This window comes from Microbispora sitophila (assembly GCF_014892245.1).
Taxonomy (GTDB): domain Bacteria; phylum Actinomycetota; class Actinomycetes; order Streptosporangiales; family Streptosporangiaceae; genus Microbispora; species Microbispora siamensis.
On record NZ_JADBGC010000013.1, the window covers coordinates 111,560 to 225,407 of the forward strand.

Consider the following 113,848-nt stretch of genomic DNA (forward strand, 5'->3'; position numbering starts at 1 on the left):
ATCTTCATGCCCTGCTTCAACGCGGTGAGCAGGGTGAACGCCTTGAAGGTCGAACCGGCCTGGAAGCCGGTGCCGCCGCCGTGCGCGGCGTCGGCCACGAGGTTGTAGGACATCTCGTTCTTGCTCTTGCGCGTCCCGTACGGACGGCTCGCGGCCATCGCCTTGATCGCTCCGGTGCCGGGCTGGACCAGCGCCTCGGCGGCCACGGGGTTGTCGGACGGGTAGACCCACTTCCTGATCGCCTTGTCGGCGGCGGCCTGCATCGTGGGGTCGATCGTGGTCTTGATGGTCAGGCCGCCGCGGTTGAGGAACGCCAGGCGCTGCTTGGCCGTCTTGCCGAAGTCGGGGTTGCTGAGGATCTCGTTGCGCACGTAGACGCAGAAGTACGGATACGTGCTCGACTCGCAGCCGCCGGGCAGCGGGGTCCCCTTGTAGCCGAGCTTGGCCTTCTTCGCCTCGGCAGCCTGGGCCTTGGTGATCTTGCCCAGCTCGGCCATCCGGTCCAGCACGACGTTGCGCCGCTTCAGCAGCCGGTCGCGGCTGGTCTTGCCCAGGTTGGGGTCGGTGGCGTTGGGGTCCTGCACGGCTCCCGCCAGCGTCGCCGCCTGCGGCAGCGTCAGCTCGCTCGCGCTGACCCCGAAGAACCGCTTGGCCGCCGCCTCGACGCCGTACGCGCCCGCGCCGAAGTAGGCGATGTTGAGGTACTTCTCCAGGATCTGGTCCTTGGAGTACTTCTGCTCCACGCCCATCGCGTATCGCAGCTCGTTGAGCTTGCGGGCGTAGCTGGCCTCCAGGGCCTTGTTCTTCTCCGCCTCGGTCTGGGCGGCGTTGAGCAGCACCTGCTTGACGTACTGCTGGGTGATGGAGGAGCCGCCCTGGGCCACCCCGCCCGACTGCAGGTTCTTCGCCAGGGCGCGGACGGTGCCTTCGATGTCGATCGGGCCGTGCTCGTAGAACCGGTAGTCCTCGATCGAGATGATGGCCGTCTTCATGATGTCGGCCATCTTGTCGAGCGGGACGACCTCGCGGTACTGCTCGTAGAACCGCGCGATCTCGTGGCCCTTCACGTCCTGCACGACGGAAACCTGCGCCAGCGGGGGCTCGACGAGGTCCCGGGGCTCGAGGCCCACGTCCTCGACGGCCGACACCAGCCCGACGCCCGCGCCTCCCACCGCCGGCAGCGCGATCCCCGCGACCAGCACGCCCGCCGCCGCTCCCATGGCGGCCAGACGCAGCACCTTCCCCGTGGCGTTCACACGATCCTCCCCCAAATGGCTATAGACAAGGTTATGGGGCCGTAAAGTGCGGTCGGCCCCATAACGCGAGATTGCGGTGTTATGGCAGCCGGCCGAGGCCGCGCGCGAGCACGGTCGCCGTCTGGGCCACGACCGTGTTGTCGGCGGCGCCGCCGGCCGCCGCACGGTTGGTGTAGATCGCCATGACGATCGGGGCGGCGTCCTTGGCCGGCCAGACGACGGCGATGTCGTTGGCGGTGCCGTACGTGCCGCCGGTGCCGGTCTTGTCGCCGACGATCCACGTCGTGGGCAGCCCGGCGCGGATGCGGGCGTCCCCGGTCGTGTTGTCGTGCAGCCAGCCGATCAGCCGGGAGCGGTCCTTCTCGTTGAGCGCGTCGCCGACGGTGAGCGCACGCAGGTCGCGGGCGACGGACGCGGGCGTGGTGGTGTCCCGCTTCTCCTTGGGCGACCACTCGTTGAGCTCGGTCTCCCACCGATCCAGCCGGGAGACCGGGTCCTTGAGCGTGCGGAAGTAGCGGGTGAGGCCCTGCGGCCCGCCGATCCGCTTCAGCAGCATGTTCCCCGCGGTGTTGTCGCTGTAGATGATCGCCGCCCGGCACAGCTCGGCGAGGGTCATGCCGTCCTTCAGGTGCTTGCCGGTCTCCGGCGAGTTGTCCTTCACCTCGTCGGCCGTCCAGTGGACGACCTTCCGCGTCAGCTCGCGGTCGGTCGTCCGGGCCAGCACCGCGCCCGCGGCCACCGCCTTGAAGGTGGAAGCCAGCGCGAACCGCTCATCCGCCCGGTAGCCGATCGTCCTCCCGGTCGCCGTGTCGATCGCGTACGCCCCGATGCGGCCCTTGAACGACGTCTCCAGCGCGCGCAGCGCGGCGGCCACGTCCGTCCGGGGCGCGGCGGCGGCGGGGGTCGCCGCGGGAACGGCGCCGACCAGGAGGGAGACGGTGATCGTGGCGGCTTTCAGCGGCAGCGTCCGTGTCATGGCGTGTCCTTGCTCTCGTCTGTCACAGGTCCGTCAGACGCAGGAGCAAAGCAAAGTGTTCGGAACATGTCCAATATTCATATGGACAGCCGATCGATATCCGTTGCCGTATGAAGCCAGCTCACAATGGTGATGCGAACCGGCGACCGGCCGCGACGAGATCGTCGACGGCTCGTACGGCGGCGGTCAGCCGCTCCTCGTGCGGCCCGGAGACGACGACGTGCGGGAGCCCGCGATCGGCCAGTTCCGCGCGCAGCCGGCGGTCCATGCCGTGCCGCACGTGCTCGCCGTCGCGCCAGCCGTCCTGCTCGAACGGCACGCCGTCCACGGACGTGTGGATCCACAGGTCGTGCCGGGCCCGTTCGTGGACGCGCAGGACCTCGGGACTCACCGTGCCGAGATAGCGCTCGTGCCACAGCGCGGTGGCGAGCGCGTCGGTGTCGCAGAACAGCACGGGCGAACCGGTCCGCGCCGCCGCCTCCTCCCAGCCGAGCTGCCGGTGGGCGATCAGCGTGAACTCTTCCGGCTCCCACTCCAGGTCGTCCAGCCACGGTTCCGGCGCCCCCGCCACCTTGGCCGTCCGGCGGGCCAGGGCGAGCTTCTCCTCGCAGTACGTCCTGCCGTACTCGGGCACCCACCGGGTCGCGGCCCAGACTCCGCCGCGTGCGGCGTAGTGGGCGGCCAGCGCGCGGGCGAGCGTGGTGGTGCCGGTGGACTCGGCCCCGACGACGACCACCCGCCAGGCGAGGTGGGCGCGCACGGCGGGGCTGAGCCAGGGCCACGCGGCCACCGGATCGTCGCGGACCATCGTCCCGCTGACCGGATGGCGGATCCTGTCCGGATCGACCGCCACGTGCGCGCCGCCGAACCTGCGGGCCAGTTCGGGCCCGTACGCCTCGGAGGAAAAGACGGCGTCGACGTCCGGCGCGAGGCCACCGTGTGCCAGCGCCAGCGCGTGCCGGAAGACCTCGACGTGCGCGGCCCAGATCTCCGGGTCGTCGTAGTCGATCTCGATGTCGTCCACCACCGGCGCCACCACCACGTGGGGCTGCGGGTGCGCCTCGCGCAGCCACGCCGTACGCAGGGCGAGCGGGATGCTCTCCACGCTGCTGGCGGCGACGACCACCGTGACCAGCGCGCACTGTTCGGCGGCGGTGTCGACGAGGTGGTGGTGTCCGGCGTGCGGCGGGTAGAACTTGCCGATCACCAGCCCGTGGGTGTATCGGGCGCTCATCGCGTCACCGCGGGAGCGGGAACGGGCCGGGCGGCCGACTCGCGCCGCCAGGCGAGCAGTCCGGCCACGCACAGCGCGAGGAACAACACGTAGAGCACGCTGGTGAGGTAGAGGTCCTTGTACGCGTAGAGGGGGATGTAGACCAGGTCGACCGTGATCCACAGCCACCACGACTCCACCCGCTTGCGGCACTGGCCGTAGGTCGCCATGAGCGACAGCGCGGTCGTCAGGGCGTCCCAGAACGGGACGGCCGAGTCGGTCCAGGTCGCCAGTGCGGCGGTGAGCAGCGCGGTCGCCGCGGCACCCGCGAGCACGAGCCATCCCCACTCCGCGCGGCCCGTCCTGGTGACCGTGAGCGTGGTCCGCCCGGCCCCGCCGTACAGCCACTGCCACCAGCCGTACAGGCCGAGGAGCACGTAGACGATCTGCAGGGCCGCGTCGGCGTACAGGCCCACGGCCAAGAAGACGAGGCCGAGCAGGACGACGTTCGCGACGCCGATCGGCCAGTTCCAGACGTGCTGGCGGACCACCAGCCAGACGGTGAGCGCCCCGGTCGCGAACCCGAGCACCTCGGCCCAGCTCGTCGACACGCCGCCCAGGGTGATGGCGGGCTCCAGGAGGGGCCCCAGCAGATCGGTCAGCGTCACACGACCTCCTTAATCGTCACTGTGACGATAACAAGGGATCGCGATCGAGGATAGACAGGCGGCTCCCGTGCCGGTCATTTCGTACGGATCGAATGAATGGCGTATCCGACGGCGGCGCCCACCGCGTACCAGAACAGGTCGGGGGCGTTGAACGTCGTGCCGAGCACCAGCCGGGCCAGCGTGCTGTGTGCCGACAGCGCGGCCGGCACCCCGGTGAGCTGGGCGAACTCGACCAGCCAGCTCACACCGAGCGCCACGGCAGCCACCACGAACGGCCGGGCACGCGGCGCGGCCACGACGACCAGCGCGTACACGAGAAGGGTGTAGAGGAGGTCGCCCGCGTACTTGGCGACCGCGCCCGGCAGCAGCGCCCGGACCGCCAGACCGGCGGCCACGACCACCACGGCGGCGGCCAGGGCGGCGAGTCGGCGCTGCGGCATCCGGGCACCCTATCGGGAATCCCCCGGGTGATCGTCAGGTGGGCCGGTGGTAGCGCACCCAGATGTCGCCGCCGATGTGCCCGGACAACCGCAGCACGACGCCGTCCGGGTCGGGCGGCACGGGAGAGGTGTTGTGGACGCGGTTGGGCCGGATCAACCCGCCGGAGGTCACCTCGTCGGCGACGACCCGCCAGCCGACCGGAACCCGGATGATGACGTCCCCGAACATCGAGTCGCACCGGACGGTCATGTCGATCTCGCGGTGCGGGCAGTCCGCATGCCGGAAGTCCACCACGGCCGTCCGCCAGGTGCAGTCGAGCGTGATACGCGGCGGCACCCTCCAGCGTCCGGTCTTCCTGACCGCACGCATGCCGCGGGTGAACAGCAACAGCTCGTCCGCCGGCTCCGGCCGTCTCTCCCCCGCCGGGGTCTGGGGCAGGTCCGCGACCAGGGCCTCCAGCTCGCCGTACGTGCGCGCGGCGTACACGCGGTCGAGCCGTTCGGTGAGCTCGTCCAGGGTGATGCGGCCCTCTCCGACGGCGGCGCGCAGCTTCTCTGCGATACGGTCCCTGTCCCGGTCTCCGGCGCGTAATTCCGCCTGGTCGCTCACGATCAAGCAGTTTAGTGATCGGTTTTCGCCACCCGCCAGACATGCACATCCGTTATCGGAGCGGGCGTCGGCCCGGAACACCCAGGCGCGTGATCTCCTATGCTGACCCGCCATGGACGGCATCGCGGCCACGCTCGGCACCGCCTGCGCGGTCTTCGCGGGCACCAACGTCGACGACGTCGTCATCCTGACCGTGCTGTTCCTTTCGGCCCGCGCGAAGGGCCGGCCGCGCCCCTGGCAGATCGTCGCCGGCCAGTACGCCGGGATCGCGGCACTCGTCGTCGTGTCGGGCGTCGCCGCCCTCGGCCTCGCCGTCGTCCCGGACCAGTGGGCCGGCCTGCTCGGCCTGATCCCGCTTGCCCTCGGCGTACGCGGACTGGTCGCGGCGCTACGGGCGTCCGGCGGGGACGAGGCCCCATCGACGCCGGTGGCCACCGGCGTCCTGTCGGTCGCGAGCGTCACCGTCGCCAACGGCGCGGACAACATCTCCGTCTACACACCGCTGTTCCGCACCATCGGGCCGGCGGCCACCCTGCTCACCGTCGCCGTGTTCGCCGTCCTCGTGGCCGCCTGGTGCGCGGCCGGGTCCTGGCTGGGCTCACACAAGCAGGTCGTCGAGTTCGCCGAGCGGTTCGGGCACTGGCTCGTCCCCCTCGTCTTCGCCGGGATCGGCGTGCTGATCGTGCTCGAATCCGGGGTCGTCGGCCGCCTGATCGCCCTCCTGTGAACTTCCGGGCCTCGCGGCCTCCCTCATCGCCGCGCAGTCCCTCGAGACCATCGGCCACCGGGCGGCGGCCCGCCGCCGGTGTCCCCAAGGGGTCGTTCTACAACCGCTTCGAGAGCAAGCAGGCGCTCGCCGTCGAGATCGTACGGAGCTACGCCCGCGGCGCGAACTTCGCCGTGCTCAACGGCGACGGGCCCGCCCTGGAGCGGCTGCGGGGCCACTTCGCCGCCATGATCGACCGGACCCGCGACACCGGCGTCGAGTTCGGCTGCCTCCTCGGCACCTTCGCCGGCGAGAGCAGCAGCGCGGGAGACCAGGTGCGTACGGCGGTCCGCGAGATCCTCGAGGACTGGACCGAGGACGTGGCCCGCACGGTGCGGGCGGGCCAGGAGGCCGGCGAGATCACCTCGGCCCGTCCGGCGAGGACGCTCGCGGCCTTCCTGATCGACACGTTCGAGGGCGCCACCCTCCGCGCCAAGACCATCGGCGACCAGTCCGTCGTCGCGGAGCAGCTCGACATCGCCCTCGACGCGCTGCGCGCCTGAACCCCACTGCCCCTGAACCCCGCCTACTCCCACACAAGCGAAAAATCACTCCATGGAACGATCTAGCCGGAAAAACGATGGCTAGTTAAACTCCGAGTCAGCTTCGGCCACCCGTTCGGGTGGCCGTTCGCTCGTCGCCCAACGGGGAGGGCCTGCGCCCTCCCATGCCCGTGGGCGGCGCGGCTCCTCCACGCCCTGGACGGCGAGGCCTCACAGGTCTCCATGGAGGTGTCGTGTCGAAGAAGCCCCCACCTGCCTACTTACGGACCACAGCGATCGTCGCCGGCCTCGGCCTCGTGACAGCGATGATCCCGGCGGCCTCCGCCGCCGCGGACCCCACCCCCACCCCCACCCCGTCGCGGTCGTGGAGCGCCACGGCCGTGACGGGCGCCGAACGCGTGCAGGGCGCCAAGTCGGCCAGCGGCCGGCTCGCCAAGAGCGACGCGGCGCTGCTCGCCTCGAAGTCGCCGGAGCGGACGAGCGTCGTCGTGAAGCTCGACTACGACTCGCTCGCGGCCTACAAGGGCGGCCTGCCGGGACTCGCCGGCACCAGCCCGTCGGTCACCGGTAAGTCGCTCAACCTGAAGAGCGGCGACGCGGCGAAGTACCAGAAGCACATCGAGGGCATCGAGAACGCCTTCCTCAGTGAGCTGGGCAAGAAGATCCCCGGCGCCAAGGTGGGGCAGAAGCTCCGCACGGTCTACGGCGGCGTCGCCCTGACGCTGCCCGCCGACAAGGCCGCCGACCTGCTGAGGCTGCCCGGTGTGGCGGCGGTGCAGGAGGACAAGCGGGAGCAGCCCCTCACCGACTCCAGCCCCGAGTTCATCGGCGCGACCACGATCTACAACCAGCTCGGCGGCGCGAAGTCGTCGGGCAAGGGCGTCATCGTCGGCATCCTGGACACCGGCGCGTGGCCGGAGCACCCGTCGTTCGCCGACCCGGGGACTCTCCCGGCTCCCCCGCCGAAGGCGGACGGCACCCCGCGCACGTGCGACTTCGGCGACAACCCGCTGACGCCGGCGGCCGACCCCTTCCAGTGCAACAACAAGCTGATCTCCGGCCAGCCGTTCCTTGAGACGTACAACGCGGTGGTGGGCGGAGAGGTGTACGGGGACAGCGCCCGTGACTCCAACGGCCACGGGACGCACACCGCCACCACGTCGGCGGGCGGGCCGGTCGACCACGCCAACCCGCTCGGCATCGACCGCGGCGCGATCCACGGCATCGCGCCCGCGGCCCACGTCGCGGTCTACAAGGTCTGCGGCGCGGAGGGCTGCTACCAGTCCGACTCGGCGGCCGCGGTCGCGCAGGCCATCGCCGACGGCGTCAAGGTGATCAACTTCTCGGTGGGCGGCGGCGCCGACCCCTACAGCGACCCGGTCGAGCTCGCGTTCCTCGACGCGTACGCGGCGGGCGTGTTCGTGTCGGCCTCGGCGGGCAACTCGGGACCGGGCGCCGGGACGACCGACCACCGCGGCCCGTGGGTGACCACGGTGGCGGCCTCGACGCAGAGCCGCACCTACCAGTCGACGATCACGCTGACCGGCGGGCCGTCGATCAAGGGCGCGTCGATCACGCAGGGCATCGCGTCGCCGCTGCCCGTGGTGCTCGCGTCGGCCCCGCCGTACAGCGACCCGCTGTGCGTCAACCCGGCGCCTCCGGGGCTGTTCACCGGAAAGATCGTCGCCTGCCAGCGTGGCCCGAACCGGGTGCTCAAGGGATTCTCGGTCAAGCAGGGCGGCGCCGCGGGGATGATCCTCTACAACTCCACGCCGCTCGACGTCATGACCGACAACCACTGGCTGCCGACGGTCCACATCGACAAGCCGGAGACCGACGTGCTGCTCGCCTGGCTGAGCGCGCACCCGGGCGCCACGGCGAGCTTCACCCAGGGTGAGAAGACCACCTGGCAGGGCGACGCGATGACGACGTTCTCCTCGCGTGGACCGGGCGGCGACTTCCTCAAGCCGGACGTCACCGCGCCCGGCCTGCACATCCTGGCGGGCAACACCCCGACCCCCGAGTCGCCGCTGGAAGGCCCTCCGGGCAACCTCTACCAGGTGATCGCCGGCACCTCGATGTCGTCGCCGCACGTCGCGGGCGCGGGAGCGCTCGTGTTCGCGCTGCACCCCGACTGGACGCCGGGTCAGGTCAAGTCGGCCCTGGAGACCACCGCGACGACGAAGGTCACCAAGCAGGACCGGACCACCCCGGCCGACCCGTTCGACTACGGCGGTGGCCGCATCGACCTGACCAAGGCGGGCGACCCGGGCCTGACCCTCGACGAGACCGCGGCGAACTACGCCGCCTCGGCCGCCGACCCGATGAACCGGATCGACCTCAACCTGCCGTCGGTCAACGCGCCCGTCATGCCGGGCGTGCTCAGCGCCAAGCGCACGCTCGTCAACGCGACCGGCAAGACGCTCACCTACGCCGCGACGGGCGCCACCGTCAGCGGGGCGAACATCACCGTGCTGCCGCCGCTGTTCACGGTGAAGCCGGGCAAGAGCCAGAAGATCACCGTGGTGATCACCGCGCCGGACCTGCCCGACGGGCAGTACTTCGGCCAGGTGAACCTCAAGCAGGTCGGCGGCAAGCGGGAGCAGCACCTCCCGGTGGCCTTCTACCGGCAGGAGGGCGCCGTGCCGATCGACCAGACCTGCGCCCCGAGCACCATCGCCAAGAACACGGGCGAGTCCACCTGCACGGTCACGGTCCAGAACAACACCCTGGAGGACACCGACGTCACCGCGCTCAGCACGCTGGACGCGAAGCTCCGGCTCAACGACGTCACCGGCGCGACCAAGATCGGCAGCCAGATCGTGACGGCCAGGAGCACGCTCGCGGGCAGGCAGCCGGACAAGCCGAGCATCGCGCCCGGTGAGAGCCCGGCGGGCTACCTGCCGCTCTCGGCCTTCGGCATCGCCCCCACCCCCATCGGCGACGAGGAGGCGCTGAACTTCAACGTCCCGGCGTTCACCTACGCCGGCCGTACGTACAACAGGATCGGCATCGTCTCCGACGGCTACACGGTCGCGGGCGGCACGAACGGCTCGGCGGACATCCAGTTCGCCCCGCAGACGCTCCCCGACGCCGCGCCGCCGAACGGCGTGCTCGCGTCGTACTGGACCGACCTGAACGGCGAGGGCGCCCCCGGCGTCTACGTCGCCAGCCTGACCGACGGGGTGAACAGGTGGCTCGTCGTCGAGTGGCGGGTCTACCTGTACGGCACGAACAGCCTGAAGGTCTTCCAGCAGTGGATCGGGCTCAACGGCGCCGAGGACATCTCGTACGCCTACGACCCGGGCAACCTGCCCGGTGACCCGGGGGCGGCCTACGGCCTGACCGTTGGCGCCGAGAACGCGGACGGCACCGCCGGCAGCCAGATCAGCGGCCCGCCGACGCAGGACTACCGGATCACCAGCACGCCGGGCGCCCCCGGCGGCACGCTCACCTACTCCTTCAAGGTCAAGGGCGTGTCCTCGGGCACCGGCACCGTCACGACCGGCACCTCCACTCCCCAGGTGAAGGGCATCACGGTCGAGGTCGACAAGATCACCGTGCAGTAGGGTTCCGGAGCTTTCGGAGAGGCCCGGCGGACGTGCGTGTCCGCCGGGCCTTCGCCTCCGGGCTCAGTCGGCGATGGCGATCTGGGCGCGTACGGCGGGGCTGAGCCCGGCCAGAAGGCGATCGGCGCGGCCGTCCGTGGTCGCCCGGAGCAGGGCCGCGGTGACCGGCGGCGGCACGTACTCCAGCACCTGCCGGGCCCGCCGGGTCGTCATCGCCTCGACCAATCGGACCGCGGCGGGGGTGACGCCGAGCGCATTGAGGATGTCCGCGGCGATCCGATCGGGGACGTCCGCCAGGATGCTCGCGCCCCGGCTCGCGGGCAGCTGCCGCAGCAACGCGGCCGCTCCACCCGCGGTCATGTGACCGACCACCCGCCCGGCCTGACCGGACGGCAGCAGGGCCAGCACGCCGGCCGCCCGGGACGGGTCGCCGGCCATGGCCTCCAACGCCTGCCCGGCGGCACCGGGCGCCATCGCGGCGAGCGCCGCGGCGGCACTGCGTAAAGAAGAGCTGCGTAAAGAGGAAGCGTGCGGCACCGGTGGCGGCTGGGGTGGTCGCGATCGCGGCCTCTCGACCGGCGGCTCGGGCGGCCGCGGGGCGGCGATCGCCGCCAACCGGCGGTCGAGTTCGGCCGCCCCCATCCGGCGCGCGGGGTCCTTCCTGAGCAGCCCGGCGATCACGTCGTACAGCGGCCCGCGGCGGCGTGGCGGCGGAAGGTCGTCGTTGCAGACGGCGTGCACGGTCGCATAGGCGTTGTCCCGCCGGAAGGGCGAATAGCCTTCCAGCGCGCAGAAGAACGTGACGCCGAGCGACCACAGGTCGGCGGCGGGTCCCACCGCACGTCCGTCGATTCGCTCCGGCGCCATGAACTCCGAGGTGCCGAGCAGGATGCTGTGCGAGGTGAGCCCGCTCTCGCCGACGATCTGGGCGATGCCGAAGTCGACGAGAACCACCTTCCCGTCGCGGCCCACCACGATGTTGGCCGGCTTGACGTCACGATGCAGGACATGCGCGGCGTGTGCGGCCGTCAGCCCGGCCAGCACGTCGCGTCCCAAGGCGGCGATCTCGCGCTCCGACAGCGTCCGCCGCCGGATCAGGTCGTCCAGGGAGCCACCCTCGACGTAGGCCATGACGATCCACGGCGAGCCGCCCTCCTCGAAGACGTCGTAGATCTCGGCTATCGCCGGATGTCTGATCCGGGCCAGCGAGCGAGCCTCGCGCATGGCCCTCACCCGCTGGACCTCGATTCTCTCCCCGTACGGCGTCAGTGCGATTTCCTTGAGCGCGACGAGCCGTCCGAGCATCCTGTCCTTCGCGAGCCAGACCGTGCCCATGCCGCCACGGCCGAGCTGGGACCTCAGCTCGTAGCGGTCCCTGATCACCCGCCCCGGGCCCGCCATCGGAGCGTCAGTCGTCATCGGGCAGCAGTTCGACTCCGCCGGGGCGCTCGGCGCCGGTCCTGGGCACCCGCGTGGTCCTGGCGTCCGGCATCCGCCTCAGCTCCTCGTCCTCCAGCGAGTCGTACGCGTCGGTCTCGCCGACGGTCTCCGCGCGGGTGCCGGTGGGTCCCCGGTAGGCCGCGCCGTCCTCGGGGACGGTGACGACCGGTTGCGGGCCGGTCTCGCCCGTACGGGACCAGATGCGCCAGACGTCCTGGGAGCGGGCCGAGGGCGGGGCAGAGGTGCCGGGGCCGGCCATGCCCTGCGAGAAGGTGCCCCGCGCGTCCCGGAACTCGTGCTTCTCCGCCAGCGCGAGGACCTTCTCGTAGTTGGCCGGCCGCTGCATCAGCTTGATCGTGACCGGCAGGCACTCGATGAGGAGGAACAACAGGAACAGCAGCAGGCGGGTGACGCCGAGGCTGGTGTCCTTGCCGGTCACCTCGTTGAGCGCCTGGATGCGGATGAGGAGGCCGTTGGTCGCCATGTTCTCCGCGTCGAAGGACGCCTGGAGGTCCGCCTGCCGCTTGATCCCGGCGTCGAGCTGCGCCTTCGCCTTGGGCAGGGCGTCCTGCGCGCTCGCGAGGCGGGCCTGCTTGGCCTCCTCGCTGTTGGCGCTGAGCTCCCGCTTCCGGTCCTCGATCTGCCGGTTGATCAGGTCGATCCGCCGCTTGTCCTTCTCGTACGCACGCCGGCTGTCCTGGGCCAGAGGGCCGTCGCCCTTCTTCGGACACGACGGTCCTCCGTACAGCTGGCACTGCCACTCGCCGTAGTGCTTGTCGGCGAGTTTCTGCTGCCTGGCGCGCTCGGCGGTCAACGCCTTGACGTTCGGGTCCTGCTCGGTGTTGATGGGCACGTCACCACCGGAGGAGATGACTTTTTCCAGGTCGGCCACCTCCTTGCGGAGCTGGCCGACGTCCTTGCCGACGTTGCCCTGCTGTTGCCGCGCGGCGAACGCGTCCGCACGCTGCTGCTTGATCTGGACAATTTGGGCATCGATTTCGGAGCGGAAGATCTGGAGCACTAATGGCGTGGAGATGACGAACCCGAGCAGCAGTGCCATGAGAACGCGCGGAACGGCCAGCGGCCAGCGGCGCGGGGCGTCCGCCCTCATCGTGCTGACCAGCCAGCGGTCGAGGCTCAGGATCATCAGGCCCCATACCAGCGCGGCGAGGACGGCCAGGACGATGTTGACGCCCAGGGCGCTGTTCAGCGCGAACGTCATCGACACGACCGCGAGGACGGCCGTCGTGAGCACGGCGCCGCCGATGCCCTCGAACTTCCCGTACTCGGTGGGGCACCGTTCGAGCACCTCCGGCCGCGCTCCGGACAGGGCAATCAGAAACCGCCTCATGTTTCTCCTCGCCTACGCGCACATATTGGAACGTGGCATAACGCTCGAGACTCGGGCTATCGTAGGTCCCCGCCGTAAGATTGCGGGAAACTGAGAATGATTCGACGCAACGACACAACAAGAAGCCTACCGTTATGACAAGTCGTCTTTTCGTGGTTACCGGCTAGCTCGGATATAGGGGGACGGGGGCCACGAATAGGACAAGCAACGGAGGATCCGTGTCAGAGCCCGACAAGGCTCTGCTTCGCAAGGCCGTCGCCCGAGCCGTTGCGGGGCTCACCGCCACCGGCCGCCTCACGATCGTGGAGGTCGCCGCCGACGGCATGACCGTCTTCCGAATCCACCGGGACGACAACGGCAGGCCGCGCTGCCACTACTGGTCGTCGTCGTGGGGAGACCTGACCTCCGAGCAGGGGTGGGGGCACGAGTCCTCCCGGCAGGCCGTGCTCCGGGCCGCCGACCTGCTCTCCGCCGACGAGGTCGTCCTCGTCTGCTCGTTTCCCGACGGCGCGGAGGCCAACCGGGCGCTCGGCTGGCTGAGCGAGGCGCGGCCCGCCGCCGTTTTCCCCTCCTCCAACGGGCCGGTCATCGCGATCGTCGAGGATGTCCTGGCCTCCGATCCGCTGTCACGCTCGTACGACCTGGTCGTGTTACGCGCCGACCACGCGAGCGGGCGACTGCGGCTGGGAAGCAAGCAACTTTTTCCGATCGGCGCCCTTCCCGGGACCCGGGCCGAGGTGGCCGTCCGCTGCGAGCCCGGCGACGAGTACGGCACCGCGTTCGCCGTGGTCACCTGGCAGGGCCGGGAGCCCAGGCTGCTGTCGGTGCACAGCGCCAGGATCACCCCCGGGCGTTACCTGCTGACGGCCGAACTGGTGCGACCGGGGAAGGTGCGGTTCACCGGCGTGCCCGAGCTGACCCGGGACCCGCGCGACTGGAGCGACCTCGTGGCGGCGGCGCCGTCGCAGCTGCCGCCCGAGGCCGGACCGGCGCATCTGATCTGCGCGGTGGAGGTGTGCGGGCCGGACGCGAAGGTGGAGGAACGCCTGAGCCGAGTGCGTCAGATGGTCAGTCATCTGTCCGCCGAACTCGCGGGCCTCCTGCGGGTCTCCCTCGTGGCGTACGGCGCGCACTCCTACGACGACCGCGCGGGAGGAGAGCATCCGGTGGAGGTCGCCGTGTGGCAGGTCACGCCCGAGCGCGCGCTGGCCGCCCTGGAGCGGCTGGAGGAGCGCGGAGCGATCACCGAGGGCTACCCCTACTATCCGCACGCCGCCCAGGTGGAGGACATGCTGGACGCGGTGGCCCGGCGGCTCCCGACGTCTGAGCAGGTGCGCACGGTCCTGCTCACGGTCGGCGACCGCCCCCCGCACCCGGCGCGTACGAACCGGTCGCTGATCCTGCCCTGCCCGCGGCCGCACGACTGGCGGTCACTCGTGGGCCGCGTCCAGAGCCGGCCGGACACCGTGCTCGCCGCGATCTGCGACCGCCAGGACGCCTCCGCGCACCCTGCCTGGCGTCGCCTCGGCGCGAACGCGCTCGCGCATCTGGACGCCCTCGACGTCCGGGGGCTGGCCGCCGACCTGGGGCTGGCCGCGCCCGCCGCCCTCCCCATCCCGTTCCCCCTCCTCGACGAGACGGAGTGAGACCAGACATGCAGTCCGACCCGGCGTCGGGACCACCGGCCCACGACATCGCCATGTGGGGCGCCCCCGGCAGCGGCAAGACCACGCTGCTGGCCGCCCTCAACATCGCGCTGATGCGGCGGAAGGACGACTGGAAGATCATCGGCTCCGATGCCGCCTCGTCCGACTACCTCATCGAGAGAACGAACGCGCTGTCGAGCGGCAAGATCTTCCCGGAGGCGAGCCAGAGCCTGGAGCACTACCGCTGGACGCTGGTCGGGCCGGCCGAGCGGCAGGAGCGCCGGTGGCTGCGCAGAGCCCGGCCCGCGCCGCCGCTGAAGATCGGCATCAGCATGGTCGACGCGCCGGGCGGTCTGTTCAGCGCGGGCCCCGTCCATACGGGGAACGGCTCCGGGGCCGTCGACGACCTGCGCCAGCGCCTGATGGACAACCTGGTGAAGAGCCGGGGCCTGGTCTTCCTGTTCGACCCCATCCGGGAGTTCGAGCTCGGTGACGCCTTCGACCACCTGCACCCGCCGCTCACCCGCCTCGCCGAGAAGATGCTCGAGATCGGGGAACTGCGGGACGGGATGCTCCCCCATCACGTCGCGGTTTGCATCACCAAGTTCGACGATCCCCGGGTGCTGGAGACCGCGGAGAAGCTGCACCTGCTCGATTCCTCGCCCGACGACGAGTACGGATTTCCCCGGGTGAGCAGCGAGGACGCCCGCGACCTGTTCCGTGCGCTGTGCGAGGTGTCCGCGAGCGGCAACGCGGACATGGTCGTCAACGCCCTGGACCAGTTCTTCCACCGCACCCGCGTCGAGTTCTTCGTCACCTCGTCGATCGGCTTCTACGTACGGCCGCACACCAAGACGTTCGACTGGAACGACTACCAGAACCTGCTGCCCGAGGCGGGCAAGGAGCTGCGGATCCGAGGACAGGTCCATCCCATCAACGTCGTCGAGCCCATGCTGTGGCTCGGCCGGCGGCTCGCCGGCGGCGGTCCCCGGTGATCGGTTTCGAGTGGGCGCTGGAAGGCAAGCGACCTGGCAGCTACGACGAATACGGCCTGCTGGAGTGGAGCGACGGGCGGCTCGATCGCGAGGTGTTCGACAAGCTCAGACACCGCTACGCCGCGAGCACCGCCGGCGACCTGCCGCAGGTGACGATCGGGACCGCGAGGATCAGCGAGAACGGCGCGATCTCCTACTACCTGGTCCTGGCGATCCGGGAGTGGTCGGGTCACCGCGACTTCGCCAACCGCAAGATCGCCTACACCCGATGGTTCTACGTGCCGTACGAGCAGCTCGTCGACCAGCCGGTGTCGTACACGGCGCTCTACACCGCCTTCGCCGCGTTGCCGCTGGAGCCGCGGCCTCCGCTGACCGTGGCCGTGCCGCCCTACGACCCGGAGGCCATGGCACCCGGCCCGGACACGCTCTCCGCCGCGGCGCTGCTGCTGAACGGCCGGCCCGTCTGCGTGATCGGCGCCGACACCGTCCCCATGATCGATCGGCTGCGATTCGCGGACACCGTCGCGGCGCTGCTGCCGTACGGGACGCGGACCAGGTTCACCGCCGCCACCTGGACCAGCAGCACCAGCGAGCACAGCATCAAGCTGTCGTTCGCGCGGTACGCCCCCGAGGGCGCGCAGACGGTGATCTGGGGACGCGCGGCCGAGAGCGTCCACGACCAGACGCCGTCGAAACTCTGCTACCGGTTCTACACACGGTCGGACGTACCGGCGACGGAGATGATCGCCAGGCTCGCCCGGCAGGCCGAGCCGCTGTCGATCGAGAAGGACCGGCCCAAGGTGCTCCAACTGGTCGAACAGTCCGGTTCCGCGGCACTGGAAGCAGAACCCGAGCCGGATCGCTCCCCGCCCGGCCCTCCTCCCGCGCTACCCGTGAGCGCCGTCGACACTGTGGCCCCCGGGGACACCACGGTGGCGTACCGGAACGGTGTGGGAAACGCCTACACCGAGGGGCTGGCCGACGCGCTCACATACGCCGCCGACGTCCGCGCCGCGGTCGAGGATCTGGCTCGCATGGGCACGACGGACCCCACCAAACGGCAACACATCCAGAGGGCCCTGCTCCAGCGCAACTGCTTCCGCAGTGTGATCGATCCCCGTACTGACGCGGACCATCTCTACGCACGGCTCGTGGACGCGGCATTTCCGGCAGAGGAGATGTGGAGGCAGTCCAGCCAGGACGTCGCCGACGCCCTCATCTGCTCGCCGAACACGCCGGAGACCGTCCGGCAGAAGCTCGCCTCCCTCATGGGCACGCCTACCGTCGAGCGCCGGCGGACCTGGCGGGCCCTGGACCGGCGGGTGCGCCTGGCAATGATCCTGACGGGCACGGCCGCGATCGTCGCGGTGGCCGTCGTGGCCGTCTTCCTGACTCTGGGCGACGCCGGCGAAGCCCCTCCGACGGACCTCCCCCCTTCGCCGCCGACTGTGATCGTTCAGGCTCCCGCGGACCAGCGGTACGCCGCCGAGGCCTTCGCCGAGAGGCTCCGCCGCGACGGCTATGCCCCGGCCATCGAGACGATCGACCCGGCGACCGTCACGCCGCCCGCCGGCGTGCCGGCCGTGACCGTCGCGTACGACCTCGACGTCCTCGGGGCGGTCAGCGGCGGTCAGTACTCCGGCAGGGACGTGCGGGGGGACCTGCAGGCGTGGGGCCTCAGTGAACTGGCGGACCTTCGGGTGACGAGTCCCGACGTCCTGCTCGTCAGGGACGGCATCAAACCGGAAAGGTTCCTCGACCACCCGGGCGAAGGCGACGACATCCTCATTCGCAATACGATCGGCGGAGAGCAGCTACGCGCGCTCACCGAGCGTGGCCTCCGGCTGACCACCGTGCCGGCCCAGGAGATCTCGCGTCGGCTGGCCGAGAGGTCCGCCCGCGCAGCGATCGTGCCCGAGAGCGTGAGCGCCTTCGAGGGCTACCAGCGCCCCGCTCCGCGCGACCTGCCGCTCCCGCGGCGCAGGCTGGTCGTGCTCGTCAACCGTGCGGCGGACGAACCGATGCGACAGGACCTGCTCCAGGTCGCCGGAGCGGCGGATCTCGGGCACGCGCCGCAAGGCGACCCCATGCTGGCCGCGAAGGCCCTCGTCGATGAGATCGCCCCGGTGGCGGAACCGACGTCCCCGGACGAGCCGGAAGGAACCTCTCCCTTCCCGTACGCCCTCTTCTTCGTGGTGGTCGCCATCGCCTTCGTGGCGGTGGTGCTGTTGATGTGGCGGCCCGCCCGGCTCGGCGGAACGCTCAGCCGGCACCGCCGGTGACCGTCTCGGTGGCGCAGCAGGCAGAGCCGGCCGCCTTCGGGAGGGTGCCGATCGTGAGGCTGCCGGCTGTGGGGCTGTCGGCCTTGACCACGTACACCTCCCAGGGCTCGCCGCCGGGGCCGTGCACCCACACCAGGTGCCGATGATCGATCGTCGCCCGTGACCGCTACCTCGCCGACAACGCGGACCTGCTCCTGGACGACCCGAACGCCAAGGTCGCCCTCTGGGCGCACAACGGCCACATCATGAAGGCCGGCCACAGCGGCGGGTTGGTGCCCACGATGGGCCTGCATCTCAGGCAGCGCCACGGTGAGGCGTACTACGCACTCGGCGTGCTCTTCGGAGAGGGCCGGTTCCGGGCCCGCCGGCCACGATTCGGAAAGGTGGACCCAGCCAGACCTCCGGTCACCTTCCGCGTTCCGCTCGTCCGGAGAGCGGCGGTCGTGGAGGCTCGCCTGGCCACCGCTCATCCGGGGGTGATCATGTGATCGACCTGCGGAGCGGGCCACGGCCGGAGGCCGTGACGCGGTGGATCGGCGAGCCCCTCCACATCCGTGGCTACGGGGGGTGGTGAGACGGCTCGTCTACAAACGCAGATACACGGCCACAGTGCTCGCCGAGCACTTCGACGGCATCGCCTTCGTGCCCGAGGTCTCCGCCTCCACCCCTCTGTAGATTCTCAGAGATCGAGAGCGAGCGTGGCGAGGTGACGGGCGATCCCGGCGGTATCGGTGTTCTGCACGTTGCTGAGCACGACGACCTGGATGTCGTCGTCGGGCAGGTACATGTTGCTCGCCGTGTAGCCCTGGAAAAGACCCGGGTGATACCGGAGCCGGTGCCCCTGGAGCCGGTCGACGAGCCAGCCGAAGGCGTACGCGCTCGACGGCAGGTTGAGGCAGCCGGTGGGGGGACACTTCGCCTGCGGCGTGAACGCCAGCTTGACGGTCGCGGGTGGCGCGACCGTGTACGAGCCGAATGCCCGGTCCCAGCGAGCGAGGTCGTCGACGGTGGAGTAGAGGCCGGTCGCGGAGAACAGCTCGGAGCCGTTCAGGAGCGGGGCCGGTGACCCGAGTGTGAAGTAGCCCTTCGCGTACCCGGCGGGCGGATATCCCCTGCTGTAACCGGTGTGCCGGAGGTTCAGCGGGCCGGTGATCAGCTTGTGCAGTACGACGCCGTACGGCTCGTGCGTCACCGCCTGGATGATCGCACCGGCCAGGACGTAGCCGGAGTTGGTGTACTTCCAACTGGTGCCGGGCGTGAAGTCCAGCGGCAGGTTCACGAACTGCTGGATCAGTTTCCGGGGCGTGGTCGGTCGCGTGACATTGGCGAGGTAGCTGGGCAGTGTCTCGATGTTGGGGATGCCCGAGGTGTGTGTGAGCGTCTCGCGGATCGTGATGGGACGCCACGCCGCCGGGCATGCCTTGATGTATTCCGGGACGAGATACGGGCAGATCCGGTCGTCAAGCTTGAGCAGCCCGCGGTCTTGCAGTTTCAGCACGAGCATCGAGGTGAACTGCTTGGTGATCGACATGACCCGGTAGACCGTGTCCGGCCGGTTGGGGATGTGCTTTTGCTCGTCGGCCTCGCCGGCGGCGAAGCGAGCCAGCACCCGCCCACGTCGTACGACCAGCGCCGAGCCGGTGAACTGCTTCTTCGCGGCCAGATCCCGCAGGTACGCCAGCATCTCCGCACTGGCGGAATCGTCCTGCGGCGCCGATGACGTGCCCGGCGGGTCCGATTTCTGGGTGGAATCGCTCGTGTCGCCGGTGGCCGGTGAGTCCGAATTCTGGGCGGGCCGATTCGTGGTGTCCGACAGGCTGTTCTGATCGCTGGAGAAGTTCGCGGTCGTATCCGTTTTCTGCCAGTTGTACGGCAGAGCCCGGGAATCCGTCTCGCCCTTCTGCATCGGCGTGAGGGCAAGCGTGACGTCGCGGAGCAGGTTCTGCCGTTGGCGCTGCCGCTCGCGCTCCGACTGCCGCTGCTTGTCGCGTTGCCCGGAGTGATGGCGCCCATGCGCTCGGGCATGATCGCGCGCGGTCGGGTGATCGACGTCGAGGCCGGTCACGACGACACCTCCGGCGGACGCGGCGACGGCGGGATTGCCCAAGGGTACGGCCCCACCGGTCAGCGCGGTGCCGAGCATAAGGAACCCAACAACATTAGGACACTTGGGCATTTTCTCCCCCACGAAACGTACCATTGTCCCGAATTCAGACATGTCCCGAATTGATTGAACTCGAGAATGCCCGGAGGACCATTCTTCCGGGGGGCTGTTTTCCGTTGACCGGCACCACAAACGCCGACCGCCGCGGTTTTCCTTATTCGTTGGAGCTACCGTGATCAGAGACTACGGAGGGCGCCACCGAGGGAAAACCTCAATGCGCCGGTTCCGAATCGCACTGTGACCGCCAGCCGTGGACCAGCAGGTCGAACACCGTCTCCACAGCCGCGCGCGGATCACGCCGGCCCTGGGCCAGCGTCGGTATTTCCAGGACGAACCGCGCGAGAGCCGAACATGCGAGATCATCCACCTCCCGCCCGAGTTCCCCCGCGATCACGGCGCCGAGGGCGGCCGCATGTCGCATCCACATGCGCTCCGCGTACTCGCGCAGCGCCGGCGTCCGGTCCACCAGCGCGTGGAACTCGCGCAGACGAGGATCCGACCAGATCCGCACCCAGGACTCCAGCGCATGGGCGCGGAGCGCCTCGATCACGCTCTGGCCCTTGGGTCGTTCGCGCACGGCGGCGGTCAGCGCCTCCTCGACTTCCTCCTCGCGGTCGAAGACCAGTGCCTCTTTGCTGGAGAAGTGCGCGAAGAGGGTCGTCGTCGACACATCGGCCCTTTCGGCGACGTCGCGGACGCTCACTCCTTCGAAACCGTGCTCCAGGAAGAGTTCCAGGGCGGCGTCGGCGATGGCCTGCCTCGTCGCGGCCTTCTTGCGCTCACGACGGCCAACGGTCGGAGAGTCGGGCATGGCGCCACTGTACCCCAGAACTGAACTGAGACAGAAACTGGACTGGTTGCACTTTCAGACTCATTTCTGCTTTGGTGGTCTCCACAGGGGTCGCCGTCCCGTGGGGGCGGCACCGGTCGTCGCCGCACCGAGGCGTCACCGGGAACCCCGCCGACGAAGGGAATCCACCGTGAGCTCTCGGACACCCGCGAACGCGCGGATCAGCATCATCGGCGCCGGCCCGGGCGGCCTCACATGCGCACGCATCTTGCAGCAGCACGGCATTCCGGTGACGGTGTACGACCGGGATCCGGATGCGGACTCCCGCAACCAGGGAGGCTCGCTCGACCTGCACGAGGAAGACGGCCAGCTCGCACTCCGTGAAGCGGGCCTGCTGGAGGAGTTCTTCGCGCTCGCCAGGTTCGAGGGGCAGGAGATGCGCCGCATGGACTCAGCCGGACGCGTCCTTGCCCACCATCTGCCGGACGAGGGCGAAACGGTCAGCCCCGAGATCGACCGCGGACAGCTTCGCGCTCTCCTGCTGCGCTCACTCGCCGCGGGGACGGTTCAGTGGGGACGCACCCTCGAGTCGGTGAGCGGACCGGCCGATGGGCCGCGAACGTTGACGTTCACCGACGGGACGGCCGTCGAGGCGGATCTCGTGATCGGTGCCGACGGCGCCTTCTCCCACGTCCGCGCTGCCGTGTCGCCCGCGACACCGCGCTACGTCGGGGTCAGCTTCCTCGAGGCGTGGTTCGACGACATGGACATCGCGCACCCCGAGCTTTCCGAACTGGTCGGGAGGGGCAGCGCCCACGTCGCCGACGGGGAGCGCGGCCTCTTCGCACAGCGGAACAGCGGCGGCCATATGCGGGTCTACATCATGCGGCGCGTCCCCGTGGACTGGATCGCGGCGAACGGGCTTCGCCCCGAGGACACCGAGGGCATCCGCGCGCATCTACTCCGCGAGTACGCGGCCTGGTCGCCACGGCTGCTCCGGATGATCACCGACAACGACGGCGCCTACGTCGATCGTCCGCTCTTCGCCCTGCCGGTTCCGCATACATGGGAGCACTCGCCCAGCGTGACGCTCCTCGGAGATGCCGCACACCTCATGCCGCCGTTGGGCGTCGGCGTCAATCTCGCCATGCTCGACGCCGCCGAACTCGCGCTCGCGCTCGTCAACTCCTCCACCATCGACGACGCCGTACACAGCTACGAGAAATCGATGCTCCCGCGCTCGGCCGAAACAGCCCAGATGCTCGAACACGGCGCCGAGTTCCTGCTGGCCGTACCCGACCCCGACGAGACCGAGCCGTTGGGTCACGCCCGGCACTGAAGTCAGCCCGGCCAGGTCTTCTCGGAGCAGAGCACCCGGGCGGCCTCGTGGGGTTCGGCGTCGCGGACGTGGTAACGCCCGTCATCCATCCCGAGCATCGTCACGATGCCCGAGGCGAGGACACGGCGGCCGTGGGGGTCACGGACGTGCACGATCCTGCCCGTCAGAAGGTTGCCGTCCTCCGGATCCCCGCCGGCGGTCTCCCTCTCCCAGCGCCACATCCGGTAGGTGCCGCCCGCCTCCTTGACCCGGAGGTCAAGCTCCTCGAACGGATGCGACGGGATCAGGAAGGTGGGCGCATGATCGGGGTTCAAGGCGGTGGAGACCGGATCCCCGCCGAGGAACCCCGGCGGCGTGGCCACCCATCGCACGCTCCCTTCCGAGCGCCGGAACTTGTCCGGCCGCATGGCCGCCCACTGCCCGGCCGTCGTGACGGGGACGGGCACCCGGAGAGGCTCCGGCGGTGACGTAGATCCGATCAGTTCCGCCGGCTTCATGTGGACGAGCGGATCGAAGACATCGCGGACCGGCCAGAACCGGATCAACCAGCGAGTGACGTCCGGGTCGTTGACGTGCACGGTCAGGCCGTACTCGAAGAGGGGAGGCCCGACCAGGAAGTCAGGGCCACTATCGTCCATCACGCCTATCTGGATCACTCCGGTCTCGGCCGTGAAGTTCAACTGCTCGATCGGCCTCCAGGAGGACCCCGGCTCCGACGGCTCGGCGTCCCACGCCTCCAGGTGGAGGGTGGCGGTGTAGTGGAGGGCCTCCGACTCGTCGTCCCGAAACTCCGGGCAGTCGGTGCCGCCATAGATACAGAGCCCGCCGTACTGCACGTAGAGCTCGTCGTCGAGGTAGCGGATCAGGCGGGCCAATGTTGTCCTTCGCGTCGTCGGGATGTGCGGAGGCAGCATGCCCGACGGCACCGACAGATCACCGACCACGCAGGCGGGCTCACCCCGGCTCGCCAAGTAACGTGGGTGATCACCCGCGATCGACGTGGCCTTTTCTCTCGAACGCGGACGAAAGCTGGCGGCGTGTGCGGTCACAGGCGGAATCCCGGGAGCGGCACGAACGTGATGAATTGAACGGCAACAAGACCTGAGCAACTCAAACCTGGTTGAGGCCGTAGGAGCTGAACCAGATACTCGGCGGAGGTGTTAACCGCCTGGTGCGGGGCGAAGAGCGCCTTATCCGGTCACTGACCACGACGTCGCCGATGGGCTCGGGCTGCCGACGACGTCACCGACTCGTGGAGGGGATTGGCGTGCCTGACGGATGGCAGTGGGACAGCACGCTATTTCAGGGGTGCGCAGCCTACTACGAACGCGGCCGGCTGCCGTATGCTCCGGGATTCGCCGAAACGCTGGCTGCGACGCTCGCTCTGGATGGCCGGGGCCGACTTCTCGACGTCGGCTGCGGGCCGGGCACCGTGATTCTCGCTCTGGCGCGGTTCTTCAGTGAGGCGATCGGCATTGACCCAGATGAGGACATGCTGGCCGAGGCCGGGCGACAGGCCAAGCATCGTGGGGTGACCAACGCACGTTGGGTGGCTGCCCGCGCCGAGGACCTGCCGGCCGGTCTGGGCACGTTCCGGGTCGTGGTGTTCGCTCAGTCTTTCCACTGGACCGTTCGAGATCGCGTCGCTGCCACCGTGCTGGAGATGCTGGAGCCGGGCGGCGCGTTCGTCCACATGAGCGACCTCAAGAATCCAGCCGCCGAGCCGGCGCCACTGCCGCTGCCCGCTCCCCCGTACGCGCAAATCAGCGACCTGGTACGTCGGTATTTGGGGCCGGTACGCCGCGCGGGACAGGGAACGCTCGTCAACGGCACGCCGGATCGTGAGGACCTCGTCCTGGCACAGGCTGGGTTCGTAAACTTCGAACGACATGTGGTGGCGGCCGGAGCGGTGGCCGATCGCACCGCAGACGACATCGTGGCGTGGGTGTTCTCCCGATCCGACTCCGCCCCTCACCTGTTCGGCGACAGGCTGGAGGACTTCGAACGGGACCTCCGCGGGGTGCTGCAACAAGCGTCACCCGACAATCGCTTCGCGGAGCATCTTCCGGCGACCGAGATCATGATCTGGCACAAGCCGCATGGTGAGCGGTGACGGCAGCGCCGCAACGGCCCGTCAACCAGGGGTCTCCAGCGACCGCGCCCGCTTACGCCGTCAGCGCCCGCGCCGTATCCGAAGCACGCACCACCCACAGCGCCGCATCTCCGCCCAGGTGACGGCCTACTGACCGCCGTTCCTCTTCCGATCGTGCCGCAGCGCGAGCCGCACCGCGAAGTAGACGACCGCAAACAGTACGGCCACCTCGAACACGAGCAGGAACAGCTCTACCAGCCCGAACCCGAACATCGACCACCCCTCAAGGGAAAAGGGATCGAGCGCAGTATGCGCCAGTGGTGCGCCACAGTCGAGCAAACACCTCCGGGGGCCTCGGCTCCGGGGTGATCAGAGAGGCGAGACGTGCGCGTGCCGCGCCAGGGTTCCGGCTTGATCACGTGCCCCGAGCGTGCCCTACGCCGGGGCAATCATGGGAATCAGCGTGCGGGCCGCACGCTCGTCCCCCTTCCGCGCATCCCGTATGCCGTCGACCCGCTGCGGAGCAGCAGCAGGCCGGCGACGAAGGGGCAAGTCCGTCTTCGCGGTACGTCAGCCGGTCGCCGTTCCTCGGCCGCTGGATGCCAAGGGGCACAGGCGGGCTTGAGCCGTAAGAGCTGGTCTGCTGGGCTTGCCCGGGTCGATGGAAGGAGGGATGCGCGGGCTCTACATCGGCCACCCATGGCCCGCGCTCTCCAGCGGCCCCCAAGCCGCATGCCCGGCCGCCGAGCGGGCGCAGGTCGACCGCCGATGCGATCCTGTCGGCCTCTTGCGAAACGCCCGGCGATCAACGTGGTGATGATCGCCGCGCGTCTTCCCTCCTGCCTAGCAGCAGGACTTACCCGCGCTCGCCGTCTCCTTTTCGGCGTCGTCGGTGGCGCAGCAGACGGAGTCAGCCTCCTTGGTGAGGGTGTCGGCGTCGGCCTTGACCACGTAGACCTCCCAGGGCTCGTTCCCGGGACCGTGAACCCACACCTTGTCCTGAAGGGCGTAACAGCAGGTGGTGTCGTTCTCCTCGAAGGTCGCCAACCCGGCCTCCTTCAGGCGCTCGGTCGCGGCGTTGACCTGATCGCTGTCCTCGACCTCGACGCCGAGGTGGTCCATCCGGGTCGGCTCGCCCGCCTCGCCCTCCAGCAGGACGAGCTTGAGCGGCGGCTCGGCGATGGCGAAGTTGGCGTAACCGGGCCGCCGCTTGGCGGGCTCGACGCCGAACAGCTTGGAGTAGAACGCGATCGAGCCTTCGAGGTCGGCGACGCGCAGAGCGAGTTGAACACGGGACATGGGTGTCCTCCCTTGGCATTCAAGCAGCGGGCAGCCGAAGCCATGCCCGCCTGCTTCGATGAACTTCTAATCAACGGATACCCGGAGTTTGTGTCCTTGCCTAGACCTGTGTCAAATTAGAGACATGTCGAAGCAAGAGCTGCCGATCATCGACGCAGGTGTGGACGTGTCCGGCGCGGCGTGCTGCGCGCCGCTGGCGTGCGAGCCGTTGTCGGAGAGCGAGGCCGCCGAGCTGGCGCCGCTGTTCAAGGCGATCGCCGACCCCGTACGGCTGCGCCTGCTGTCGCTGATCGCCTGCCACGAGGGCGGCGAGACGTGCGTGTGCGACCTGACGGCGGCCTTCGACCTCACCCCGCCGACGATCAGCCACCACCTCAAGGTCCTCAAGCAGGCTGGGCTGATCGACTCCGAGCGCCGGGGCACGTGGGTGTACTACTGGATCAAGCCCGAAGTTCTGGCCCGCATGTCGGCCCTGATTGGCCCGGCGTCGCCCGCCCTCGCCGGTACGGCGTGACCACGGGCGTCGGACGGCGGGCTTTCGCCGAGTTCCTGGGTACCGGCCTGCTCGTCGCCGTGGTGATCGGGTCGGGCGTGATGGCCGTACGCCTGTCGCCGGACGTCGGGGTACAACTGCTGGCCAACAGCGCGGCCACCGCGGCGGCTCTGCCGGTCGTCATCATCCTGGTCGGGCCGATCTCCGGCGCGCACCTCAATCCGGTCGTCTCCCTGGTCGACTGGCTGCTCGGACGCCGCGACCGGAGCGGGCTGAGCACCCGCGAGGTGGTCGCCTACCTGCCCGCCCAGGTCGCCGGGGGCATCGCCGGGGCGGTCCTGGCCAACCTCATGTTCGCCCTGCCGCCCGTGACCGCCTCCACGCACGTTCGGTCGGGTCCGTCGCTGTGGCTCGGCGAGGTCGTCGCCACTGCCGGCCTGGTCGCGCTCATCGTCGCCCTGGCCCGGCAGGGCCGCGCGCATCTGGCTCCGCCGCTGGTCGGCGCGTACATCGGAGCCGCGTACTGGTTCACCAGCTCCACCAGCTTCGCCAACCCTGCCGTGACGATCGCCCGAGGCTTCTCCGACACCTTCGCCGGGATCGCCCCGCCCTCCATTCCCGCGTTCGTCGCCGCCCAACTGCTCGGCGCCCTCGTCGGAGCGGTCATCGCCGTCGCCCTGTATCCCGCATTCGGCCCGGCCGGAGCCGACGCCCGTCAGGACGACGGGGACCATGACGTCGTCGTGCCGCACTCGTCCTGATCAGCGCCGCTGACCCCGTCAAGGAGCCCCACGTGTCCGACATCCCCGAGGTGCTGTTCGTCTGCGTACACAACGCCGGGCGCTCCCAGATGGCCGCCGCCCTGCTCGACCACCACGCCGCCGGTCGGGTGCGGGTCCGGTCCGCCGGATCGGCTCCCGCCGACACCATCAACCCCGCCGTCATCGCAGTCATGGACGAACTCGGGCTCGACCTGTCCAAGGAGTTCCCCAAGCCGTTGACGACCGAAGCCGTCCAGGCCGCCGACGTCGTCATCACCATGGGCTGCGGGGACGCCTGCCCGATCTTCCCCGGCAAGCGCTACCTCGACTGGCAGCTCGACGACCCCGCAGGCAAGCCCATCGACCAGGTCCGCCCGATCCGCGACGAGATCGACCGCCGCGTACGCGATCTGCTCGCCGAACTCGTCCCCGCCCACTAGAAGGACGTCATCTCAGACCGGCTCGGCACTCGCTGGGCCGGTTTCCGTTCTTCCACAACAGGCACTTAATCGTTTATCGTCGATAAACGATGAATGAGGAAACGAGGCCGCTCGACCGGGCCACCGCCGCCGAGTACGCCAGTTGGTTCAAAGCCCTGGCCGACGCCACACGCATCCAGATCGTGACCCTGCTCGCCCGCGCCCAGACGCCGATGGCGGTCAAAGAGATCGTGGACGCCGTCGAGGTCGGACAGTCGACCGTCTCCGCGCACTTGAAGGTGCTTGCCGAGGTGGGGTTCGTCCTGGTCGAGCATCGCGGCACGGCCAGCCTGTACCGGATCAACGACGCCTGCGTGGAGTGCTTTCCCACCGCCGCCGACGTCGTCATGGGCCGCCCCGTTCCCGCCCCTGCGCCGCCCTGCTGAACGGAGAAGACATGTCCGAGAACGTGGAAGCAGTCAGAGCCGATGCCGTCACCCGCTACGGCGAGCTGGCCAAAGCCGCCCAGGCAGGCAAGCAGGTCATCGACTGCGAGCCGCAGGAGTTCACCGACGGCTGCTTCGGCGCGGCCGGCTGCGACGACACCACCGGCCTGCCCGACGGAGCCCTGCGGGCCGGCCTGGGATGCGGCAACCCGGTCGCCGTCGCCGACCTCCAGCCCGGCGAAACCATCCTCGACCTGGGATCGGGCGGAGGCATCGACGTCCTGCTCTCAGCCCGCAGAGTCGGCCCGACCGGCAAAGCGTACGGCCTGGACGCCACCCCCGAAATGATCGAACTGGCCAAGGCCAACGCCACCGAGGCCGGAGCGACCAACGTCGAGTTCCTGCACGGCAACATCGAGGACATCCCGCTCCCCGACGACAGCGTGGACGTCATCATCTCCAACTGCGTGATCAACCTGTCCGCCGACAAACCCCGCGTGCTCGCCGAAGCCTTCCGCGTGCTCAAGCCCGGCGGCAGGCTCGGCGTCTCCGACATCATCGCCGACGACGGACTCGACCCCGCCCAGCGCGCCGAGGCCGAACACCTCGTCGGCTGCTCGATCGGCACCCTCACGGAAGCCGATTACCGCGCCCTGCTCGCAGAGGCCGGGTTCACCACATACACGATCACCCGCACCCACGCCGCGACCGGCGGCCTGCACTCGGCGATCGTTCAGGCGTCCAAGCCCTCCGCCCCGCCCGGGATCCTCATCCGCCCCATGCGAGAGACCGACGCGGCGCAGGTCCTCGCCATCTACCAGGCCGGCCTCGACGGCGGAAACGCCAGCTTCGAGACCACGGCACCGACCTGGCAGGCGTTCGACGCCGCGAAACTGCCGCTCCACCGGCACGTCGCCGTCGACGCCGTCAGCGGGCAGGTCGTCGGCTGGATCGCGGTCAGCGCCGTCTCCTCCCGATGCGTCTACGCCGGAGTGGTCGAGCACTCCGTGTACGTCCACCCCGACCACGGTGGCCGCGGAGTCGGGCTGGCGCTCCTGAACGCCCTCATCCACTCCACCGAGACCGAGGGCATCTGGACCATCCAGTCGGGCATCTTCCCCGAGAACACCGCCAGCCTGCGCCTGCACGAGAAGGCCGGCTTCCGCGTCGTCGGCACCCGCCACCACGTCGGCCGCCACCACGACCGCTGGCGCGACGTCGTCCTCCTCGAACGCCGCAGCACCGTCACAGGCCTGTGACCACCGATTGTGCTGGCGAACTGTGCTCATAGGGATCAAGGCGGCAGCGCGGCGCGCCGCCGTACTACGGCCCACCGCACGCACCCCGCCGTAACCGAGCGAACTGAGCCGATGCCGGCGACGCGCCGCCGCAACGTGGTCAGAGCTCAAGCACCATGAGGATCTCGTCGCGATCATCACCGGGGGCGAGCCGTAGCGCACCGGGCCACCGACCGATCTCTTTCCAACCGAGCCGCCTATAGAAGTCTTCGAGCCCCACACCGCCCCGGGCGGCGAGGTGAAGCTGTTCGAGTCCCATCTCTTCCCGGGCCACATGGCGCACCTGGCGCATCATCGCAGCGCCGATGCCCCTGCTGCGGAAGCTCGTGTGCGTTTGGACGTGATGAACGGTGCCCCAGTGAGCGATCAGTGGGTCGACGTTCCTGCGTACGTTCAGCCAGCCGGCGAGCGTCCCATCGACGAGGGTCAGGAGGAACCGACTGCGCTCCGGGTCGAGGTCGGCGATGAGCTGGTCAGCCACCACCGCCACCTCATCAATACTGACAGGGGGAAAGGGGAAGCCGGCCGCACCCCCGGCGTTGGTCACCGTGACCCAGCACTCGATCAGCTCCCGCCGCAGGTCGGGGGACATCTCAAGTCCGTCGGTGACCTGTAGAAAAACTGGAACACCCTCACGCATCATGGCCCCAGCCTGACAGACCCTCCGACGGCCCCGGAGAGAAGATCGCCTCCGGCGGGGGCCTCGGCTCCGAGGTGATCGCCCCGCGACAGCCGAGACCGTAGCTGGCTCAGGTGGGAAGCCTGGTCATCCCGTCCGCCACAACCCGGGCAAGCCGGCAGACCGGCTGCCGCTCCGCGGTGGATGGGAATCAGGGGTAGTCGCGGATCAAGAAACGAAGAAGCCGCCGACCTGCATCGCTGCTGGCCAGGGGCCACTTTTCCTGCTGCTGGCAGGTCCAGGGTTCGAACCTGGGTAGGCTGAGCCGACGGTTTTACAGCGCGTGACCATTCCAGGTCCCCCGATGCTCTTGACCTGCGCCGGAGCCTGCTCGCCGGCCCGCGGCCAGCAAGATCATTGCACGCATATTGCACGCGCCGACAGGGAGAACCAGCGGTCACGTCCGGGGGAGCGCTCGCAAAAGTTGCTCTTCCATCGTGGCGATGATCGGCTATCTTGGAATCGGTGAGAGTCCCGCGGCTTTGCCGTGAGCTGAGCTCCATCGAGATGTTTACCCATATCTATGGGTTTCGAATTTAGGGTGTTGAGTTTGTGTCGCCATTAGGCGGCCTTCAAACTCGACGCCCTTTCGCATTTTTAGGGGAATTTTCAGGGAAATGGCTATATCCCCGGAAGGGGGGTGAGACAGGGATGAGATCTACGTTCGCCATTGAGGTTGTGCGGACGGTACGGCACGCCTTGGGAAGCTGGGGCCGTACCGCCCGCCTGGCGGTCCTAGTGGTGCTCTTCGCACTGATGGGATGCCTCTTCACCGCCATCCAGCGGCTCCCGCTGATCGCCTGGTGAGGCATCTGACCTCCAAACGCACAGCTTAGGCGGAAGACTGGGCCTCCTGCATCCTCGCAGGGGTTACGTCCTGCTCCTTATCAGGGCACCGTCAAGCCGTGCTGTTCGCGGACTGGGAGAGGTGCGACCTCGCACGCGCCTCCCCATCCGCGTATCCCGTATGCCGTCGACCCGCTGCGGAGCAGCAGCAGCAGGCCGGCAACGGAGGCGCAAGGCCGTCTTCGCGTGTACGTCAGCCGGTCGCCGTTCCTCGGCAATCGGATGCCAACGGGCACAGACGGGCTTGAGCCGTAGGAGCTGGTCTGCTGTCGATGGCAGGAGGGATGCGCGGGCTCCCACCTCAGCCACTTGCAGCCCGCGCTCTTCAGCTCGGGCGGCATCCCGGAGCCGGAGCGCCCCTGCCGGAGGCAAAGAGAAGGGACGGGAGATGCGAGGACGGCCGAGAGGATTGCTCCGAGCGGCCCTCAACAGCATGCTGGGGGCTCTCTGCGCAGGCTTCCTGTTAAGCCTTTTGGCCATGTGGCTGTTTCACAATAGGCGATGGCCATTCGAGTATGACTTCGGGTGGGACCACGTCCTCGCCTTCACGCTGATGAGCGGCATGCTTGGAGTGCTGCACGCCATTCGCGACGAGTGGGCCCGCAGGAAATCGGCAGGGCGTGAGCTCGGCGCCGATGGAGATCACAGGGACGCGTCCGACGGAGTGTCGTAGCTAGTGCGGTGACCGCAAACGTTCACCGGGTCGGGTGATTACGCGACATGAGTAGCTGATCGTCCCCAGCAGCCCTGCAACGGGTGACCTCGGGGTCAAGAAGCACAAAGGCCTGCCAATCGGCGAATGTCGGCGCGGATCGACCGCCGCAGCAACCATCTCAGCGCCGGCTCCAGCAACTTCTCAGAGGTCCCGCGCGGGGTGACGCGCACGTGGAAGGTGAAGCGGCACCGTTCCTCGCCGAGCGGCTCGACCAGCCTGCCACCCTCGGCGTCGATCCCCGATGTGGTGCGCCAGGCAAACGAACGACCCGGCTCCACCTGGATGACCTCGCCGCCGTTGCGATAGGTCCGGCCCGCGAACCGCATCACCTCAGCAGTGGTCGTGCCCACCTGGACGATGCCTTCGGGTCGCGGCGCCATCGTCTTGACGCCCTTCCGCCAGCGTGGATCCTGGCCGTAGTCAGCGACGATCGCCCACACCAGCGCGGCCGGGCAGGCGATTTCCCCGTCCTCTTGAAGCTCGATCATCCGGCAATGCTAGAAGGCTGGTCGAGCTACAACTGAACCCGGTGAACGTTTGCGGTCACCGCACTAGTCGGGGTCGGCAGAGTGGACTGACGGCGGTGCGGCCAGTCTGGTCGGCGGGCGCGTTAGGTACGGCGTGGCGGGCGTGCGGCGGGCGGCCCGAGCCGCTGCCGACCGGGACCGGCCCCCAGGCCGCACGCCCGGACGGCGGGCGAGCGAGGGGCCGCGGTGCGCCGGCGCGGCGCGCCGCCGCCTTGATCCCTATGAGTGCATTTCGGCAACACTCTGATAAACCCTGGCCTGAGCAATCCACAGGCAGTGGGTCCGCTCCGATTCGCACGCTGTTGATGTCCAACTAGGCGTAAGCGGCACAGACCGGCCCCTCAGTCTAGGGGAGAGGGACGAGTCTGCCGCACGGCCGACATCAAGCTGCCTGTCCGATAATCAGGGGCCCTCCTCCCTCCTGCTGAGACCTATGCAAGTCTGCTTGTTGCATGCCCTGTACAGGAGGCTTGCGAATTGGTCATAGTGGTGTTGCGCCGCAGGCCGCCTCCGCGTACAGGATGCGGTCTCTAGCGGCTTGTCGCTGGTTCGATTGAAGGGTGGCCTCCATGGGACGTGGTGATGAGCTCAGAGAGAAAATTGTTCGAACTAGGGAGGGTATCCAATATTCCGTTTTAACTGACGAGCCCTGGCACATCTCCGGGAGCGATGTCGGTGAGTTGATCCGCACCGATCAATCAATAGCCGAATCTATCCATACTGTCGTAATGTCGGTTCGGTATGGCCTACAGGGAACTGGCGTCACTTCGGCGAGAGTGCAATTTGGCCTTTCCTTATCGGGTAGCGGAGCTTTCTTTGTCACGAAGGGACAGTCCGATGCACATATCGTTGTCTCGGTAGACGTGCAGCCGGAAGAGAGGTCGTCGCACGCCCTATAAGGAACCTACACTATGTCCGCGCAAAGAATTGCTCACTGGATGCTTCTTGTGGGCGTGGCATGCCTAGCACTTGAGTGGTATCCAGAGACATGGCCTCTCAGTGATTTCGTCGGCGATCTATATGCAAATGCGGCTACGAGCCTACTGAGCATATCTGCGACCGTGCTACTGATAGATCGCGCTAATGAGCAGCGGGACAGGGTGCAACTCAAGAAGCGCCTGATTTGGGAGATGGGTAGTTCTGATAAGGCTCTAGCCATTCGGGCAGTGAAGGAGATGCGCGATGAGGGCTGGCTCACAGACGGCAGTCTCAGGGATGCGGATCTCACTGGAGCGAACTTGGAGAGAGCTCAACTTGACGGCGCTTCCCTTGAAGGAGCTATATTCTCTGGATCTAATTTGAAATGGGCGCGTCTCGAGCGGGCCGATCTGCGCCGAGCGATTCTCGAGGGTGCCACTGCCGAAAGGGTCAATCTCCGGAACGCCAGGCTAACTGGCGTCAGCCTCAGATCTGCGAGGCTTCCAAGCGCCATATTAGAGGGAATTGACGGAGGGGGTGAAATTGACATGATGGGGGCATCGCTGATTCGAGCAAGCTTAAGGGGTGCGAAACTCGGCTCAGCCCAGCTCGAAGAATGCGATTTTTTCGAAGCCGATTTATCGGGGGCCGATCTGTCTGGGGCGCAACTTCTCCGCGCTATCGTGACGGGTGCTATCCTGGACGAGGTAAATCTGGAACGTGCCGACCTATCAGAATTGCAAGGATGGAAAGAGATAAAAAGCCTAAGGGAGGCACGAATTTCGGGCATAAGGAACGCCCCCGAAGGCTTTAGGGAATGGGCGGTCGAGCAAGGGGCAATCGATGCTTCCGGTAGGGAATCCAGGCAAACGCAAGCCTCAAAGTGAGATCGCAAATCGCACTCGTTGAAACGAGACCCGGTGAGACTCTTGGCATGCGCATTTGCTGGCGCAAAGGTTGGGCATGGCGATAATAGGAGAAATCGAGGTCCACGTCACGAGCGGCAACCGGCAAGAGGCTGATCGGATCGCTTCTGCCGTCGTGACTCGTCGGCTGGCTGCTTGTGCGCAGGTGGTCGCGCCTATCTCCTCTACTTACTGGTGGGCTGGTGGGATTCAGCAGGCGGAGGAGTGGTTGTTACTCATGAAGACGACCGCCGACCGCTTCGAAGACCTCGCGGCGTGCGTGCGTGAGCTGCACTCGTACGAGGTGCCGGAGATCGTGGCGGTTCCGATCGTGCAGGGGACGCTGGATTACTTGGAGTGGATCAGGCGGGAGACGGCCCCAGAGCGCGGCGAGTAGCGCGGATGTCGCCGAGTAGTTCGCGGGCGGCATGGTCGGGCCGGGCTGCGAGGGCCTTCTCGACCTTGGTGAGGTGTTGCATGCCCCAGGTGGATTCGGTGCGGTGGGCTGCTTCGAGGGCGCGGCGGGCGTAGGTGACTCCCTCGGTCACGTCGCCGATTTGGAGCTGTGCCTGTGCGATGTCGGTGTAGACGACGGACACACGCTTTTGGTCCTCGTCCTGGCCGAGAGCGGCGAGGGCGGCTTGGCCGGCCTCTGTGACGTGTTGCTCGTCGCCGAGCCGTACGTAGGTCGAGAGCTGGAAGGCGGCTATGCGTCCGGCGTCGAGAAAGCGGGTCCACGCGCGCTCTCGGTGGGGCCGGGCTCGGGTGTGGGCTTCCTCGGCTCGCTGCAACAGCTCGACGGCCTGGCCGTCGCCGAGTGCGGCCAGCTCTTCGGCTTCGCGGGCCAGCAACCATGCGCGGGTCGCGTCGTCGCCTTCGGCCGGGAGGAACTGCTGGGCGTGTCGGATGTGCTCGACGGCCTCGGGGCCGGTGGTGGCGTACGACCGGTAGGCGTAGGTGCATGCCTGGATGACGCGGTGTCCGCTCTCCTCGGCGGCCAGGGCGGCGACGCGCTCGAATGAGGCCGACTGCGCGGGCTGCTTGAGGTCCCAGGCGATCCAGGACGCCAGCGTTGCGGCTTCGCCGGTTGTTGCCGCCAGGCGGCGCCGGCAGCGCTCGGGCGGGCCGCTTTGAAGCAGGGTGCTCAGCTCGTTGATGTGCGTCGTCAGCCCTTGGTAGATGGCTCGGGCGGGCATGACGTATTCGAGCCGGTGGAAGCCGATGGTGCGCGCTTCGAGCCGTTCAATCGGTCGTCATCGAGCATCTGCGGCCCCCTCAGCGCACGGGAAAGGCGTTCCCAGGGGTCCGCGATGGAGGCCGCGGTTTCGGCGGTCATTCCGGCCGCGAGGAGCAGCATCGTTCGTCGGTCCATCCGGGCATCCAGCCTTCCCACTACCCAGGCCAGCGTCAGAAGGTCGACATCCCACAGATCGTCAGTTGGACGCGGGCCGATCACCACGCCTTCGACGCTAAGGAGCTGACTCGCTGGCATCCCATCCCGAGAAGGGATAGCGCGACGGGATGAGGCAGCTTCGATGATCTGGGAACGGCCGGACGAGCGGGGGGGCGAGTCCGCCTTCGGCAGGCCGCCAAGCGTGGTGAGCCGTTCGACGTGGAGACGGGCCTCCCTGTCTATGCTCCAGGCCAAAAGCGCCGGGACCGTCTTCGACTTCGTCCGGGCCTACATCGAGATGAAGTGGCCTCATGCGGCGGCCAAGAGCCGTGACAGCATGTCCGACGCGCTCGCCACGGCACTTCCGGCGCTGGTAAAGGAACGCCCCGGCCGCCCCGACGCTGAGACGCTTCGGACGGGGCTGCGGAAGTACGCACTCCTGCCAGAGGGCAAGCGGCCTGACGCTCCCCCGGCCATGGCTCGGGCCATTCGCTGGCTGGAAGGAGCCTCGCTCGACCTGGCCGACCTCGGCGAGACGAAGACGGTACGGCTGGCGCTCGACGCGCTCACGCTTCGCCTCGACGGCAAGGCGGCCAGTGCCAACACGGTCAGGCGTAAGCGGGCCGTCCTGCACGCGGTCGTGGAGTACGCGGTGGAGTTGGAAGAGCTTTCGGCAAATCCGCTGCACCGGATTAAGTGGAAGCCTCCCAAGACGACGGAGACTGTAGACCCTCGCGTCGTGGTCAACCCCGGCAGGCTCAGGAGCTGCTGACCGCGGTGACCGAGGTGTGGCAAGAAGCCCGACAGCTCGCACTCACCCCCGCCCAGGCCGCCTCTCCCCTGGCTCGTCGGCCGTACGACCTTCGGCACGCGGCCGTCTCCCTGTGGCTCAACGCCGGCGTCCCGGCCCCTGAGGTGGCCGAGCGGGCAGGGCACGGCGTTGACGTTCTCCTCCGTGTCTACGCCAAGTGCGTTGACGGACAACAGGAAATCGCCAACCGGCGGATTGACGACGCGCTCGCGGCATGATGTACGAGTAAAACCTAGGGTCCCGAAAGCCTCGGGACCCATCATCTTTGCACGAGCTGAAGCCATAACCGCATCCCGAACCGTGAAGAATGCAAGAGCCTTGCTCGGCCTAACTCTAGCCGGAAACAGGATCAGTTTAGAGACGCATAAACCATTCTCGATCAATCTCGACTGCCTCTACAAGCTTGGTTTCGACTCCTAGTTTAAACTCTTTGAGAAGGTCACACAGCCGAGCACCGTCGATTAGATCGATACGCAGGGCTCCAGCACGCCGCGCCTCCGCTTGTGCACCCGGCGTAAATGTCCCAGTTGTAATAAGTATTCCTTTGTCCGCCTTTCCATGCATGGCCCCTTGGAACTCACGAACTTCATCCGGGCCAAGCGACTTCCGCGAGCATTTGCATTGGAATACCACAGTGAGACTCACAAGCGAAAGCCAATAATCAGCGGTACCGTCGATACCACCGTCGCCTGATCGGCCAGTCACGATGACGTTGTCGAATCCGGTTTCACGCAGCAATCGCTGTGTGAGCCGCTCGAAAGCCGACGGTCCGGCGGCAATGATTGCCTCGAGAAGTTCAGAGCGCCAGGCACCCTCTTCGGGTGGTTCTTCCGCATTGGGCGACTCTACTCCGCCGCCGGACAGTTCGGCGAAGACAACATCCGACGCTCCTTGTTTCTCCAAAATTCCAGGAATAATATCCGTTAATGCAGGCGGAGACGGACTCTTCGGCGTCTTCCTCCTCTTGTCGTCATAACCTTTACGGAGTTCTTCCAGTTGATCCTTCTCGACAATCTGGCCGAGGCTCGTCAACGCCCATACGCCCTTACGACTGTTTTCAAGCAGGCCCATGCCTTTTAGATAGCTCAGGGCCCAAGCTAGGCGGTAAGCCACCTCAGTGCGCGGTCCACCCTTGTGAAGGACCTCAAGCTGTTGCTCTGTTAATCCAAGTTGCCGCTGCACCTGCTCAAGAATCTCTGAGTTGGTTGCAGATCCCCCTAGGTCGCGTATAGCAAGCAAGGCTGGCCAGAGGAGATCCTTGTATGAAGGCAGATCACTCGCGGGCATGTGCGCAGAATGCCACACTCGGCCGACATTTCGGCGCCTTCGCCCCACGTGTCGCAAGTCCCCCCTCAGCCGAGATGTGGACGGTCAACGCCTGTGAGGTAGTGGCGGATGCGCAGGGCCATCGAGCGGTCCATGGGCAGGGCTTCGGCCTGGTCTCGGGGCACCCCGCGAACCTCTGTCGACTCGCTGCTCAGGGTGAGCTCGCCGGCTACGGCGCGGGCGGTGAGCACGATGAAGAACTCCTGCCGAGCTTCGCCGTTGCTGGTGCAGAGGATCACGTGCCTGGGGTCGGTGTAGATGCCGACCAGGCCCGTGATCTCGCACAGCACGCCGGTCTCCTCGTGGGTCTCCCTCACCGCGGCTGATCATTGCGCGAGTATTGCGCGACCCCCTACAGACGGCCGCTCAGGGCGGCATCTGGCTGCTCAGGCCCGGAAAGCAGAAGAGGCCCCGAAGGGCCTCTGAGCTGCTGTTCTGCTGGTGGCAGGTCCAGGGTTCGAACCTGGGTAGGCTGAGCCGACGGTTTTACAGATGCCGGGAAGTTGTTGATCGTCAACCGCTTCCGCTGCTGGTCAGCGGCCTATTCGACGGCCAGGAGAACCGGCGCCGCGCCTCTCGTGCCCCCTGTGTGCCCTGCGGTTCTGCGGACCGCTCCCCGTGCCCCGCCTGTACGTCGAGGGCTTCGGCGACCTCCTTGTCACGTCCTTCCACGGCCCGCGCGTAGTGCCGAGTGGTCACACTCGCGTTGGAGTGCCCGAGCCGACGAGCCGCCGCCATGACGCCGTGCCGATCGGCTACCCACGTGGCGTGCGTCGCACGGAGATCATGGGGAGTTACGTCTTTGAGCTTCGCATCCTCGACCGCAGGGTCGAAGTGCCAACGCCTCCACGCGTTGTAGTGAAGAGGCTTGCCCGTCCGCCCGGTGAACAAGAGCGCGTCAGGGTCGTCGGGCAGCTTGGAGAGACGAGCCTTCAGGTTGGTCACGACGAAGGCGGGCAGAACGATCTCTCTCTTCTGGTGAGACTTGGGCGTGTCGAAGACGTGTTTGCCGGCGATCTCCGCCAGGGACTCGGCGACGAGGAGACGACCATTGTCGAGGTCGACGTGACGACGCCGGAGCGCGAACGCTTCACCGATACGCAGGCCGCCGTAAGCGAGGAGCTGCACGATCAGGTCATGCGGTGACCGCATGGCCGCGATCAGGGCCTTTACCTCATTCTCCGTCAGGATGTGCGGCTCAGTCTCGGGCATTCTGGGCAGCCGCACGCCCCGGCACGGCGACGCCTTGATCATCTCGTTGTGCACGGCAGCCGCCATGATCTGCGACATCAGGCGGTACGCCTGCCGGACGCGCGAGGCGCTGAGCCCGCGCTTGGTCATGCTGGCGACCCATTCGCTGATCGTGATCGGGCGGACGTGGCCGACCTCCATCTTGCCGAACCGCGGCTCTATCAGCGTCCGGAGAATCGAGGCGTACGACGCTCTCGTCTTGGGTTTCAATGTCGGGCTGACAGAGGTCAGCCAACGCTCGCCCCACTCCTTGACGGTGATCTTCGCCTGATCCGGGCTGATCCACTCGCCGCGAGCTACCTCGGCCTCTTTGAGCCGTAGCCACCGGTTCGCGTCCTTCTCCTTGGCGAAGGTGTGAGGGGCCGTATGCCGCTGTCCGTCCGGTCCCCAGTAGCGCACTTGCCACCGGCCCGAGGGCAGTTGCCGCGCATTGCCGAAAGCGCGTTCCCGCTTCGCCATCACGCGGCCCTCCCGCCCTCGTAGCCGTCGAGCGTGATAGCTGGCACGACTCCGGCCGCGATGAAGGCATCAAGCGCCGCTTCGGGGATACGCACGTTCCGGCCGACGTGGACGAAGGTGATACGCCGTTCCTCGATCAGCCGTCGAGGGAAGCGCTCGGAGGTGTTCAGACGTTCCGCCGCCTCCTTCACCGTGAGCAACCGTCCCTTCAGGAGCTCTTGAAGGGACGGGAGCTCCTGTCCGGCCTTCCTGGTCACGCTGCCCTCCCTTCAGTTGCCGAAAAATCTTGGCCGTCTCCGAGCGCTTGGAGCTGGTTCATGTGGTTACGCCAGCGCTGGCGTTCGTGGACCGAGCGCAGGAGCCGGACGCCGATGGGGGCCAACTCGGGATCACCGGGCTTGACCGGCCGCCAGACGTAGCGGTGGGGATCGACCGGCTCGTCTTCGATGCCGAGCGCTTCGAGCACCCAAGTGCGGCGATCCTGCTTGTGCTCCGTCAGCGTCTTGTTCGACCACTTCCGCGAGACGAGCACGCGACGGCCCGCGTAGCCGAGGTGATCAGGCTTGTGCGCCTTACCTCTGCACCGGCCCGGAGCCATTCCCCGCTTGGCGCCCTTGGGCTGGATCCCGTATCGGAGCCAGTTCGGGCAGGTCGGCGAGCACGGCTCGAACCGCAGGGCGTTGAGAAGGCGTTCGGCGTGTGCCTTCCGGCGTGGGTCGTCGGTGCCGAGGGCGTCGCCGAGGGACTTGGTGAGGTACTTGGACAGGTACTGGATGAGCTGGTCGGCGTCGGGGGTTCCGGCGAGGACGCTCTGTATGTCGAGCTGGTCGCCGAAGCGGAGCACGTGCAGGGGTTGGGCGTCTTCGTCGGTGTCGAGAGCGTCGAGGGCCTGTTCCCAGGTCGGCAGCACTTCCCCGGTGTCGGGGTCGAGGTAGCCGGCCCCGTCCTCCCACACGGGGAGATGGTCACCCTCAAAACGGACCGTGTCCGTGGACGGCCACCACACTTGGTGGTAGGTCGCGGCGATGATCTGCCGCAGCTCCGCACGCGGGAGGGTGCCGCGGATCGCCATGTGCAGGTGCGGGGCGAGCCGCTTTTGAGGTTCGACGGTGGCGAAGTACTGCACGTCGTATCCGGCGACCCGGCGGAGGTTCTGCACGAAGCGGTCGACGAGCTTGGAGAAGTGCAGCGCGTCACGGGCCGCCCGCGCGTAGTCGTACCGGTCAGGGTCGAGCGGCGCGCCCTCCAGCACCCGCCCGTAGGAGGGCAGGGTGAGCGTGACGAACATGGACGGCCGGTAGGTCTTGCCGTCCGAGCCGGTGAAGGTCCGCCCGAGCGTGGTCTTGGTCATCTGCCGCTTGGGCAGGTCCGGCGCGTCCTGCCGCCGCTTGGTCGAGCGCGTGCGCTTGCCGGAGGTGCGGCCGAGGACGTTGCCACGCATGCCCGCCCGGTTGATCTCCTCGTCCAGGTCCTCGATCGCGGCGTCCAGGTCTGTGGTGTCCCCGCCGGCCTTCTCGATCTCATCCCGCCACGCCTGAGCGTCGGCCCGCAGCTCCACGAGGTGCCGCTGATACTCGTCCGCGTTGTCGGGGAGGTTGACCGGTTCGTGGTCGAGGTGCCAGCCCTCCCGGCACTGCGCCCGCCGAAGCTGCCGGTTGCGCTTGGCGCACGGCGGGCACTTGCTCTCCAAGTGGCCCCGCACGGAACGTCTATGACCTCAACCTGCCCGGTGAGGATGTCCTGCCGCCGCAGCGGAACCGGGCGGATGCACACGCCGTACTGCTTGGCGATCTCCTCCACGACCTCACGGGCAAGGGGCTGTGCCATCCGGACGGCTCGGGGTGTGGAGCGGTCGTGCGGGTTGGTCACCAGTCACCTCCGCACCCGTCGAGAGCGTCGACCAGGTCGAGGCCGTCAACGATGACCGTGGCTTTCTCGCCGCACTCGTGGCACTCGACGATGCCGCGCACGGGGTCGAGCCACAGCACATCGAGAGCGCGGCAGCACGAGCAGCGCAGGCCGCCGAGGATGTGAGCCAGGCGCATCATCAGCTCACCCCCGCGAACTCGGCGACCATCGCCCGGATGTCGGCGTCGGAGACGTACGCCGCCCGGACCCGCACCGGGTCAGGGCTGGTTTCGAGGCGGACGTAGCCGACGCCCGCGCCCAGCTCGGGGACGGGTGAGATGTGGTCGGCGAGTGCACCCCGGTCGCGGGCTCCGTCGCCGAGGACCATGTCCACCTGCTCGGACTCGTCGAGCCGGAGGGCGATTTTGTCGGGGAACAGGTTGCGGATGTTCATGACCTCCTTGCGGGGGTCCTGGAGCGCGGCCATGACCCCGACACCGACCGCGCGCCCTTGCGTGGTGAGTGTGGCCAGGGCCGCCGTGATGCGCTGACGGAGGTGCTTGTCGGGATGGTAGGCGGTGAGGAAGGCGACCTCGTCGACGAGCACCAGGACGAACGGGTCAGCAGGCGTCGGGGTGTGGGAGCGCTGGAGGCCGGCGAACCGGTCGGCCCGCTCCTGCATCACGCTCACGGCCTCGTCGAGTAGGTCGGCGCACTCCTTCGGATCGGCCGCGTACCGGGAGCAGAACAAGGCCCGGCCGAAGGACAGTTCCATCCGCTTGGGGTCCAGCGCCCAGACCTGCACCAGGCCCGCCCGCATCGCCGGGAGGAGCCCGCGGATTGTCGACCACAGGTAGGAGCCCTTACCGGCCCCGGTGGCCCCGGCGATCAGGACGTGTGTGCCGTGGACGTTGAGCCGCAGTGGTGTGCCGTCCTCGCACCGGCCGATCTCGACCGGACCGACAGAGGCGACCTCGGGAATCGGAAGCGCGGGCAGTGGTTCGGCGAGGGGGTCGCGCCGGGGGAAGGTGAGCATGAGCCGCCCGGCCCGAGCGACGGCCACCCGGCAGGAGGGCGCGCCGAAGCCGTGGGCCAGGTGCTCGATGCGGTCGGCCCAGTCGGTGACGGCCTGGCCGTTGAGCATCTTCACGCTGACGCGGTCGGCCCAGCCGTCGCACTCGACACGGATCAGGCGGGGCAGGTAGTCGCGGCCCCGGATGTGCCGACCGAGGCCGGAGACGACCATGACCGGTTGCCAGTGCCGCCGGTAGACGGCGACGAGCCGCCACCAGGCCAGCAGCGGCCAGCCGACCAGGCGCAGGAACGAGCCCCGATCCAGCAACAGCCACGACAATCCGGCCGAGGGCAGGAAGCCGGTCATCACGAGAGCCAGGCGCCAGCCGTACAGGGTCCAGATCACCCCGAGGCCGACCGGCACGGCTACCGCGACCGGATGCCGCACGACCAGGCGGACCAGGCCCGCGAACAGGCGCGACAGCCAGATCACGATGGTGACGATGGCGGGGGTCTGCATGACGGCCGGGCGGAAGACCACGGCCGTGTCTGGGGTGGTGGAGACGAGGTTACGGTGCCTCGTCGCCAGGCAGTTTTCGGAACATTAGACTTCGTGTCCTCTCGTGATTTCGCAGTCAGGGAGAGTTGAGGGGCCGCCGGAAGTTGCCGCTTCCTGCGGCCCCGCTTGCATGTCAGGCCGCCGAGTCGGTGACCTGGGCGTGTTCGGCGTGCAGACGCTCGCAGTCGGCCAGGTATCGGGCGGCGGCGTTGAAGATCTCCCGCGCGATGTCCAGGTCCTCGGCGCTGACCGGTCCGGCTCCGGTGGTCGAGACCGTCACGTCCGCCTCGTCGGACTCCAGGACCAAGTACGGCCGCCCGGACTCCAGCACCCGAGCCCGCGCCCGCGTGATCGAGGCGTAGAACGAGATCCCGATGCGGGGGCGCTCGCCGGGTCGATCGACATCGACAGGTGCGTGTACGGCCGCCCGGTCACGCCGCCGCCTCCTTGCCGTTGCCGGCCGCCTTGGCGTGAGCGCGAGGAGCGCGCATCTCCCGAGCCCGAATGGAGTAGGCGAGCCGTCCGGACCCGTTGACGTACGGGGTCACGGTCAGCCCGTCGAACTCGACCGGCGTGAACGGCAGGCCCGCCACCGAAGCCGGGGGCACCGGCTGCACCGGAGCGAGGATCTTGACGGCCACGGTCTTCTGCGCCGCCTTCAGCGACGGGTCGGCGTCCATCACGGGGATCTGCCAGACGAGTTCGCCCGTCTGCTTGTCCCGCGCCTGGACGAACCGGCCGTTGCTCGACGCCTCGAAATCCTTGACCGGCTCGACCTCACCCACCGCATAGCACCCGTACGGGAAGATCTGGCCGAAGCTGATCGGAATGGGTCCCTGTAGAGCCATGTGACACCACCTCCTCATCTTGTCCTGTCGGTCAGCTTGACTGACCAAGCTACCTCTCCATGAAACGCGAAACCCGCTTGGCTAGTCAAGTACACCAAGCGGGTTCGCGGAGGAAAGTTGGATTACCGGATGGGGTAGGCGTCTTCGAGCTCGTGACGGTCGCCGGGGAGGACCGTCTCCACCACGATCCAGGGCTTACCGGTGGCGTCGCAGGCGACGGCATAGACGGCCAGCAGCGCGGCCGAAGCCTTGACGCCGAGGAGGTCTCGCTCCTCCGGTGTGGGGTTGCGCGCGGTCACGTGCTCGACGATGTGGTCCAGCTCGACGCCGGCAACGGCTTCTACGTAGCGCCGTACGCCCTGCTTGAGATCGGCGGTGTCTGTCAAGGCCGTCCCTTCGGCCACGTCGGCGGGAACCCATGTCGAGGAGACCTCGGATGCTTCGTCGTCGCGGGTGACGAGGGTCTTGCGGAGCACCACCGGCGACTTCGGCGTGATGCCGAGGTAGGAGGCGATGCGGTTGGGTGCCTCGGCCGGCCCCGCTGTGAGGAGTCGGCTGGAGACCTGGACCTCTTTGCGGTCGAGCAGTTCACGCCCGGTGCGTACCTGTTGGGTGGAGGCGATGGCCGGGCGTCCCCGGACGAACCGGCCCTTGCCTTGATGGGTGACGATCCATCCGTGATCGCGCAGCACGCCCAGGGCCTTGACGACGGTCGGCCGTGCCATGCCGAACTCGGCCATGAGCTGATGTTCGCTCGGTAGCGGAGAGCCGGGCGGGTACTCGCCGGACTCGATGCGCCGTTCCAGTTCGGCGATCAGTTGCGCGTATTTGGGAGGGGTGTATTCAAATGACATCAGAGCCCCACATTCAACATGCCTGTCTAGCCAAGCAGGCTAGCAGTGCATGCGATGCTTGCGAAGGGCTTCCGCCGACATGAACTCCTACCCCTTGAGCGCGACGGCGCAGGACACCCGCGCCTTGATGGAGTCGACCACGCCGCCGCGCCCGTCTATCGGACCTGACCGGTCAGCAACGCCGACCAGGTCTCCCAGCCCTGCCCCACCCGCCATCGGTGGGTCTCGCTGATCTCAGGGGCGTCCTCGTTCTGCACGGTGCGCCGGATGAAGGCGACACCGCCCGACTGGCACAACTCGTAGAACCGGGCCTGACAGTCGCACGTCCAGGCCAGCACTCGGACGCGATGCGCCGGCGACGGCTCCCACCACTCCAGTTCCCGGAAGTATCCCCGGCGGATGGGGACGTGTGCGCTGTGCAGGCGGTTCGGCTCGTCGAGGTCGTTCACGAGCCCTCGCCAGCGAGGTACGGCGGGCACGGGTGGACGCGGCGAAGCTGCCCGTAGCGATGCGCCACCCGGCGCGCGGCAGTGACGATGTCGGAGGCCGGGGCGAAGGCGTAGACCGGCCGCCCGCTGGTCGAGGTACGGCCCGAGCGCCAGCGGAACCAGTGGCCGTCGGTCCAGACGACCAGCTCGACCCAGACCGACACCAGCGCCAGCCCGTACCCCTCGTGCACGTCGGCCGCCACGCCGTACTGCTCTAGCTCCACACGCAGCCGCTCCGCAGTGTGGGCAGCGGTGACCACCGGGGGCCGCCGACCGTACACGAGCTGATCAGCGCTCATCACGCCGCCGCCGGCACGCCGGTACCCGCGCAGTCGAAGCACTCGACCGCCACCAACTCCACGGCCACACCGTCAAGCCGAAGCCGGGCATCGGCCGAGGACTTCCGAACGAACCGCCAGCCCTTCCCCCGGCAGGCTCCGCATCTGTCCATCTCCGTAACCATGGGATCAAGGGTCGGAATTCTCGTTCTCCCAGCCCATCCCCGCGTGGCATCCCTTGACGGGATAGGTCGCGACCGCGTAGCAGTGGAAGGCACTTTCCGTTGCCCGCCCCGGTGCGAAGGGAAAGCCCGCGGATGCCGCCACGCATGGCCGAGCCGTACGAGGTCCCCGCCTCGCTCTGGCACCGCCCCGACATGCTCGCCGCGCTCAAGACCCGCGACATCGGCGCAGTCTTCCGCCTGGTTCGCCAGTACGGCGGCTTGAGCCAGACCGCCATCGGCAGCCTGACCGGCTACAGCCAGGGCAAGGTCAGCGCCATCATGAGCGGAAGCCAGCAGGTCACCGCCCTGGAGGTGTTCGAGCGCATCGCCGACGGCCTGCACATGCCCGACCAGGCCCGCATGGCTCTCGGCCTCGCTCCTCGCGACCTGGCCGCCGTAGCCATCCCACGGCAGGATCCCCACCCAGCAGGTCCGCGGCCTACCGTTGATCTCGTCCGACACGGAGAGGACGAGACCGAAGTGCGACGTCGTGACTTCGTCGGCCTCGCGGGGGCCGCCCTGTTCAGTGCCGTAGTAGCCCAACCCCTCACCCGCGACGAGGAAGCCGCAGGCGCCGACGACCTCGCCGCAGCCCTCACCGAATACCCGGTCGCTGGCCGCCAGCTCCCAGAGCTGTCGCAACTTGCCGCCGCTGTCGCCAGGGCGAAGCGGAGCTACCAGGCGTGCCGATACTCCGAGGTCGCGGCGATGCTTCCCACGCTGATCCGCTCCCTGCGCCTCGCGTGCGTCACGCTCGACGGGGACGCCCGGCTCAAGGCACACGCCCTGTCCGCCGAGGCGCACCACGTGGCCGCCTCCATCCTGCTCAAGCAAGAAGACAAGGGCCTCGCCTGGCTCGCCGCCGACCGCAGCGTCCACGCCGCCCAGGCCAGCGAGAGCCCGCTGATGATGGGCTCAAGCGCCCGCATCATCACCCACGCCCTGATGGACGGCGGACACCACCGAGCAGCGACCGGCATGGCGAGCACCGCCGCTCAACGCCTGAACGCCGCCCTGGCCCAGCCGTCCCCGAACGACCTGTCGGTGTACGGGACGCTTCTGCTGCGTGGAGCCGTCGCCGCCGCTCAGCACAGCAACCGGCACACCGCCGCCGAACTCTTGGACGAGGCCGATGACGCAGGCCGACGACTCGGCTACGACGGCAACCACATGTGGACCGCGTTCGGCCCGAACAACGTCCTGTGCCACCGCGTGAACATCGCCCTCTCCCTCGGCGACGCCGGAACCGCCATCGAGAACGCCCGCAGGATCGACATCAACGCCCTGCCCATCAACGAGCGCAAGGCGACCGTCCTCCTGGACACCTCTCGCGCATTCCTCGCCTGGGGCAAACACGACCGCGCCCTCTACATCCTGCGCGCGGCCGGAGACATCGCCCCCGAGGAAATCACCACCCGCCCCGTCACTCATAGGCTGGTCCGCGACATCCTCGCCACCGCGCCCATCAGCATCCGACGCGAAGCGCGAGAGTACGCCGAATCCCTGGGAGTCACCGCGTGACCGACACCGGCAAGGTCCTGTACATCATCGTCTGCGCCGCAGGACCCGCCGGCGACGTCGGCAAACTCGTCACGCTGGCCCAGGACGACGGATGGACCGTGCAGATCGTCGCCACCCCGAACGCACTCGACTTCATTGACGTCCCCGCACTGGAGACGCAGACCGGCCGCCCCGTCCGCAGCCAGTACCGGAAGCCCACCGAGCCGAAGTCACCGCGAGCTGACGCCATCATCGTCGCCCCCGCGACCTACAACACCATCAACAAGTTCGCCCAAGGCATCGCCGACACCTACGCCCTCGGCCTCCTCGCCGAAGCCCCCGGTCTTGGCATCCCCGTCGTCGTCCTGCCCTTTGTCAACAGCGCCCTTGCTGCCCGCAAGCCCTTCCGCCACAGCATCGAGATCTTACGGACAGAAGGCATTTGCATCCTTCTGGGCTCCGGTCAATTCGAGCCGCACGCCGCTGGCGCCGGAACCGAAGTGATCGGCACCTATCCTTGGCATCTTGCTCTGGCTAAGATAAGTATTCGAACTGACTCTTAAGGCCTTAGCTGAGATGACGCTGCCGGGATTGAGCTAACGAACTGGCCGCGCCAACTAGGTTGTCTCCTATAAGTCATCACTGCGCTTAGAAGTCGCGCCAGGCTCGTCCGCATCTCGCTCGACTACCTTGAACCATCCTGGACGATCATCACAGGCAACTGGCCCCCATCCTGCTGGCCAGTATTCGGGATGCAACTCTCGGTCACGCGATTCGATATAGGTGTCCCAGAAGTCGATTGAGCTGTCAGGCCCACAAGTCCACCCGTAAAGCTCAAGGTCTTTAATAGACACATTCACGAAATCAATCAGGCCAATTATCCTCAACTGATCGAAATGCAACCTTGCAGAGAAGGTGGTATTTTCGATTCGGGACATTCCTGCAAACTTCGCAAGCCCGAAGCGTGTATTACCTTTGAATGAGGCATTCTCGGCCCAGATCCCACCTCCGAATTCTACCGTTCGAAATGTCGTGTAGTTGGAGAAAATGGTATCGTTCAGCATCATTGCTCCACCTAGCTTGGCGCCGTCAAATCCTGCGTGGTTTTTGAACCTCGCACTGCCAAACTCTGCGCCATCGGTGAAATGTGCCTGTTCAAATAGTGCGTCACGGTGAAATGTTGCCCCCCAGTAGCCGGCCCCTTTGCCGAATTCGGCATTAGCGAACACTGTCGCACCTTCAAAGGAGCACTCTCCAAAGTTTGCACCTTGTTCGAACCGGGCGTGATCAAATTGCGCGGGACCCGAAAAGCTAGCCCCCCTAAAGTTCGCTTCTTCTGAGAAAAGTACTCTCTGGAAGTTGCAGCACTCGACGATGTGACTCTCCGAAAAGTATGCATCAGCCAAGAAGTTGGAGTCGCTAAAATCTGCACCTGAAAGAAAATGGGTTCCTATAAAGCTAGCCTCGCCACGAAAGCATGCTCCTCGGAAGTCTGCAAACTCTATTGAGCACTTATCGAAGTTAAAATCCTCAAGGATGGCTCCTCGAAGGTTAATTCGAATTGCGGGCCAAAATGTCCTTGGGGTGGGGCGCGATCCATCGCCGCGCCTTAGATGAGTTGCGAGAATTTCTTGTGCGGCAAGGCGGACCTCCCTTTCTTGTAGCCAGTCCGCGCTATCAGCAGCCGAAACGTGAATCGGGGTTCCTGAGTGTTCCCGGGTAGGTAAGGACTTATCCGACGATGATGTGCTCATCCTAAGATAGGCGCAAATAACGTTCACTATGGTTTGCTGATGACTGGGGCTACCTTTGTTGTCTTGTGCGAGCCTTTCTAGAGAGTAAAAACCTGCTAGGCGCACGGCAGCCTTGTCGTGTCCGATCTGCTCCACGGCCTTGGTGTACAGTTCGGTAATTCTACGCTCCGTTTCGTCATATTCTTTTCTTTCCTGAACTTGCTCTTCATGATGCTGGCCCCGCTCGGTAAGCCATTGACGCCTGGCACCTAAAATCAATGCAGCAAGCCCGGCACCTCCGGCTCCGACGGTTAGTCCAGTCTTCACCGCATCAAGTCGCAGTTCTGTCCGCTTTGCAGCGTCCGGTGATGAATCCGCAAGAACTAGAAGTATGGCTGTGGTAGCCCACGCGAAGACGATCACGATGCCTATGCCAATTAAAACCCACCATGCTGAGATAAGCCTAAAAGACTTGCGATCACCACTGCCCCCTGTCTTCGCGGGCGACAGATAATAGATTACACCAATGATAAACATTAGTGCTATCAGCCCCAGGAGCGGCGAAAGGGGAAAGTAGGTGGCAACGCTTACGTTGTTGGTTTCGGCTTGCACGGCCCCCAGACCAGTCCCCGTTCCGATGGCAAGAAGGGCTACAGCCCGCAGAAGCCGGGTAGCGTCACTAGAAATGAGGCGCCTCATGGACCCAATCTCAGCGCAGACTCCCGCACTTTGGGAAGAGAGTGTCTAGTCCCACGACATGATTGACAGTTCTGTCCCACCACATGCTTGACGGGTGCCCTAGGAAACATGACCGGCCTTGCGGGGCCGGGCCGCTTTGACGCTGCGGACGGGTTGAGTGGTGGTGCGGCGGACCACGCGGGTGTCGTCGGGCAGTTCGATGGTCAAGGTGGTGTCGCTGACGTGCACCGTGACGATCGCGCGGGCGTGAATGCGGCCGAGGGCGACCTTCTGCCCGACGACCATGATGACCCCGCTGTTGCTGGCCACCCGCTGCACCGTGACCGGCTCGGCCGAGGGCCTCGGTGGCGGCCCTGCCGGGCGAGCGTCGCGCAGGTGCCGCACCCGCTCCCCGCTGATCGGGTTGGGCCGGGTGCGCAGCAGCTCGCGGGTGCCGGGGTCGAAGAACATCAACGTGTGCTCCTCAATCCGGACGGTCACCCGCCGCCCGTTGAGGATCTCAGCGGCCAGCACGACGCGTCCGGCGAGGCTGACCGTGCCCGAGCGGCTGACGGTCCGATCCACCTCCACCGCCGTTCCCGGCTCGGCGGCCGGCAGCGGCGCCGGCCCGGCCGCGCGTCCCCCGGCTGCGGCGAGTTTGGCCAGGTCGGCGTTCGACAGGTGGGAGCGGAAGCTCTTGATCCGCACCCCGGCAACCAGCAGGTGGATGACGTCGGTGTCGGCCCAGAACGTCACCATCACCCCGGCCCGATCCGGGCCGAGCCAGAACTGGCGCCCCGCCACGAACATGTTGCCGCTGGCCGGGACGACACGGTCGAACTCCACTGGCCCGCTCGACCACGCCCTAACCTGCTCCTGGTCGGCAACCGGAGGTCCGCCCGGCCGATCCGGAACCTGGACCGGTGCGGGGACCTGTGGTGCTGGTGCCGGCCGCGGCGGGGCGGCCTGTCCGTCGAGCGCCTTGAGCGCGCCGGGCAGCCGCAGCGGCAGCAAGTCCTCGCGGGGGTCGGCCGTGGGCGTGAACCGCTCGGCTGGGCAGGCCATGCCGATCGCCTGATGCGGCCGCCGGGTGTTGTACTCGACCACCCAGGCATCCACCGCGGCCTGCGCCGCCGCCAGGTCCTCAAACGGCACCCCGTCATCAAGCAGCTCGCGGCGCAGCGTCTGATGGAACCGCTCGACCTTCCCCCTCGTGGTCGGCGACCGCGGCTGAGTCAGCCGATGAGCGATGCCGTTGTCGCGGCAGATCCGGTCGAACAGCACCTCCCCGCCCTTGCCGAACCGGTCGGTGAACTGCTTGCCATTGTCCGTCAGCACCTCCTGCGGCACCCCGAACCTCTGCAGCGCCGCAGCAAAGGCCAGGCACACCGCCCGTCCGGTCGGACGAGCCACCACAGAGGCGATCACGCAGTAACGGGAATGGTCGTCGACGCCGGTGACGACTTTGGCCTCACTCCCGTCGGCCAGGAACACCCCGCCGACGACGTCCATCTGCCACAACTGCATCGGCGCAGGCCGCTCCCACCGCAGGTAGTCCTCCCGCCGTTTGCGCCGCTGCCGCGCACTCACCAGGCCGTGACGCACCAGCGCCCGATACACCGCCATCCGCGACGGCACCGGCTCCACCCCCAGGCGCTTAACCTCGTGCACCAGCCGGACCGGACCCCACCGCGGATGCTCACGCCGCAGCTCACACACCACCGCCTCCACCTCCGCCGATAACTGCGACGGCGACGACTTCGGACGCCGGGAACGGTCGGCCAATCCCGACAAACCGGATTCGCGATAACGGCGCAGCCAGGAATGCACCGTCTGCCGCGACACCCCGATTTGCGCGGCGGTCTCGCTCACACTCGCCCCGGCGAGGACCGCCAAAACCGCCCGATAACGCTGCTCGACAACCGACAAATCGACCAGGGCCAATCCCGGCCTCCTGACGCGCGCCACCCGCAAATGACGCACGAAAGATCGACCGAAAACGGCACCTGTCAAACATGTCCTGGGACTGATGTGTCAAGCATGTCGCGGGACAGGACAACTTTGGGAAGAGAGTCGCTGCCGAAATGTTCTTGTAGGGATCAAGGCGGCGGCGCGGCGCGCCGCCGCACGGCGGCCCGTCGCCCGCCCGCCGTCCGGGCGTGCGGCCTGGGGGCCGGTCCCGGCCGGCGGCGGCTCGGGCCGCCCGCCGCACGCTCACTACGTCGTACCCAACGCGCCCGGCGCCGACGGTGCCGCACCGCCGGAACGATTCGCCAACCGCCCATCGCGGGACCGCAGTCCTTCATGTACCTTCTCGTCGTGGATGGCTCGAATCCTGACGCTGCGTCGAGGGAGGGAATCCCCTCCGGGTGTGCCATTGTCTTTGTGCTCTTCGGTCTTGTCTTCGTACTCGCTGGCGTCCGATGGATTGGGCCTGCACTGCAGGCCGCGAAGGGTGAAGGAATCCGTGGCACATTGACGATCGAGACAAGGAACTGCCGCAAGGGATGCGACTGGAGCGGCGAGTTCGTGTCCAGCGATGGGCGGCTTCGAGTCGCCGACGTGCACACCGATGATTTGAACCACAAAACGCAGGTAGGCGATCGCGTTGCTGTCCTGTACGTAGGAGACAAGGCATATGCGCCTGAAGGGTCCACCGAGTGGCTCGGCTGGGTCGTTGCCATGCTCGTCGGGGTCGCAATCATGGGATGGATGATCTGGGTCTGGCGGTTCTCCGGTCGATCCTGAGCAGTTGCCGGCAGAAATAGCTGCGAGGACCATCGACGGGGCCGTTCAGCCAGCGGTACCACCTCGGTTGACAGCAGTTGCCTCCGGCGGGGGGCCTCGGCTCCGGGATGATCGCCCGCGCGTCGGCCGAGGCCGTAGCTGGCTGAGGTGGAGACCTGATCATCCCGCCCGCCACGACCCAGGCAAGCCCAGCAGACCGGCTCCTACGGCTCAAGCCCGTCTGTCCCCTGGCGTCCAATTGCCGAGGAACGGCGACCGGCTGACGTACACGCGAAGACGGGCTTGCGCCTCCGTCCCCGGCCCGCTGCCGCTCCGCGGTGGGTCGAGGCAGACGGGATGATCAGAGGGGCGAGGCGTGCGCGTCCGCACAGGAGCACCCCTGATCGCGTGCCCCGAGCGTGCCCTAAGTCAGGGTCAGACACGGGGAATCAGGGGTACTCACGGATCATGAAACGAAGAAGCCCCCGACCTGCATCGCTGCTGGTCAGGGGCCACTTTTCCTGCTGGTGGCAGGTCCAGGGTTCGAACCTGGGTAGGCTGAGCCGACGGTTTTACAGACCGCTCCCTTTGGCCACTCGGGCAACCTGCCTTGTCTTCCGCTCGCTGCGGCGACAGGTAGAAGAATAGCGGACTTCCCGGGTGGACGTGACATGGGTTCCGGCTCGGCCCTCAGCCGCCGCAGGGCCCCCGGAAACCCGGGAGCGGGCGCGGCGGCTCACGGGCCATAGTGGGACGGTGATCAGACAGGCTGAGCCGGAGGATCTCGCGGCCCTGGCGGAGATCGAGAGGGCGGCGGACGGGATGTTCGTGCCGCTCGGCATCGTCTTCCCGCCGGGCACCACGGTCGTCGAAGAGTGCGACGATCCCAGGCGTGTCATCGTGGCCGGCCGGCCGCCCATGGGGTTCGCCCTGCTCGGAGTGGTCGACGGCCTCACCCACCTCGAACAGATCGCCGTACACCCCGATCACGGCAACCGGGGGATCGGGACCCGGCTCCTCGATGCCGTCTCCACAGCGGCCGCACAGGCCGGTACTGCGGCGGTGACGCTGACGACGTTCCGGGACGTTCCGTGGAACGCCCCCTGGTACGCCCGGCGCGGCTTCCACGTCGTACCACCCCACGAGTGGGGGCCGGAGCTCACCGCACTGGTCGAGCACGAACGGGCCCTCGGCATAGAGGCCGCGCCCCGCGTCGTGATGAGGAAAGACCTCTGATCACACCGGGGCCCACTAATCTCGAAGGGCAACGGAGAGAGGACACGGACACCGATGGCCGACAGCAGTTTCGACGTGGTGAGCAAGATCGACCGGCAGGAGGTCGACAACGCCCTGAACCAGACGGTCAAGGAGGTCGGGCACCGCTTCGACTTCAAGGGTACGGGCGCGAGCATCTCCTGGTCGGGGCAGAAGGACATCGAGATCAAGGCGAACAGCGAGGAGCGGGCCAACGCGGTTCTCGACGTCTTCAAGGAGAAGATCGTCAAGCGCAACCTGTCCCTCAAGATCCTGGACGCGGGCGAGCCGAAGCTGTCCGGCAAGGAGTACCGCCTGGTGGTGTCCCTCAAGGAGGGCATCGACCAGGAGAACGCCAAGAAGATCTCCAAGCTCATCCGGGACGAGGGCCCGAAGGGCGTGAAGGCGCAGATCCAGGGCGACGAGCTCCGGGTCAGCTCCAAGAAGAAGGACGACCTCCAAGAGGTGATCTCCCTGCTCAAGGGCAAGGACCTCGACATCGCCCTTCAGTTCGTCAACTATCGGTGACTCCCGTCACATCCGCACAACCAGTACAAGGCCCTGACCTGCGGGTTCAGGGCCTTCGTCATTTCCGGCAGACCCCCCGACCATGACCATTTGGTTGCCCGAAGCAACGATCAGGATATGATTGCTTAGGGTAACTAAGTTTGATCACACGGGGAAGGACTTCGATGGCGAATGCGATGACGCGGGAGACGCCGCCAGGCACGGCGGCCCCCGCGATGACGCACCGGGAGATCCTGGAGGCGCTCTCGGGCCTGATGCTGGGGATGTTCGTCGCGATCCTGTCGTCGACCGTCGTGTCGAACGCGCTCCCCACGATCACGGCGGAACTGCACGCGGACGAGACGACGTACACCTGGGTGATCACCGCGACGCTGCTCGCGGCAACGGTCTCGACGCCGATCTGGGGCAAGCTGTCCGACCTGTTCAGCAAGAAACTGCTCATCCAGCTCGGGCTGATCGTGTACGTGATCGGCTCCGCGATCGCCGGTCTGTCGCAGAACCCCGCAATGCTGATCTCGGCGCGGGTGGTGCAGGGTCTGGGCGTCGGCGGCCTCACCGCGCTGTCCCAGGTGATCATGGCGGCGATGATCTCGCCGCGAGAGCGGGGGCGCTACTCGGGTTACCTGGGCGCGGTGTTCGCCGTCGCCACGATCGGCGGCCCGCTCATCGGCGGGCTGATCGTCGACACCTCGTGGCTCGGCTGGCGCTGGTGCTTCTATGTCGGCGTGCCGTTCGCGATCCTCTCGCTGATCGTGCTGCAGAAGACCCTCCACCTGCCGGTGCTCAAGCGCGACGTGCGCATCGACTGGGGCGGCGCGGTCCTCATCGCCGCCTCGGTCTCCCTGCTGCTGATCTGGGTGTCGTTCGCGGGCAACAAGTACGACTGGTTGTCGTGGCAGACCGGCGCGATGGTCGGCGGGGCCGTCGTGCTCGCGGCGCTGTTCCTCCTGGTGGAGTCGAAGGCCAGCGAGCCCATCGTCCCGCTGCGCCTGTTCAGGATGCGGACGGTCAGCCTCGCCGTGGTCGCCAGCGTGCTGGTCGGCGTGGGCATGTTCGGCGCGACGACCTTCCTGAGCCAGTACTTCCAGCTCGCCCGCGGCGAGACGCCCACGGTGGCCGGCCTCATGACGCTGCCGATGATCCTGGGCCTGGCCATCTCCTCCACGGTCTCCGGGCAGATCATCACCCGCACCGGCCACTGGAAGGTCTTCCTGGTCTCCGGCGCGTTCTTCCTTACCGCCGGGTTCGCGCTGATGGGCATGCTGCGGTACGACACCGACTACTGGCTCGTCGCGATATTCATGTTCTGCATCGGCGTCGGCATCGGCATGAGCCAGCAGAACCTCGTGCTCGCCGTGCAGAACCAGGTGCGGGCGGAGGACCTCGGCGCGGGCAGTTCCGTGGTCGCGTTCTTCCGTTCCCTCGGCGGTGCGATCGGCGTGTCGGCGCTCGGCGCCGTGATGGTCAACCGCGTGAAGAACTACCTGGAGGAGGGCCTGGCCGCGCTGGGCGTCAAGGGGACCGGCGGCGACAGCGGCGCGATTCCCAAGCTGTCCGCGCTGCCCGCCCCGATCCGCACCGTCGTCGAGAGCGCGTACGGCCACGGTGTCGGCGACCTGTTCCTCTACGCCGCGCCGATCGCCTTCCTGTCGCTGATCGCCGTGCTGTTCATCAAGGAGGTCCCGCTGCGGACCAGCGCGATCACCGTCCGCGCCGACGCGCCGGAGACCGACGAGACCCTCGACCCCGAGATCGCCCGCCAGCGCAACGGCGCCGTGACCGGACGCCACGCCCAGCGAGACAGGCAGGAGCGCGACCGGCAGCGGCCGATCACGGCCGAGGCCGAGTTCGCCTCGCCGAACGGCCACGCCGCCACGCAGCCCCTGAGCGCCCAGCCCCTGAACGCACAGGTCCTCACCGCCACGCAGGCCCAGCCGTACGCCGCGGTCGCGACGGAGACGCACGGCCCGGGCGGGATGGACGGCGTGGAGATCCGCGGATTCGTCAAGGGCCAGGACGGCGTGCCCGTGGGCCGCGCCACGCTCACGCTGATCGACGTGCGCGGCCACCAGCTCGGCCGTACGGTCACCCGGGACGACGGGGGCTACGCGCTCCAGACGCCGGCCGGCGGGACGTACGTGCTGATCGCGTCGGCGGGCGACCGGGAGCCGCAGGTCGCGACGCTGGTCGTGGGCGACCAGCCGGTCGACTTCGACATGGTGCTCGCGGCCTCTGGCCGGCTCGTCGGCACCGTACGCGGCATCGACGGGACGCCGGTCGCCGAGGCGGTGGTCGTGGTAACCGACGTGCGCGGCGAGGTCGTGGCCACGAGCTCGACCGACGCCGAGGGCGGCTTCTCCTTCTCCGGCATCGCGGCCGGCACCTACACGCTCACGGTCAGCGGCGCGGCGTACCGTCCGGCCGCCGTCCCGATCGAGGTGCTGGGCACGGGCCAGACCCGGCACGACGTCGTGCTGCTGCCCGGCGCGCGGGTGCGGGGCACGGTCCGCGTCAAGGACGGCGTGCCGCTGGCCGACGCCAGGGTCACGCTGCTCGACGCCGCGGGCAACGTGGTGGGCGTGGCGACCACCGGCGAGGACGGCGAGTACGCCTTCACCGACCTGACCGGCGGGCAGTACACCATCGTCGCGAGCGGCTACCCGCCCGTGGCGAGCACGCTGAACCTGGGCGGCCAGGGCGACGAGCCGTACGACGTGTGGCTGGGACACGAGCGATGAGCGTCTCCGAGACGGTCCCCAGGGGATTGCACGCCCTGGTCAGGAGCAAGGACGGCTGGGCCGTCCAGCACGCGGTCGTCACGGTGACGGACACGACCGGCCACCAGGTGGCGCGGGCGGAGGCGGACTCCGACGGGCAGGTCGTCACCGCCCCGCTGCCGCCGGGCGTCTACACGGTGGTCGCGACGGCGATCGGCTACGCGCCTGCCGCGTCCACCGCGATCGCGACCGCCTCGGGCGCCGCCGAGGCCGGCACGCTGGTGCTGGCCCGGCAGGGCGGCACCGAGCTTCCGCCGCCCGGCGTGTGGACGATCGACCCGGAACACTCGAAGATCTCGGCCACGGCCCGGCACCTCGGCCTCAGCAGCGTGCAGGGACGGTTCACCGAGTTCTCGGGCCGGATCGAGATGGGCGCCACTCCGGAGGAGTCGTCCGTGGTCGCCGAGATCGTCGCCGAGTCCATCGACACGGGCAGCCGGATGCGCGATGATCACCTGCGATCCGCGGACTTCCTCGACGTCCCGGTGCACCCGGTGATCACGTACCGGAGCACCGGGCTGTCGCCGGCGGGCCCGGACCGGTGGACGGTGCACGGCGTGCTGACGCTGAGCGGCGTCAGCCGCCCGGTCGATCTCGACATGACCTACCTGGGCACGGGCCCGGACCTGTGGGGCGGGCTGCGGGCGGCCTTCCGCGCGGTCACGGAGTTGCGCCGCGAGGACTTCGCCATGACCTACAACCAGGTCGTCCAGGCGGGAATCTCGCTGATCGGCGCGACACTGAAAGTAGAGCTGGACATCCAGGCGGTGCGCGGGTAGACCCCCTGCCACACGCAGTCAGGAGGAGGCAGGCCATGACGGAGGCGGAGATCGCTCCCCGACCGCCCACGGCCGGCGAACGCGAGGCGTACTGCGCGGTCGAGCGGCAGCTCGCCATCCTGCTGCGGCGCGCCAAGGCGTTCTCCGCCGGGATGGGGCGCAAGGTGCATCCCGAGCTGGACCCCGGCGCGTACGGCCTGCTGGTCCGCATCGACCAGAGCTCGCCGATGCGGTCCAGCGACCTGGCCGCCTACCTGCGGGTCGGCCGGGCGACGATCAGCCGCCAGCTCAAGGTGCTGGAGGAGCTGGGGCTGATCAGCCGCAGCCCCGACCCCGAGGACGGACGGGCCCACCTGCTGGCCCTCACTCCCGAGGGCAGCAGGCGGCTCGACGACGCGCGGTCCGCCCGCGAGGGCCAGCTGCGCACGCTGCTGGCCGCCTGGCCGGAGGAGGACGTACGGCTGCTCGCGCGGATGCTCGAACGGTTCAACATGCTGACCGAGGGCATGCATCCGTGACACCAGAGGTCACAGGCGTTACTGCCTCCGTTCCATGCGGTGGCCAAACCGTCATAAGGGACGCTTAAACTGCGCCTCAGACGTTTTCGCACCACAGCAAGGAGGCCGGTGTGGCTCCCTGGTCCACCTATCGGAAAGCGGCGAGCATCGGGGCGGTGGCGCTGGCGGCGGCGCTGACCGTCACCGCCTGCGGGAGCGACTCCGCCGGCTCGGGCACGGCGACGGCCTCGGCCGCCCCCGGCGGTGTCGCCCTCGTGAACGCCGGAAAGATCACAACCTGTACGAACATTCCGTACGAGCCGTTCCAGTTCAACCAGGGCGGCAAGGTCGTCGGGTTCGACGTGGACATCGTCGACCTGGTCGCGAAGAAGCTGGGCGTGACCCAGGACATCGTGGACATCGACTTCGCTGCGATCAAGAGCGGTGCCGCGTTGAACGCCCGCAAGTGCGACGTGGCCGCCGCCGGCATGACGATCACGCCGGAGCGGCAGCAGAACCTGCTCTTCTCCGAGCCGTACTTCGACGCCACCCAGGCGCTGATGGCCAAGAAGGGCAGCGGGGTCACCTCCCTGGACGACGTCAAGGCCAAGAACCTCAAGCTGGGCGCGCAGGCGTCCACGACCGGCCTCGACTACGTCAAGAAGCAGGGCCTCGACCCGATCGAGTTCGCCGACTCGCCCAAGGAGCTGCTCGGCCTGCAGACCGGCCAGGCGGACGTGATCGTGCAGGACCTCCCGGTCGTGCTGACGTGGCTGAAGAAGCCCGACATCGGCGCCAAGTTCGAGCAGGTCGCCAGCCTCGACACCGGTGAGCAGTACGGCATCGGCATGAAGAAGGACAACACGGCGCTCAAGAAGGTCGTCGACGAGGTCCTCGCCGCCGCCAAGTCCGACGGCACCTACAACGCGATCTACAAGAAGTGGTTCGGCACCGAGCCCGGCGGCACGTCCGGCGGCGGTTCGGGTGCCGAGACCGGAACCGAGTCGCCCGCCGCCGGATCATGAGTGTTGTGAGCGAGCAGCAGGCGCCCTCCCCGGCTGAGCCCCGCAAGGGGCTCAGCCCGCGCAAGAAGCAGCGCATCAGCCGGGTCATCCAGTACGCCGTGCTGGTGGTGATCCTCGTCGTCCTGGTCGCGCTGGCCGACTGGAAGGCGATCGGCGAGTCGTTCTTCAACCTCGACGTCGCCGGCAAGGGCCTGCCCGAGCTGTTCACGGTGGCGTTGCGCAACACCGTGATCTACACGCTGTCGGGCTTCGTCCTCGGCTTCGTCCTGGGTCTGGTGCTGGCCCTGATGCGGCTGTCCTCGGTCGCGCCCTACCGGTGGGTGTCGGCGATCTACATCGAGATCTTCCGCGGTCTGCCGATGCTGCTCATCTTCCTGATGATCGGCAGCCTCCCGCTGGCGTTCCCCGGCTTTGAACTGCCCGGCGGAGTGTACGGCAGCGCCGCGCTGGGGCTCGGCGTTGTCTCGGCGGCGTACATGGCGGAGAACTTCCGGGCGGGCATCCAGGCGGTGCCGAAGGGGCAGATGGAGGCGGCGCGGTCGCTCGGCATGCCGCACATGCGGGCGATGGTCTCGATCGTCATCCCGCAGGCGATCCGGATCGTGCTGCCGCCGCTCACCAACCAGCTCGTCACGCTGCTGAAGGATTCCTCGCTGGTGCTGATCCTCGGCGTCACGGCCGCCCAGGTGGAGCTGGCGAAGTTCGGCAACGACGAGTCCTCCACGTACGCCAACCCCACACCGATCCTCGCGACCGGTCTGACGTACCTGCTGATCACGATTCCCCTCGGGTACGTCGCGAGGCGGCTGGAAGCGCGTCAGGGAGCGGGCCGATGAGCACCGTCGAGATCAAGAACCTGCACAAGTCGTTCGGCAGCCTGGAAGTGCTGCGCGGCATCGACTTCACGGTCGAGAGCGGCCAGGTCGTGTGCGTGATCGGGCCGTCCGGCTCGGGCAAGTCCACGCTGCTGCGCTGCGTGAACCTGCTGGAGCAGCCGACCTCCGGCACGGTGGTCGTGGACGGTGTCGACCTGACCGACCCCGACGTCGACATCGACGCCGCCCGGCGGCACATCGGCATGGTGTTCCAGCAGTTCAACCTGTTCCCCCACCTGACCGTGCGGCGCAACGTCACGATCGCCCAGGAGCGGGTGCTCAAGCGGAGCAAGGGCGAGTGCGACCGCGTCGCCCGGGAGAACCTGGAGAAGGTCGGCCTCATCGAGAAGATCGACGCCTACCCGCCGCAGCTGTCCGGCGGCCAGCAGCAGCGTGTGGCGATCGCCCGCGCGCTCGCCATGAACCCCTCGCTGATGCTGTTCGACGAGCCGACCTCGGCGCTCGACCCCGAACTGGTCGGCGACGTGCTGTCGGTCATGCGGAAGCTCGCGGAGGACGGCATGACCATGCTGGTCGTCACCCACGAGATGGGATTCGCCCGCGAGGTCGCCGACCGCGTGGTGTTCATGGACGGCGGCGTGATCGTCGAGGACGGGCCGCCGCAGCAGGTCATCGCCGACCCGAAGCACGAGCGGACCCGCGAGTTCCTGAGCCGCGTGCTGCACCCCGGCGTCTGACGCCCGGAGCGCCCCCTTCGTGGAACAATGACGTACTTCGACAAGGGGGATGGACGGGGTGGGCGCGCTCTCGGAGCAGGTGCGGGCGGCGATCGCGAGCAACGTGCGGCACGCGCGGCACACGCGCGGGCTCAGCATCCGCGACCTGGCGGACCGCTCCGGCTTCAGCAAGGCGCTGCTGTCGCAGATCGAGCGCGGCCTGGCCAACCCCACGGTCGAGGTGCTGGCGGGGCTGGCCGAGGCGCTCGGCCTGTCCTTCGCCGACATCACCCGAACGCCGCTGTACGAACCGCAGGTGATGCGCCGGGCCGGCGACGACGCGGCGCGCACCCTGCTCAGCTCCCTCGACCGGCGGCGCTTCGAGCTGTACGAGACGCCGCTGCCGCCGGAGCACGCCCACGAGAGCGCGCCGCACGGGCGAGGGTCGGAGGAGTTCGTCTACGTCCTGTCCGGCTCGGTGACCCTGGAGGTCGCCACGTACGAGGTCAGGCTCGAGGCGGGAGACGCCGTGCGGTTCTCGGCGGAGGCCGAGCACGGCTACCGGACCGGCGCGGAGCCGGCTCGGCTGCTGACGCTCGTCTCGATGCCCTCCGACTGATCGACTACCGGGAAAGCGCGATCATGCTCCGGTAGCTCGGCCGGCCATACCACGCGAGCCGGTCCAGCGTCGCGGCGGGCAGCGGCAGGTCGAGCGCGTCGAGGTAGGTCTCCCCCAGGTGGGCGTCCGTCCAGGGGTCGTTGACGTGGAAGACGTCCCCGTCCACCCCGTGGACGGCGATCCAGTGGGGGCAGCTCTCGTCGTGCATGCCGAGTTGCTCGATCAGCACGAGCGCCACCCCGCCGTCCTCGACCACCGCGCGGAGCCGGTCGAGGTCGAAGGCGACGGTCTCCACGCCGATGCCCCGGTGGGCCAGCTCGGCCCGGAACCCCGTCTGGATGAAGCGCCTCAGCTCACGCTCCTCGTCCGTACGGCACAGCTCCAGCAGGGTCGGAGCCTCGGTGGACAGCAGCACCTCCGGCCTGACGCCCCGGCCGGCCGCGGCGAGCGCGAGGCCCAGCGGGTCGCAGCCGGCCACGGTCGTCGCCTCGCGCCACAGCCGCAGTTCCTCCTCGCGGGAGGGCTCGCCCCCCAGCCCCAGCCCGGCCAGGGCCATCTGCAGCGCCACGGGCCCGCAGGTGAAGTCGGTGGTCTGGCGCATGTACGGCAGCGCCCGCGCGGGGGGCCGGTCGCGCCAGCGCACCTGCCCATAGCCGGTCTCTGAGCCTGTTTCCGGGCCGCCGACGACCGGGCCCGCCCAGGTGGGCACCGGCACCTCCCGGTAGCCCCGGCCGAGCGAGCGTTCCCATGCCGCGTCCCGCGCCGCGAACCACCGCTTGACCGCCACCGCGCCCTCCCGCCAGGCGCGCTCCTCGATCGTGCGCACGAGCGTGTCGGCGAGCGCGTCGTCGGACGCCCACACGTCCACGATCTTCCGGTAGGCGGTGAGCGGCCGGTGCACCTCGAAGGCGGCCCCGGCGAGCGTCCCGTCCTCCGTACGGGCCGTGACGAGCGTGCGCACCTGCACGCCGCCCGCGAGCCTCCAGCGGCGCAGCAGGCCGGCGGGCACGGCGTCGAGTCCGTCGGCGACGGAGGCCACGTCCCCCGTCACGGGCAGCACGTCGACGCGTAGTTCGGTCATCAGGATCTTCACTCCGCTCGGGTCGCCGCCGGCACGGACGCCAGCAGCCGTTGGGTGTACTCGTGGGTGGGAGCGCCGAGCACGCCGCCGACCGGCCCGGTCTCGACGACCCGGCCGCGGTGCATGACGTACACGCGGTCGGCGACCTGCCGTGCGACGGCCAGGTCGTGGGTGATGAACAGCAGGGTCAGCCCCAGGTCGCGGCGCAGGTCCGACAGCAGGTTGAGCACCTGCGCCTGGACCGAGACGTCGAGCGCCGAGACGGGCTCGTCGCAGACCAGCACCTCGGCGCCCGGAGCGAGGGCCCGCGCGATCGCCACGCGCTGGCGCTCGCCGCCCGACAGCGCGCGGGGCCTGCGCCGGGCGTACGCCGCGGGCAGGCCGACCAGGTCGAGCAGGGCGGGCACCTCCGACCGGGGACGGCCCGCCGCCCTGAGCGCCTCGGCCAATGAGGCGCCGACGGTGAGACCCGGGTTCAGCGCGGAGTACGGGTCCTGGAACACGTACTGCACCCGCCTCGGGCCGGTGGCCAGGCCGCCGAACTCGACGCTTCCTCCGTCGGCCCGTTCGAGGCCGACCACGCACCGCGCGAGCGTGGTCTTGCCGGAGCCGGACTCGCCGACCACCGCGACCGCCTCCCCCGCCGCGACCTCCAAGTCGACCCCGTCGAGCGCCGGCGCGGCCGAGCCGGGGAACCGCTTGGTCAGCCCGCGCACGGTCAGCAGCGCAGGCGATGGGCCCTCCTCCGGATGAAGGGCCGCAGCGGAAGGCGCGGCGACGGGGCGCACGTCCGAGGGCCGCACGCACGCCGCCGCATGCCCGTGCGCTACTTCCGCCAGGGCGGGCTCGGCCGTACGGCACGCCTCGACCGCCAGATCGCACCGGTCCGCGAAGGCGCAGGCGCCGCCCACCGCGTACGGCCGGGGCACCGAGCCGGGGATCGTCGGCAGCGCCGGCAGGCGGTGGGTGACGGGCGGGTCGCAGGCCGCAAGCCGCGCCGTGTAGGGGTGCGCGGGCCGGTCCATCACCTCGGCCGCCGGCCCCTCCTCGACGAGCCGCCCGGCGTACATCACCATGATCCGGTCGGCCCTGGCCCGGGCGAGCCGCAGGTCGTGGGTGATCAGGATGAGGCCCATCCGACGCGCCCGCTGCAGCCCGGCGACGAGTTCGAGGACCTCGTGCTGGGTGGTCACATCCAGGGCCGTGGTCGGCTCGTCCGCGATCAGCAGGCCGGGACCGGCGGCCAGCGCGGCGGCGATCGCCACCCGCTGGCGCATGCCGCCGGAGAGCTGGAAGGGGTATCGCTCGGCCACCTCGGCGGGCAGCCCCACCTCGGCCAGCAGGCGGGCGACCCCGGCGGCGCGCCCGGCGCGCGGCAGCGCCCAGCCGATCTGCTCGCCGCAGCGGTGCACCGGCGACAGCGAGGTGAACGGGTCCTGGAGCAGCAGGGCGATCCGCGATCCCCGGATGCGCTGCCAGGGCGTACGTGCCGCGGCCAGGTCGTAGGCCTGCCCGGACAGCTCCAGCCGTCCGGTTGCGTGCACGCCTTCGGGCAGCAGGCCGGTCAGCGCCCTGGCGGTCATCGACTTGCCCGAGCCGGACTCGCCGACGATCGCCACGGTCTCCCCGGGCGCCACCGTCAGGTCGATCCCCGTGACGAGGACACCCGCCGCCGAGGTCACCCGTACGTCGCGGGCGTCGAGTAGCGGATTCACCGAACCTTTTCTCATCGGGCCACCACTCTGCGGTCGAGCAGCTCGGACAGCCAGTCGCCGAGCAGGTTCACCGCGGTGGCGGTGAGGATGATCAGCACGCCGGGCACGACGGCCGCCAGCGGATTGTCGCCCAGCAGCGCGCGCCCGTCGGCGAGCTGGCGTCCCCAGTCCGGCGCTCCGGGCGGCACGCCGAGCCCGAGGTACGACAACGAGGACAGCGCGACCAGCGCGAACGCCACGTTGAGCAGGAGGTTGGCGACCACGATCGGCACGATGTTGGGCGCGATGTGCCGGAACATGATCCGCGTCGGCCGGATCCCGAGGATCTTGGCCGACTCGATATAGGGCCGGGGCGTCTGCTCCATCACCGCTCCCCGCACGAGCCGCACGTCGGACGGTGAGAACAGCACGATCAGCACGGCGACCGTGACCCAGTAGCCGCGCCCCACGAGCCCGGCGACCACGATGGCCAGCAGCACGGACGGCAGCGCCAGCAGCAGGTCGGCGTAGCGGCCCGCCAGCATGTCCACGACCCCGCCCCGGTAGCCCGCGAAGGTCCCGAGCAGGACCCCGATCACCATCGACCCCACGGCGACCACGATCGGACCGGCCAGCGCCGAGCGGGCGCCCGCGAGCGAGAGTTGCAGGATGTCGCGGCCGAGCTGGTCGGTGCCGAACAGGTGGCCCTCGACGCCCGCGCCGACCACGCCCAGGTAGACGTCCTGGTCGAGGGCGTGCGGCGCGAGCAGTTCCCGCCCCGCCGCGCACACCGCGACGGCCGCGAGCACGACGGCGGACAGGATCGCCACGACCGGCGGCCGCCTCTTCGTCCTCCGCTTCGTCGATTTCATCGCCGCACCGCCCTGGCGCGCACGCGCGGGTCGATCGCGAGGTACGACAGGTCCACGGCGAGCGCGGTCACCGACACGACCAGCGCGACGACGAGCGTCAGCGCCTGCACCACGGGGATGTCCTTGAACAGCACCGACTCCTCCATCAGCGAGCCGAGCCCGGGCAGCGCGAAGGTGACCTCGATCAGCACGGTCCCGCCGAACAGGTAGGCCACCATCAGGCCGAGGCTGGTCACGATGGGGATCGCCGCGTTGCGCAGCACGAGGCGCAGCACCCGTCGCTCGGACAGGCCGCGTCCCCGGGCGAACGTCACGTAGTCCTGGTCCAGCTCCCGGATGACCGCCGCCCTGGTCAGCTTCACGACGAAGGCGCCGAGCCCGCACGCGAGCGCCACCGCCGGGAGGACGAGATGCCAGAGGGCGTCGAGGAACCCCTCTCCGGTGCCGTAGACGGGGAACCAGCCCAGCCCCAGGGCGAAGACGTACAGCAGGATCAGGCCCACCGCGAAGCCGGGCGCGCTGACGCCGACGACCGAGGCCGCCACGATCACCCGGTCGAGCGGCCGGCCGCGCCGTACGGCGGTGGCGATCCCGGCCGGGACACCGGCCAGGACCGACAGCAGGAACGCCAGCCCGGCCGTGGCCGCCGTGACACCGGTCCGGTCGAGCAGCAGCGGCCCGACCTGCCCGCCCGTACGGATGGACGTGCCGAAGTCGCCGGTCACCGCGTGGGACAGCCACCACCAGTACTGCGCGATGAACGGCTCGTCCAGATGGTGCAGCTCGCGGATCCGGGCCAGGGCCTCCGGCGTGACGTTGCGGGTGCCCAGCAAATTGCGGGCGACGTCGCCGGGGGCGAGGTACAGGAGCGCGAAGACCAGCAGCGACAGCGCGAGCAGCAGCGCGAGCGTCGCGACGGCCCGGCGCAGCGCGAAGGCGAGGACGGGCCTGTTCACTGTGCTGCCTTCATTGGGCCGCGTAGACCTGGCCCGGCCAGTCGGCCAGCAGCGTGTAGGAGGTGTAGTCCCTGACACCGATCGCGCTGCCGAACGCGGTCGCCGCCTGGCCCCACCACAGCGGCAGGTACGCGAGGTCGGCGGCCTGCGCGGTCTGGGCCTCGATCAGCAGATCGGCCCTCTTCGCCGGGTCGGCCTCGGCGGTGGCCTTCGCCATCGTGGCGGTGATCGTGGCGTTGGCGTACTTGGCGGGGTTGCCCTCGCCGAGGAACCAGCTCGCGAGCTCGCCGGGGTCGCCGGTGGTGTTGAAGTACCACATGTAGCTCAGCGGCGGGAACCCGTTCAGCTCGGCCAGCCACTGTTCGATCGGCAGTTCCTTCACCTCGAGCGTGATGCCGATCTTCTTCAGGTCGGCGGCGAACGCCTGCGCGGCCGTTCCCAGGTGCGGGCCGGTGTTCGGGTAGGACAGGCTCGCGCTGAACCCGTTCGGCACCTTCGACTGCGCCAGCTCCTGCTTCGCCTTCTCCAGGTCGTACGCGTACTGGGGGACGGCGGCGAGCCGCCGCGTCGCCTCCTGCGGCGTCCAGAGCCCGCCGAACTGCTCGGGTGTGGACAGCGCGGTGGCGACCTGGCCCCGGCCACGCAGGATCTTGTCGACGATCGCCTCGCGGTTCACCGCATGGGCGACCGCCCGGCGGACGTGCACGTCGTCGAACGGCGCGGCCTTCGTGTTGAAGGTCAGCCCGGCGTAGGAGCGGTCGGGCGCGTAGACCACCCGGGTGCCGGCGGCGCCCTCCCACTGGCGCGACTGGGCCAGCGGCACGTTGAGCGCCATGTCGGCCTTGCCGGCCTTCCACGCCAGCAGGCGGGTGTTCTCGTCGGGCACGAACTCGAACCGGATCTTCGCGATCTTCGGCCGGGTGCCGTGCCAGGTGTCCACCCGGGAGAACTCGACGTAGGAGTCGGGGACGAACCCCGTGACCTTGTACGGCCCGGTCCCGACGGGGAGCGACTGCGGGGTGCCGAACCCGCTCTTCGCGTTCTCCCAGGCGGCCTTGGGGGCGATCCACAGGGCGTCGGCGTTCGACGGAAGCCACGCGAACGCCACGTCGGCGGCCTTGGCGGTCAGGGTGATCTCGGCGTCCCCGGTCTTCTCGGCCTTCTCCAGGTTCGCCCAGTAGGCGGCCGTCGCGGGCGACACCTTCGCGTCCCTGGCCATCTCGATCGAGTGCAGCACGTCGTCGGCGGTCACCGGAGTGCCGTCGTGGAACCGGGCGTCCGGGCGGAGCCGGTAGACGTAGGTGGTCGGCGACGTGCGCTCGACGCTCGACGCCAGGGCGGGGACGACCTTTCCCGAGGTGTCGACGCCGACGAGCCCCTCCATGCAGATCCCGGCGACGTAGTAGTTGAGGATGCCCGACTCCTGCCCGGGATACAGGTTCGACAGCGAGCCGGGCAGCGACACCCGGAGCACGTCGATCTCCTTGCCGGTGTCCGTGCCGGCGGCGGCGCTTCCGCTCGACGCCTTCGAGCCGGCCGGTGACGACGGCGCCGCGCCGCAGGCCTCCAGCAGCGCCACGGCCGACAGCACGGTCATGCCGGTGACCGCTGTCCTGAGGAATCCCCGGCGGGTGTGGACGCCGCGCTCGTCCGTTTCTGCCATGCCACGCCTTCCCTGTGACCTGGCTTGTCTACCAAGTCGCCCCAAATGGATAGAAGCAGTAAACACCACGGAAGGCCGGATCTTCCATCCCTTTCCCGACCGAATGTGTAGAGATCTTGGCGTGGCCTATTCGTGACAGAACCTTCCGCCGCCGCACCGCATCTATCCAGGCGAGACGAAAGGAAGCCCGATGAGAAAACCCGCGATCCTCGCCCTCTCGGCGGCGGCCACCATGGCGCTGACCGCCCTCGCCGGCGCCGCCCAGGCACAGGCGCGTACGGGAGCCGCCACCGCCACCGCGTCCTCCTCCGCGTCCACCGTCCGGTACGCCTGGCTGAACTCCTGCAAAAAGAAGGACGGCTACCTCCCCTGCGGCTCGTGGCGCCTCACGCTCCGCAACGGCCGTGACAGCGTGTTGACCGACGCCCAGGTGTTCCCGCGCACGGCGAAGGGGAAGATCGACAAGCAGTCGTACACACCCCTGTCGGTCAGCGGCGACGGCCGCCAGGTGTCGTACTTCCGGAAGAAGGACGGCATGCTCGTCGTCCGCGACGTGACCATGAACAAGGTCCGCGCGCTCCCCCCCTCGGTGTCGAAGCTGCCCAAGGGCATCGGCATGGGGGACCTCACCACGTCCCTGTCGCGGGACGGCGGCCTGCTGACGATCGACTACTACGACGATGACGACAAGATGCCGTCTCTCGTCGTGAACGTCCGTACCGGGAAGGTGCGCAAGATCCCGGCCGACGCGTCGGTGGTGGGCTTCAGCCCCGACGGCAAGCACCTGCTCGTCTCCCGTGGGACCGCCGAGAACACCACCCAGTTCAGCGTGTACGACCAGGACGGGCGGCGGACGAACACCCAGGTCGTGCCGCAGGTCGTGGCCAACAACAGCCCGATGGCGCTCGCCGACGACGGCTCCTCCGTGGCGGTGCTGATCACCACCGCGTCCGCGAAGCAGCGGCTGCGGGTGTACGACCTCTCGGAAGACACCGTGGGCGATGCCGTGGACGTACGCGTTCCCAAGAACGAGTCGGCCAAGCGCCTGGAGTGGACCCCCGACGGCGGCCTCAAGCTCTGGGAGACCCTGGACTCGGCGAAGACCGGCGAGACCTACCGCGTCGTCGTGCGCAGCCTCGACACCGACACGGGCGCCACCGCCAAGCTGGACTCCTTCCGGGTGAAGCCCAGCGTGTGGACCTGGTGGCTGCCCGGCGAATGATCCGGGTCATCGAACGGCAAGGTCCACGAGAAGCTCGCCGGCCCGCGTCACCGCCGGTAGCCGGCCATCCGCTCCAGACGGGCGATCCGCGCGGCGACCGGCGGGTGGGTCGCGAACAGCCTGCCGATCCGGGTGCCCCGGAACGGATTGACGATCATCATGTGACCGGCGGAGGCGAGCCTGCCGTTCTCCGGGAGCGGCAGCCTGCGGACCTCCATCTCGATCTTGCGCAACGCGGAGGCGAGGGCCAGCGGGTCACCGGTCAGCCGTACGCCCGCGTCGTCGGCCGCGAACTCTCGCGAGCGCGCGATCGCCATCTGGATCATCGTGGCCGCGACCGGGCCGAGGATCATCACGAGAATGGCGCCGAGGAACCCCGGCCCCTCGTCGTCGTCCGAGCCGAAGAACAGGCCGGCGTATCCGAAGTACGTGATCATCGTGGCGAGCGCGCCCACGACCGAGGAGATCAGGATGTCCCGGTTGTGGATGTGCGACAGCTCATGGCCGAGCACGCCCTTGAGTTCGCGCTCGTCCAGCAGCCCGAGGAGGCCGTGCGTGACGCACACCACCCCGTCACGCGGGTTGCGCCCGGTCGCGAACGCGTTGGGCTGCATCGTCGGGGACACGTACAGGCGGGGCATGGGCGCGCGGGCCTCGGTGCACAGCTCGCGGACGACGCGGTAGAGGATCGGCTGTTCCACCTCCGCCACGGGCCGAGCGCGCATGGCCGACAGCGCGATCCTGTCGGCGCAGAAGTAGGCGACCCCGCTGACCGCGAGGGCGACCACGACCGCGATCCGGGCACCCGTGCCACCCCCCAGCCAGGCCCCGGCAACCAGGAGCAGCGAGGACAGCGCCCCCAGCAGGACCGCGGTGCGCAGGCGGTTGTGGTGCACGCCTCCTCCTCCCAGCTCGGTGTGTCCAGCTCGGTGCGTCCGGCTCGGTGTGTCCGGCTCGGTGCGTCCGGCTCGGTGCGTCCAGCCCTACCAACGCGTATGGCCTGGACGAACGTTCCCCGTGACGCGCCTCACCCTGAGACCGACAGCACCACCTGCGGGGCGACGGAGAAGACCACGGTGACGGCGAGCGTGACGGCGACGGCGACCCCCGCCGCCGCCCTCGTCGAGACCGTACGGCTCGCGCCCGCCGCGGGCGGCGTGAACAGTCGCGCGGTCCAGGCGATGTAGTAGTACAGCCCGGCCACCGTGTTGGCCGCCATGACCAGGGCCAGCCAGCCGAGCCCGCCGTCCACGACGGCCCGGAAGATCACGATCTTCGCGAACAGGCCGGCGAGCCCGGGCGGCAGCCCGGCCAGGCAGACGAGGGCGAAGGCGAGGGACAGCCCGGCGGCCGGGCTCCGCAGCGCCAGCCCCCGGTACGCCTCCAGGTCCTGGCCTTCGGGCAGCCGCGCCACCAGCAGGACCACCGCGAAGGCGATCAGGTTCATCGCGGCGTAGAAGACGAGGTAGGCCACCGACGCGCCGACGGCCGCGCGGGGTGCGACGGCGTAGACGGCCAGCGGCGCGAGGATGTAGCCCGACTGCGCCACCGACGACCAGGCCAGCAGCCGGACGGCCGCACGCTGCCGCATCGCGAGGACGTTGCCCGCCGTCATGGTCAACGCGGCGACGACCGCCACTCCGGGCGCCCACAGCGCCACCTTCCCCGGCAGCGCGGACGTCAGCAGCAGAATCAGCCCGGCGAAGCCCGACGCCTTGGACACCACCGACAGCAGCGCCGCGACCGGGACCGGGGCGCCCTGGTAGACATCTCCCGCCCAGAAGTGGAACGGCACTGCGGCGATCTTGAACGCGAAGCCGGCCACCACCAGCACGATCGCCGCCGCAGTGACCTGGGCCATGTCCCCGGCCGTCCGCAGGGCGGCGTCGATCCGGTCGAGGTGGACCGAGCCGGTCACCCCGTAGAGCAGCGAGACGCCGAACAGTGTGATCGCGGTGGAGACCACGGAGACCAGGAAGAGCTTGAGGGCCGCCTCGGAGGCGCGGCCGTCATGGCGCCTGAGCGCGGTCAGCGCGAAGACCGGCAGCGACACCAGTTCCAGCGACACGACCAGCATGATGAGATCACGGGAGGCAGGCAGCAGGACCGCCCCGGCCAGCGTGGCCAGCAGCAGGAAATACCACTCCCCGGCCGGAATCCGGCTGGGTTCTGCGGGCCCGGCGTCGCGTCCTGCGGCGATCTCCGTCATCGACAGCAGCACGACGACCACCCCGGCGGCCAGCACGACCGCCGCGATGACCAGGGAGAAGCGGTCCACGACGAACGAGCACGACGCCGAGGCGGCCGGGCCCGCAGGCTCGCCGCCGAGGGAGGCGGGGACGCAGAACGTGCGCCGTGTCCCACCGCCCGCGGCCTGGACGGCCACCACGGCCAGGGCGGCGACCAGGCCGCCGAGGGTGACGAGACCGAGCACCCGCGCCCCGCCGGGGCGGGCCGGCAGGAACGCGTCGAGCAGCAGCACGAGCCCGGCGACCAGCGCGAGGAGCAGCGGCGCCGCCACGGCGGCGTAGTCGATGGACTGGATCACCCCGCCCGTCATGGCGCCACGCCCGATCCGAGGAGCGACTGGACGGCGGGCGTGGTGACGGCGAGCAGCGCTTTCGGCCAGAGGCCGAACAGCACGATCAACGCCACCAGCGGAAGCCAGGCCGCGAGCTCGTAGACCGTCACGTCCCCGAAAGGCCGGCGCCCCCGGCCCCCCTCCGCCGCATCGGCGACGCCCAGCCCGAGGGTCCTGGCGGCACCCGTCGCACCGGGCTCTCCTTCGTCCGCCGCGGCGCTCGCGCGAGCGGTCTCCTGCTCCAGTGCGGCCACGGCGGCTCCGGTCGCGACGGGCTCGACCGGTTCCGCGCCCTCCCCCGCCTCGCTCAGCACCTCGCGCACGCCCTCTGCGGTGGCGACCGGCGGCTCAGGCGGCTCAAGAGGCCCGGCGGGGACGTTCTCGACCGCCCGGCCGTGGGTCACCCGCGACAGCATGCCCAGGAAGTAGGCCGCGGTGAGCACCGTGCCGAGCCCGCCGACGGCCATGAACACGAGGAACAGCGGCCGGGAGAGCCCGGCGGCCGGACGGAACGCGCCGAGCAGCGCGAGCATCTCCCCCCAGAACCCGGCGAGGCCGGGCAGGCCCAGCGAGGCGACGCAGGCGAAGGTCAGCAGCGACCCGATGTACGGCAGGCGGCGCAGCATGCCGCCGCCCAGCCGGACCATGTCGGCCGTGCCGTACCGCTCCTTGACGGCTCCGGCGAGGAAGAACAGCAATCCGGTGATCAGCCCGTGGGCGACGTTGGCGAACAAGGCGCCGTTCAGGCCCACCGGCGTGAGCGAGGCGAACCCGAGCAGCACGAAGCCCATGTGGCCGACGGACGAGTAGGCGATCATCCGCTTGAGATCGCGCTGGGCGAGGCAGGCGAGCGACCCGTACGCGATGCCGACCACCGCGAACGCGCCGAGCCAGGGGGTCAGGGCCGCCGCGCCCTCGGGGAGCACCGGGATCGCGATCCTGGCGAAGCCGTAGGAGCCCATCTTGAGCAGCACGCCCGCGAGCAGGACCGAGCCGACGGTCGGCGCCTCGGTGTGCGCGTCGGGCAGCCACGTGTGCAGGGGCCACATGGGCGTCTTCACCGCCAGGCCGAGACCGATGGCGAGGAACGCGAGGATCTGCGCCGACCGGGCCATGCCCGAGCCGTGGCGCCCGGCCAGCGCGACCATGTCGAGCGTGCCGGCCTGCGTCCGGACGACGAGCAGGCCGATGAGGAGGACGGCCGAGCCGAGCAGCGTGTAGAGGATGAACTTCACGGCCGCCGCCCGCCTGCCCGCGCCGCCCCACAGGGCGATCACGAAATACATCGGGACCAGCACGACCTCGAAGAACACGAAGAACAGCAGCAGGTCGAGGGCGAGGAACGTGCCGATCATGCCGACTTCGAGCACGAGCAGCGTGACGACCAGCGCGCCCGTCCGGCCGCCCGGGGGCGGGTGTCCGGCGAGGTGGACGAAGCACAGGAGCGTCAGCAGCGCGGTCAGCACGACGAGCGGCAGCGAGACGCCGTCCACGCCCAGGTGGAACCGCAGGCCGAGGCCGGGGATCCACGGCCGGTCGGTCTGCAGTTGCATTTCGGCGGGACGCGCGTGGTCGAAGACCGCGGCGAGCGCGACGGCGAAGAGCAGCACCACGGCGGAGACGGCGATGCCCCAGGCCACCGCCCTGTCCCGTACGGCCGGGGTGGCGGAGACGACGGCCCCCAGCAGCGGGACGGCCACGAGCGCGATCGGCAGCCAGCTCACGTCGTCACCACCGCTCGAAGCCGCGCTGAACCGAGCCGAGCCCGCCGCATCATGTCAGCACCACCGCCGCGACCGCGATCAGCACGAGCCCGGCCAGCAGGCCGGTGACGTAGAGCTGCGCGTTGCCGTTCTGGGCGAGCCGCACCAGGCCGGAAAGGCCGAGCGTCGCCCGGCCGGAACCGCGGACCGCGCCGTCCACCACTCGCGCGTCCGTGCGGACCACCCCCCTGGCCAGGCGCAGGACGGGCCGGGCGACCAGCGCCGCGTACGCGGCGTCGACGTAGAAGGCCCGCTCGCACGGCGCCCGGAACGGGCCGAGCAGCCGGGCGGGGTCCTGTTCGGGCGCGGCCCGCCACAGGGCGTACACGATCCCGGCGCCGAGGAGCGCGACGGCGAGGCTGACGGCAGCCGGCCCCCACTCGACCCGCACACCGGCGGCCGATCCCGCGAGGCCGAGCAGCAAGGCGGGCACGGCCAGCGCGCCGGCCGGCCACAGCATCGACGGGGGCGCCTCACGGCCGTCGAAGACGTGGGCGACACCGGGCGGCGGCTCCGCGAGCGGCTCGATCCGGGCGGGACCGAAGAACGTGCGCAGCCAGGCGCGGGCGGCGTACGCCCCGGTCACCCCCACGGTCAGCAGCGCCGACGCGTACACGAACGGCTGGGCCGGTCCCGTCCCGTGCTCGATCGCCGAGATCACCGCGTCCTTGCTGAAGAAGCCGCTCGCGGGCGGCAGCCCGGCGAGCGCGGCGAAGCCGATGGTCATCGTCCAGAACGTCACGGGAAGGGCGGTGCGCAGCCCGCCCATGTGGCTGATCAGGTTCGAGCCGACGTGGTGGATCACCAGGCCCGCGCAGAGGAACAGCAGGGCCTTGAACGCGCCGTGCGACACCAGGTGGAACATCGCCGCCCGGTCGGACCCGGCGGCCAGTGCCGCGGCCATGTAGGCGAGCTGGCTGATCGTCGAGTAGGCCAGCACGCGCTTGAGGTCGTCCTGCGCGAGCGCGGCGAGCGCGGCGCCCAGCATGCCGACGGCCGCGACCAGGCCCAGCACGTCGAGCGTGGGTGGCGCCGCGAGGAAGGCGGGATAGAGCCGGGCGACGACGAAGATCCCGGCCGCCACCATCGTGGCCGCGTGGATGAGCGCGCTGATCGGGGTGGGGCCGGCCATCGCGTCGGGCAACCAGGTCTGCAGCGGCACCTGCGCGCTCTTGCCCGCGACCCCGGCGAGCAGCAGCAGCGTCGCGGCGACCAGCGTTCCCCTGGGAATGTCGGCGCGCAGCACGTCGTCGATGCGGAAGCCGCCCGCCGCCGTGCCGAGGACGAAGATCCCGAACAGGAAGCCGACATCGCCGAGCCGGGTGACCAGGAACGCCTTGACCGCCGCTCGCGAGTTGGCCCGGTCCTCCCACCAGTGCCCGATGAGCAGGTAGGAGCACAGGCCCATGATCTCCCAGCCGACGTAGAGGACGATCAGGTCTCCCGCGTAGACCACCAGCAGCATGGCGCTGGTGAACAGGCTGACGAACGCGCTGTAGGACGGGTAGCGGGGTTCGTCCCGCATGTACCCGACCGAGTAGACCTGCACCGCCAGCGCGACCACGACGACCAGGATGCCCGCGAGCACTGACAATCCGTCGGCCCGCAGAGTCAGGGAGATCGGCACCGACCCCGTCTCGACCACCGTCAGCGTGCCCTCGGCCCGCCCGGGGAGCAGCTCCGACCAGAAGCGCCCTTCCGATACACCCGTTCCGCCCGCGAGGGCGACGGCGAGCCACACCGTGAGCGCCGCCGATGCCGCGCCCGGGGCGATCGCGAACCACGCCGCCCGCCGGTACGCCACCCGTTCCGTACGGGCGCCCGAATCTCGGGTGTGCAGATCTCGCGCGCCCAGACGGGTCGCGAGCAGCCCGGCCACGGCGGCGGCGAACAGCAGCAGGACGATCAGGGCCACCACGGCGGTCACGAGGCTCCCTCCCCATCCCGGCGCCCCGAGTCGGGTGTCCGTACGACTTCGGCGAGCGCCCGCAACCGGTCGACGTCGACGGTCCGGCGCGTGCGGAAGACGGCCAGCACGATCGCCAGCCCCAGGCCCACCTCGGCCGCGGCGATCACGATGACGAACAGCGTCAGCACCTGGCCGCCGTGCAGGCGGTCCCTGAGCCAGACGTCGAAGGCCACCAGGTTGAGGTTGACCGCGTTGAGCATCAACTCGACCGACATCAGCACGAGGATCGCGTTGCGCCGGGCCAGCACGCCGTACACACCGATGGAGAACAGCAGGGCGGAGACCACCACCGGGTAGACGACGTGCACCTCGCTCACCGCCTCCGGGCCGTCGGCCTGGTCGATAAGGTCGATAACCGAGTCATTCCCGCCCCCTGATGTCCGTACGGGACAGGACGATCGCGCCGATCAGCGCGGCGAGCAGGAGCACCGACAGCGCCTCGAACGGCAGCACCCAGGTGCGGAAGACGCTCGCCCCCAGGGGTTCTGCCGCCCCCTGCCCGGGATGGAGCGGCGCGTACGCCGTCCGGAAGCCGGTGACGACCACCGTGACGAGCACGGCGGCGGTCGCGACGGCGACCAGCGCGGCGGCCCACCGGTTGCCGGAGTCGAGGCCGGCCGAGGGCCCGATGGGCGCGCGGGTCAGCATGATGCCGAACAGCAGCAGCACCACGACCGCGCCCACGTAGATCAGCACCTGCACCCAGGCGACGAACTCGGCGGTCAGCACCAGGTAGCCGCCCGCGAGCGCGCCGAAGCAGACGACCAGCCACAGCGCCGCGTGGACGAGTTGCCTGGTCGTGACGACCAGCAGGGCCGAGCCGACGGCGACGGCGCCGAGCAGCAGGAAGACGACCTCAGGCCCCGAGGGCGGCCACAACCCCGGCGCCTGGGAGGTCATCGCTCCCCCTCGGGCCCGTCCTTCTTCTGCGCGGATGACCCGGCGTTCTTGGGCAGCGAGCCCGGCGGCCGGATGGAGCGGATGTCGCGCATGGCTCTCGGCGGCTCACGACGCGGGCGGTTCTCCGGCCCCTCCGGGGTTCCCGCCGCCGGTCGCCGCGCCGCCTCGCCCGCGTCTTCCCGCGGCGTTTCCCGCGCGGTCTCCTGTGCCGTTTCCCGCGCCGCTTGTGCCACTTCCTGTGCCACGGACGCGCCCTCGGCCGGTCCCTTCACCGGCGCGGGCGGCGCCGTACGGCGGGCCGGCGCCGGGCGGGAACCGGCCGACAGTTCCTTCGGCGACTCGGCGCCGACCTCGTGGGCCGGTGGAGGCGGCACGGTGGCCGCCCACTCGCCCAGCCTGTCTTTCTCGTGCAGAAGGTCGCGGATGTCGTATTCGGCGTACTCGAACTCGGGCGACCAGAACAGCGCGTCGAAGGGGCACACCTCGATGCAGATGCCGCAGTACATGCACAGCGAGAAGTCGATCGCGAAGCGGTCGAGCACGTTGCGGGCGCGCGGACGGCCGCCCTCGGGCGCCGGCAGGGTCTCCTTGTGGGAGTCGATGTAGATGCACCAGTCGGGACACTCGCGCGCGCAGAGCATGCAGACGGTGCAGTTCTCCTCCACCAGGGCGATCACGCCCCGGCTGCGGGCGGGCAGGTCGGGGTGGACCTCCGGGTACTGCTGCGTCTCCGACTTCCGCAGCATGTGCCGCATGGTCACGGCCAGGCCCTTGGCCAACCCTTCTCCTGGAATGCGCGCCACAGGCTCATCATCGCGCACTATCGGCGGCGAGTGAACGTGTGACTCCATCCCGGCTGTTTTCCACACTGTCCACACCGTCATCCCCAAGGTTGTCCACAGGGTGTGGGGAGAAGGGGGACGCGCAAAGACCAACAAATACGTATCGTCTGGACCATGAACGGCTATGGGGGGCCGGGAGGTTACCCGCCCGGACCACAGGGACCACCGCAGGGACCACGGGGGCCGCAGGGATCGGGGGGTTCACAGGGCCCAGGGGGTCCCCAGGGACCCCGGCACCGGGGACCGTACGGGCAGCAGGGGCAGCCGGGGCCCTACGGCGTCTATCCGCCGCCGCCCGCACAGCCACCTGTGCCGCCACCTCCGCCGCCACCTCTGCCGCCACCGATTCCGCCGACGCCGCCGCCCCTGCAGCGGCCTTCCAGCGCCCCCAGCTACCTGTGGGCGCTCGCCCCGCTGTACACCTGCGGCTTCGGCACTCCCTTCAGCATGATGTACGCGGCCATCCGCCGCCGCAGCGTGACGTACGGGCTCGCCTCCGCCGGGTACGCCACGGCCACCGGCCTGTGGATCTACCTCGCCGAGCTGTACGAGGCGACGGAGGCGCCGGTTCTGGCGTCCGTTGCCATGGTCCTGTGCATGCTCGGCCCCTGGCTCTTCGGCACCGTGCACTCCCTCGCGGTCAGGAGACAGGTGTTCGGCGACGCCGCGCCGTACGAGACCGGGAACAAGCAGGCGATCGCGCTCGCGCAGCACCGCCGAGCGCTGCGGCGGCAGGCCAGGGAACTGGCGCAGCACGATCCGGTGATGGCGCGCGAACTGCGGATCGGGCGGCCCGACCTGCCCCGGCAGTACGACGACGGCGGCCTCGTCGACGTCAACCACGCCCCCGCTTCGTTGATCGCGAACCTGCCCGGCCTGACGCCCGCGCTCGCCGAGCAGATCGTGCGCGTGCGCGACCAGGTCGGCGGCTTCGTCTCGGCCGAGGACGTGTCCGCCGCCGCCTCCCTGCCCCCGCACCTCACCGCCGACCTCGCCGAATACGGCATTTTCCTCCCATAGTCATTCGGTAATCCCGGTTGTCGTCGCACATATCCCTGGCTGGGCCATCGGCGTTTCCTTAGGCTTTAGGGTGCGTCAGCCGTGACAGCGGGAGGGGCCAGTGACGTCATCCGAGATCGCCGAATGCAGGGCGGACATGGCCGCGGCCGCCACCGCCGTACGGGACGTTCTCCAGGCGCTCACCGCCGTCCCCGCGATGTTCGGGGACCACACCTGGCAGGGCCCGGCGGCCGACCGCTGGGCCGCCGGTTGGAACGCCCGTAAAACCCAGCTCACCAGGCTGTTCGACGCCGTACTCGCCGAGCAGCCGCGCCTGATCGCCCGCGTGGAGGAGGCGGAGCGCCGGAAAGCCGCCTCGTAGACCGCCGCAACGGAAGGAATGCCGTGGGCGAATTCGTCGGAGTCGATCCCGCGAATCTCCAGGAGCTGACCAAACGGCTCGAACAACTCCACGATCTGCTGGCCCGGCACAGTCCGCTCATACAGCAGAAAATGCAGAAATGGGGGAGCGAAGTCGGAACGACGTCGTTGCCCGGCCTGATCGCCGCCGCGCTCGACGACGTCCGCGACATGGACGCCCGCACGACCAGGGCGTACGAACTGGCGAGGCAGCAGGGCTGGAACGCACTGACCCGCGCGCCCGGCGTCCCCGGGCTCACCTTCAACCGCCCCCCGAACGTACGGCTGGACTGGGAGGCGACCGGGCAGAGCGGTTACCAGGGCAAGCGCGACGCCGAGGCACTGACCGCCGCCCTCGCGGCGGGCAAAAACCCCGAGGACACGCGCATCGCCCTGTCAGGGCTGTCGGAGCGCCTGCAGCAGCACCTCACCGACAAGGACTACCAGGCGGCCTTCTGGGCGGGCGCGGGGCCGCTCGCGCTGCGGGCGGCCCGTGCGCTGTACGAACGGGCCGGAACCGCCCTGTTCAGCGCGGAGAGCGTGAGCATACTGCCGGCGCTCGGGGCGTCCCTGGCCGCCGCCAGCCAGATGCGCGTCGGCACGGGAGAGGACCGCCGGCCCCTCCTGCCCGCCGAGACCCGCGCCGCCCTCACCGCAAACTCCGACCCCTGGTCGGTGGGGATGCTCGTGAAGTACGGCCCCGAGGGCAGGTCATGGGACTCCCGCCTGCTCGCCGACCTGACCCGCGCCATGCTCGACGCCCGCGCCGCCGGCAAGACGATCTGGCCGCCTGCCCGCGGCGAGCTGGAGACGGACGCCGACGCCTCACGTCAGCAGCGGCTGATGGCGGAGTACGACGCCGTGGGGGCCGTCCTCAAGCGGGCCGCAGAGAACGGCCTGGCCGCCCGGCACGTGCTGGGCGATCCCGCCACCGGCCTCACGTACGCCCGCATGCTCGTCAGCGACTCCTGGCACACCCCCGGTTACGACCCGGGGCCCTTCCTGAGCTCGTACGTGCACCCGGGCGGCACGCTTCCCCCCACCGGCCAGGTGGACCTTTCCGCTCCCACCGCGGCCTTCCTCAAAGCCGCCGTCTCAGCCGAGCGCGGCACCTCCCTCGACGCCAAGGAGTCCGCCTGGTCCGTCGTCCACATCGTCCAAGCCACCGCCGAATTCTCCAAGCTCCACCACGGCACTACTCTTCCCGCAGGGATTCGCGGAGCCTTGATCTACGTTGCCGGCCGCTACCTTCCCGATTTCGCACAGTCGGTGAATCACGATTTCGCCTCCGGCGCTCTGCAGCAAGGAAACAAGACTTCAAACCCCTGGGTGGCCATCAACAAGGTCGATGAGCTTGAGGGCTTTTTCATACAGGCCTTGCAGAAGCCCGAGGAGTTCGGCGTGTTCAAGGGTTTGATGGCCTCTCGTGTGAGCGCGGCCGTCGCAGCTACCATCCAGGACCCTTCAGACCGGAACTATCTCAGGGAGATGGGCGGGCTCTTCGGATTGATCCAGCGAGTGGAGAACACGCATCACTTCGAGGGACAGCTACGCGCAGACGAGGAGGCCGCCAAAAACCAGATGCTGCTCGCGACGGGAAGCGGCGGGTTCGGCGCCCTCGGCTTCTCCAATCCTTTGGGGCCTGGGACGATCACACAAATCCTCACCGCCCTCGCTACGCCTGCCTTGAACGAGGCCTTCGATACAGGACATGCCCTGAAGGCCCTCAAAGCCAATATGGATGCATCCCGGCAACAGGTCTTCCAAGTAGAAGTGCCTGTCGTCCAAGGGCTTATAGACGCGGGAGCAGCGGACCCGCCACCCCATGCGAGTTGGGTGAGAAACGGGCGCGTCGTTCCCGATGCCGCCCTGGTCGACTGGATCAGCCTGCACGCCGACAGCCGGTACGCGGGAAGGACGCTCACAGATTGGATCACGGAAGCGCAGATTGCCATGAGGATGCAGCAGTGAAAGCGACAAAGCTCGCGGTGCTCACGATGTGTCTGCCCGTCCTGCTTGTGGGGTGCACCGAAGAAAGGCGGCCTCCTTCCACCAACGACGAGGCGAAGAGACGCGACGCGGCGCTCGTGGCGGTGGTGCAGTGCCTAGTCGATCACGACAAGATTCCGCCCGCACACCTCAAGCAGCAGCCGTGGTTGAGGGACACGAAGGTGCAGCCCAGCGCCGAACTCGTGACCTGGAAAAGCGATCACGAGGAGACTGTCTACGCGGGTAAGACGCTGCAGGCGTGGGAGGACGAGGCGACGGCGGGGTGGCCGGGGTGGAAGTGCCCGTGGTGAGGCCGCTCAGGCGATGAGGACCCTGACGACGCCGGTGAGGGCGAGCTGGAGGAGGGCGAGGGGCACCAGGACGGTCCAGGCGAACTTCTGCAGCTGGTCCTCGCGCAGCCGTGGGTAGCTGACGCGCACCCAGATGACGACGAAGGCCAGGGCGAAGACCTTGAGCAGCGTCCACACCGGGCCGGGCAGGAGGGGCCCCTGCCAGCCGCCGAGGAACAGCACGGTCGTGAGGGCGGACAACACCACGATCCCGGCGTACTCGGCCAGCATGAACAGGGCGAAGCGGAACCCGGCGTACTCGGTCATCGGGCCCATGATGATCTCGGATTCCGCGATCGGCATGTCGAACGGCGGCCGGCGCAGTTCGGCCAGGCCGGCGACGAAGAACACGAAGGCCCCGATCGCCTGCCAGGGGAGCCACCACCAGCGCCACTGCTCGGCGATGCCCTGCAGGGACAGCGTGCCCGCGGCCATCGCCACGCTGGAGGCGGCGAGCACCAACGGCAGCTCGTACGACATGAGCTGGGCGGCCGCCCGGATGCCGCCGAGCACGCTGTACTTGTTGGCCGAGGCCCACCCGGCCATGATCGCGCCGAGCACGCCGACGCCCATCACCGCCAGCACGAAGAACAGCCCGGCGTCGAGGTCCACGGCCGCCAGCCCGGGGCCGACCGGGATCACGACCATCACGACGAGGTACGGCACGAGCGCCACCGCAGGGGCGATCGCGAAGACCCGCCGGTCGGCCGCGGCCGGGATGACGTCCTCCTTCTGGGCGAATTTGACGCCGTCCGCGAGGAGCTGCGCCCACCCGTGGAAACCGCCGGCGTACATCGGCCCGAGGCGGGACTGCATGTGGGCCATGGCCTTGTGCTCCATCTGCCCGACGATCAGCGGCAGCAGCAGGAACGCCGCCACCACGACGACCAGCCGGACCGCTATGTCGAGCACCTCGGCCATGGAATCCCTCTCACCCGGAGGCCCAGTCGGGTGGCACGCCCGGGGGCAGCATCCTGCGGCGGCTCGGTGAGCCGTGGTCGGATTCCCCCGGTTCCTTGGCGCCGGGCCAGGCCTTGGCCACCCGGGCTGCCAGCACGAAGTCCTTGCGCAGCGGGTGACCTTCGAAGCCGTCCGGCAGCAGCAGCGGGCGCAGGTCCGGATGGCCGTCGAAGACCACGCCGAACATCTCGTACGTCTCCCGCTCGTGCCAGTTCGCCCCCCGGAAGACGCCGGTGGCGGTCGGCAGGCGGGGGTCCGCGCGCGGCACGCGGGTGCGCACGAGCAGGTGCGCGAACGCGACCGGGTCGAACACGTGGGCCACGACGGAGAACGCCTCGGGCGGCTCGTCCACGGCGGTCAGCCAGTCGAAGAACTCGAACCCGGCCGAGCGCGCGAACGCCAGCGCGTCGATCCACTCGCCGGGGTCCACGTCGAGCACGTCCTGGCCGAAGGAGTCGGTGACGCGTGAGCCGTACCGCTCACGCAGGGCCTTGGCGGCGCTCATGTCCCCGCCCCCGGCAGGTAGCGGTCCTCCAGCGTCTCGCCGGCGATCTTCTCCTGGAGCTTCATGATCCCGTGGAGCAGCGCCTCGGGGCGGGGCGGGCATCCGGGGACGTACACGTCGACCGGGATGATCTGGTCCACGCCCTTGGTGACGCAGTACGAGTCCCAGTAGGGCCCGCCCGAGTTGGAGCAGGCGCCGAACGAGATCACGTACTTGGGGTCGGGCATCTGCTCGTACAGCCGCCGTACGGCGGGAGCCATCTTGTCGGTCACCGTGCCCGACACGATCATCAGGTCGGCCTGCCTGGGACCGTTGGCGAACGGGATCACCCCGAAGCGGATGAAGTCGTGCCTGCTCATCGACGTGGCGATGAACTCGATGGCGCAGCAGGCCAGCCCGAAGTTGAAGACCCACAGCGAGTAGCGCCGGCCCCAGTTCAACACGAACTTCATGGGCTTGGGCGCCAGCCGGGACATCGGCCCCACCGTGGGCATCGGGAGATCGTTCACGGGCATGCGGTCACCGCCATGCCCTCCATTGTCCTCCCCGGAGCCGGTCGGGTCACGTCCAGCCCAGCACCCTCTTGCGCCAGGCGTACAGGATGCCGAGTGCGATGAACGCGAGGAAGACGAACATCTCCACCAGCGTCGTCATGCCGTACCCGGGGGCGGCGAAGACGGTGGCCCAGGGGAAGAGGAAGACGGCGTCGACGGCGAAGACCACGTAGAGGTACGTGAAGACGTAGTAGCGGATCTGCGACTGCGCCCAGCCCTCGCCGACGGGATCGACCCCGCACTCGTACGTCGTGAGCTTCTCGGGGGTCGGCCGGCTGGGACGTAACATGCGGTTCACGAACAATCCGCCCGTGAAGATCGCCATCCCGACGAGGAAGAGGACGACGACCACGGCATATGAGCCGAAGTATCCACTCATAACCGCCTCCCAGGTCTCGAGAATAACCCCGGCACGATCTCAAGGGCTGAACACCTGACGGTCACATCCGGGTCCCCCGCATATAGTTGAGGATCGTGACCCGAATCAAGCTCGTCGCCCGCTTGCACCTGGACCTGTGCCGGCTCGCGTCGGGCCTGTGTCGCCCGGACGGTTCGCGAAGCTGACGGTGCGCCGCCCCCCGGCGGCCGAGGCACCAGCGGGAACGCGCCACAGGTGCGGAAAGTCCCGGTAGAGCGCACCTCAAGTGCGCATCTGCGAAAAACCAGCGTGACCCCGATGGATCTAGCATGGATATGACAACGTGCCACCAGCAGGCAGGCCTGGGCGCGTCAAGGAGGATTGAGGAGCTGTGACCAAGCAGGTTCAGCAACTCGACCGCGTGATCATCCGGTTCGCGGGTGACTCCGGCGACGGAATGCAGCTCACCGGTGATCGGTTCACGGCGGAGACGGCCCAGTTCGGCAACGACCTGTCGACGCTCCCCAACTTCCCGGCGGAGATCCGCGCTCCCGCCGGCACCCTGCCCGGGGTGTCGAGCTTCCAGTTGCACTTCGCCGACCACGACATCCTGACCCCCGGCGACGCGCCCAACGTGCTCGTCGCCATGAATCCCGCCGCGTTGAAGGCGAACCTCGGGGACCTGCCCAAGGGCGCCGACATCATCGCGAACACCGACGAGTTCACCAAGCGCAACCTGGCCAAGGTGGGCTACGACGGCAACCCGCTCGAGGACGACTCACTGGCCGAGTGGCGCCTGCACGCGGTGCCGCTGACCTCGCTGACGGTCAAGGCGCTCGAGGGCTACGACATCTCCAAGAAGGACGCCGAGCGGGCCAAGAACATGTTCGCGCTCGGGCTGCTGTCGTGGCTGTACCACCGGCCGACCGAGGGGACGATCCAGTTCCTCGAGGCCAAGTTCGCCAAGAAGCCCGAGATCGCCAAGGCGAACATCGCGGCCTTCCAGGCGGGCTGGAACTACGGCGAGACGACCGAGTCCTTCTCGGTCTCCTACGAGATCAAGCCGGCCACGCTCCGCCCGGGCACCTACCGGAACATCTCCGGCAACCAGGCCCTGGCGTACGGGCTGATCGCGGCGTCGGTGCAGTCGAAGCTGCCGCTGTTCCTCGGGTCCTACCCGATCACCCCGGCCTCCGACATCCTGCACGAGCTGTCCAAGCACAAGCGGTTCGGGATCCGGACGTTCCAGGCCGAGGACGAGATCGCCGGCGTGGGCGCCGCTCTCGGGGCGGCCTTCGGCGGGTCGCTCGGCGTGACCACGACCTCCGGCCCGGGCATCGCGCTCAAGGCCGAGACCGTGGGCCTCGCGGTGACCACGGAGCTGCCGCTGATCATCGTGGACGTGCAGCGGGCCGGCCCGAGCACGGGTATGCCGACCAAGACCGAGCAGACCGACCTGCTGATGGCGATGTACGGCCGCAACGGCGAGTCGCCGGTGCCGGTGCTGGCGGCGGCCACGCCGTCGGACTGCTTCACGATGGCGATCGAGGCGGCGCGGATCGCGCTGAAGTACCGCACGCCGGTCATGCTGCTGTCGGACGGCTATCTGGCCAACGGATCGGAGCCGTGGCGCATCCCGGACATCGACGAGCTGCCGGACATCTCGGTGCTGTTCACCACCGAGCCCAACGATGAGGACGGCACGACGTATCTCCCTTATCTGCGTGACCCGGAGACGCTGGCCCGCCCGTGGGCGGTGCCGGGCACGGCGGGGCTGGAGCACCGGATCGGCGGCATCGAGAAGGCCGACGGCACCGGGAACATCTCCTACGACCCCGACAACCACGACAAGATGGTGCGGCTGCGCCAGGCCAAGATCGACGGCATCGACGTGCCCGACCTGACGGTCGACGACCCCGACGGCGACGCCCGGGTGCTCGTGCTCGGCTGGGGCTCGACGTACGGGCCGATCGCGGCGGCGGCCCGCCGGGTGCGCGCGAGTGGGCACAAGGTGGCCCAGGCGCACCTGCGGCACCTGAACCCGCTGCCGGCCAACACCGGCGAGGTGCTGCGCTCCTACGACAAGGTGCTGCTGCCGGAGATCAACCTCGGCCAGCTCGCCATGCTGCTGCGGGCCCGTTACCTGGTCGACGTGATCAGCTACAACCGGGTGCGCGGGCTCCCGTTCAAGGCCGCCGAGCTCGCCGCCGTCATTCAGGACGTGATCGAAAGTGACTGACACCCTCAATGGCAAGGGCCTGGCCCTCATCCCCCGTACGGACGCCAAGCAGACGCTGAAGGACTTCAAGTCCGATCAGGAGGTGCGCTGGTGCCCCGGCTGCGGTGACTACGCGATCCTGGCGGCGGTGCAGAGCTTCCTGCCCGAACTGGGGCTCAAGCGCGAGAACATCGTGTTCGTCTCCGGGATCGGCTGCTCCTCGCGCTTCCCGTACTACCTCAACACCTACGGGTTCCACTCGATCCACGGGCGGGCTCCGGCCATCGCCACCGGATTGGCCGCCTCCCGGCCGGACCTGTCGGTGTGGGTGATCACCGGTGACGGCGACGCGCTGTCGATCGGCGGCAACCACCTGATCCACGCGCTGCGCCGCAACGTCAACCTGAACATCCTGCTGTTCAACAACAGGATCTACGGCCTGACCAAGGGGCAGTACTCCCCCACGAGCGAGGTCGGCAAGATCACCAAGTCGACGCCGATGGGGTCGCTGGACAAGCCGTTCAACCCGATCTCGCTGGCGCTCGGGGCCGAGGCCGGGTTCGTCGCCCGGACCATCGACAGCGACCGCAAGCACCTGCAGGGCGTGCTGCGCCAGGCCGCCGAGCACCGCGGCGCCTCGCTGGTGGAGATCTACCAGAACTGCAACATCTTCAACGACGGCGCCTTCGACACGCTGAAGGACCCGGGCACCCGCGACGAGATCACCGTCCGGCTCGAACACGGGCAGCCGATCGTGTTCGGCACCGGCGACAACGAGCGCGCCGTACGGCTGTCGCCCACGGGCGGCGTCGAGGTCGTGCGCCGCGCCGAGGTCTCCGACGGCGAGATCCTCGTGCACGACGCCCACAACCCCGACCCGTCGCTGGCGTTCGCGCTGTCGCGGCTGGACGAGCCGGCGTTCGAGCACGTGCCGATCGGCGTCTTCCGCTCCATCGACCGGCCGTCGTACGACCAGCTCCTCAACGAGCAGGTCCAGACGGCCACGGCCGACAAGGGCACGGGCAGCCTCGCCGACCTGCTCCACGGCGGCGACACCTGGACCATCGGCTGACGTATCCGAGGGGCGGCTCCCAACGGGCCGCCCCTCACGGAAAACCCGCACGGCGTCTCCCGCATGAATAGGCTTCTCGCCTAGAGCATGATCCACGCGACGTGTCAGGGAGGCCTCCATGAGGTGGGACAGCAGCCGTGTCCTGGTGACAGGCGCCACCGGATTCATCGGATCCCGGCTCGCCCTGCGCCTGACCTCCCTGGGCGCGCAGGTGCACGGCGTCAGCAGGCGGGAGGTCGCCGACGACACGCTCATCTGGCACACCGTCGACCTCAGGGACGCCGAGGCCACCGGGGAGCTCGTCCGCTCCGTCCGGCCGGACGTCGTCTTCCATCTCGCCGGAGAGGTGACCGGCTCGCGCGGCGCCGAGTCCCTGATGCCCACGCTGACCAACACGGTGATGGGATCGGTGAACCTGCTCGACGCCGCACGCGGCGCCGGCGTCCGGGTCGTGATGGCCGGCTCCATCGAGGAGGCCCGGTCGGAGCTGGGCGAGACGCTGACCTCGTCCCCGTACGCGGTCGCGCGGTGGGCCGCGACGGGGTACGCGCGGCTGTTCCACCAGCTGTGGAATGTCCCGGTGACCGTCCTCAGGATCGCCATGGCGTACGGCCCCGGCCAGCCCGACACCACCAAGGTGGTCCCCTACGTCACGCTGTGCCTGCTGCGAGGCGAGGAGCCGCTGCTGACGGCGGGGAAGCGGCGCATGGACTGGGTGTACGTCGACGACGTGGCCGAGGCGTTCGTGCTCGCCGCCGAGAGGGAGGAGGCGGTCGGCCGGGTCTTCGACATCGGCACCGGCGACGGCATCGCCGTACGCGAGATCGTGAGCAGGCTGTATGAGCTGGCCGGCAGCACGGCGACGCCGCCGTTCGGCACGCGGCCCGAGCGCGTCATGGACGTCGAGCGGTTCGCCCATGTGGAGGAAGCCGCCGAGGTGCTGGGATGGCGCGCCGGAACGCCCGTGGACGAGGGGCTCAGGCGCACCCTGGAGTGGTACGGCCGGCGGCTGTGACGGTCACTTTCCCCTGTCGCGACCGAACAGTTCGACGATGGCGGGCGGGGTCCAGCGCTTGGCGACCTGCCTGGCGTTGAACTTCCATGTCTCTCCCGGCCGCTCCTTGAACAACGTCGTGTGGTCCTCGGTGACCTCTTCTTCGGGACGGCCGTTGGTGTAGTAGTACAACGCCATGGATCGCCGGGCCCGGTCCTCCGGGCAGGTCAGCGGATCGGGGTGGCCGTGGTTCGCGTCGTCCGTCGTGGCGAACAGCACGAACCTGTTGAAGACGGGCAGGATCTTGTGCTCGCAGACGGTCATGTCCTTGCTCCACAGCTGCAGGTGTCCGCCGTAGCTCTCCTCCCAGTCCTTGTTCAGGTAGAGCAGGCCGTTCAGCCGCCGGTCGAGGTTGAGCCTGCGGCTCTTGTTGAAGTCGGCGTGCACCTTCAGGAAGCCGCCCGGGCGGATCTGGTGCAGGCCGCCGCCCTCCAGGTGAGGGTCGGACACCAGGTGCTTGATCCCGGTCAGCCGCTCCAGGAACTCCACGAACACACCGCCGTTGAACTCGGCGAGCAGGGCCCTGGTCGCCGGGCCCATCTTCTCCGTGTCGGCCAGGGCGAGCTTGATCTCGCGGGCGTCGTCGAACCGCTGCCAACTGGCGTCGCGAGGCTCGGGAAACTCGGACAGGACGGGCTCCAGCACGCTGGGCGGCAGGAAATCGTCGATGACCACGTGCCGGAACGGCTTGGCGTCGAGGAAATCCGCGCGCAGCCGATCGGCGATGGGGAACAACTCCTCACGCCTGAAGGTGAACGCCTGAACATCGTGCATGCCGCCAACCCCCTCGAACCTGCCGATCCCACTGGTGTACATATCGTGGCGGAGAAGTCCGCTCGTTACAGGGAAAGAGCCGACGCCTGAGGCGCTAGCATGCGCGTGGCCGGAACGTCGCAACCGTCGGAGCCCTGCCCCGGAGGCCCGCATGCCAGGCACCCCCCGCGTCGCCGTCGTGATCGTCACCTACAACAGTGCCAAGATCCTCGGAGGGTGCCTGGATTCGTTGGCGGCCGGAGCGCGGGGCGTCGATCTGCGCGAGATCGTCGTCGCGGACAACGCCTCCAAGGACGAGTCGGCGGCCATCGCCCGGCGAGCCGGGGCGACCGTGGTGCAGGTCGGCAGGAACGCCGGGTACGCGGCCGGTTTCAACGCGGGCGTGGCCGCCCTGGACCTGGAGCGGCTCGACGCTGTCATGGTCCTGAATCCCGACTGCCGCCTGCGGCCGGGCTGCCTGGCGCCGCTCGCCGCGGCACTGGACGAACCGGGCCGCGGCATCACCGCCCCACGTCTGGTGGGCCTGGACGGCCACACCCATCCCTCCCTGCGCCGGGCTCCGAGCGTACGGCGGGCGTGGGCGGAGGCGTTGATCGGCGGGCGGCTGGCCGGGCGCATCGCCGCCCTCGGCGAAGTGATCACCGACCCTGCCGTCTACGAGCGGGCGGGGCAGGCCGAATGGGCGACGGGTGCCGCCCTCCTCATGTCGGTGAAGGCGCTGACCGAGGTGGGGCCGTGGGACGAATCTTTCCTCCTGTACAGCGAGGAGACCGAGTACGCGCTGCGTGCCGCCGAGCGTGGCTGGTCCCTCTGGTACGAGCCGGCCGCCACCGTCGAGCACATCGGCGGCGACGCCAAGATCAATCCCATGCTGGCCGCGCTGTTGACGGTGAACAAGGTCAGGCTGTTCCGCAGACGCCGCGGCCCCGTCTCCACCATGGCCTACTACCTCGCCGTGGTCGTCGGCGAGAGCATCCGCGCGCTACGCGGGCGACGAGCGGCGCGCGAAGCGGTGGTGTGGCTACTGCGCCCCTCACGCCGCATCCAGGCTCTGCCCGAGTGAAGAGCCATACCGGAACGGTTCCGTAGAGGCGCCCGATACCCGATCACCGTAACGATCGACGCGACGCACGCGACTACTGAGGGGATGCTGTCGTGACGAGGGGGCCTGCCGGTGAGAATCAGCGTGTTCGGGCTCGGCTACGTCGGCTGCGTGTCGGCCGCCTGCCTGGCGGCGCGGGGTCACCAGGTCGTCGGCGTGGACGTCAACCCCCTCAAGGTGGACCTGATCGGGCGTGGCCGGGCGCCGGTGGTCGAGGAGCGGATCGGCGAGCTGACCGCCCAGGTCGTCGCCTCCGGTGCGCTGCGCGCCACCACCGATGCCGTCGAAGCCGTCAGGGAGAGCGAGCTGTCGCTGGTCTGCGTCGGCACTCCCTCCGCGTCCAACGGCAGCCTGTCCACCGCCTACCTGGAGCGGGTGGCCGAGCAGATCGGCGAGGCGCTGGCGGACCGGCAGGACTGGCACACCGTCGTGTTCCGCAGCACGATGCTGCCGGGCACCACCGCCTCGGTGCTCGTCCCCATCCTGGAGAAGGCCTCGGGCCGCACCGCCGGCGTCGACTTCGGCGTGGCGGTCAATCCGGAGTTTCTGCGGGAGGGCACGAGCGTCCGCGACTTCTTCGACCCGCCGAAGACCGTCATCGGCGAGCTCGATCCGGCCAGCGGTGACATGGTCGCCAGGCTGTACGAGGGGCTGCCGGGACGGGTGTTCCGGGTGCCGGTGACCGTCGCCGAGATGACGAAGTACGCCGACAACTCGTTCCACGGCCTGAAGATCGCCTTCGCCAACGAGCTCGGCGCCGTCTGTGCCGCTCTCGGGGTCGACTCCCACCAGGTGATCGACGTGTTCCTCGCCGACACCAAGCTCAACGTGAGCCCCGCCTACCTGCGCCCCGGTTTCGCCTTCGGCGGCTCGTGTCTCCCCAAGGACCTGCGTGGTCTCGTCTACGCGGCGCACCGGGCCGACGTCGCGGTGCCGCTGCTGTCCCATGTGCTGCCGTCGAACGAGGAGCACCTGCGCAGAGCCTTCGACCTGGTCGTCGCGGCCGGCAAGCGCCGGATCGGGCTGTTCGGCCTGTCGTTCAAGCCGGGCACCGACGACCTGCGGGAGAGCCCTCTGGTCGAGCTCGCGGAGCGCCTCCTGGGCAAGGGCTACGACCTTCGCATCTACGACGCCAATGTTTCGATGTCTCGCCTTATCGGGGCTAATCGGGACTACATTGAGAGCCGGCTACCGCACCTGAGCGAGCTGCTGTCCAACTCGGCCGAAGACGTGCTCGCGCACGCCGAGGTCTGCGTCGTGGGATGCGATGATCCCGCGGTCCTGGACGCACTCGTCCACGCAGGAGACAGGAACGTCGTCGATCTCATCCGCCTGCCCGACGCCGAGGAGCGTCGGCGACACCCGGGATACGTGGGACTTGGCTGGTAAGGCACTCATCCTGGTGGAGAACCTGTCCGTGCCGTTCGACCGGCGCGTATGGCAGGAAAGCCTCGCGCTGCGCGACGCCGGTTGGGAGGTGCACGTCATCTGCCCGCAGGGCGCCAAACGCGACACCGAGCCGTACGCCGAGATCGACGGCGTCAGGATCCACCGCTATCCGCTCAAGGCCGCGACCGGCGGCCCGCTCGGTTACCTGCGCGAGTACGGCTCCGCCCTCTGGCACACCTACCGATTGGCGCGCCGGCTCGGCCCGATCGACGTCATCCACGCCTGCAACCCGCCGGACCTGTTCTTCCTGATCGCCAGGCTGCTCAAATCCCGGGGTGCCCGGTTCCTGTTCGACCAGCACGATCTGGTGCCCGAGCTGTACCTGTCACGGTTCCAGCGCGGCCAGGACTTCCTCTACCGGCTGGTGTGCCGCCTCGAGCGGGCCACCTACCGGGCGGCCGACGTCGTCGTCGCCACCAACGAAAGCTACCGGGAGGTCGCGCTCACCCGTGGCGGCAAGCGCCCGGAGGACGTCTTCGTGGTGCGCAGCGCGCCCGCCGTCGAGCGGTTCCACGAGGTCCCGCCGCAGCCGGAGCTGAGGAAGGGCAAGCCGCACCTGCTGTGCTACCTCGGCGTCATGGGACCCCAGGACGGCGTGGATTACGCGTTACGCGCCCTGGCGAAGCTGCGGGACGAGCAGAACAGGACCGACTGGCACGCGGCCTTCGTCGGCGCGGGGGACGCGTTCGACGACATGGTCCGGCTCGCCCGCGACCTCGGCCTGTCGGACCTCGTCGACTTCACCGGGCGCATCCCCGATGAGGACCTCCTCCGCTACCTCTCCACCGCCGATGTGTGCCTGTCGCCCGACCCGCTCAACCCGCTCAACGACGTCTCCACGATGAACAAGGTCATGGAGTACATGGCCATGGCCCGCCCGATCGTCTCCTTCGACCTCCGTGAGGCGAAGGTCTCCGCCGGCGAGGCGGCGGTCTACGCGCCGCCGAACGACGAGTCGGAGTTCGCCAAACTCATCGCCATGCTCCTCGACGACCCGGAGGAACGCCGCCGGATCGGCGCGATCGGGCGAGAGCGGGTCGCCGGCCCACTGTCGTGGGAGAACTCGCGGAAATCGCTGCTCGCGGCGTACGAGGCGGCCCGGACCCGGTGAAGCCGATCGCGAGCGTCGTCATCCCGGCGTTCAACGAGGAGTCGACCCTGGGCCGCTGCCTGGAGCCGTTGCTGGCCGGAGCCGAACCGGGCGAGCTGGACGTGGTCGTCGTCCCCAACGGATGCACGGACGGGACAGCGCGGGTCGCGCGGCGACTCGGGGCGAGGGTCGTGGAGTCGGCACGGCCGGGCAAGGCGAACGCGCTGTGCCTGGGCGATGCGGCGTGCTCGGTGTTCCCCCGCATCTATCTGGACGCCGACGTGCTGCTGGACACCGGATCCGCGCGGGCCCTGGTGGCCGCGCTCGAGGATTCCGGCGCGCTGGCCGCCGCGCCTGTCCCGATGTGGGACCTGTCGGGCACCAGCCGTACGGCCCGGCGGGTCCACCACGTGCACGAGCAGTTGCTGAAGCCGCGGCGGGCGCTGGCGGGCGTCGGCGTGTACGCGCTGAGCCGGGCCGGGCACGCACGGGTGTTCCCGCTTCCCGACGTGGTGGCCGACGACGAGCTGGTGCACCGTAGCTTCGGCCCGCACGAGCGCGTAATCGTGCACGAGGCGCGATCGGTGGTGAGGCCGGCGCGGACGGTCAGGGCGCACCTGCGCCGGCGCGTACGGGTCCGGCTGGGCAACCGGCAGCTGGCGAAGCTGGGTCTGCCGGCGCCCGAGGGAAGGCTCGGACCTCGCGCGCTCGCGACGCTGGTCGCGTCCCGGTCCGTGAGCCCCCTGGACGCCGCCTGCTACCTGGCCGTCCTGCTCGCCGACCGCGCGCTGACCCGGAGAGAGTCGGCACGCGCGACCTCGATCACCTGGGCGACCGACACAACCAGTAGGTGAAGGGAAGCACATGCACGTGGAGCCCACCAGGCTTGAGGGGGTGCTGCTGTTCGTCCCCACGCCTCATCGGGACGACCGCGGACTGTTCACCCGGACCTTCGACGCCCGGCTCGCCGCCGAACACGGTCTCGATCCGAACTCCTTCGTCCAGGACAGCCAGTCCCGCTCCCGCAGGGGAACCATACGCGGCCTGCACGGCAGGTCGGGGCGAGGTGAGGCCAAGCTGGTCCGTTGCGCACGCGGGGCGATACTCGACGTGCTCGTGGACGCCCGGCCAGGCTCCCGCACGTTCGGGGAGCATCTGACCGTGCGGCTGGACGACGAGTCGTTCCACACCCTGTACGTCCCGCCGGGGTTGCTGCACGGCTTCCAGGCGCTCACCGAACAGACCGACGTCTGCTACCGGATCGATCGGGAGCACGACCCGGCCGAGGATCTCGCCGTGCGCTACGACGACCCCGATTTGAAGATCGACTGGCCGTTGCCGGTCAGCACGATCAGCTCCAGGGACCGGTCGGCGGGTACGTGGGCCGATCTTCGGGAACGTCTATCGCGATGAGATCGCTACTCCTGAGGGCCGCCCCTCTCGCGCTGCTGGTGGCGGCCTGCACCCCCGCGTCTCCGCAGACCACTCCACCCGCCCGGCCGTCCCACACCGCCACCCCTACCTCCCAGGCCGGCGGATGCCCCGGCTATCCCACCCCGGCGTGCACCGGCGTGCCCAAAGGCACACGGCTGAAGACGCTCCAACCCGACTTCTACGGCGCCTACCGCGTGACCAAGGACGGGACGGTGCTGGACGGGGTGCACATCCCCGGCACGCTTTTGATCACCGCCCAGAACGTGACGGTACGCAACAGCCAGATCGACGGCGATGTGAAGAACGACTACGACGGCAAGATCTACCCCTTCACCATCAGCGACTCCACCGTCGGCCCGGAAAACGGCTGCAACCAGAGCGTCGGAATCTGGAGCGCCCAATTCACCGCCACCCGCGTCCACGTCCGCAACCACAGCGACGGCTTCAGCGTCTCCGGCGACAACGTCGTCATCCGCGACTCCTACGTCCTGCTCTGCTCACGCCCCGGCGACCACTCCGACGGCATCCAGACCGTCGGCGCCGGCCACACCCTCGTCTTCGACCACAACACCGTCGACCAGCGCTACGCACCCCAGCACACCGCACCGGTCTTCCTCGTCGACCCCAACACCGGCGTCCAGGTCACCGACAACCTGCTCATCGGCGGCACCTACACCATCAGAGTCAGAGCCGCCTCCGGCGCCGTCGTCCGCGACAACGCCGTGGTGAACAAATCGTGGGACTACGGCCCCTCCGACTCCGACTGCTCGAAGACGACCTGGACGGGTAACAGGCTGGTCACCATCGATGACGACTACACCGTCACGAGTACGGTCGGACCTCTGGAGTGCGTGGGCTGAGGCTCTTCCCCGCCGCCGCGTTCTCCTTCCGGACGACGCGAAGCAGGGCTCCCGCCGCACCGGCCTGGAGGAACATCAGGCCTGTCGCCGCCGGGTAGGAGAGCTGGTCGAACGTGATCGAGCAGACCACCGGGACCAGCAGCGGCGCCGTCATGGACAGGGCGAGGTCCCGCAGCACCGGATCCGAGGTGAGGTGCCTGGCTCGCTGGGCGGCGTAGACTCCCGTCCCCACCAGCGCCAGGAACGCCAGCACGCCGACGATTCCCGACTCCACCAGCGTCAGCAGGTACTGGTTGTCGAAGACCTGGTGTTTGGGCGCGTACCACGTGGCCAGGCCGCGGCCCAGCCACGGATGGCGGAGAAACTCCTCCAGCGCGTTGGGGTAGTCGTGCACGCGATACCGGATGCTGTCGTCGGAGCCGAAGCCGGCGAACAGCCGGTAGAACGTCCCGAGCACGCCCGGCATGACGATCTGGACCACCACAAGGAACCCGAACACCACGCCGAGGGCCCGAAGGCGGCGCCGCGCGGGCCAGCCCGCCATCAGGACGACGCCGACCGTCGCGACCGCGATCACGCCTGTGCGCGAGACCGAGTAGACCAGTCCCATGGCGATCATGGCGGTGCAGAACCACCAGCGCAGCGGCGAACTGCCGCGGTCCCGTGCGTGCACGGCGTAGTGGACGGCGACGGGCAGGATCATGGCCGAGACCACGGCGAACTCGATGGGGTGCCCGAGGGTGGCCGCGACCCGGTTCAGGTCGTCTCTCGCGAGGACGTTGGTGATGCCCTCCACGCCGTTGGCCTGCAGGAAGGGCAGCGCCATGTAGGCGGTGAGGTCGAACTCCAGGATGGATTGGAACCCGCCGACGATGGACACCACGACACCGGTGACGACCATCCCCCGCATCACCAGATCCAGCCGTCGCCTGCTTGCTATGCCGTCGCACACGGCGAGGCCCAGGCCGATCCCGCCGACCAGCACCACCAGGGCGTGGTCCATCAGGTTCAGTTCGTCCTTCTCGAGGTAGCCGAAGGCGGCGTGACCGTAGACGGCCAGGCTGGCGGCGAGGTAGAGGAACAGCCCGGTGCGGGCGGGGTTGCGTCCCTTGGCCGCGCCCAGCGTGGTGGTGGACTGGGCGAACAGCCAGAACAGCCCCAGCGCCAGGCCCACCACGTCCGCCGGAGTCACCGACAGAGGCAGTCCGCGCAGGATCATGCGGGCGGGAACGCACAGCAGCGCCACGATCGCCACGACGGCCAGCGTCGCGCTGTCGGCCGCCTGGAAGCCCTCGGGGAGACGTCGTGGTCCGAGTGCCGTCGTCTCCCCTGCCGTGGAGACGGCCATCACACCGTCTGCTCCGCCTTGCGCGCGGACGGGGCCGGCACGCGCGGGCGCCTCTCCGGTCCCGGCGTCGGCCTGCGGCGGGCGCGACGATGGACGACGAAGCTTTCGACGGCGAAGGCGGCCGTGAGGCTGCCCATGAGGCTCAAGGCGACGGCCGCGGCGGCGGCGCGGCTCCTGCTGCCCTTCTTCGCCTCAGGAGTCGTGGGCTCGACGACGTGCGTGATGGTGAGGAACGTCTTCGGCGGCGCACCCACGGCCTTCTGGCGCCGGGTCAGTTCGACATCGGCCTGTGCCATCACCTTGGCGACCAGTGCCGTGGCTGTTTTCGGGTCCGGCGCCTCGGCCTCCACGAAGACGAACGGACCGCTCATCATCAGTTCGGGGTTGGTGCTCCCGTTGGTGACCTTGTAACCGACGTCGCCGCCCCGCGGCACGCCGAGCCGTTCTCCCATCTCCGGCGCGCCGAGCGCCTGAATCAGCAGCGACGCGGTCATGTTGAGCCCGTAGTCGAAGGTGACCAGGGGATTGGATCGGGGGTTGACCAGCTTGGGATCGTCGGGCACGCTCGCCCCGGTGGTGGGGATCGTGATCAGCATGATGCCCTGGGAGGTGTAGGTCACGGGAATCCGGGTGTAGACGAAAAGCGTCGCGCCGATACACAGGACGAAGGTGGGCAGCACCACGTACCATCTCCGGAACAGCACGAGGACTGTCCCCCACAAGTCCATCCGATCCCTCCCCGTGCGGTCCTACTGACTATCGCACGGAGCCCCTGGTTTTGTTACGGCAACGCGTGATAAGTCTGACCAGCCGCTATAGACGTCTTCGATCCGGAGGTCACGATCGATGCCAGAGCTGGCCGTCATCACCCCGACCTGGAAGCCGGACCGAGACTTCTTCGCGGCCCTGCACCGCTCGTTTCTCCAGTTCACTTCCGAGGACACGGTCCATCACGTCATCGTGCCCTGGGCGCACAAATCGCACTTCACCCAATTCGCCGGGCCGCGCTGCCGCATTTGGACGCATTCCGAATTGCTCCCCCGCCGTTATGTCCGCATGCCCGGCGGGGTGTGGGTCAATACGCGGCGCCCGTGGCCGCCGGTGCGCGGCTGGGTCATGCAGCAGGCGGCCAAGATAGCGGCCGCCGGCATCGTGGAGGCGGACACGGTGCTGCTCGCCGACTCCGACGTGGTGTTCGTCCGCCCAGTCAAGGTGGGCGACTTCACCGCGCATGGCCGGCTCACGCTGTTCAGGAAGGAGTGCGCGGTCCACGCGGGAATGGAGCGGCACGTCATCTGGCACCGGGTCGCCCGCGAACTGCTCGGGCTCCCGGCCGCGCCACCGCCGCCACTGAACGACTACGTCGACGCGCTGGTCTTCTGGGACCCCGCGCGGGTACGGGCCATGCAGGCGCGCGTCAGCGAGGTCACCGGCCTGCCCTGGGCCGACGCCTTCACCTCCCAGCTGCACGTCTCCGAGTTCATCGTCTACGGCGTGTACGCCGACGAGTTCCTCGGCGAGGAGCAGCGGCCCGCCACCAGCCCCGAGATCTGCCACAGCGCCTACATCAGGACGCCGATGGACCACGAGGCCGCGATGGCGTTCGCCGACCGCATCGGCCCGGACGCCATCGGCATGATGATCTCGTCGCACTCGCACACCTCGGCGGAGGTCAGGGAAGCCGCCGCACGGCGGTGCGCCGAGGTGGCCGCGTCGCGCTGACCCGGGCGCCGATTCGCGGTGCGGGTCAGCCGCCGCGTTTACCGGGCGATCGCCCTGACGAGCCGTTCTCCGAAGGCCGCCCGCCCACGGCGCTGTCCGCTGTGAGCATCGGATCCATGATGATGACCACGGTCTGGTCGGACTCGTCGTCGGCGTCGGTCACGGACGTGCCGTTCGCGGGCGTGGGATCGTCGACGGCCGCCGGCCGCGGGTCGTTCTGCGTGGACGAGGCGGACGAGGAGGCGTCGGCGACCGCCGTGCCGGGCGGGGCTACAGGCGATCCGATGCGCGGCCGATCCTGCGTAGGGGCGGGGACCCGCCACTGCACCGTCGCCGCGCTGAGCACCTCGGGATCCTCGCTCCAGCCGGACATCCGTTCGAAACGACCGTCGTCCGGCTCGATCCGCGTGATGCGCCGACGCCTCGCCACGGCGTAGGCGATGCCGAAGCAGACGAGCAGCGACACGGCGAAAGCGCTACCCGCCGCCTTCCACTGGACGCCCGTCACCCGCTCCGGCTGGGAGAGCGGGACCACGTCGTTGAGCGAGACGAACGTGGACTTGGGCGCGCCCAGCGCCACCTGCCGGTCGTTGAGCTCCCTGCGCACCCGTGCCTGAACCGCGGCGACGGTCTTGCTCGCCTGGTCGGCGGTGGGCGCGACGGCCGACACGTAGATGTAGGGCCCGCTGATGTCCAGCAGGTCGGGGTCGGTGCGGCCGTCGTCGACCGTGAGTTCGACCGGCCCGTCCTTGGGCGCGCCCACGTCGTGGCGCAACTCGGGGGTGTTTATCGCCTGAATGAGAATGGTGGCCGTCGTTTTCAGCCCGTCGCTGAAGCCCAGCAACGGGTTCTGCAGGCCGAAGGTCTTGCTCGGGTCGATCGTGGCGCCCCTGGCCGACGTGGTCAGGACCATCAGGGCGCTGGATTGGTATCTCGCCGGGACGAAAAAGAACGTTCCCATCGCGACCAGCAGTGACAACAGAATCAACGGCGGCCCCACGGCCTTGCGCGTGAGTAGGCTGCCGAGGATCTTCCATAACTCCATATACACGTCCCCCGCCCTCATGGCGCACCCGGGCGCCGGGCGGCCCCACATCTCCATCGCCGCCCACGGACAGATCGTTACACGACAACCCTGATGCGTGACGATAGCTCGATGGGTCTTCTTGTGGGCTACAGCGTTACACGACGAGCGTCCCCTCCGATAGACCATCGTGAGCCGGGCGGACGTCAGGAGGGCAACTTATGGCCAAACCCCCAGTGCAGGGGCACTCCCGGCTTGCCGGCCTCGACGGGATCAGAGGGCTCGCCGCGCTCTTCGTCGTGCTCCACCATTGCTGGCTGACGTCGTTTCCCGGCTTCCCCTCCGACAACGGTCCCTTGTGGGCAGGTTGGCTCCTTTATGGACACTTCGCGGTTGTCGTCTTCATTGTGCTGTCCGGCTTCTCACTCGCCGTCGGACCGGCGCGCCATGAATGGCGGCTCGGGGGGCTGGCCAGGTTCGGCCATCGGCGGGCCTGGCGCATCCTGCCGCCGTACTGGATGGCCCTGGTCTACAGCCTGATCGTCGCGTGGACCGTCGTCCCGCAGACGGACGCGGGCCCTCCGACGGCCAAGAGCGTCCTGCTGTACGGGCTGCTCATCCAGGATGTCTTCGGCGCGCCGAGCCCCAACGGGGCCTTCTGGTCCATCGCCATCGAGGCCCAGTTGTACGTGGTTTTCCCGCTGCTCCTCCTGTTGATCAGGCGCTTCGGCGCGGCCGTCATGGCGGGCGCGGTCACGGCGCTCGTGACAGCTGTCGGCGCGCTGTCTCCCGTAGTGCCGGCCGTGGCCCTGCTCGACCGGTTCACCCCGCAGTTCGCGGCGCTGTTCGCCTTCGGCGCCGTCGCGGCGGGGGTGGTGGGCGGACACTGGCGCGCCCCGGCACCGTGGACGGCGGCCGTGGCCGCGGTGCCGGTTGTGGCACTGATCGCGGCACAGGGCTCGGTGTGGACGGTGAACCACTACTTCTGGGTGGACCTCGCCCTCGGACCCGCGGTGGGGCTCTTCCTGGCGGCGCTGGCCGCGGGCAGGCCCGCGCCGCTGGTCACGTTCCTCGACACCCGTCCCGTCCGGTCCCTCGGGTCTTTCTCCTACAGCCTCTACCTGACACACGCGCCGTTGGTCGTGACGCTGCACGAACTGGTGGTGGCGCCGCACGTCCCGAAGGGCGTGCCGGCCTTTCTCGCCATGATCGCGCTCGCCGTGCCCGCCAGCCTGCTGGTGGCATGGGGCTTCGCAACGGTCTTCGAGCTGCCGTTTCAGCGTCACCGCAGTTGGGGGGCTCTGCGCGGGGCGATCGGCGAGAGGCTGCGGCCTCCGCGCCGCAGGGCCTCCCTGCCGGCTCCGCCGTACGAGCCGGAGAAGTCAGCCACGCCGTGACAGGGCTTCCGCCTCGTACTCCAGGGCCAGTTCCTCGGGGACCTGCTCCAGGTCGGTGCAGCGCCGGAAGTCCCGCAGCGTCGTGCCCACGCACAGGGCGTCGACGTTGGGCGCCCCCCGGCGAGCTCGCACGTCCTGGATGTTGACCGTACGGAAGTCGATGCTGAAGCGCGTACGGCCGGAGGTGTTGGGGACGGTCGAGTGCAGGTGCGCCCCGGAGAACATCACGAAGCCTCCGGGTTCGGGGATGACGCGGACCTGCGGCTCCAGTTCGATCGTCTGCTCCGGTTTGGGCTGCCGGCGGGTGTCGCTGTAGATGTGCGTGGCGGCGCTCGGACGTTCGACGGCCGTCCAGCCGGCGTAGTCGTACCTGTCGCTGCCGTTCGCGACCGGCTGGTCGAAATAGCGGGTGTGGAAGGCCATCACGTTCTCGGGGACGACCGCATAGATCGGCATCCACCAGTTGACCTGATTGAAGGGAGCCGAATACCAGCAGTCCCGATGCGGGTGGTACGCGTAGGAAATACCCGACGTCAGATACGCGTCGGAGGTGGAGGTCCGCATGCGCGGCACGTCGAAATACGTGTCCCATACCGAGCAACCGGCCTCTTCCAACACCCGTGGAAGCAGCTTCTTGCAGCGTTCGTGATGAATGAAGCGCGGCTTGAGGTCCGCCAAAAGCGCGGCGAATCGCTCCACCGGCATCTCGTACTGCGCCAGCTCGGGATCGAGCGTCCCGAAAGCCTTCTCGATGAGCTCGCGGGCGAACTCCACGAGCTCCGCCGACGCCGGTGTGGCCGAATACACGAAAAGGTCGCCCTGGAAGATCATCTGTCGGCGCCGATCGTCGTCGACCTCTTGGTTGAAGAAAATCGAGGTCATAGCATGCCGTCTCTCTGTTTTACCCGTCCCTGCCCCGGGACGCTCCGTCGTCAGTTACTCGCCGTTTTCAGTGCCGCCGTTACAGCGGATTTGGCCGTTACCGGCACGTCATCGAATCCGGCACGTCACCGAATCGCGTGACGGAATAAGAGAGATCGCGGCGTGCCGGTCAGCGGCGCACTGCGGCGAGCGCCAGGCGCGCCGCCTTACGGGTCCGATGGGTCAGAGTCTGGCCTTGTCGGCGGGCGTACGTCCGGGCCACCACCTCCCAGGCGCGCCTGCGCTGCTCCGGAGTCAGGTCGAGAGTGCGCAGGTGACGCACCACGGCGGCGAACTGCAGTGTGGTGGCGAAGTGCACGGTCCACCCCGGAACCCCCAGCGCCCTGGCGATCTCGGGCAGCCTGCGGAAGCGGAGTCCACGGTGCGCCAGGATCTCGGGGACGTGGCCCCAGGGACCCGCCAGAGCCAGCATCACGGCGAAGACCTCGTCCTCGCGCAGCATGACGGGCCTGGGGACGCGCGCGACGGCCTCACGCCGCATCAGCCCGTACAGCGGGTCCAGCAGCATGTGCTCCTGCGTGTGCACGACCATCATCTCGGTGAACCGGTCGATGGGATCGTCGGACAGCAGCCGCGTGCCGCGGTAGGTCGGTGGCTTCATCACCGCGCCGTCCGGGCCGGTGTACATGGTCTCCGAGGTGACCAGGACGAGCCGCTCGTCCTCGGCGAAGACCTCAAGCGAGCGCGACACGCAGTTGGGCTCCAGCAGGTCGTCGTCGCCCATCCACCGGAAGTACGTGCCCCGGGACAGCCGCAGGACCGCGTCGAAGTTGCCGACGACGCCCACGTTCACCGGCTGGCGGTGGTAGACGACGCGGCTGTCCGCCCTGGCCAGCTCCCTGCAGTACTCCTCCGTGTGGTCCGTCGACGCGTTGTCGGAGATCACCAGCTCGATGTCGGCGTGGTCCTGCTTCAGCGCGGACTGGACGGCGTCGCCTATCCGGTCGGCCCCGTTGCGTACGGGAAGTCCAATGGAGACCAGCATTCTTGCCACTCCAGATCAGGATGTCGGACGGGGCCGCAGGACCACCCGGGGCAGGGCGCGCAGCCGGTCGGCCGGAACGACGATGAGAACGTAGACGACCAGGCCCGCGGCGGCCCCCAGGCACAACGTGACCCAGGGGGGCGCGTCGCCCAGTACGGACAGCATGCCGAGCACGGCGGCGGCCGACACGAGGCCGCCGAGGCTCGGCCGCACAAGAGCGGGGGCGATGGGCGCCACGCGCACACCGGCCGCGCGCAGTCCCAGGACGGCCAGGGGCAGGGCGACGAACAGCGAGGCGGCCGCCTGGCCCGCGGCCGCGCCCCGGATTCCCTCCACGTGCGTGCCGATGATCACGGCGGGCACCAGAGCCAGGCCGTATCCGACGTTGATCCAGACGGTCAGCGTGGTGGCGCCCTGGCCGTTGAGGATGTCCAGCGCCAAGGACGTCAGCATCCGCACCACCATCACTACAGCGAGGAAGCGCAGGACGCCGGCGGCCTGGTCCCACTTCGCCCCGTAGAGAAAAGCCACGAGCGGGTGTGCCAGCAGCCCCATGACGATCGCCAGGGGCAACACGCCGGAGTACAACAGGGGCACCGACTTCTGGACGCCCCGGGAGAGGGTGTCGGGTTCCTGCTCCGCAAGGCGGGAGAAGCCCGCGATTGACACCGTGCGGATCGCCGTTCCGATCAGCCCGGGCACCCAGCTCGACACGTTGAAAGCCAGCAGGTAGTAGCCGAGCGGCTGGGCGCCCATGATGTCGCCCACGATGATGTAGCCGACGTTGAGCAGCACGGCTTCCAGGCCGATGCCGGCCGCCGACGGGATGCCGAAGCGCAGCAGCCTGCCGGCGATGGCGCGGTCGAACCCGATCCTGAACGGCATGCGCGCGACCCGCAGCACGATGACGCCGGTGACCACCGCCTGCGTGACCTGTCCCCAGGCGAAGCTGTACGGCCCGGCCCCCTCGACGGCCAGCATGATCGCGACGGCGGCGTTGACGGCGAACCCCGCCAGGATCGCCATGCTGTTCTGCGCCTGCTGGAACCGCCGCAGCAGCGCCGCGCTCCTGATCGCCGTGACGGCCTCGACCAGGATGACGGCTGTGAGGAGCCGGACGACGGGCGTGGCCTCGGGACTCCCGGCGTACGAGGCGTAGAAGGGCGCGGCCACCCAGAACGCCCCGTACAGCGCCGTAGCGGAGATCAGGTTGAGCAGGGTCGCCGTGGGCGACATCTCCTCCAGCGAGCCTCGCCACTGGATGGTCGCCGCCATGATGCCCAGGTCCTTGACCACCATCACGAAGGAGGTCGCGGCCAGGGCGACCGCGTAGACGCCGAAGTCCGCCGGCGACAGCAACCTGGCGAGGATCAGACCCATGACGAAGGACCCCGCCTTCATCACGAGGTTGCCGAGCAGGCTCCACCCGAACCCGCGGCCGGCTTTCTCGCCGATGCTCCGCGCGTCGGCCTGGGCCTCCGTCACGGTGGCGTCTTCCTGCTCCACAGCGGACCCCTTACGCTATTCCCGCCTCGGTAATCCGTTCGAGCCAGATCTCGCGCCAGAACGGCGCGAACTCGCGCGGACAGTTTGATTTGTACAGGCCTTTGCAGACGACGCCCTCAAGAAGGATGCAAGGGTTCTTCATTTGCAACATCTGGCCGGTCTTCTCGTCCAGGCAACGCTCCACCCGCGCCAGAACTCTGGCCGTCTTGCCACACCAGTGCGCCATCTCCTCCTCGAAGCCCAGACCGCGGTTCTTCCGGTCAGAGCCGAGGGTGGCGATGATCTCCGCCTTGGACTTGATACGCACCATTTCGCCCGGCTGAAGGTCGAGGGTCCCCGTCGGGGTCCTCGTGTTGGGTCCCGGACCGACCCAGCCCCAGGTGAGCCCCTGCCTTATCCAGAGCCAACGCGGCAGGCGACGCCTGCTGAAGTTCTGATAGCGGTCGAAAAGTCCGAAAAATATAGTGCGCAGGGTTTCCCAAACGGTCGCATTGCCGGTCCTGACGTCGGCGACGTACTGGCCGCCGTCACGAAACGGCAGGCATACGGGCGCCGCGCGCAGCAGCTCGGTCGCCTGGCACGAGTACCGTTCCTCGCCCTCCGGGCCCGGCTCCTTGCGCGCGTTCTTCACCAGCAGCGGCAGCAGGGTGCCCGGCGAAACCCGCGGTTCGGCGGAAGCGCCGGAGACCTTCTTCAGCCAGGCGGTCTTCCAGTAGATGGAGCAGAAGGTCTGACACCCTCCGTGCGCGGACCCGTCGCATCTGCCTCCCTCAAGGTGCACGGCGTCGTCCATCCTGCGCATGCCGGTCTGGGTCATGGTGTCGCAGAGCTTGTGCGCCACCTTCTTGACCACCATGCGCTTACCGCAGAACTGGAGCATCTCCGGCATGAAAGGCAAACCGTCGAGCTCTCCGCGTTCGTCCAGGGTGGCGAGGATCTCCTCCTCGCTGAGGACCTCCACGAGATCCCCCACCCGCAGGCTGAGCGCTTGCGCCATTCCCTCTACTCCTTCAGTAATCCCGCGGCCCGCAACGACCGCGCGGCGGCGGCTACAGCGGAGAACGGCAGCGTGGACCGTTCCGCGATGTCCAGCAGGCTGTGATCACCATCGGACAAGTTGAGCACCCACAACATCGCCATCTGCGCCTGTTTCGTGTCACTGCGGCCGCCGATGGATCCGTACAGACCGCGCCGGCCCAGTTGCGGCTCGCCGTACGGGCTGGTGTTGAGGTATCTGCGGTTGCGCTCCAGGATCTCGACGGCCTCCCAGAGCACCTCCAGCGTCTCCTCCATGGCCTCGGGTGCGACGAAGCCGGGATCGTCGCCTGAGGTGTGGTACTCCGGGTAACCGGCGTACGGCGTCCGGGTCAGCGACCCGACGCCGAGGTTGAACCCGGGCGAGCAGTACTGGCGCTCGTCGTAACCGTAAGGAGTGAAGTCGACGATCTCGTGCCGTCTGCCGCGCAGCACATGGGACATCACCTGGTCGATCTCGGCGTTCCCGCGCCTGCTGCGCTTGTACGTCAATGCCCCCCGGTCTCCCGCGCAGGCCAGGGTGAGACCGTGCTTCACACGTTCCACGCGGTTACGCGCCAGCCAGGTGATCGCCCCGATGGTGCCGGGCGCCATGATGAACCGGTACGTGTACCAGGGATCGCTGATCCGCTGAGCGAGGGCGACCGCCACGGCGATGCCGGCGAGGTTGTCGTTGGCCAGCGACGGGTGGCACACGTGGGTGGAGATGATCACCTCGTCCTGCACCCGCCCCGGGATCACGTGCTCGGCGTAGGTGAGGTGACCCGGCTCCAGGGTGGAGTCGATCAGCACCTCGTAGGGCCCCTCCCCCAGTTCCGCCAGCGTGCTCGCCCTCAGGCAGAAACCCCAGGTCTCGGCGTAGTAGCTCGTCCGGTACGGGATCAGGTCCGGCTGATCCCGCAGGGTGTGCAGGTGAGGACGGAGTTCCTCAAGAGTGAGCGTGGCGGACACCGGAACGCTGTAGCCCACCACGTGGAGGCTGGAGTCCGCGAAGTCGACGACGCGACGGCCTGCGGGATCCTTGATGTAGGCGTCACGAATGTTCCACTCGTTCGGAATCGTCCAGTCCAGCACCTGCGTCCCGGTGGGCACCTCCGAGACCTGGAGCGGCAGGTGCTCGCCGACGACGCGCAGCGTCTCCCGCACGCCGTCGCCGGTGATGCTCCTGCACAGCGGATACAGCCTCGCCACGAGGGCGTGCATCTCCTCGCCGGTCATGGCCTGAGCGTCTCGTCGATCGTGCCGGCCGCCCTCCGCCCGGACAGCCACGCGAGCCGGGTGAAGCGCTCGGCGAAGTCCTCGGCGGTCAGCCCGTGCGCCTGGTAGGCGTCGTACAACTCGACGGCGCCGTCCTTGACCGTCCACCGGGCGGCGTAGCCGGGCAGCGCGGCCCTGATCCTGGAGAAGTCGACGCGGTAGGAACGAGGATCGGCGCCCGTCTCACCGGTGATCACCAGCGTGGCGCCCGGGACCACCTCGATCACGTGCTGCGCGATGTCGGCGACGGTCACGTTGTTCAGCTCGGTGCCGACGTTGAACGCCTTCGCGTGCACGGCCTCGCGTGGGGCGACGAGGGCGGCGGCGAACGCGTCGGCGATGTCGGCCACGTGGACGAGCGGCCGCCACGGCGTGCCGTCCGACAACACGCGCACCTCCCCCGTCAGGAAGGCGTGCCCGACCAGGTTGTTGAGCACGATGTCCATCCTGAGCCGGGGTGAGAACCCGAAGGCCGTGGCGTTGCGCAGGAACACCGGCGTGAAGTCCGGGTCCGCCAGCTCGACCAGGTCCTCCTCCACCCGCACCTTCGACTCCGCGTAGGGCGTCACCGGCCGCAGCGGCGCGTCCTCCGTGAGCAGGTCGTCGCCGCCCGACGCGCCGTACACCGAGCAGGTCGACGCGTACAGGAACCGGCGGACACCGGCGTCCTTGGCCAGCCGGGCCAGGCGGGTCGAGGCGTGATGGTTGATGTCGTAGGTCAGCTCGGGTGCGAGCGCGCCGAGCGGGTCGTTCGACAGGGCGGCGAGGTGGATCACCGCGTCGAAGCCCGCGAGGTGCTCCGGGCGCACGTCGCGCAGATCCACCGCCAGACCCTCGGGGTCCCGCGGGAGCGGGCCGAGCACGCACTCGGCGAACAGTCCCGAGTCGAGGCCGACCACCTCGTGTCCTGCCTCGGCCAGAACGGGGGCCATCACGCTCCCGAGGTAGCCCACATGCCCGGTCAGCAGTACCCGCATCAGTTCTCCAGTCGAAGAGTGAGCTTGTTCACGTGAAAGGCCTCCGCGTAACGGGCCTGGCACTCGATGCCGCGAATGCGCGCCAGTCCGAGGAAGGCCTCCCGGTCAAACCATGATCGATGTCGCTGGGAAGGGTAGTGCCGCTGGAGCAGGCTCACCTTGGACTCCGCGATCTCCGCGTCGAGCGGCTGATACACCGAGGGCCTGCCGAGGTCTCCGTCCCACTTGGCGATCTCGTAGCCGAGCACGAGGTGGTCGCGGAATGCCGTCGGGACCAGCCTGGCCAGGCCCCGATGGTCCTGATGAGCGTCGCCGGCCCATGGCGCGAAGATCAGGTCGGGGTCGGTCTCCGCCCGCAGTTCCTCCACGGCCGCCTTGGCCTCCTCCCAGTGCGCGGGCAGCCGGCCGTCGGGCAGCTTCAGGACCCTGACCCGCAGATCCGCTCCCGGGCAGAAGGCGGCGAGGGCGGCGCGCTCCTCGTCCTCCCGTTCCGTGCCGCCGCCCGACAGCACCAGAGCGTCGACCCGGATGCCGGGATGGGCGGAGCAGAGGGTCAGCAGGCTGCCGCCGGCGCCGATCGGAAGGTCGTCGCAGTGCGCGCCCAGCGCGGCGACCCGGGTCACGGACGAGGCCGTGCGCAGGCCGATCATTGGTGCTCCCACAGCGCCCACGGGCGGTTTCCACGGGAGTACGCCTCGTCCAGGGCGAGGCGCTCCTTGACCGTGTCGGTCGGCCGCCAGTATCCCCGATAGGGGTAGGCGAGCAGCCGGCCTCGCTTGGCCAGCTGCACGCAGCCGTCGCCCACCAGGTCGCCGTTCTCCGGGATGTGGTCGAAGATCTCCTGCCGCAGGACGAAGTAGCCGCCGTTGACCCACAGTGGCATCTGACTGACCGGGGTGATGCCGCCGACCTTGCCGTCCTCGCCCATGTCGATGCAGTGGAACGTTTCGGCGGGTGGCACCACCATCATGGACGCCCCGGCGTCGGCGCGCTCGAACCGCTCGATTATCTGCGGCAGCGGGGCGTCGGTGAGCACGTCGGCGTAGTTGGCCAGGAACATCTCGTCGCCGTCGAGATGATCCCGGACCCGGCGCAGCCGCTCCCCGATCGGTGAGTCGATGCCCGTGGTCACGAAAGAGATGGACCAGTCGGAGATGTCCGTCGAGAGCAGCTCGACCCGGCCGCCGCGTAAGACGAAGTCGTTCGAGGTGGTTTCCTGATAGTTCAGGAAGAATTCCTTGATGTGGTGGGCGCCGAACCCGAGACACAGGATGAACTCCGTATGTCCGAAATGGGCGTAGTAGCGCATCACATGCCAGATGAGCGGACGGGGACCCACGAGTTGCATCGGCTTAGGGACGTCACCGGGGGTGCCGCTGCGCATCCGCGTGCCGTACCCGCCGCAGAAAAGCACGACCTTCACGAGACGATCTCCAAGGTTGGGATGGGGAAGACCAGCTTTCCTCCCCATTCATGGACATAGGACAGCTGCTCGGTGAGCTCGGCCCGCAGGTTCCACGGCAGAACCAGCACGTAGTCCGGGCGGTCTGCGGCGATCCGCTCCGGGGGCAGAATGGGGATCCTGGCGCCCGGAGTGAATTTGCCGTGCTTGTAGGGGTTCCTGTCGACGGTGTAGGCCAGCAGGTCGGGCCGGATGCCGCAGTGGTTCAGCAGCGTGTTGCCCTTGCCCGGCGCGCCGTACCCGACGACCGTCCTGCCCGCGTCGGCGGCGTCGATCAGGAAGCGCAGCAGGTCGCGCCTGACGCGCGCCACCCGATCGGCGAACTGGGTGTAGCCGGACAGTTCGAGCAGTCCCGCGGCCTTCTCCATGGCCATGACGTCCGCCACCCGGGAGCTCGGACGACCCGAGGGGCGCGCCCACAGCCGGATGGATCCTCCGTGCGTGGGAAGCAACTCGACGTCGACGAGGGCGAGCCCGCCGGCGGCCAGCGCCCGCTGGGCGGACGCGACCGTGTAGTACTGGAAGTGCTCGTGGTAGATGGTGTCGTACTGGTTCAACTCGATGAGGGTGAGCAGATGCTGCACCTCGATCGAGACCCAGCCGTCGTCGGCCACCAGGGCGCGCAGTCCCTCGGTGAACCCGACGATGTCGGGGATGTGCGCGTAGACGTTGTTGGCCACCACCAGGTCGGCGGGACCGTGCTCGGCGCGGACCGCGGCGCCCGTCTCCGGGGTGAGGAACGCGGTCAGGGTGGGCACGCCCTTGTCGCGCGCGGCCTGCCCCACGTTGGCCGACGGCTCGATGCCCAGGCACCGCACCCCCCGCTCGACCACGTGGCCCAGCAGGTAGCCGTCGTTGCTGGCGACCTCGACGACGAAAGAGGGATTGATGCGTTCCATCGCGCCTGCGACGAACCCTCGCGCGTGCTCCACCCAGGAGGTGGAGTACGACGAGAAGTAGGCGTACTCGGTGAAGGTCTCCTCAGGTGTGATGAGGGGCGGGATCTGGGCGAGCCAGCAGCCGGTGCACACCTGGAGATGCAACGGGTAGGTGACCTCGGGCGCCGCCAGTCGCTCGGCACTGAGAAACAGCTCGCAGGGCGGCGTCGCTCCCAGGTCGATCACACCCACGAGACTGGTCGAGCCGCACAGCCGGCACTTCGTCATCATGCTCCCCGAATCGGTCGCTCGACTGAGGTAGGCCCTTCAAAGACGCGTCAGATGCGGATGTGGTTTGCTGTCCCCCCGCCCCTCGACCCACCAGCGGTAATTCGGCTCATTCGTGGCCTGCGTTACAAGAGGCTCATGACGTGGCAGGCTGCCCCTCATGGATTCCCTCAGCATTCCGGGCGCCTGGGTCCACACACCCCAGATCCATGCGGATCCGCGCGGTTCGTTCCTCGAGGCGTTCCGGGCGGCCGATTTGGTCGCGGCCACCGGTCACCGGCTGGAACTCGCCCAAATGAACTGCTCCGTCTCCACCAGGGGAGTGCTGCGCGGAATCCACTTCGCCGACGTCCCGCCCGGCCAGGCGAAATATGTCACGTGCGTTTCGGGTGCGATCCTCGATGTGGTCGTCGACCTGCGGATCGGCTCGCCCACCTTTCTGAAGTGGGACAGTGTGCGCCTGGACGAAGAATCCAGGCGCGGTCTGTACATCGCCGAGGGCCTGGGGCACGCGTTTCTCGCGCTCAGCGAACGGGCCACGGTCGTATATCTGTGCTCACAGCCGTACGCACCCTCCCGTGAGCACGGTGTGCACGCTCTCGACCCCTCCATCGGCGTCGAGTGGCCGGTGGAGGGCGCACCGATCCTGTCGGAGCGCGACGCCGCCGCGCCCACGGTGAAGGAACTCATGGAAGCCGGGGCCCTGCCCGTCTACTCCGAATGTCAGGCCTTCTACGCCTCCTTGAAATAGGGCCAGGCCGCGTGCAGGGCGTCGCGCCAGTCCCTGATGGGGGCGATGCCGGCGCAGGCCCACCTGCCGTGCCCGAGGACGCTGTTGGCCGGTCGTCGGGCCGGTCTGGGGTATTCGGCGGCCGTGACGGGCCTGACCCGATCCGGATCCGCGCCTGCCAGCTCGAAGACCTCCCGTGCCAGGCCGTACCAACTGGTGCTCCCGCGGCTGGTGGCGTGATAGATCCCCGGTGAGGCGCCCGCCGCCACCAGGCGGAACAACTGCGCGGCCAGGTCGGCCGTCCAGGTGGGCTGACCGACCTGGTCCGCCACGACCGAGACGGCGCCCTCGCCCGCCGCGAGCCTCGTCATCGTCCTGACGAAGTTCGGCCCGCCGCTCCCATAGAGCCATGCCGTCCGCACGACCGTCCCGCCGTTGCCGAGCGCCGCACGCTCCCCGGCGAGCTTGGTCCGCCCATAGGCGCTGACCGGCGCCGGCTCCGCGTCCTCGGCGTACGGCTCGGGCGCCGTGCCGTCGAAGACGTAGTCCGTGGAGAGCTGCACGAGCCGCTCCCGGCACACCGCCGCCAGATTGCGGACCGCGTGGCCGTTGACCGCGAGGGCCTCCTCCTCGCGGGTCTCGGCGTCGTCCACGGCCGTCCAGCCCGCGCAGTTGACGACCACGTCGGGGGCCGCGTCGCGTACGGCGGCCGCCACCGCGCTCGCGTCCCTGACGTCGAGATCGAGCCGCGTCAGCGCGACGACGTCCTCGCCCTCCTCTCGCAGCAGCGCCACCAGATCCGTGCCGAGCAGCCCGCCGGCGCCGGTCACCAGCCATCTCATGGGTCCTCCCGGGGGACGATCAGGTCGGTCAGCGTCGCGCGGTGGTCCGTCCCCGGCAGGGGCAGCGTCATGAAGGCGTCCACGGCGATGCGCCGGTCGGCCAGCACGTGGTCGATGGCCACCTTGGGGATGAACCACGGCTGTCCGAGGTACGGCCAGGTCGGGGCGAGCCCCTTGCCGGTCGCGTCGGCCGCGTCCCGGTAGCCGGTCGCGATCAGCTCTCGCAGGACCGTGTGGTCGAGCGTGGAATTGAAGTCACCGGCCAGAACGCGAAGCGTGCCGTCCTCGGCCGCCGGAAGCGCGCGGATGCTGGACGCCCAGCAGCCCGCCCGCCAGCCCTGTGACGGCGCGCAGGCGTGGACGGCCACCACGCTCAACCGGCCGCCGTGCGGAAGGGCGAGCCTGGCCGGGACCTGCCGGGGCCATCCGAACGGCGAACCGTCGGCTTCGAGCGGATAACGGGCGAAGACACCGCTGCCCATCGCGTCCGGGGCCGCCTCGCTCACCTCGAAGGGCAGCAGCCGCTTGAGACCGGCCGCGACGAGGCGGTCGCGCATCGGCTCCGTCAGCTCCAGCATGACCAGCACGTCCGGCCGGTGCCGCCGCACCGCGTCCAGGAGCGCGCCGACGGGCACGCTGCCATGGAGGAGATTGGCCGACAGCACCCGCAGCCGTTGCCCTTCGGCGATCCGGGCGGGGCAGTCCGGCAGGGCACGCGGAAGGACGGCGGCCCCGAGGGCGCCGCTCACCACCGCGGCCGCCAGGGCCGCGCGCCAGCGGCGCAGGGCGACCGCCACGGCGAGCGGCAGCAATGACGCCCCGGCGACGTACGGGGTGAAGGACACCAACTGTGACCACCGGAACTTGGGTTCCCAGCCGGTCAGGCGCAGCACCGACCACCCGGCGAACGGAATCAGGGCCAGCCACGGCGCGAGCGGCGCCCAGCGTCCTCGCGGCCTGTCCGCCGCGAGGGTCTTCGACTCCGCCACAGCGGACTCCACCACGCTCTACCGCCCGGTCCGGCGTGACGCGTCCCGGTGTGACGGCTTCCACCATGACGGATTGTCCTTGTACCACTGGACGGTCTCCGCCAGGCCCTCGTCGAAGCCCACCTCCGGCGCGTAGCCGAGGTTCCGGAGCTTGCCGTCGTCAAGGGAGTAGCGGCGATCATGTCCCTTGCGGTCCGCCACCCACCGAATCCGGTCCTGCGGCAGATCGAGAGCCTCCAGGAGGCGCGTGGTCAGCTCGAGGTTGGTGAGCTCCGCCGTCCCGGCGATGTGGTAGATCTCGCCGGGACGGCCGATCTCGGCCACCCGCTGGATGCCGCGGCAGTGGTCCGCCACGTGGATCCAGTCACGCACGTTGCCGCCGTCGCCGTACAGCGGGACGGTGCCCCCCTGGATCAAGGTCGTGATGAACAGTGGAATGATCTTCTCTGGATACTGGTAGGGGCCGTAGTTGTTGCCGCACCTGGTGATCGACACGGGCAACCCGTGGGTGATCGCATAGGAGCGGGCGATCAGATCGCCGCCCGCCTTTGACGCCGCGTACGGCGAGCGGGGCGCCAGCGGAGCGCCCTCGTCCCACGAGCCGGTCTCGATCGAGCCGTACACCTCGTCCGTCGAGACATGCACCACGCGGCGGACGCCCGCCGCGACGCACGCGTCCATGAGCGTCTGCGTGCCCAATACGTTCGTCCGGACGAAGTCCGCCGCCTTTTCGATGGAGCGATCCACGTGCGACTCGGCCGCGAAGTGGATCACGACGTCGTGCCCGGGAACCACGTCGGCCAGCAGTGCGCCGTCGCACACATCGCCCTGGACGAAGTCGTAACGCCCCTCGACAGGGGCGAGGTTGGCCAGGTTGCCCGCGTAGGTGAGCTTGTCGAGAACGGTGACGGACGCTCCGTGGAAGGCCGGATAGCCACCGGTCAATACGGTGCGAACATAATGCGAACCGATAAACCCGGCACCGCCGGTAACGAGGAGTTTCACGAGACGATCAACACCCGTCCTGATGTCGTGTACTGAAAACTCGGCAAAACCGATGCGACCCTGTTATCACTCTGGTAACAATGTCCCGCGGTAGTACCCATAGAACCATCAAACCGGACGAATGCGCGATCATCACGCGGGACGGAGTTCCACCATGGTCCATTCGGTCAGGGGTCGCGGCAATAGGGAGAGTGGCTTACGCCGGGGCCGCCGGGTCAACGCGGCCTTCGCGTTGCCCTTGCTGCTGGTCGTGGTGGCCGTTCCCGCTGTCTGGTTGGTGGCACGAGAGGGGGATGCCGGGAAAGAGCCGCACTCGGCGGCGACTCCCGCGCCCGTGGCGACGCCCAAGCTGCGGGAGGTCAGCTTCTGGACACCGGCCACGAAGCCCGAGGTCCCTGTACACGCCGATCATGCGCCGGTCGAGCTCGGCTCACGGTTCACCGTGACAGAGGATGGGTGGATCACCGGCGTCCGCTTCTACAAGGCGAGGGGCGAGAAGGGCAGGCACAGCGGCAGCCTCTGGGACGCCGACGGCAGGAGGCTCGCCACCGCCGCCTTCGTCAAGGAAACCCCGAGCGGCTGGCAGGAGGTCCGGTTCGGCTCTCCCGTCCAGGTCCGGGCACACGAGACGTACACGGTCTCCTATCACAGCGAGCACGGCACCTACGTGGCCAGACCCCTCGGCCGTGGCAAGGCGCCGCGATCGGGCCCGCTGACCGCGGTGCCGAGAAAGACCGGCGTCTACCGGTACGGCGACGGCGGGTTCCCCCGCGAGTCGAACCCGCGGAACTACCACTACTACGTGGACCCGATCTACCGCTGGTGGTGGCGGCCGCGGCCGTCCCACCCGACGACGCTCCCCTCGGCGGCCCCCTCACCGGCGGCCACCCGGTCCCCCGCGCAGTCTCCCGTCCAGACTCCTGTTCAGTCTCCTACGTTGTCTCCCGGGCAGACCGCCGGGCCGACGCGCGTTCCGACACCATCGCAGTCGGCGACCCTGTCGATCAGTCCCTCCGCCGAGATGCCCACCCCCACTCCCACACCCACGAGGACGCGGCACACCCCGACGCCCACGCCCACGGAGGCGGTGGAGAGCCCGGCGCCGACGCCGACGGTCACGAGGAGTCCGGCGACTCCCGTGCCCAGCCGGTCCGAGACCACCACGGCCCCGGACACGGGCGGGACGGCGTGCCCCGGCTATCCCACCCCGGCGTGCACCGGCGTGCCCAAAGGCACACGGCTGAAGACGCTCCAACCCGACTTCTACGGCGCCTACCGCGTGACCAAGGACGGGACGGTGCTGGACGGGGTGCACATCCCCGGCACGCTTTTGATCACCGCCCAGAACGTGACGGTACGCAACAGCCAGATCGACGGCGATGTGAAGAACGACTACGACGGCAAGATCTACCCCTTCACCATCAGCGACTCCACCGTCGGCCCGGAAAACGGCTGCAACCAGAGCGTCGGAATCTGGAGCGCCCAATTCACCGCCACCCGCGTCCACGTCCGCAACCACAGCGACGGCTTCAGCGTCTCCGGCGACAACGTCGTCATCCGCGACTCCTACGTCCTGCTCTGCTCACGCCCCGGCGACCACTCCGACGGCATCCAGACCGTCGGCGCCGGCCACACCCTCGTCTTCGACCACAACACCGTCGACCAGCGCTACGCACCCCAGCACACCGCACCGGTCTTCCTCGTCGACCCCAACACCGGCGTCCAGGTCACCGACAACCTGCTCATCGGCGGCACCTACACCATCAGAGTCAGAGCCGCCTCCGGCGCCGTCGTCCGCGACAACGCCGTCGTCAACCAAGCGTGGGACTACGGCCCCTCCGACTCCGACTGCCCCAAGACGACCTGGACGGGTAACAGGCTGGTCACCATCGACGATGAGTACAACGTGACCTCCACCGTGAAGAACCTTCCCTGTCAGGGGTGAGCGAGGCAGCGCCCGCGGTGGAGGGGACGCCATGACCGAATCGTCGGGCGGTCCCGCGAACCTGGCCCCTCTGGGACGACAGGCGATGGCGCGACCAGGCAAGGATCTGAGGGACACGACCTAGGGAGCCGCATGACAACGGTGTTCACGGGCAGCAGTCTGAATGACGACGATCGGCGTGACCTCGTCTACCGAGGAGACGTGTTCGTCTATTCGGCCACCTCGGCCTCGGCCGAGCTGGTGCTGTTCGCCCGCGAGTTGATCGAGGAGGCCTTCGGCGGGCTCGATCCTGAGACCGCGCAGCACGAGATGGACGTCGAGCGCTTCGCCGGGCTGCTCGCCGACCTCAAACCGCGG

112 protein-coding genes, 1 tRNA gene and 1 pseudogene (2 of these 114 cut by a window edge) are annotated in these 113,848 nt (G+C 68.9%); 49 read left to right on the forward strand and 65 right to left on the reverse strand.

Annotated elements, in window-relative coordinates; genetic code table 11:
• The 6 genes from IL992_RS24115 to IL992_RS24140 all read right to left on the reverse strand — a co-directional run.
• On the reverse strand, positions 1-1,256 hold the 5' portion of the coding sequence (locus IL992_RS24115; RefSeq protein WP_319018784.1) for a transglycosylase domain-containing protein. The gene continues 892 nt to the left of window position 1, outside the view; the window shows 1,256 of its 2,148 coding nt (coding positions 1-1,256); it begins with the start codon at positions 1,254-1,256; the stop codon falls past the left edge of the window.
• Positions 1,257-1,335: 79 nt separating this feature from the next.
• Positions 1,336-2,232, reverse strand: a complete 897-nt coding sequence (bla, locus tag IL992_RS24120) for a class A beta-lactamase (RefSeq protein ID WP_193205650.1) — start codon at positions 2,230-2,232, stop codon at positions 1,336-1,338.
• A 121-nt stretch (positions 2,233-2,353) separates the two neighbouring features.
• Positions 2,354-3,466: an AAA family ATPase gene (locus tag IL992_RS24125; protein ID WP_193205651.1), complete on the reverse strand. Its 1,113-nt coding sequence runs from the start codon at positions 3,464-3,466 to the stop codon at positions 2,354-2,356.
• A complete protein-coding gene (gene pnuC, locus IL992_RS24130; RefSeq protein WP_193205652.1) occupies positions 3,463-4,113 on the reverse strand; it encodes a nicotinamide riboside transporter PnuC in 651 nt (216 codons plus the stop codon). The genes IL992_RS24125 and pnuC overlap by 4 nt, the downstream gene beginning before the upstream one ends.
• A 74-nt stretch (positions 4,114-4,187) precedes the next feature.
• Positions 4,188-4,553 (reverse strand): ribosomal maturation YjgA family protein, encoded by a 366-nt coding sequence (locus IL992_RS24135; RefSeq protein WP_193205653.1) that lies wholly within the window; start codon positions 4,551-4,553, stop codon positions 4,188-4,190.
• Between the two features lie 34 nt (positions 4,554-4,587).
• The gene (locus IL992_RS24140) at positions 4,588-5,163 is read right to left on the reverse strand and encodes a DUF1707 SHOCT-like domain-containing protein (RefSeq protein WP_319018785.1); all 576 of its coding nucleotides are present in this window, start codon (positions 5,161-5,163) and stop codon (positions 4,588-4,590) included.
• A gap of 112 nt (positions 5,164-5,275) precedes the next feature.
• On the opposite strand from IL992_RS24140, the gene IL992_RS24145 reads away from it, so the two are divergent.
• The 3 genes from IL992_RS24145 to IL992_RS24155 all read left to right on the forward strand — a co-directional run bounded on the left by IL992_RS24145 (position 5,276) and on the right by IL992_RS24155 (position 10,001).
• A complete protein-coding gene (locus tag IL992_RS24145) occupies positions 5,276-5,890 on the forward strand; it encodes a cadmium resistance transporter (protein ID WP_193205654.1) in 615 nt (204 codons plus the stop codon).
• On the forward strand, positions 5,887-6,432 hold the full coding sequence (locus IL992_RS48500) for a TetR family transcriptional regulator C-terminal domain-containing protein (protein WP_193205655.1): 546 nt from the start codon (positions 5,887-5,889) through the stop codon (positions 6,430-6,432). The genes IL992_RS24145 and IL992_RS48500 overlap by 4 nt, the downstream gene beginning before the upstream one ends.
• A gap of 233 nt (positions 6,433-6,665) precedes the next feature.
• Positions 6,666-10,001, forward strand: a complete 3,336-nt coding sequence (locus IL992_RS24155; protein ID WP_319018786.1) for a S8 family serine peptidase — start codon at positions 6,666-6,668, stop codon at positions 9,999-10,001.
• A gap of 63 nt (positions 10,002-10,064) precedes the next feature.
• Here the strand turns inward: IL992_RS24155 and IL992_RS24160 are convergent, their stop codons facing one another.
• Both IL992_RS24160 and IL992_RS24165 read right to left on the reverse strand, forming a co-directional pair.
• Positions 10,065-11,420, reverse strand: a complete 1,356-nt coding sequence (locus tag IL992_RS24160) for a protein kinase domain-containing protein (RefSeq protein WP_193205656.1) — start codon at positions 11,418-11,420, stop codon at positions 10,065-10,067.
• Positions 11,410-12,792, reverse strand: coding sequence for a DUF4407 domain-containing protein (locus tag IL992_RS24165; protein ID WP_193205657.1), 1,383 nt, complete (start codon positions 12,790-12,792; stop codon positions 11,410-11,412). Before IL992_RS24165 ends, IL992_RS24160 begins: the two co-directional genes overlap by 11 nt.
• A gap of 218 nt (positions 12,793-13,010) precedes the next feature.
• On the opposite strand from IL992_RS24165, the gene IL992_RS24170 reads away from it, so the two are divergent.
• The 3 genes from IL992_RS24170 to IL992_RS24180 are packed head-to-tail and all read left to right on the forward strand — an operon-like array spanning position 13,011 to position 17,715.
• Positions 13,011-14,438 carry a hypothetical protein gene (locus IL992_RS24170; RefSeq protein WP_193205658.1) on the forward strand — a complete coding sequence of 476 codons (1,428 nt, stop codon included), beginning with the start codon at positions 13,011-13,013 and terminating at the stop codon, positions 14,436-14,438.
• Positions 14,439-14,446: 8 nt separating this feature from the next.
• Positions 14,447-15,433, forward strand: a complete 987-nt coding sequence (locus IL992_RS24175; RefSeq protein WP_193205659.1) for a DEAD/DEAH box helicase family protein — start codon at positions 14,447-14,449, stop codon at positions 15,431-15,433.
• A complete protein-coding gene (locus IL992_RS24180) occupies positions 15,430-17,715 on the forward strand; it encodes a serine/threonine-protein kinase (RefSeq protein WP_193205660.1) in 2,286 nt (761 codons plus the stop codon). Before IL992_RS24175 ends, IL992_RS24180 begins: the two co-directional genes overlap by 4 nt.
• Here the strand turns inward: IL992_RS24180 and IL992_RS24185 are convergent.
• Positions 17,696-17,848 (reverse strand): hypothetical protein, encoded by a 153-nt coding sequence (locus IL992_RS24185; protein ID WP_226873670.1) that lies wholly within the window; start codon positions 17,846-17,848, stop codon positions 17,696-17,698. The genes IL992_RS24180 and IL992_RS24185 overlap by 20 nt on opposite strands.
• Before the next feature lie 16 nt (positions 17,849-17,864).
• Between IL992_RS24185 and IL992_RS48995 the strand changes: the two genes are divergently transcribed.
• A complete protein-coding gene (locus IL992_RS48995) occupies positions 17,865-18,203 on the forward strand; it encodes an erythromycin esterase family protein (protein ID WP_193205801.1) in 339 nt (112 codons plus the stop codon).
• Positions 18,204-18,394: 191 nt separating this feature from the next.
• Here IL992_RS48995 and IL992_RS24195 read toward each other — a convergent pair whose 3' ends face one another.
• Both IL992_RS24195 and IL992_RS24200 read right to left on the reverse strand, forming a co-directional pair.
• Positions 18,395-19,780, reverse strand: coding sequence for a serine hydrolase domain-containing protein (locus tag IL992_RS24195; protein ID WP_193205661.1), 1,386 nt, complete (start codon positions 19,778-19,780; stop codon positions 18,395-18,397).
• Positions 19,781-20,090: 310 nt separating this feature from the next.
• Positions 20,091-20,690: a TetR/AcrR family transcriptional regulator gene (locus tag IL992_RS24200; protein ID WP_193205662.1), complete on the reverse strand. Its 600-nt coding sequence runs from the start codon at positions 20,688-20,690 to the stop codon at positions 20,091-20,093.
• A gap of 169 nt (positions 20,691-20,859) precedes the next feature.
• Here IL992_RS24200 and IL992_RS24205 point away from each other — a divergent pair, with 169 nt between their 5' ends.
• Positions 20,860-22,008, forward strand: coding sequence for an FAD-dependent oxidoreductase (locus IL992_RS24205; protein ID WP_193205663.1), 1,149 nt, complete (start codon positions 20,860-20,862; stop codon positions 22,006-22,008).
• A gap of 2 nt (positions 22,009-22,010) precedes the next feature.
• On the opposite strand, the gene IL992_RS24210 is transcribed toward IL992_RS24205, so the two are convergent.
• Positions 22,011-22,883, reverse strand: coding sequence for a hypothetical protein (locus IL992_RS24210; RefSeq protein ID WP_193205664.1), 873 nt, complete (start codon positions 22,881-22,883; stop codon positions 22,011-22,013).
• A 392-nt stretch (positions 22,884-23,275) separates the two neighbouring features.
• On the opposite strand from IL992_RS24210, the gene IL992_RS24215 reads away from it, so the two are divergent.
• A complete protein-coding gene (locus tag IL992_RS24215; RefSeq protein WP_193205665.1) occupies positions 23,276-24,121 on the forward strand; it encodes a class I SAM-dependent methyltransferase in 846 nt (281 codons plus the stop codon).
• 126 nt (positions 24,122-24,247) lie between these two features.
• Here the strand turns inward: IL992_RS24215 and IL992_RS47770 are convergent, their stop codons facing one another.
• Positions 24,248-24,373 carry a hypothetical protein gene (locus IL992_RS47770; protein WP_264295080.1) on the reverse strand — a complete coding sequence of 42 codons (126 nt, stop codon included), beginning with the start codon at positions 24,371-24,373 and terminating at the stop codon, positions 24,248-24,250.
• A gap of 570 nt (positions 24,374-24,943) precedes the next feature.
• The gene (locus tag IL992_RS24220) at positions 24,944-25,399 is read right to left on the reverse strand and encodes an ArsI/CadI family heavy metal resistance metalloenzyme (protein ID WP_193205666.1); all 456 of its coding nucleotides are present in this window, start codon (positions 25,397-25,399) and stop codon (positions 24,944-24,946) included.
• A gap of 124 nt (positions 25,400-25,523) precedes the next feature.
• Here IL992_RS24220 and IL992_RS24225 point away from each other — a divergent pair, with 124 nt between their 5' ends.
• The 5 genes from IL992_RS24225 to arsM all read left to right on the forward strand — a co-directional run bounded on the left by IL992_RS24225 (position 25,524) and on the right by arsM (position 28,777).
• Complete coding sequence (locus IL992_RS24225; RefSeq protein WP_193205667.1) at positions 25,524-25,913, forward strand: ArsR/SmtB family transcription factor; 390 nt, start codon at positions 25,524-25,526, stop codon at positions 25,911-25,913.
• Positions 25,910-26,653 carry an aquaporin gene (locus IL992_RS24230; protein ID WP_193205668.1) on the forward strand — a complete coding sequence of 248 codons (744 nt, stop codon included), beginning with the start codon at positions 25,910-25,912 and terminating at the stop codon, positions 26,651-26,653. Before IL992_RS24225 ends, IL992_RS24230 begins: the two co-directional genes overlap by 4 nt.
• Positions 26,654-26,685: 32 nt before the next feature.
• Positions 26,686-27,093 carry an arsenate reductase ArsC gene (locus IL992_RS24235; RefSeq protein WP_319018787.1) on the forward strand — a complete coding sequence of 136 codons (408 nt, stop codon included), beginning with the start codon at positions 26,686-26,688 and terminating at the stop codon, positions 27,091-27,093.
• Between the two features lie 89 nt (positions 27,094-27,182).
• Positions 27,183-27,518, forward strand: coding sequence for an ArsR/SmtB family transcription factor (locus IL992_RS24240; protein ID WP_193205669.1), 336 nt, complete (start codon positions 27,183-27,185; stop codon positions 27,516-27,518).
• A gap of 11 nt (positions 27,519-27,529) precedes the next feature.
• Positions 27,530-28,777 (forward strand): arsenite methyltransferase, encoded by a 1,248-nt coding sequence (arsM, locus tag IL992_RS24245; RefSeq protein ID WP_193205670.1) that lies wholly within the window; start codon positions 27,530-27,532, stop codon positions 28,775-28,777.
• A 139-nt stretch (positions 28,778-28,916) separates the two neighbouring features.
• Here arsM and IL992_RS24250 read toward each other — a convergent pair whose 3' ends face one another.
• Complete coding sequence (locus IL992_RS24250; RefSeq protein ID WP_226873671.1) at positions 28,917-29,459, reverse strand: GNAT family N-acetyltransferase; 543 nt, start codon at positions 29,457-29,459, stop codon at positions 28,917-28,919.
• 1,650 nt (positions 29,460-31,109) lie between these two features.
• Complete coding sequence (locus IL992_RS24255; RefSeq protein ID WP_193205671.1) at positions 31,110-31,544, reverse strand: SRPBCC family protein; 435 nt, start codon at positions 31,542-31,544, stop codon at positions 31,110-31,112.
• Between the two features lie 608 nt (positions 31,545-32,152).
• Between IL992_RS24255 and IL992_RS49000 the strand changes: the two genes are divergently transcribed.
• From IL992_RS49000 to cutA, 3 genes are all read left to right on the forward strand, one after another.
• A complete protein-coding gene (locus IL992_RS49000; RefSeq protein ID WP_226873672.1) occupies positions 32,153-32,482 on the forward strand; it encodes a CU044_2847 family protein in 330 nt (109 codons plus the stop codon).
• 39 nt (positions 32,483-32,521) lie between these two features.
• Positions 32,522-33,388, forward strand: coding sequence for a pentapeptide repeat-containing protein (locus tag IL992_RS24260; protein ID WP_226873673.1), 867 nt, complete (start codon positions 32,522-32,524; stop codon positions 33,386-33,388).
• Between the two features lie 76 nt (positions 33,389-33,464).
• The gene (gene cutA / locus IL992_RS24265) at positions 33,465-33,803 is read left to right on the forward strand and encodes a divalent-cation tolerance protein CutA (RefSeq protein ID WP_193205672.1); all 339 of its coding nucleotides are present in this window, start codon (positions 33,465-33,467) and stop codon (positions 33,801-33,803) included.
• On the opposite strand, the gene IL992_RS24270 is transcribed toward cutA, so the two are convergent.
• Positions 33,769-34,602, reverse strand: coding sequence for a hypothetical protein (locus IL992_RS24270; RefSeq protein ID WP_226873674.1), 834 nt, complete (start codon positions 34,600-34,602; stop codon positions 33,769-33,771). The two genes, cutA and IL992_RS24270, sit on opposite strands and share 35 nt — an antisense overlap.
• Entirely contained in the window at positions 34,572-34,865 is a 294-nt protein-coding gene (locus tag IL992_RS46470) for a hypothetical protein (RefSeq protein ID WP_226873675.1), read from the reverse strand. Before IL992_RS46470 ends, IL992_RS24270 begins: the two co-directional genes overlap by 31 nt.
• 175 nt (positions 34,866-35,040) lie before the next feature.
• On the opposite strand from IL992_RS46470, the gene IL992_RS46475 reads away from it, so the two are divergent.
• On the forward strand, positions 35,041-35,571 hold the full coding sequence (locus IL992_RS46475) for a hypothetical protein (protein ID WP_226873676.1): 531 nt from the start codon (positions 35,041-35,043) through the stop codon (positions 35,569-35,571).
• A 393-nt stretch (positions 35,572-35,964) separates the two neighbouring features.
• On the opposite strand, the gene IL992_RS24280 is transcribed toward IL992_RS46475, so the two are convergent.
• The 12 genes and pseudogenes from IL992_RS24280 to IL992_RS24335 form a co-directional block, all read right to left on the reverse strand.
• Entirely contained in the window at positions 35,965-36,897 is a 933-nt protein-coding gene (locus tag IL992_RS24280) for a restriction endonuclease (protein WP_193205673.1), read from the reverse strand.
• A 65-nt stretch (positions 36,898-36,962) separates the two neighbouring features.
• Positions 36,963-37,259, reverse strand: a pseudogene (locus tag IL992_RS24285) (NUDIX hydrolase); the annotation flags it as partial.
• 190 nt (positions 37,260-37,449) lie between these two features.
• On the reverse strand, positions 37,450-38,646 hold the full coding sequence (locus tag IL992_RS24290) for a tyrosine-type recombinase/integrase (RefSeq protein ID WP_226873721.1): 1,197 nt from the start codon (positions 38,644-38,646) through the stop codon (positions 37,450-37,452).
• Positions 38,646-38,903 carry a helix-turn-helix domain-containing protein gene (locus IL992_RS24295; RefSeq protein ID WP_319018789.1) on the reverse strand — a complete coding sequence of 86 codons (258 nt, stop codon included), beginning with the start codon at positions 38,901-38,903 and terminating at the stop codon, positions 38,646-38,648. Before IL992_RS24295 ends, IL992_RS24290 begins: the two co-directional genes overlap by 1 nt.
• On the reverse strand, positions 38,900-40,348 hold the full coding sequence (locus tag IL992_RS24300) for a replication initiator (RefSeq protein ID WP_319018790.1): 1,449 nt from the start codon (positions 40,346-40,348) through the stop codon (positions 38,900-38,902). Before IL992_RS24300 ends, IL992_RS24295 begins: the two co-directional genes overlap by 4 nt.
• A 163-nt stretch (positions 40,349-40,511) precedes the next feature.
• The gene (locus tag IL992_RS24305; protein ID WP_193205676.1) at positions 40,512-40,694 is read right to left on the reverse strand and encodes a hypothetical protein; all 183 of its coding nucleotides are present in this window, start codon (positions 40,692-40,694) and stop codon (positions 40,512-40,514) included.
• Positions 40,694-42,028: an FtsK/SpoIIIE domain-containing protein gene (locus IL992_RS24310; protein WP_226873677.1), complete on the reverse strand. Its 1,335-nt coding sequence runs from the start codon at positions 42,026-42,028 to the stop codon at positions 40,694-40,696. The genes IL992_RS24305 and IL992_RS24310 overlap by 1 nt, the downstream gene beginning before the upstream one ends.
• A 172-nt stretch (positions 42,029-42,200) precedes the next feature.
• Positions 42,201-42,347 (reverse strand): hypothetical protein, encoded by a 147-nt coding sequence (locus IL992_RS24315; RefSeq protein WP_193205677.1) that lies wholly within the window; start codon positions 42,345-42,347, stop codon positions 42,201-42,203.
• Positions 42,348-42,498: 151 nt separating this feature from the next.
• Positions 42,499-42,915, reverse strand: a complete 417-nt coding sequence (locus IL992_RS24320) for a plasmid replication, integration and excision activator (protein ID WP_193205678.1) — start codon at positions 42,913-42,915, stop codon at positions 42,499-42,501.
• Between the two features lie 122 nt (positions 42,916-43,037).
• Positions 43,038-43,769 carry a GntR family transcriptional regulator gene (locus IL992_RS24325; RefSeq protein ID WP_193205679.1) on the reverse strand — a complete coding sequence of 244 codons (732 nt, stop codon included), beginning with the start codon at positions 43,767-43,769 and terminating at the stop codon, positions 43,038-43,040.
• A 155-nt stretch (positions 43,770-43,924) separates the two neighbouring features.
• Positions 43,925-44,218 carry a hypothetical protein gene (locus IL992_RS24330; protein WP_193205680.1) on the reverse strand — a complete coding sequence of 98 codons (294 nt, stop codon included), beginning with the start codon at positions 44,216-44,218 and terminating at the stop codon, positions 43,925-43,927.
• Complete coding sequence (locus IL992_RS24335; protein ID WP_193205681.1) at positions 44,215-44,556, reverse strand: hypothetical protein; 342 nt, start codon at positions 44,554-44,556, stop codon at positions 44,215-44,217. The genes IL992_RS24330 and IL992_RS24335 overlap by 4 nt, the downstream gene beginning before the upstream one ends.
• Before the next feature lie 356 nt (positions 44,557-44,912).
• Here IL992_RS24335 and IL992_RS24340 point away from each other — a divergent pair, with 356 nt between their 5' ends.
• Both IL992_RS24340 and IL992_RS24345 read left to right on the forward strand, forming a co-directional pair.
• Positions 44,913-46,280 carry a helix-turn-helix domain-containing protein gene (locus tag IL992_RS24340; RefSeq protein WP_226873678.1) on the forward strand — a complete coding sequence of 456 codons (1,368 nt, stop codon included), beginning with the start codon at positions 44,913-44,915 and terminating at the stop codon, positions 46,278-46,280.
• On the forward strand, positions 46,277-46,822 hold the full coding sequence (locus IL992_RS24345; protein WP_193205683.1) for a flavoprotein: 546 nt from the start codon (positions 46,277-46,279) through the stop codon (positions 46,820-46,822). Before IL992_RS24340 ends, IL992_RS24345 begins: the two co-directional genes overlap by 4 nt.
• Before the next feature lie 66 nt (positions 46,823-46,888).
• On the opposite strand, the gene IL992_RS24350 is transcribed toward IL992_RS24345, so the two are convergent.
• Together IL992_RS24350 and IL992_RS24355 are read right to left on the reverse strand one after the other, a co-directional pair.
• Positions 46,889-48,691, reverse strand: coding sequence for a pentapeptide repeat-containing protein (locus IL992_RS24350; protein ID WP_193205684.1), 1,803 nt, complete (start codon positions 48,689-48,691; stop codon positions 46,889-46,891).
• A 99-nt stretch (positions 48,692-48,790) separates the two neighbouring features.
• Positions 48,791-50,599, reverse strand: a complete 1,809-nt coding sequence (locus IL992_RS24355; RefSeq protein ID WP_226873725.1) for an IS481 family transposase — start codon at positions 50,597-50,599, stop codon at positions 48,791-48,793.
• A 375-nt stretch (positions 50,600-50,974) separates the two neighbouring features.
• On the opposite strand from IL992_RS24355, the gene IL992_RS24360 reads away from it, so the two are divergent.
• Positions 50,975-51,418, forward strand: coding sequence for a hypothetical protein (locus IL992_RS24360; protein WP_193205685.1), 444 nt, complete (start codon positions 50,975-50,977; stop codon positions 51,416-51,418).
• Between the two features lie 504 nt (positions 51,419-51,922).
• Here the strand turns inward: IL992_RS24360 and IL992_RS24365 are convergent.
• A tRNA-Tyr gene (locus IL992_RS24365) sits at positions 51,923-52,007 on the reverse strand.
• Between the two features lie 146 nt (positions 52,008-52,153).
• Here IL992_RS24365 and IL992_RS24370 point away from each other — a divergent pair.
• The 9 genes from IL992_RS24370 to IL992_RS24410 all read left to right on the forward strand — a co-directional run bounded on the left by IL992_RS24370 (position 52,154) and on the right by IL992_RS24410 (position 60,428).
• The gene (locus tag IL992_RS24370; RefSeq protein ID WP_319018792.1) at positions 52,154-52,633 is read left to right on the forward strand and encodes a GNAT family N-acetyltransferase; all 480 of its coding nucleotides are present in this window, start codon (positions 52,154-52,156) and stop codon (positions 52,631-52,633) included.
• Positions 52,634-52,687: 54 nt separating this feature from the next.
• On the forward strand, positions 52,688-53,179 hold the full coding sequence (locus IL992_RS24375) for a YajQ family cyclic di-GMP-binding protein (RefSeq protein WP_079313825.1): 492 nt from the start codon (positions 52,688-52,690) through the stop codon (positions 53,177-53,179).
• A 164-nt stretch (positions 53,180-53,343) separates the two neighbouring features.
• Positions 53,344-55,917: an MFS transporter gene (locus IL992_RS24380; RefSeq protein ID WP_193205686.1), complete on the forward strand. Its 2,574-nt coding sequence runs from the start codon at positions 53,344-53,346 to the stop codon at positions 55,915-55,917.
• Positions 55,914-56,735 (forward strand): YceI family protein, encoded by an 822-nt coding sequence (locus IL992_RS24385; RefSeq protein WP_193205687.1) that lies wholly within the window; start codon positions 55,914-55,916, stop codon positions 56,733-56,735. Before IL992_RS24380 ends, IL992_RS24385 begins: the two co-directional genes overlap by 4 nt.
• Before the next feature lie 35 nt (positions 56,736-56,770).
• The gene (locus IL992_RS24390; RefSeq protein ID WP_079313828.1) at positions 56,771-57,253 is read left to right on the forward strand and encodes a MarR family winged helix-turn-helix transcriptional regulator; all 483 of its coding nucleotides are present in this window, start codon (positions 56,771-56,773) and stop codon (positions 57,251-57,253) included.
• 110 nt (positions 57,254-57,363) lie between these two features.
• The gene (locus tag IL992_RS24395) at positions 57,364-58,257 is read left to right on the forward strand and encodes an ABC transporter substrate-binding protein (RefSeq protein ID WP_193205688.1); all 894 of its coding nucleotides are present in this window, start codon (positions 57,364-57,366) and stop codon (positions 58,255-58,257) included.
• Complete coding sequence (locus IL992_RS24400; protein ID WP_193205689.1) at positions 58,254-59,093, forward strand: amino acid ABC transporter permease; 840 nt, start codon at positions 58,254-58,256, stop codon at positions 59,091-59,093. Before IL992_RS24395 ends, IL992_RS24400 begins: the two co-directional genes overlap by 4 nt.
• Complete coding sequence (locus tag IL992_RS24405) at positions 59,090-59,830, forward strand: amino acid ABC transporter ATP-binding protein (protein WP_193205690.1); 741 nt, start codon at positions 59,090-59,092, stop codon at positions 59,828-59,830. The genes IL992_RS24400 and IL992_RS24405 overlap by 4 nt, the downstream gene beginning before the upstream one ends.
• A 58-nt stretch (positions 59,831-59,888) precedes the next feature.
• Positions 59,889-60,428 (forward strand): helix-turn-helix domain-containing protein, encoded by a 540-nt coding sequence (locus IL992_RS24410; RefSeq protein WP_193205691.1) that lies wholly within the window; start codon positions 59,889-59,891, stop codon positions 60,426-60,428.
• 4 nt (positions 60,429-60,432) lie between these two features.
• On the opposite strand, the gene IL992_RS24415 is transcribed toward IL992_RS24410, so the two are convergent.
• The 5 genes from IL992_RS24415 to IL992_RS24435 are packed head-to-tail and all read right to left on the reverse strand — an operon-like array spanning position 60,433 to position 66,694.
• Positions 60,433-61,509 carry a peptidase C39 family protein gene (locus IL992_RS24415; RefSeq protein WP_193205692.1) on the reverse strand — a complete coding sequence of 359 codons (1,077 nt, stop codon included), beginning with the start codon at positions 61,507-61,509 and terminating at the stop codon, positions 60,433-60,435.
• Positions 61,510-61,517: 8 nt separating this feature from the next.
• A complete protein-coding gene (locus IL992_RS24420; RefSeq protein WP_193205693.1) occupies positions 61,518-63,239 on the reverse strand; it encodes an ABC transporter ATP-binding protein in 1,722 nt (573 codons plus the stop codon).
• Positions 63,236-64,075 (reverse strand): ABC transporter permease, encoded by an 840-nt coding sequence (locus tag IL992_RS24425; protein ID WP_193205694.1) that lies wholly within the window; start codon positions 64,073-64,075, stop codon positions 63,236-63,238. The genes IL992_RS24420 and IL992_RS24425 overlap by 4 nt, the downstream gene beginning before the upstream one ends.
• Complete coding sequence (locus IL992_RS24430) at positions 64,072-65,031, reverse strand: ABC transporter permease (RefSeq protein ID WP_193205695.1); 960 nt, start codon at positions 65,029-65,031, stop codon at positions 64,072-64,074. Before IL992_RS24430 ends, IL992_RS24425 begins: the two co-directional genes overlap by 4 nt.
• 10 nt (positions 65,032-65,041) lie before the next feature.
• On the reverse strand, positions 65,042-66,694 hold the full coding sequence (locus IL992_RS24435) for an ABC transporter substrate-binding protein (RefSeq protein WP_193205696.1): 1,653 nt from the start codon (positions 66,692-66,694) through the stop codon (positions 65,042-65,044).
• Between the two features lie 190 nt (positions 66,695-66,884).
• Between IL992_RS24435 and IL992_RS24440 the strand changes: the two genes are divergently transcribed.
• Positions 66,885-67,916, forward strand: a complete 1,032-nt coding sequence (locus IL992_RS24440) for a hypothetical protein (RefSeq protein ID WP_193205697.1) — start codon at positions 66,885-66,887, stop codon at positions 67,914-67,916.
• A 47-nt stretch (positions 67,917-67,963) separates the two neighbouring features.
• Here IL992_RS24440 and IL992_RS24445 read toward each other — a convergent pair whose 3' ends face one another.
• The 7 genes from IL992_RS24445 to IL992_RS24475 form a co-directional block, all read right to left on the reverse strand.
• Complete coding sequence (locus tag IL992_RS24445; RefSeq protein WP_193205698.1) at positions 67,964-68,812, reverse strand: M48 family metalloprotease; 849 nt, start codon at positions 68,810-68,812, stop codon at positions 67,964-67,966.
• 131 nt (positions 68,813-68,943) lie between these two features.
• The gene (locus IL992_RS24450; protein WP_226873681.1) at positions 68,944-70,476 is read right to left on the reverse strand and encodes an NADH-quinone oxidoreductase subunit N; all 1,533 of its coding nucleotides are present in this window, start codon (positions 70,474-70,476) and stop codon (positions 68,944-68,946) included.
• A complete protein-coding gene (locus IL992_RS24455; protein ID WP_193205699.1) occupies positions 70,473-72,221 on the reverse strand; it encodes a complex I subunit 4 family protein in 1,749 nt (582 codons plus the stop codon). The genes IL992_RS24450 and IL992_RS24455 overlap by 4 nt, the downstream gene beginning before the upstream one ends.
• 49 nt (positions 72,222-72,270) lie before the next feature.
• Positions 72,271-74,187 (reverse strand): NADH-quinone oxidoreductase subunit 5 family protein, encoded by a 1,917-nt coding sequence (locus IL992_RS24460; protein ID WP_193205700.1) that lies wholly within the window; start codon positions 74,185-74,187, stop codon positions 72,271-72,273.
• Positions 74,184-74,537: an NADH-quinone oxidoreductase subunit NuoK gene (nuoK, locus tag IL992_RS24465; protein WP_193205809.1), complete on the reverse strand. Its 354-nt coding sequence runs from the start codon at positions 74,535-74,537 to the stop codon at positions 74,184-74,186. The genes IL992_RS24460 and nuoK overlap by 4 nt, the downstream gene beginning before the upstream one ends.
• Positions 74,538-74,589: 52 nt before the next feature.
• Positions 74,590-75,129 carry an NADH-quinone oxidoreductase subunit J family protein gene (locus tag IL992_RS24470; RefSeq protein ID WP_193205701.1) on the reverse strand — a complete coding sequence of 180 codons (540 nt, stop codon included), beginning with the start codon at positions 75,127-75,129 and terminating at the stop codon, positions 74,590-74,592.
• A complete protein-coding gene (locus IL992_RS24475) occupies positions 75,126-75,908 on the reverse strand; it encodes a NuoI/complex I 23 kDa subunit family protein (RefSeq protein ID WP_226873682.1) in 783 nt (260 codons plus the stop codon). The genes IL992_RS24470 and IL992_RS24475 overlap by 4 nt, the downstream gene beginning before the upstream one ends.
• Positions 75,909-76,280: 372 nt before the next feature.
• Here IL992_RS24475 and IL992_RS48505 point away from each other — a divergent pair, with 372 nt between their 5' ends.
• From IL992_RS48505 to IL992_RS24495, 4 genes are all read left to right on the forward strand, one after another.
• A complete protein-coding gene (locus tag IL992_RS48505; protein WP_319018793.1) occupies positions 76,281-76,991 on the forward strand; it encodes a ComEA family DNA-binding protein in 711 nt (236 codons plus the stop codon).
• A gap of 100 nt (positions 76,992-77,091) precedes the next feature.
• Positions 77,092-77,352, forward strand: a complete 261-nt coding sequence (locus IL992_RS24485; protein WP_193205703.1) for a hypothetical protein — start codon at positions 77,092-77,094, stop codon at positions 77,350-77,352.
• 23 nt (positions 77,353-77,375) lie between these two features.
• Positions 77,376-79,361, forward strand: coding sequence for a hypothetical protein (locus IL992_RS24490; protein ID WP_193205704.1), 1,986 nt, complete (start codon positions 77,376-77,378; stop codon positions 79,359-79,361).
• Positions 79,358-79,690, forward strand: coding sequence for a hypothetical protein (locus IL992_RS24495; RefSeq protein WP_193205705.1), 333 nt, complete (start codon positions 79,358-79,360; stop codon positions 79,688-79,690). The genes IL992_RS24490 and IL992_RS24495 overlap by 4 nt, the downstream gene beginning before the upstream one ends.
• Positions 79,691-79,696: 6 nt before the next feature.
• Here IL992_RS24495 and nuoH read toward each other — a convergent pair whose 3' ends face one another.
• Genes nuoH through IL992_RS24515 form a run of 4 tightly spaced genes read right to left on the reverse strand, consistent with a single transcriptional unit; the run spans position 79,697 to position 82,127 of the window.
• The gene (nuoH, locus tag IL992_RS24500) at positions 79,697-80,650 is read right to left on the reverse strand and encodes an NADH-quinone oxidoreductase subunit NuoH (RefSeq protein WP_193205706.1); all 954 of its coding nucleotides are present in this window, start codon (positions 80,648-80,650) and stop codon (positions 79,697-79,699) included.
• A 10-nt stretch (positions 80,651-80,660) separates the two neighbouring features.
• Positions 80,661-81,194, reverse strand: a complete 534-nt coding sequence (locus tag IL992_RS24505) for an NADH-quinone oxidoreductase subunit C (protein ID WP_193205707.1) — start codon at positions 81,192-81,194, stop codon at positions 80,661-80,663.
• Entirely contained in the window at positions 81,191-81,709 is a 519-nt protein-coding gene (locus IL992_RS24510) for a NuoB/complex I 20 kDa subunit family protein (RefSeq protein WP_193205708.1), read from the reverse strand. Before IL992_RS24510 ends, IL992_RS24505 begins: the two co-directional genes overlap by 4 nt.
• Before the next feature lie 46 nt (positions 81,710-81,755).
• Complete coding sequence (locus IL992_RS24515; protein ID WP_193205709.1) at positions 81,756-82,127, reverse strand: NADH-quinone oxidoreductase subunit A; 372 nt, start codon at positions 82,125-82,127, stop codon at positions 81,756-81,758.
• A 370-nt stretch (positions 82,128-82,497) separates the two neighbouring features.
• Here IL992_RS24515 and IL992_RS24520 point away from each other — a divergent pair, with 370 nt between their 5' ends.
• From IL992_RS24520 to IL992_RS24530, 3 genes are all read left to right on the forward strand, one after another.
• Entirely contained in the window at positions 82,498-84,345 is a 1,848-nt protein-coding gene (locus IL992_RS24520) for a 2-oxoacid:acceptor oxidoreductase subunit alpha (protein WP_193205710.1), read from the forward strand.
• A complete protein-coding gene (locus tag IL992_RS24525; protein WP_193205711.1) occupies positions 84,338-85,396 on the forward strand; it encodes a 2-oxoacid:ferredoxin oxidoreductase subunit beta in 1,059 nt (352 codons plus the stop codon). Before IL992_RS24520 ends, IL992_RS24525 begins: the two co-directional genes overlap by 8 nt.
• Positions 85,397-85,514: 118 nt before the next feature.
• Positions 85,515-86,411, forward strand: coding sequence for an NAD-dependent epimerase/dehydratase family protein (locus tag IL992_RS24530; protein ID WP_193205712.1), 897 nt, complete (start codon positions 85,515-85,517; stop codon positions 86,409-86,411).
• Positions 86,412-86,414: 3 nt separating this feature from the next.
• Here IL992_RS24530 and IL992_RS24535 read toward each other — a convergent pair whose 3' ends face one another.
• Complete coding sequence (locus IL992_RS24535) at positions 86,415-87,224, reverse strand: 2OG-Fe(II) oxygenase (protein ID WP_193205713.1); 810 nt, start codon at positions 87,222-87,224, stop codon at positions 86,415-86,417.
• 151 nt (positions 87,225-87,375) lie between these two features.
• Between IL992_RS24535 and IL992_RS24540 the strand changes: the two genes are divergently transcribed.
• From IL992_RS24540 to IL992_RS24565, 6 genes are all read left to right on the forward strand, one after another.
• Positions 87,376-88,287: a glycosyltransferase family 2 protein gene (locus IL992_RS24540; RefSeq protein ID WP_193205714.1), complete on the forward strand. Its 912-nt coding sequence runs from the start codon at positions 87,376-87,378 to the stop codon at positions 88,285-88,287.
• A gap of 111 nt (positions 88,288-88,398) precedes the next feature.
• Entirely contained in the window at positions 88,399-89,715 is a 1,317-nt protein-coding gene (locus tag IL992_RS24545) for a nucleotide sugar dehydrogenase (protein ID WP_319018795.1), read from the forward strand.
• Positions 89,705-90,886, forward strand: a complete 1,182-nt coding sequence (locus IL992_RS24550; protein ID WP_226873683.1) for a glycosyltransferase family 4 protein — start codon at positions 89,705-89,707, stop codon at positions 90,884-90,886. The genes IL992_RS24545 and IL992_RS24550 overlap by 11 nt, the downstream gene beginning before the upstream one ends.
• Positions 90,883-91,719 (forward strand): glycosyltransferase, encoded by an 837-nt coding sequence (locus tag IL992_RS24555; protein ID WP_193205716.1) that lies wholly within the window; start codon positions 90,883-90,885, stop codon positions 91,717-91,719. The genes IL992_RS24550 and IL992_RS24555 overlap by 4 nt, the downstream gene beginning before the upstream one ends.
• Before the next feature lie 10 nt (positions 91,720-91,729).
• Positions 91,730-92,278: a dTDP-4-dehydrorhamnose 3,5-epimerase family protein gene (locus IL992_RS24560; RefSeq protein WP_193205717.1), complete on the forward strand. Its 549-nt coding sequence runs from the start codon at positions 91,730-91,732 to the stop codon at positions 92,276-92,278.
• Positions 92,275-93,159 carry a hypothetical protein gene (locus tag IL992_RS24565; RefSeq protein WP_193205718.1) on the forward strand — a complete coding sequence of 295 codons (885 nt, stop codon included), beginning with the start codon at positions 92,275-92,277 and terminating at the stop codon, positions 93,157-93,159. The genes IL992_RS24560 and IL992_RS24565 overlap by 4 nt, the downstream gene beginning before the upstream one ends.
• Here the strand turns inward: IL992_RS24565 and IL992_RS24570 are convergent.
• Positions 93,122-94,507, reverse strand: coding sequence for an O-antigen ligase family protein (locus tag IL992_RS24570; RefSeq protein ID WP_193205719.1), 1,386 nt, complete (start codon positions 94,505-94,507; stop codon positions 93,122-93,124). The genes IL992_RS24565 and IL992_RS24570 overlap by 38 nt on opposite strands.
• Positions 94,507-95,235 carry a hypothetical protein gene (locus IL992_RS24575; protein WP_193205720.1) on the reverse strand — a complete coding sequence of 243 codons (729 nt, stop codon included), beginning with the start codon at positions 95,233-95,235 and terminating at the stop codon, positions 94,507-94,509. The genes IL992_RS24570 and IL992_RS24575 overlap by 1 nt, the downstream gene beginning before the upstream one ends.
• Before the next feature lie 118 nt (positions 95,236-95,353).
• On the opposite strand from IL992_RS24575, the gene IL992_RS24580 reads away from it, so the two are divergent.
• Entirely contained in the window at positions 95,354-96,229 is an 876-nt protein-coding gene (locus tag IL992_RS24580) for a DUF6492 family protein (RefSeq protein ID WP_193205721.1), read from the forward strand.
• Positions 96,230-96,254: 25 nt separating this feature from the next.
• Here the strand turns inward: IL992_RS24580 and IL992_RS24585 are convergent, their stop codons facing one another.
• Positions 96,255-97,274: a hypothetical protein gene (locus IL992_RS24585; protein ID WP_193205722.1), complete on the reverse strand. Its 1,020-nt coding sequence runs from the start codon at positions 97,272-97,274 to the stop codon at positions 96,255-96,257.
• A gap of 200 nt (positions 97,275-97,474) precedes the next feature.
• Here IL992_RS24585 and IL992_RS24590 point away from each other — a divergent pair, with 200 nt between their 5' ends.
• Positions 97,475-98,650 (forward strand): acyltransferase family protein, encoded by a 1,176-nt coding sequence (locus tag IL992_RS24590; RefSeq protein ID WP_193205723.1) that lies wholly within the window; start codon positions 97,475-97,477, stop codon positions 98,648-98,650.
• Here IL992_RS24590 and IL992_RS24595 read toward each other — a convergent pair.
• The 9 genes from IL992_RS24595 to IL992_RS24635 form a co-directional block, all read right to left on the reverse strand.
• Positions 98,636-99,532 (reverse strand): 2OG-Fe(II) oxygenase family protein, encoded by an 897-nt coding sequence (locus IL992_RS24595; protein ID WP_193205724.1) that lies wholly within the window; start codon positions 99,530-99,532, stop codon positions 98,636-98,638. The two genes, IL992_RS24590 and IL992_RS24595, sit on opposite strands and share 15 nt — an antisense overlap.
• 169 nt (positions 99,533-99,701) lie before the next feature.
• A complete protein-coding gene (locus IL992_RS24600; RefSeq protein WP_193205725.1) occupies positions 99,702-100,577 on the reverse strand; it encodes a glycosyltransferase family 2 protein in 876 nt (291 codons plus the stop codon).
• Positions 100,578-100,592: 15 nt separating this feature from the next.
• Positions 100,593-102,083 carry an oligosaccharide flippase family protein gene (locus IL992_RS48510; protein WP_319018796.1) on the reverse strand — a complete coding sequence of 497 codons (1,491 nt, stop codon included), beginning with the start codon at positions 102,081-102,083 and terminating at the stop codon, positions 100,593-100,595.
• Positions 102,084-102,093: 10 nt separating this feature from the next.
• A complete protein-coding gene (locus IL992_RS24610; protein ID WP_193205726.1) occupies positions 102,094-103,080 on the reverse strand; it encodes a hypothetical protein in 987 nt (328 codons plus the stop codon).
• Positions 103,081-103,085: 5 nt separating this feature from the next.
• Positions 103,086-104,336, reverse strand: a complete 1,251-nt coding sequence (locus IL992_RS24615) for a DUF4910 domain-containing protein (RefSeq protein WP_193205727.1) — start codon at positions 104,334-104,336, stop codon at positions 103,086-103,088.
• Complete coding sequence (locus IL992_RS24620) at positions 104,333-105,352, reverse strand: NAD-dependent epimerase/dehydratase family protein (protein ID WP_193205728.1); 1,020 nt, start codon at positions 105,350-105,352, stop codon at positions 104,333-104,335. Before IL992_RS24620 ends, IL992_RS24615 begins: the two co-directional genes overlap by 4 nt.
• Positions 105,352-106,002, reverse strand: a complete 651-nt coding sequence (locus tag IL992_RS24625; RefSeq protein ID WP_193205729.1) for a PIG-L deacetylase family protein — start codon at positions 106,000-106,002, stop codon at positions 105,352-105,354. The genes IL992_RS24620 and IL992_RS24625 overlap by 1 nt, the downstream gene beginning before the upstream one ends.
• Complete coding sequence (locus tag IL992_RS24630) at positions 105,999-106,775, reverse strand: sugar phosphate nucleotidyltransferase (protein WP_079320543.1); 777 nt, start codon at positions 106,773-106,775, stop codon at positions 105,999-106,001. The genes IL992_RS24625 and IL992_RS24630 overlap by 4 nt, the downstream gene beginning before the upstream one ends.
• Positions 106,772-107,980 carry a class I SAM-dependent methyltransferase gene (locus IL992_RS24635; RefSeq protein WP_193205812.1) on the reverse strand — a complete coding sequence of 403 codons (1,209 nt, stop codon included), beginning with the start codon at positions 107,978-107,980 and terminating at the stop codon, positions 106,772-106,774. Before IL992_RS24635 ends, IL992_RS24630 begins: the two co-directional genes overlap by 4 nt.
• Positions 107,981-108,140: 160 nt before the next feature.
• Between IL992_RS24635 and rfbC the strand changes: the two genes are divergently transcribed.
• Positions 108,141-108,731, forward strand: coding sequence for a dTDP-4-dehydrorhamnose 3,5-epimerase (rfbC, locus tag IL992_RS24640; RefSeq protein WP_193205730.1), 591 nt, complete (start codon positions 108,141-108,143; stop codon positions 108,729-108,731).
• On the opposite strand, the gene rfbD is transcribed toward rfbC, so the two are convergent.
• The 3 genes from rfbD to rfbB are packed head-to-tail and all read right to left on the reverse strand — an operon-like array spanning position 108,713 to position 111,546.
• Positions 108,713-109,552 carry a dTDP-4-dehydrorhamnose reductase gene (gene rfbD / locus IL992_RS24645; RefSeq protein WP_193205731.1) on the reverse strand — a complete coding sequence of 280 codons (840 nt, stop codon included), beginning with the start codon at positions 109,550-109,552 and terminating at the stop codon, positions 108,713-108,715. The genes rfbC and rfbD overlap by 19 nt on opposite strands.
• Positions 109,549-110,541 carry an endonuclease/exonuclease/phosphatase family protein gene (locus tag IL992_RS24650; protein WP_193205732.1) on the reverse strand — a complete coding sequence of 331 codons (993 nt, stop codon included), beginning with the start codon at positions 110,539-110,541 and terminating at the stop codon, positions 109,549-109,551. The genes rfbD and IL992_RS24650 overlap by 4 nt, the downstream gene beginning before the upstream one ends.
• A gap of 18 nt (positions 110,542-110,559) precedes the next feature.
• The gene (gene rfbB / locus IL992_RS24655; protein ID WP_193205733.1) at positions 110,560-111,546 is read right to left on the reverse strand and encodes a dTDP-glucose 4,6-dehydratase; all 987 of its coding nucleotides are present in this window, start codon (positions 111,544-111,546) and stop codon (positions 110,560-110,562) included.
• Positions 111,547-111,880: 334 nt separating this feature from the next.
• Between rfbB and IL992_RS24660 the strand changes: the two genes are divergently transcribed.
• Positions 111,881-113,491, forward strand: coding sequence for a DUF4082 domain-containing protein (locus IL992_RS24660; protein ID WP_193205734.1), 1,611 nt, complete (start codon positions 111,881-111,883; stop codon positions 113,489-113,491).
• Positions 113,492-113,623: 132 nt separating this feature from the next.
• Positions 113,624-113,848, forward strand: partial view of a phytanoyl-CoA dioxygenase family protein gene (locus IL992_RS24665; protein ID WP_193205735.1) — the 5' portion only. It continues 696 nt past the right edge of the window; 225 of the gene's 921 nt are visible here — the first part of the coding sequence; the start codon lies at positions 113,624-113,626; the stop codon falls past the right edge of the window.

Excerpts from the sequence above, each read along its gene's own strand:
- bla (WP_193205650.1), bottom strand. The coding sequence starts at position 2,232 with ATGACACGGACGCTGCCGCTGAAAGCCGCCACGATCACCGTCTCCCTC.
- IL992_RS24125 (WP_193205651.1), bottom strand. The coding sequence starts at position 3,466 with ATGAGCGCCCGATACACCCACGGGCTGGTGATCGGCAAGTTCTACCCG.
- IL992_RS24135 (WP_193205653.1), bottom strand. The coding sequence starts at position 4,553 with ATGCCGCAGCGCCGACTCGCCGCCCTGGCCGCCGCCGTGGTGGTCGTG.
- IL992_RS24145 (WP_193205654.1), top strand. The coding sequence starts at position 5,276 with ATGGACGGCATCGCGGCCACGCTCGGCACCGCCTGCGCGGTCTTCGCG.
- IL992_RS24160 (WP_193205656.1), bottom strand. The coding sequence starts at position 11,420 with ATGACGACTGACGCTCCGATGGCGGGCCCGGGGCGGGTGATCAGGGAC.
- IL992_RS24165 (WP_193205657.1), bottom strand. The coding sequence starts at position 12,792 with ATGAGGCGGTTTCTGATTGCCCTGTCCGGAGCGCGGCCGGAGGTGCTC.
- IL992_RS24175 (WP_193205659.1), top strand. The coding sequence starts at position 14,447 with ATGCAGTCCGACCCGGCGTCGGGACCACCGGCCCACGACATCGCCATG.
- IL992_RS24200 (WP_193205662.1), bottom strand. The coding sequence starts at position 20,690 with ATGCCCGACTCTCCGACCGTTGGCCGTCGTGAGCGCAAGAAGGCCGCG.
- IL992_RS47770 (WP_264295080.1), bottom strand. The coding sequence starts at position 24,373 with ATGTTCGGGTTCGGGCTGGTAGAGCTGTTCCTGCTCGTGTTCGAGGTG.
- IL992_RS24220 (WP_193205666.1), bottom strand. The coding sequence starts at position 25,399 with ATGTCCCGTGTTCAACTCGCTCTGCGCGTCGCCGACCTCGAAGGCTCG.
- IL992_RS24225 (WP_193205667.1), top strand. The coding sequence starts at position 25,524 with ATGTCGAAGCAAGAGCTGCCGATCATCGACGCAGGTGTGGACGTGTCC.
- IL992_RS24240 (WP_193205669.1), top strand. The coding sequence starts at position 27,183 with ATGAATGAGGAAACGAGGCCGCTCGACCGGGCCACCGCCGCCGAGTAC.
- arsM (WP_193205670.1), top strand. The coding sequence starts at position 27,530 with ATGTCCGAGAACGTGGAAGCAGTCAGAGCCGATGCCGTCACCCGCTAC.
- IL992_RS24250 (WP_226873671.1), bottom strand. The coding sequence starts at position 29,459 with ATGATGCGTGAGGGTGTTCCAGTTTTTCTACAGGTCACCGACGGACTT.
- IL992_RS24255 (WP_193205671.1), bottom strand. The coding sequence starts at position 31,544 with ATGATCGAGCTTCAAGAGGACGGGGAAATCGCCTGCCCGGCCGCGCTG.
- IL992_RS49000 (WP_226873672.1), top strand. The coding sequence starts at position 32,153 with ATGGGACGTGGTGATGAGCTCAGAGAGAAAATTGTTCGAACTAGGGAG.
- IL992_RS24260 (WP_226873673.1), top strand. The coding sequence starts at position 32,522 with ATGCTTCTTGTGGGCGTGGCATGCCTAGCACTTGAGTGGTATCCAGAG.
- cutA (WP_193205672.1), top strand. The coding sequence starts at position 33,465 with ATGGCGATAATAGGAGAAATCGAGGTCCACGTCACGAGCGGCAACCGG.
- IL992_RS24270 (WP_226873674.1), bottom strand. The coding sequence starts at position 34,602 with ATGCCCGCCCGAGCCATCTACCAAGGGCTGACGACGCACATCAACGAG.
- IL992_RS46475 (WP_226873676.1), top strand. The coding sequence starts at position 35,041 with ATGCTCCAGGCCAAAAGCGCCGGGACCGTCTTCGACTTCGTCCGGGCC.
- IL992_RS24280 (WP_193205673.1), bottom strand. The coding sequence starts at position 36,897 with ATGCCCGCGAGTGATCTGCCTTCATACAAGGATCTCCTCTGGCCAGCC.
- IL992_RS24290 (WP_226873721.1), bottom strand. The coding sequence starts at position 38,646 with ATGGCGAAGCGGGAACGCGCTTTCGGCAATGCGCGGCAACTGCCCTCG.
- IL992_RS24305 (WP_193205676.1), bottom strand. The coding sequence starts at position 40,694 with ATGATGCGCCTGGCTCACATCCTCGGCGGCCTGCGCTGCTCGTGCTGC.
- IL992_RS24310 (WP_226873677.1), bottom strand. The coding sequence starts at position 42,028 with ATGCAGACCCCCGCCATCGTCACCATCGTGATCTGGCTGTCGCGCCTG.
- IL992_RS24320 (WP_193205678.1), bottom strand. The coding sequence starts at position 42,915 with ATGGCTCTACAGGGACCCATTCCGATCAGCTTCGGCCAGATCTTCCCG.
- IL992_RS24325 (WP_193205679.1), bottom strand. The coding sequence starts at position 43,769 with ATGTCATTTGAATACACCCCTCCCAAATACGCGCAACTGATCGCCGAA.
- IL992_RS24335 (WP_193205681.1), bottom strand. The coding sequence starts at position 44,556 with ATGAGCGCTGATCAGCTCGTGTACGGTCGGCGGCCCCCGGTGGTCACC.
- IL992_RS24340 (WP_226873678.1), top strand. The coding sequence starts at position 44,913 with ATGCTCGCCGCGCTCAAGACCCGCGACATCGGCGCAGTCTTCCGCCTG.
- IL992_RS24350 (WP_193205684.1), bottom strand. The coding sequence starts at position 48,691 with ATGAGGCGCCTCATTTCTAGTGACGCTACCCGGCTTCTGCGGGCTGTA.
- IL992_RS24360 (WP_193205685.1), top strand. The coding sequence starts at position 50,975 with ATGTACCTTCTCGTCGTGGATGGCTCGAATCCTGACGCTGCGTCGAGG.
- IL992_RS24375 (WP_079313825.1), top strand. The coding sequence starts at position 52,688 with ATGGCCGACAGCAGTTTCGACGTGGTGAGCAAGATCGACCGGCAGGAG.
- IL992_RS24380 (WP_193205686.1), top strand. The coding sequence starts at position 53,344 with ATGGCGAATGCGATGACGCGGGAGACGCCGCCAGGCACGGCGGCCCCC.
- IL992_RS24385 (WP_193205687.1), top strand. The coding sequence starts at position 55,914 with ATGAGCGTCTCCGAGACGGTCCCCAGGGGATTGCACGCCCTGGTCAGG.
- IL992_RS24390 (WP_079313828.1), top strand. The coding sequence starts at position 56,771 with ATGACGGAGGCGGAGATCGCTCCCCGACCGCCCACGGCCGGCGAACGC.
- IL992_RS24400 (WP_193205689.1), top strand. The coding sequence starts at position 58,254 with ATGAGTGTTGTGAGCGAGCAGCAGGCGCCCTCCCCGGCTGAGCCCCGC.
- IL992_RS24405 (WP_193205690.1), top strand. The coding sequence starts at position 59,090 with ATGAGCACCGTCGAGATCAAGAACCTGCACAAGTCGTTCGGCAGCCTG.
- IL992_RS24415 (WP_193205692.1), bottom strand. The coding sequence starts at position 61,509 with ATGACCGAACTACGCGTCGACGTGCTGCCCGTGACGGGGGACGTGGCC.
- IL992_RS24420 (WP_193205693.1), bottom strand. The coding sequence starts at position 63,239 with ATGAGAAAAGGTTCGGTGAATCCGCTACTCGACGCCCGCGACGTACGG.
- IL992_RS24425 (WP_193205694.1), bottom strand. The coding sequence starts at position 64,075 with ATGAAATCGACGAAGCGGAGGACGAAGAGGCGGCCGCCGGTCGTGGCG.
- IL992_RS24435 (WP_193205696.1), bottom strand. The coding sequence starts at position 66,694 with ATGGCAGAAACGGACGAGCGCGGCGTCCACACCCGCCGGGGATTCCTC.
- IL992_RS24440 (WP_193205697.1), top strand. The coding sequence starts at position 66,885 with ATGAGAAAACCCGCGATCCTCGCCCTCTCGGCGGCGGCCACCATGGCG.
- IL992_RS24450 (WP_226873681.1), bottom strand. The coding sequence starts at position 70,476 with ATGACGGGCGGGGTGATCCAGTCCATCGACTACGCCGCCGTGGCGGCG.
- IL992_RS24470 (WP_193205701.1), bottom strand. The coding sequence starts at position 75,129 with ATGACCTCCCAGGCGCCGGGGTTGTGGCCGCCCTCGGGGCCTGAGGTC.
- nuoH (WP_193205706.1), bottom strand. The coding sequence starts at position 80,650 with ATGGCCGAGGTGCTCGACATAGCGGTCCGGCTGGTCGTCGTGGTGGCG.
- IL992_RS24505 (WP_193205707.1), bottom strand. The coding sequence starts at position 81,194 with ATGAGCGCCGCCAAGGCCCTGCGTGAGCGGTACGGCTCACGCGTCACC.
- IL992_RS24510 (WP_193205708.1), bottom strand. The coding sequence starts at position 81,709 with ATGCCCGTGAACGATCTCCCGATGCCCACGGTGGGGCCGATGTCCCGG.
- IL992_RS24515 (WP_193205709.1), bottom strand. The coding sequence starts at position 82,127 with ATGAGTGGATACTTCGGCTCATATGCCGTGGTCGTCGTCCTCTTCCTC.
- IL992_RS24530 (WP_193205712.1), top strand. The coding sequence starts at position 85,515 with ATGAGGTGGGACAGCAGCCGTGTCCTGGTGACAGGCGCCACCGGATTC.
- IL992_RS24535 (WP_193205713.1), bottom strand. The coding sequence starts at position 87,224 with ATGCACGATGTTCAGGCGTTCACCTTCAGGCGTGAGGAGTTGTTCCCC.
- IL992_RS24540 (WP_193205714.1), top strand. The coding sequence starts at position 87,376 with ATGCCAGGCACCCCCCGCGTCGCCGTCGTGATCGTCACCTACAACAGT.
- IL992_RS24560 (WP_193205717.1), top strand. The coding sequence starts at position 91,730 with ATGCACGTGGAGCCCACCAGGCTTGAGGGGGTGCTGCTGTTCGTCCCC.
- IL992_RS24565 (WP_193205718.1), top strand. The coding sequence starts at position 92,275 with ATGAGATCGCTACTCCTGAGGGCCGCCCCTCTCGCGCTGCTGGTGGCG.
- IL992_RS24570 (WP_193205719.1), bottom strand. The coding sequence starts at position 94,507 with ATGGCCGTCTCCACGGCAGGGGAGACGACGGCACTCGGACCACGACGT.
- IL992_RS24575 (WP_193205720.1), bottom strand. The coding sequence starts at position 95,235 with ATGGACTTGTGGGGGACAGTCCTCGTGCTGTTCCGGAGATGGTACGTG.
- IL992_RS24580 (WP_193205721.1), top strand. The coding sequence starts at position 95,354 with ATGCCAGAGCTGGCCGTCATCACCCCGACCTGGAAGCCGGACCGAGAC.
- IL992_RS24585 (WP_193205722.1), bottom strand. The coding sequence starts at position 97,274 with ATGGAGTTATGGAAGATCCTCGGCAGCCTACTCACGCGCAAGGCCGTG.
- IL992_RS24590 (WP_193205723.1), top strand. The coding sequence starts at position 97,475 with ATGGCCAAACCCCCAGTGCAGGGGCACTCCCGGCTTGCCGGCCTCGAC.
- IL992_RS24595 (WP_193205724.1), bottom strand. The coding sequence starts at position 99,532 with ATGACCTCGATTTTCTTCAACCAAGAGGTCGACGACGATCGGCGCCGA.
- IL992_RS24600 (WP_193205725.1), bottom strand. The coding sequence starts at position 100,577 with ATGCTGGTCTCCATTGGACTTCCCGTACGCAACGGGGCCGACCGGATA.
- IL992_RS24610 (WP_193205726.1), bottom strand. The coding sequence starts at position 103,080 with ATGGCGCAAGCGCTCAGCCTGCGGGTGGGGGATCTCGTGGAGGTCCTC.
- IL992_RS24615 (WP_193205727.1), bottom strand. The coding sequence starts at position 104,336 with ATGACCGGCGAGGAGATGCACGCCCTCGTGGCGAGGCTGTATCCGCTG.
- IL992_RS24620 (WP_193205728.1), bottom strand. The coding sequence starts at position 105,352 with ATGCGGGTACTGCTGACCGGGCATGTGGGCTACCTCGGGAGCGTGATG.
- IL992_RS24625 (WP_193205729.1), bottom strand. The coding sequence starts at position 106,002 with ATGATCGGCCTGCGCACGGCCTCGTCCGTGACCCGGGTCGCCGCGCTG.
- IL992_RS24635 (WP_193205812.1), bottom strand. The coding sequence starts at position 107,980 with ATGACGAAGTGCCGGCTGTGCGGCTCGACCAGTCTCGTGGGTGTGATC.
- rfbC (WP_193205730.1), top strand. The coding sequence starts at position 108,141 with ATGGATTCCCTCAGCATTCCGGGCGCCTGGGTCCACACACCCCAGATC.
- rfbD (WP_193205731.1), bottom strand. The coding sequence starts at position 109,552 with ATGAGATGGCTGGTGACCGGCGCCGGCGGGCTGCTCGGCACGGATCTG.